The organism is Pseudomonas sp. TUM25319 (genome assembly GCF_056388475.1).
Genome location: NZ_CM150751.1, coordinates 4,354,883 through 4,470,225, shown reverse-complemented (window position 1 = coordinate 4,470,225; position 115,343 = coordinate 4,354,883). Strand labels below are relative to the sequence as shown.

Annotated in this window: 86 protein-coding genes and 5 pseudogenes (2 of these 91 running past the window's edge); 42 read left to right on the top strand and 49 right to left on the bottom strand. The window is 64.1% G+C overall.

What is annotated here, in order from left to right:
• A protein-coding gene (locus AC05QJ_RS20355) for a LuxR C-terminal-related transcriptional regulator (RefSeq protein ID WP_476743084.1) crosses the window boundary here: on the top strand, window positions 1–57 show its end. The gene continues 558 nt to the left of window position 1, outside the view; only the last 57 of its 615 coding nucleotides appear in the window; the start codon falls outside the window, past its left edge; it ends in the stop codon at window positions 55–57.
• Window positions 58–164: 107 nt separating this feature from the next.
• On the opposite strand, the gene AC05QJ_RS20350 is transcribed toward AC05QJ_RS20355, so the two are convergent.
• From AC05QJ_RS20350 to AC05QJ_RS20335, 4 genes are read right to left on the bottom strand one after another with little or no spacing between them, the layout of a single operon-like run.
• Complete coding sequence (locus AC05QJ_RS20350) at window positions 165–1,208, bottom strand: beta/alpha barrel domain-containing protein (protein ID WP_476743083.1); 1,044 nt, start codon at window positions 1,206–1,208, stop codon at window positions 165–167.
• Between the two features lie 11 nt (window positions 1,209–1,219).
• Window positions 1,220–2,152, bottom strand: a complete 933-nt coding sequence (locus tag AC05QJ_RS20345) for a DUF6282 family protein (protein WP_476743082.1) — start codon at window positions 2,150–2,152, stop codon at window positions 1,220–1,222.
• A 32-nt stretch (window positions 2,153–2,184) separates the two neighbouring features.
• A complete protein-coding gene (locus AC05QJ_RS20340; RefSeq protein ID WP_476743081.1) occupies window positions 2,185–2,949 on the bottom strand; it encodes an HpcH/HpaI aldolase family protein in 765 nt (254 codons plus the stop codon).
• Complete coding sequence (locus AC05QJ_RS20335) at window positions 2,946–3,338, bottom strand: cupin domain-containing protein (RefSeq protein ID WP_476743080.1); 393 nt, start codon at window positions 3,336–3,338, stop codon at window positions 2,946–2,948. Before AC05QJ_RS20335 ends, AC05QJ_RS20340 begins: the two co-directional genes overlap by 4 nt.
• Window positions 3,339–3,528: 190 nt before the next feature.
• Between AC05QJ_RS20335 and AC05QJ_RS20330 the strand changes: the two genes are divergently transcribed.
• Window positions 3,529–4,968 carry an NAD-dependent succinate-semialdehyde dehydrogenase gene (locus tag AC05QJ_RS20330; protein WP_476743079.1) on the top strand — a complete coding sequence of 480 codons (1,440 nt, stop codon included), beginning with the start codon at window positions 3,529–3,531 and terminating at the stop codon, window positions 4,966–4,968.
• Window positions 4,969–5,069: 101 nt separating this feature from the next.
• Here the strand turns inward: AC05QJ_RS20330 and AC05QJ_RS20325 are convergent.
• Window positions 5,070–6,436 (bottom strand): IS3 family transposase gene (locus AC05QJ_RS20325; protein WP_476742730.1). Its coding sequence is split into 2 segments (ribosomal slippage): window positions 5,070–5,954 and window positions 5,957–6,436, totalling 1,365 coding nucleotides; the frame shifts between segments, so codons are not numbered across the junction.
• A gap of 71 nt (window positions 6,437–6,507) precedes the next feature.
• Here AC05QJ_RS20325 and AC05QJ_RS20320 point away from each other — a divergent pair.
• The 3 genes from AC05QJ_RS20320 (at window position 6,508) to AC05QJ_RS20310 (ending at window position 10,356) form a co-directional block, all read left to right on the top strand.
• Window positions 6,508–8,094 (top strand): GMC family oxidoreductase, encoded by a 1,587-nt coding sequence (locus tag AC05QJ_RS20320; RefSeq protein ID WP_476743078.1) that lies wholly within the window; start codon window positions 6,508–6,510, stop codon window positions 8,092–8,094.
• A 46-nt stretch (window positions 8,095–8,140) separates the two neighbouring features.
• On the top strand, window positions 8,141–9,481 hold the full coding sequence (locus tag AC05QJ_RS20315; protein WP_476743077.1) for an MFS transporter: 1,341 nt from the start codon (window positions 8,141–8,143) through the stop codon (window positions 9,479–9,481).
• A gap of 74 nt (window positions 9,482–9,555) precedes the next feature.
• A complete protein-coding gene (locus tag AC05QJ_RS20310) occupies window positions 9,556–10,356 on the top strand; it encodes an IclR family transcriptional regulator (RefSeq protein WP_476743076.1) in 801 nt (266 codons plus the stop codon).
• A 60-nt stretch (window positions 10,357–10,416) separates the two neighbouring features.
• On the opposite strand, the gene AC05QJ_RS20305 is transcribed toward AC05QJ_RS20310, so the two are convergent.
• From AC05QJ_RS20305 to AC05QJ_RS20275, 7 genes are all read right to left on the bottom strand, one after another.
• A complete protein-coding gene (locus AC05QJ_RS20305) occupies window positions 10,417–11,688 on the bottom strand; it encodes a carbohydrate porin (RefSeq protein ID WP_476743075.1) in 1,272 nt (423 codons plus the stop codon).
• 55 nt (window positions 11,689–11,743) lie between these two features.
• Window positions 11,744–14,158: a glucose/quinate/shikimate family membrane-bound PQQ-dependent dehydrogenase gene (locus AC05QJ_RS20300; RefSeq protein ID WP_476743074.1), complete on the bottom strand. Its 2,415-nt coding sequence runs from the start codon at window positions 14,156–14,158 to the stop codon at window positions 11,744–11,746.
• Window positions 14,159–14,316: 158 nt separating this feature from the next.
• Window positions 14,317–14,784: a hypothetical protein gene (locus tag AC05QJ_RS20295; protein ID WP_476743073.1), complete on the bottom strand. Its 468-nt coding sequence runs from the start codon at window positions 14,782–14,784 to the stop codon at window positions 14,317–14,319.
• A gap of 89 nt (window positions 14,785–14,873) precedes the next feature.
• Window positions 14,874–15,233, bottom strand: a complete 360-nt coding sequence (locus AC05QJ_RS20290) for a cupin domain-containing protein (RefSeq protein ID WP_476743072.1) — start codon at window positions 15,231–15,233, stop codon at window positions 14,874–14,876.
• Window positions 15,230–15,823 carry an N-acetyltransferase family protein gene (locus AC05QJ_RS20285; protein ID WP_476743071.1) on the bottom strand — a complete coding sequence of 198 codons (594 nt, stop codon included), beginning with the start codon at window positions 15,821–15,823 and terminating at the stop codon, window positions 15,230–15,232. The genes AC05QJ_RS20290 and AC05QJ_RS20285 overlap by 4 nt, the downstream gene beginning before the upstream one ends.
• A 596-nt stretch (window positions 15,824–16,419) precedes the next feature.
• Complete coding sequence (locus tag AC05QJ_RS20280; protein ID WP_476743070.1) at window positions 16,420–17,637, bottom strand: MFS transporter; 1,218 nt, start codon at window positions 17,635–17,637, stop codon at window positions 16,420–16,422.
• Between the two features lie 107 nt (window positions 17,638–17,744).
• Entirely contained in the window at window positions 17,745–18,905 is a 1,161-nt protein-coding gene (locus tag AC05QJ_RS20275; protein ID WP_476743069.1) for an alpha/beta hydrolase, read from the bottom strand.
• A gap of 124 nt (window positions 18,906–19,029) precedes the next feature.
• Between AC05QJ_RS20275 and AC05QJ_RS20270 the strand changes: the two genes are divergently transcribed.
• Entirely contained in the window at window positions 19,030–19,923 is an 894-nt protein-coding gene (locus tag AC05QJ_RS20270) for a LysR family transcriptional regulator (protein WP_476743068.1), read from the top strand.
• 201 nt (window positions 19,924–20,124) lie between these two features.
• On the opposite strand, the gene AC05QJ_RS20265 is transcribed toward AC05QJ_RS20270, so the two are convergent.
• Window positions 20,125–20,412 (bottom strand): barstar family protein, encoded by a 288-nt coding sequence (locus tag AC05QJ_RS20265; protein ID WP_476743067.1) that lies wholly within the window; start codon window positions 20,410–20,412, stop codon window positions 20,125–20,127.
• Between the two features lie 98 nt (window positions 20,413–20,510).
• Here AC05QJ_RS20265 and AC05QJ_RS20260 point away from each other — a divergent pair.
• Window positions 20,511–20,696 (top strand): annotated as a pseudogene (locus tag AC05QJ_RS20260) (IS5/IS1182 family transposase); the annotation flags it as partial.
• A gap of 160 nt (window positions 20,697–20,856) precedes the next feature.
• Window positions 20,857–22,113: pseudogene (locus AC05QJ_RS20255) on the top strand (IS1182 family transposase); the annotation flags it as partial.
• A gap of 45 nt (window positions 22,114–22,158) precedes the next feature.
• Here AC05QJ_RS20255 and tnpC read toward each other — a convergent pair.
• Window positions 22,159–23,712 (bottom strand): IS66 family transposase, encoded by a 1,554-nt coding sequence (gene tnpC, locus AC05QJ_RS20250; RefSeq protein WP_476743066.1) that lies wholly within the window; start codon window positions 23,710–23,712, stop codon window positions 22,159–22,161.
• Window positions 23,713–23,730: 18 nt separating this feature from the next.
• Window positions 23,731–24,090, bottom strand: coding sequence for an IS66 family insertion sequence element accessory protein TnpB (tnpB, locus tag AC05QJ_RS20245; RefSeq protein WP_004883347.1), 360 nt, complete (start codon window positions 24,088–24,090; stop codon window positions 23,731–23,733).
• A 72-nt stretch (window positions 24,091–24,162) separates the two neighbouring features.
• Here tnpB and AC05QJ_RS20240 point away from each other — a divergent pair.
• Window positions 24,163–24,357 (top strand): annotated as a pseudogene (locus AC05QJ_RS20240) (transposase); the annotation flags it as partial.
• Between the two features lie 192 nt (window positions 24,358–24,549).
• Here AC05QJ_RS20240 and AC05QJ_RS20235 read toward each other — a convergent pair.
• The 10 genes and pseudogenes from AC05QJ_RS20235 to AC05QJ_RS20190 all read right to left on the bottom strand — a co-directional run bounded on the left by AC05QJ_RS20235 (window position 24,550) and on the right by AC05QJ_RS20190 (window position 31,393).
• Window positions 24,550–25,406, bottom strand: a protein-coding gene (locus AC05QJ_RS20235; protein WP_476743065.1) for an IS5 family transposase whose coding sequence is annotated in 2 segments (ribosomal slippage) — window positions 24,550–25,059 and window positions 25,062–25,406 — 855 coding nt in all. Because the reading frame shifts where the segments join, the coding sequence is not laid out codon by codon here.
• A 90-nt stretch (window positions 25,407–25,496) separates the two neighbouring features.
• Window positions 25,497–26,135 carry a hypothetical protein gene (locus tag AC05QJ_RS20230; protein WP_476743064.1) on the bottom strand — a complete coding sequence of 213 codons (639 nt, stop codon included), beginning with the start codon at window positions 26,133–26,135 and terminating at the stop codon, window positions 25,497–25,499.
• 514 nt (window positions 26,136–26,649) lie between these two features.
• Window positions 26,650–26,896 (bottom strand): annotated as a pseudogene (locus AC05QJ_RS20225) (DUF2846 domain-containing protein); the annotation flags it as partial.
• 13 nt (window positions 26,897–26,909) lie between these two features.
• The gene (locus AC05QJ_RS20220) at window positions 26,910–27,314 is read right to left on the bottom strand and encodes a DUF4259 domain-containing protein (RefSeq protein ID WP_476743063.1); all 405 of its coding nucleotides are present in this window, start codon (window positions 27,312–27,314) and stop codon (window positions 26,910–26,912) included.
• Window positions 27,315–27,522: 208 nt separating this feature from the next.
• Window positions 27,523–27,648, bottom strand: a pseudogene (locus AC05QJ_RS20215) (LysR family transcriptional regulator); the annotation flags it as partial.
• Window positions 27,649–27,816: 168 nt separating this feature from the next.
• Window positions 27,817–28,113, bottom strand: a complete 297-nt coding sequence (locus AC05QJ_RS20210; protein WP_476743062.1) for a hypothetical protein — start codon at window positions 28,111–28,113, stop codon at window positions 27,817–27,819.
• Between the two features lie 522 nt (window positions 28,114–28,635).
• Window positions 28,636–28,935: a hypothetical protein gene (locus AC05QJ_RS20205; protein WP_476743061.1), complete on the bottom strand. Its 300-nt coding sequence runs from the start codon at window positions 28,933–28,935 to the stop codon at window positions 28,636–28,638.
• 678 nt (window positions 28,936–29,613) lie between these two features.
• Window positions 29,614–30,180: a GNAT family N-acetyltransferase gene (locus tag AC05QJ_RS20200; protein ID WP_476743060.1), complete on the bottom strand. Its 567-nt coding sequence runs from the start codon at window positions 30,178–30,180 to the stop codon at window positions 29,614–29,616.
• Window positions 30,181–30,272: 92 nt separating this feature from the next.
• Window positions 30,273–30,749 (bottom strand): surface-adhesin E family protein, encoded by a 477-nt coding sequence (locus tag AC05QJ_RS20195; RefSeq protein ID WP_476743059.1) that lies wholly within the window; start codon window positions 30,747–30,749, stop codon window positions 30,273–30,275.
• On the bottom strand, window positions 30,746–31,393 hold the full coding sequence (locus AC05QJ_RS20190) for a hypothetical protein (RefSeq protein WP_476743058.1): 648 nt from the start codon (window positions 31,391–31,393) through the stop codon (window positions 30,746–30,748). The genes AC05QJ_RS20195 and AC05QJ_RS20190 overlap by 4 nt, the downstream gene beginning before the upstream one ends.
• A gap of 140 nt (window positions 31,394–31,533) precedes the next feature.
• On the opposite strand from AC05QJ_RS20190, the gene AC05QJ_RS20185 reads away from it, so the two are divergent.
• The 3 genes from AC05QJ_RS20185 (at window position 31,534) to AC05QJ_RS20175 (ending at window position 34,511) form a co-directional block, all read left to right on the top strand.
• Entirely contained in the window at window positions 31,534–32,076 is a 543-nt protein-coding gene (locus AC05QJ_RS20185; RefSeq protein WP_476743057.1) for a hypothetical protein, read from the top strand.
• Window positions 32,077–32,193: 117 nt separating this feature from the next.
• Window positions 32,194–32,589 (top strand): ASCH domain-containing protein, encoded by a 396-nt coding sequence (locus AC05QJ_RS20180; protein ID WP_476743056.1) that lies wholly within the window; start codon window positions 32,194–32,196, stop codon window positions 32,587–32,589.
• Between the two features lie 68 nt (window positions 32,590–32,657).
• Entirely contained in the window at window positions 32,658–34,511 is a 1,854-nt protein-coding gene (locus AC05QJ_RS20175) for an ABC transporter ATP-binding protein (RefSeq protein WP_476743055.1), read from the top strand.
• A gap of 21 nt (window positions 34,512–34,532) precedes the next feature.
• Here the strand turns inward: AC05QJ_RS20175 and AC05QJ_RS20170 are convergent, their stop codons facing one another.
• Window positions 34,533–35,438: a LysR family transcriptional regulator gene (locus AC05QJ_RS20170; RefSeq protein WP_476743054.1), complete on the bottom strand. Its 906-nt coding sequence runs from the start codon at window positions 35,436–35,438 to the stop codon at window positions 34,533–34,535.
• A gap of 267 nt (window positions 35,439–35,705) precedes the next feature.
• On the opposite strand from AC05QJ_RS20170, the gene speB reads away from it, so the two are divergent.
• The 13 genes from speB (at window position 35,706) to lipA (ending at window position 53,291) form a co-directional block, all read left to right on the top strand.
• Window positions 35,706–36,677: an agmatinase gene (gene speB, locus AC05QJ_RS20165; protein WP_476743053.1), complete on the top strand. Its 972-nt coding sequence runs from the start codon at window positions 35,706–35,708 to the stop codon at window positions 36,675–36,677.
• Window positions 36,678–36,693: 16 nt separating this feature from the next.
• Window positions 36,694–38,202, top strand: a complete 1,509-nt coding sequence (locus AC05QJ_RS20160; protein ID WP_476743052.1) for an aldehyde dehydrogenase family protein — start codon at window positions 36,694–36,696, stop codon at window positions 38,200–38,202.
• 99 nt (window positions 38,203–38,301) lie between these two features.
• Window positions 38,302–38,481: a hypothetical protein gene (locus AC05QJ_RS20155; protein ID WP_476743051.1), complete on the top strand. Its 180-nt coding sequence runs from the start codon at window positions 38,302–38,304 to the stop codon at window positions 38,479–38,481.
• Window positions 38,478–39,947 carry a cytosine permease gene (locus AC05QJ_RS20150; RefSeq protein WP_476743050.1) on the top strand — a complete coding sequence of 490 codons (1,470 nt, stop codon included), beginning with the start codon at window positions 38,478–38,480 and terminating at the stop codon, window positions 39,945–39,947. Before AC05QJ_RS20155 ends, AC05QJ_RS20150 begins: the two co-directional genes overlap by 4 nt.
• 4 nt (window positions 39,948–39,951) lie before the next feature.
• Window positions 39,952–41,631: a choline dehydrogenase gene (betA, locus tag AC05QJ_RS20145; protein WP_476743049.1), complete on the top strand. Its 1,680-nt coding sequence runs from the start codon at window positions 39,952–39,954 to the stop codon at window positions 41,629–41,631.
• A 266-nt stretch (window positions 41,632–41,897) separates the two neighbouring features.
• The gene (gene cycA, locus AC05QJ_RS20140; RefSeq protein ID WP_476743048.1) at window positions 41,898–43,322 is read left to right on the top strand and encodes a D-serine/D-alanine/glycine transporter; all 1,425 of its coding nucleotides are present in this window, start codon (window positions 41,898–41,900) and stop codon (window positions 43,320–43,322) included.
• A gap of 79 nt (window positions 43,323–43,401) precedes the next feature.
• Window positions 43,402–44,934, top strand: coding sequence for a sigma 54-interacting transcriptional regulator (locus tag AC05QJ_RS20135; RefSeq protein WP_476743047.1), 1,533 nt, complete (start codon window positions 43,402–43,404; stop codon window positions 44,932–44,934).
• Between the two features lie 249 nt (window positions 44,935–45,183).
• Complete coding sequence (gcvH, locus tag AC05QJ_RS20130; RefSeq protein WP_476743046.1) at window positions 45,184–45,561, top strand: glycine cleavage system protein GcvH; 378 nt, start codon at window positions 45,184–45,186, stop codon at window positions 45,559–45,561.
• A gap of 14 nt (window positions 45,562–45,575) precedes the next feature.
• Window positions 45,576–48,446: an aminomethyl-transferring glycine dehydrogenase gene (gene gcvP, locus AC05QJ_RS20125; protein ID WP_476743045.1), complete on the top strand. Its 2,871-nt coding sequence runs from the start codon at window positions 45,576–45,578 to the stop codon at window positions 48,444–48,446.
• A gap of 65 nt (window positions 48,447–48,511) precedes the next feature.
• Window positions 48,512–49,765 (top strand): serine hydroxymethyltransferase, encoded by a 1,254-nt coding sequence (glyA, locus tag AC05QJ_RS20120; RefSeq protein ID WP_476743044.1) that lies wholly within the window; start codon window positions 48,512–48,514, stop codon window positions 49,763–49,765.
• A gap of 27 nt (window positions 49,766–49,792) precedes the next feature.
• Window positions 49,793–51,169 carry an L-serine ammonia-lyase gene (locus tag AC05QJ_RS20115; protein WP_476743043.1) on the top strand — a complete coding sequence of 459 codons (1,377 nt, stop codon included), beginning with the start codon at window positions 49,793–49,795 and terminating at the stop codon, window positions 51,167–51,169.
• A 9-nt stretch (window positions 51,170–51,178) separates the two neighbouring features.
• Complete coding sequence (gcvT, locus tag AC05QJ_RS20110; protein ID WP_476743042.1) at window positions 51,179–52,300, top strand: glycine cleavage system aminomethyltransferase GcvT; 1,122 nt, start codon at window positions 51,179–51,181, stop codon at window positions 52,298–52,300.
• A gap of 13 nt (window positions 52,301–52,313) precedes the next feature.
• The gene (gene lipA / locus AC05QJ_RS20105; protein ID WP_476743041.1) at window positions 52,314–53,291 is read left to right on the top strand and encodes a lipoyl synthase; all 978 of its coding nucleotides are present in this window, start codon (window positions 52,314–52,316) and stop codon (window positions 53,289–53,291) included.
• Window positions 53,292–53,352: 61 nt separating this feature from the next.
• On the opposite strand, the gene AC05QJ_RS20100 is transcribed toward lipA, so the two are convergent.
• The 4 genes from AC05QJ_RS20100 to AC05QJ_RS20085 form a co-directional block, all read right to left on the bottom strand.
• Window positions 53,353–54,618, bottom strand: coding sequence for a PDZ domain-containing protein (locus tag AC05QJ_RS20100; RefSeq protein ID WP_476743040.1), 1,266 nt, complete (start codon window positions 54,616–54,618; stop codon window positions 53,353–53,355).
• A 154-nt stretch (window positions 54,619–54,772) separates the two neighbouring features.
• Complete coding sequence (locus AC05QJ_RS20095; RefSeq protein WP_476743039.1) at window positions 54,773–56,152, bottom strand: efflux transporter outer membrane subunit; 1,380 nt, start codon at window positions 56,150–56,152, stop codon at window positions 54,773–54,775.
• Window positions 56,152–59,277: an efflux RND transporter permease subunit gene (locus tag AC05QJ_RS20090; RefSeq protein WP_476743038.1), complete on the bottom strand. Its 3,126-nt coding sequence runs from the start codon at window positions 59,275–59,277 to the stop codon at window positions 56,152–56,154. The genes AC05QJ_RS20095 and AC05QJ_RS20090 overlap by 1 nt, the downstream gene beginning before the upstream one ends.
• A 10-nt stretch (window positions 59,278–59,287) precedes the next feature.
• The gene (locus tag AC05QJ_RS20085; RefSeq protein ID WP_476743037.1) at window positions 59,288–60,454 is read right to left on the bottom strand and encodes an efflux RND transporter periplasmic adaptor subunit; all 1,167 of its coding nucleotides are present in this window, start codon (window positions 60,452–60,454) and stop codon (window positions 59,288–59,290) included.
• A gap of 152 nt (window positions 60,455–60,606) precedes the next feature.
• Between AC05QJ_RS20085 and AC05QJ_RS20080 the strand changes: the two genes are divergently transcribed.
• Window positions 60,607–62,001 carry an ATP-binding protein gene (locus AC05QJ_RS20080; RefSeq protein ID WP_476743036.1) on the top strand — a complete coding sequence of 465 codons (1,395 nt, stop codon included), beginning with the start codon at window positions 60,607–60,609 and terminating at the stop codon, window positions 61,999–62,001.
• Window positions 61,998–62,666 (top strand): response regulator, encoded by a 669-nt coding sequence (locus AC05QJ_RS20075; RefSeq protein WP_476743035.1) that lies wholly within the window; start codon window positions 61,998–62,000, stop codon window positions 62,664–62,666. The genes AC05QJ_RS20080 and AC05QJ_RS20075 overlap by 4 nt, the downstream gene beginning before the upstream one ends.
• Window positions 62,667–62,702: 36 nt before the next feature.
• On the opposite strand, the gene AC05QJ_RS20070 is transcribed toward AC05QJ_RS20075, so the two are convergent.
• The 4 genes from AC05QJ_RS20070 to AC05QJ_RS20055 all read right to left on the bottom strand — a co-directional run bounded on the left by AC05QJ_RS20070 (window position 62,703) and on the right by AC05QJ_RS20055 (window position 66,195).
• Window positions 62,703–62,957 carry a type B 50S ribosomal protein L31 gene (locus tag AC05QJ_RS20070; protein ID WP_476743034.1) on the bottom strand — a complete coding sequence of 85 codons (255 nt, stop codon included), beginning with the start codon at window positions 62,955–62,957 and terminating at the stop codon, window positions 62,703–62,705.
• A 224-nt stretch (window positions 62,958–63,181) separates the two neighbouring features.
• Entirely contained in the window at window positions 63,182–64,486 is a 1,305-nt protein-coding gene (locus AC05QJ_RS20065) for an MFS transporter (protein ID WP_476743033.1), read from the bottom strand.
• Between the two features lie 42 nt (window positions 64,487–64,528).
• Window positions 64,529–65,305: an SDR family NAD(P)-dependent oxidoreductase gene (locus AC05QJ_RS20060; protein WP_476743032.1), complete on the bottom strand. Its 777-nt coding sequence runs from the start codon at window positions 65,303–65,305 to the stop codon at window positions 64,529–64,531.
• A complete protein-coding gene (locus AC05QJ_RS20055) occupies window positions 65,302–66,195 on the bottom strand; it encodes a sugar phosphate isomerase/epimerase family protein (RefSeq protein ID WP_476743031.1) in 894 nt (297 codons plus the stop codon). The genes AC05QJ_RS20060 and AC05QJ_RS20055 overlap by 4 nt, the downstream gene beginning before the upstream one ends.
• 125 nt (window positions 66,196–66,320) lie before the next feature.
• Between AC05QJ_RS20055 and AC05QJ_RS20050 the strand changes: the two genes are divergently transcribed.
• On the top strand, window positions 66,321–67,235 hold the full coding sequence (locus tag AC05QJ_RS20050) for a LysR substrate-binding domain-containing protein (protein ID WP_476743030.1): 915 nt from the start codon (window positions 66,321–66,323) through the stop codon (window positions 67,233–67,235).
• 73 nt (window positions 67,236–67,308) lie between these two features.
• Entirely contained in the window at window positions 67,309–67,701 is a 393-nt protein-coding gene (locus AC05QJ_RS20045) for a DUF4280 domain-containing protein (protein ID WP_476743029.1), read from the top strand.
• A 28-nt stretch (window positions 67,702–67,729) separates the two neighbouring features.
• On the opposite strand, the gene AC05QJ_RS20040 is transcribed toward AC05QJ_RS20045, so the two are convergent.
• The 9 genes from AC05QJ_RS20040 to tssB all read right to left on the bottom strand — a co-directional run bounded on the left by AC05QJ_RS20040 (window position 67,730) and on the right by tssB (window position 78,841).
• Entirely contained in the window at window positions 67,730–68,275 is a 546-nt protein-coding gene (locus AC05QJ_RS20040; RefSeq protein ID WP_476743028.1) for a toxin-antitoxin system YwqK family antitoxin, read from the bottom strand.
• Window positions 68,272–70,278 carry a type VI secretion system Vgr family protein gene (locus AC05QJ_RS20035; RefSeq protein ID WP_476743027.1) on the bottom strand — a complete coding sequence of 669 codons (2,007 nt, stop codon included), beginning with the start codon at window positions 70,276–70,278 and terminating at the stop codon, window positions 68,272–68,274. Before AC05QJ_RS20035 ends, AC05QJ_RS20040 begins: the two co-directional genes overlap by 4 nt.
• Before the next feature lie 64 nt (window positions 70,279–70,342).
• A complete protein-coding gene (gene tssH / locus AC05QJ_RS20030; protein ID WP_476743026.1) occupies window positions 70,343–72,898 on the bottom strand; it encodes a type VI secretion system ATPase TssH in 2,556 nt (851 codons plus the stop codon).
• Window positions 72,861–73,925 (bottom strand): type VI secretion system baseplate subunit TssG, encoded by a 1,065-nt coding sequence (gene tssG / locus AC05QJ_RS20025; protein WP_476743025.1) that lies wholly within the window; start codon window positions 73,923–73,925, stop codon window positions 72,861–72,863. Before tssG ends, tssH begins: the two co-directional genes overlap by 38 nt.
• Window positions 73,889–75,691, bottom strand: a complete 1,803-nt coding sequence (gene tssF / locus AC05QJ_RS20020; protein WP_476743024.1) for a type VI secretion system baseplate subunit TssF — start codon at window positions 75,689–75,691, stop codon at window positions 73,889–73,891. The genes tssG and tssF overlap by 37 nt, the downstream gene beginning before the upstream one ends.
• Complete coding sequence (tssE, locus tag AC05QJ_RS20015; RefSeq protein ID WP_476743023.1) at window positions 75,675–76,112, bottom strand: type VI secretion system baseplate subunit TssE; 438 nt, start codon at window positions 76,110–76,112, stop codon at window positions 75,675–75,677. The genes tssF and tssE overlap by 17 nt, the downstream gene beginning before the upstream one ends.
• 14 nt (window positions 76,113–76,126) lie before the next feature.
• On the bottom strand, window positions 76,127–76,624 hold the full coding sequence (locus AC05QJ_RS20010) for an Hcp family type VI secretion system effector (protein WP_476743022.1): 498 nt from the start codon (window positions 76,622–76,624) through the stop codon (window positions 76,127–76,129).
• A gap of 77 nt (window positions 76,625–76,701) precedes the next feature.
• Window positions 76,702–78,195 carry a type VI secretion system contractile sheath large subunit gene (gene tssC, locus AC05QJ_RS20005; RefSeq protein WP_476743021.1) on the bottom strand — a complete coding sequence of 498 codons (1,494 nt, stop codon included), beginning with the start codon at window positions 78,193–78,195 and terminating at the stop codon, window positions 76,702–76,704.
• 61 nt (window positions 78,196–78,256) lie between these two features.
• On the bottom strand, window positions 78,257–78,841 hold the full coding sequence (gene tssB, locus AC05QJ_RS20000) for a type VI secretion system contractile sheath small subunit (protein ID WP_476743020.1): 585 nt from the start codon (window positions 78,839–78,841) through the stop codon (window positions 78,257–78,259).
• Window positions 78,842–79,041: 200 nt separating this feature from the next.
• Between tssB and AC05QJ_RS19995 the strand changes: the two genes are divergently transcribed.
• From AC05QJ_RS19995 to tssA, 5 genes are read left to right on the top strand one after another with little or no spacing between them, the layout of a single operon-like run.
• On the top strand, window positions 79,042–79,512 hold the full coding sequence (locus AC05QJ_RS19995; RefSeq protein WP_476743019.1) for a type VI secretion protein: 471 nt from the start codon (window positions 79,042–79,044) through the stop codon (window positions 79,510–79,512).
• 56 nt (window positions 79,513–79,568) lie between these two features.
• Window positions 79,569–80,909, top strand: a complete 1,341-nt coding sequence (gene tssK / locus AC05QJ_RS19990; protein WP_476743018.1) for a type VI secretion system baseplate subunit TssK — start codon at window positions 79,569–79,571, stop codon at window positions 80,907–80,909.
• 16 nt (window positions 80,910–80,925) lie between these two features.
• Window positions 80,926–81,696 (top strand): DotU family type IV/VI secretion system protein, encoded by a 771-nt coding sequence (locus AC05QJ_RS19985; RefSeq protein WP_476743017.1) that lies wholly within the window; start codon window positions 80,926–80,928, stop codon window positions 81,694–81,696.
• Complete coding sequence (locus tag AC05QJ_RS19980; RefSeq protein ID WP_476743016.1) at window positions 81,693–85,499, top strand: type VI secretion system protein; 3,807 nt, start codon at window positions 81,693–81,695, stop codon at window positions 85,497–85,499. The genes AC05QJ_RS19985 and AC05QJ_RS19980 overlap by 4 nt, the downstream gene beginning before the upstream one ends.
• Window positions 85,496–86,587: a type VI secretion system protein TssA gene (tssA, locus tag AC05QJ_RS19975; RefSeq protein WP_476743015.1), complete on the top strand. Its 1,092-nt coding sequence runs from the start codon at window positions 85,496–85,498 to the stop codon at window positions 86,585–86,587. The genes AC05QJ_RS19980 and tssA overlap by 4 nt, the downstream gene beginning before the upstream one ends.
• Window positions 86,588–86,810: 223 nt before the next feature.
• On the opposite strand, the gene AC05QJ_RS19970 is transcribed toward tssA, so the two are convergent.
• On the bottom strand, window positions 86,811–88,412 hold the full coding sequence (locus AC05QJ_RS19970) for a hybrid sensor histidine kinase/response regulator (RefSeq protein WP_476743014.1): 1,602 nt from the start codon (window positions 88,410–88,412) through the stop codon (window positions 86,811–86,813).
• A 152-nt stretch (window positions 88,413–88,564) separates the two neighbouring features.
• Window positions 88,565–89,386, bottom strand: coding sequence for a signal peptidase I (gene lepB, locus AC05QJ_RS19965; RefSeq protein ID WP_476743013.1), 822 nt, complete (start codon window positions 89,384–89,386; stop codon window positions 88,565–88,567).
• Window positions 89,387–89,546: 160 nt separating this feature from the next.
• Here lepB and yddG point away from each other — a divergent pair, with 160 nt between their 5' ends.
• Window positions 89,547–90,434, top strand: coding sequence for an aromatic amino acid DMT transporter YddG (gene yddG / locus AC05QJ_RS19960; RefSeq protein ID WP_476743012.1), 888 nt, complete (start codon window positions 89,547–89,549; stop codon window positions 90,432–90,434).
• Window positions 90,435–90,954: 520 nt separating this feature from the next.
• Window positions 90,955–91,491 carry a hypothetical protein gene (locus AC05QJ_RS19955; RefSeq protein ID WP_476743011.1) on the top strand — a complete coding sequence of 179 codons (537 nt, stop codon included), beginning with the start codon at window positions 90,955–90,957 and terminating at the stop codon, window positions 91,489–91,491.
• A gap of 40 nt (window positions 91,492–91,531) precedes the next feature.
• Here AC05QJ_RS19955 and AC05QJ_RS19950 read toward each other — a convergent pair whose 3' ends face one another.
• The 3 genes from AC05QJ_RS19950 to AC05QJ_RS19940 form a co-directional block, all read right to left on the bottom strand.
• Window positions 91,532–92,089: an N-acetyltransferase family protein gene (locus AC05QJ_RS19950; RefSeq protein ID WP_476743010.1), complete on the bottom strand. Its 558-nt coding sequence runs from the start codon at window positions 92,087–92,089 to the stop codon at window positions 91,532–91,534.
• A 118-nt stretch (window positions 92,090–92,207) separates the two neighbouring features.
• Window positions 92,208–92,552 carry a carboxymuconolactone decarboxylase family protein gene (locus AC05QJ_RS19945; protein WP_476743009.1) on the bottom strand — a complete coding sequence of 115 codons (345 nt, stop codon included), beginning with the start codon at window positions 92,550–92,552 and terminating at the stop codon, window positions 92,208–92,210.
• Between the two features lie 104 nt (window positions 92,553–92,656).
• Window positions 92,657–94,054, bottom strand: a complete 1,398-nt coding sequence (locus tag AC05QJ_RS19940) for an L-lactate permease (protein ID WP_476743008.1) — start codon at window positions 94,052–94,054, stop codon at window positions 92,657–92,659.
• Between the two features lie 75 nt (window positions 94,055–94,129).
• On the opposite strand from AC05QJ_RS19940, the gene AC05QJ_RS19935 reads away from it, so the two are divergent.
• Complete coding sequence (locus tag AC05QJ_RS19935; RefSeq protein WP_476743007.1) at window positions 94,130–94,684, top strand: helix-turn-helix domain-containing protein; 555 nt, start codon at window positions 94,130–94,132, stop codon at window positions 94,682–94,684.
• Between the two features lie 116 nt (window positions 94,685–94,800).
• On the opposite strand, the gene lpxO is transcribed toward AC05QJ_RS19935, so the two are convergent.
• Window positions 94,801–95,700, bottom strand: coding sequence for a lipid A hydroxylase LpxO (gene lpxO, locus AC05QJ_RS19930; protein ID WP_476747973.1), 900 nt, complete (start codon window positions 95,698–95,700; stop codon window positions 94,801–94,803).
• A gap of 214 nt (window positions 95,701–95,914) precedes the next feature.
• On the opposite strand from lpxO, the gene AC05QJ_RS19925 reads away from it, so the two are divergent.
• The 5 genes from AC05QJ_RS19925 to AC05QJ_RS19905 form a co-directional block, all read left to right on the top strand.
• Complete coding sequence (locus AC05QJ_RS19925; protein WP_476743006.1) at window positions 95,915–97,468, top strand: sensor domain-containing diguanylate cyclase; 1,554 nt, start codon at window positions 95,915–95,917, stop codon at window positions 97,466–97,468.
• 158 nt (window positions 97,469–97,626) lie between these two features.
• On the top strand, window positions 97,627–103,239 hold the full coding sequence (locus AC05QJ_RS19920) for a Tc toxin subunit A (RefSeq protein WP_476743005.1): 5,613 nt from the start codon (window positions 97,627–97,629) through the stop codon (window positions 103,237–103,239).
• Window positions 103,236–107,348: a Tc toxin subunit A-related protein gene (locus tag AC05QJ_RS19915; RefSeq protein WP_476743004.1), complete on the top strand. Its 4,113-nt coding sequence runs from the start codon at window positions 103,236–103,238 to the stop codon at window positions 107,346–107,348. The genes AC05QJ_RS19920 and AC05QJ_RS19915 overlap by 4 nt, the downstream gene beginning before the upstream one ends.
• A gap of 268 nt (window positions 107,349–107,616) precedes the next feature.
• Complete coding sequence (locus AC05QJ_RS19910; RefSeq protein ID WP_476743003.1) at window positions 107,617–113,217, top strand: Tc toxin subunit A; 5,601 nt, start codon at window positions 107,617–107,619, stop codon at window positions 113,215–113,217.
• Window positions 113,214–115,343 carry the 5' portion of a Tc toxin subunit A-related protein gene (locus AC05QJ_RS19905; protein ID WP_476743002.1) on the top strand. 1,980 nt of this gene lie beyond the right edge of the window, so the window shows 2,130 of its 4,110 coding nt (coding positions 1–2,130); the start codon lies at window positions 113,214–113,216; its stop codon lies off the right edge, out of view. Before AC05QJ_RS19910 ends, AC05QJ_RS19905 begins: the two co-directional genes overlap by 4 nt.

The following is a 115,343-nucleotide window of genomic DNA, read 5'->3' as shown; positions in this document are numbered from 1 at the left end:
TCCGGCAGCGGCGAAGTGCTGGGGGTGGAAGGCGCGATTTTCGAGCGGCAGGTATGAATGACGGCGCCTCATCGAACGATGAGGCGCAACCGATTTCTAGGGCCCGAGCATCCGCCAGCTCTCGGTCAGTTCCCGACCCAACCGCCTCAGTCGGGAACCCCCGCTTACTTTGGGGCAAAGCGCTCCCACCAGCCGGGACGGCTGGCCTGCTCCTGGTAGGTCTGCACCTGGTCGGCAGCACTGCCGAGCAATTGCTCCACGGTCGATTCGCGGCTGGCAACGTAGGCGTCCAGTTCGGCAATGGCCTTTTCCAGCACGCCATAACCCCCGGTGAACACCGCCGAGGTCATTTCGGTGGCGCTGGCGCCCGCGAGCAGGAACCTCGCCACGTCCAGTCCGGTACGGGCTCCGTTGGTGGCGATCAGCGGGTAGTCGTCGCCCATGGCCTTGCGCGTCAGCATCAGCCAGCGCGCCGTCAGCGGCAGCGCCCATGAACCGCCGATGGCGGCGCTGGTGCCGAGCAGTGGCCGGCCGCTGTCGAGGTCGGGCAGAAAACCCATGAACCGTCCCATCATCACCACGCTGTCGGCCCCGCCCCGGCGTGCCGCCTGGGCCAGGGCGACGACGTCCTCGCTCTGGCCGGTGAGCTTGATCCACAAGGGCAGGGTGGTGGCCTGGCGGATGCGCCGCACGATGGTTTCGATCCGCGCCGCGCCGCGTTCCAGGACAATGGCGCCCTTGGCCGCTTCCTCGCCGTGGGGCGCGCCGATGTTCAGCTCCAGCACCCGCAACCCGGCCTCTTCGATTTGCCGGGCGTACTCGGCGCACTGCTCCAGGTCGCTGAGGATCAGGCTCGGGATCACGTAGGCGTCGAGCGTACGGGCATGCCGGTCGAGCTCGACCAGTTCGCCGAGCCAGTCGCCGAACGCGCGCTGAACCAGCCCTGAGCGGCCGAACAGGCTGGCGTCCGGCGGCGGGTCGAAGTCCCAGGGCAGGGGCTTCCACTGGGCATCCAGCAGCACGTAGTCGGTCTTGTCCAGCTGTGCCTTGGCCGCCGCCGATTCGTTGGTGGACTTGGCCACCACCGCCCCCGCGCCGGTGGCGAGGGCGGCGCGGATGGCATCGGCGGTCATGGTCTGCTCGCCGGCGCCACAGATCACCGGGTTCTTCAGGGTGAGGCGGCCGAGGGTAATGCTCAGTCGGGTCATGGATGCTGTGCTCACAGGTTCATCAGGCGAGCAGCATTGCCCGAGATCATTTTGCGGATGTCGGCGTCGCTGTACTCCAGGTCGAGCAACTGGCCGATGACGTTGCGGAAACCGTCGGCGATGCTCGGGTTGCCCTGCTGGCCGAGGTCGGAGCCGAGGATGGTGAGGTCGATGGTGCCGGCCTCGATCACCTGGCGCAGGAAGGTGTCGTCATAGAACTTGAACTTGGAGCCAGGCACCCACATGCACATCGAGTGCTCCATGAACACGCCTTCGCTGGCCAACTGGCGCATGTCATCGAGGCTGGCGTCGACCACGTAGGTCGGGTGGTTGACCAGCAGACGCTTGACCCCGCGCTTGCGTGCTTCTTCGAACAGCGGCCAGATCTCGCGGATGTTCAGGTGGCCGGCGGAGAGCACCACGTCCTGGGCGGCGATCAGGTCGAGGATGGCCTTGACCTCTTCCTTGAGCTTGCCGTCGTCGTCCAGCACGGTCAGCGGGATCGGCTGCAGCATGCGCTGGGTGGTCTGGGGGAATTTCTCGACGAACTTCACGTCCTGATGGTGGTGGGCGATATGGTTGGCCGAGGAGAAGGTAGGCATCCATACCAGCTTGGCGCCCAGGTTCAGGCCGTGCTCCACGGCATGCACGTTGAGACCGCCGACCGCGTTGTTCAACGGCACGCCGGAGAGCATGTGCACGTTGAGTTCGCTGAAGTGCTTGTTGAGCAGGGTGGTGACCGGGGTGCAGCTGTAGTAGTGGTCCTTGAGCAGCACGGCCTTGAGACCGGCCTCGGAGGCTTCGCGCATGGCCTCGATATGGTCGCAGTAGCGCGGCATCACCGACGGGCCGCTGTGGCAGTGCAGGTCGATGGCGCCCACCAGCAGGTCGTTGATGCGTGCCTGGCGTTCGTCGTTGGCGGTGGGGGTGAGAATGGCGTTCATGGCATTACCTCTTGTTCTTGTCGGGTGGCGACTCAGCGGGCCGAGTCGCGGAAATGTCGGGCTTGCTGGCTCCAGCCGGCGCGCAGCAGCGCCTGGTCGGAGCCGAGGATGAAAAAGCTCACGCCGCGGGCGGCGAAGCGGTCGAGATCGTCGAGGCCGGCGACGAAGAGGCCGCTGGCCTTGCCAGCACGGGCGGCGGCGTCGATCACCTGGCTGACCGCAGCCTCGACCCGCGGATCGTCGAGACGCTCGGCGCCCAGCGACACGGCGAGGTCGGCGCGGCCCACCAGCAGGCAGTCGATCTGCCCGACGGCGGCGATCGCATCGAGGTGATCCAGCGCCTCGCGGTCTTCGATCTGGGCGACGATGGCGTGGCGTCCGTCTTCGGCGGCCAGGTGTTCGGCCAGTGTGGCGCGGCCGTAGCCGCCGGCCCGTGGCGAGTTGGAGAAGCCCCGGTTGCCATCGCGATAACGGGTGGCACGGAGGATGTCGCGGGCCTGATCGGCGTGGACGATATGCGGCAGCACCAGGCCGTCGGCGCCCAGGTCGAGGGCCTGCAACAGGGTCGCCGGCCGTGAGTCGGCCACCCGTACCAGCCCGCTGACCGATGCGGCGCGGCAGGCCAGCAGGCCGCGGTCGAGGCTGCCCTGATCGAAGGGGGCGTGCTCGGCATCGAGCACCACCGCGTCCAGCCCGGCGTCGCCGGCGATCTCTACCACGGCGTGGCTGGGGGTCTTGATGAAGCTGCTGAGCAGCGGCTGGCCGGCGCGCAGCCGGGCGGCGAGGGTGGTGTTCATGCCGATACCGCCGGCTCGGCGAATTCGGCAGCCTGGTATTCGATCAGGTGGCGGTAGTCGTGGCGGATCGGCGAGAACACATCCAGGTTCATCACCACCTCGGTGCCCACCGGTTCTGCGTAGTGCACCACATGGGGCGGGATGCGGATCATGCTGCCGGGGCCGCCCTCGACCACCTCGTCGCCCAGGTGGAAGCGCACCCGGCCCTGCACGATGATCACCAGTTGCTCGAAGGTGTGGCTGTGGGGGAACACATCCATGCCCGGGCTCAGCCAGTTCATCACGCAGAGGGTGTCGTCGCCGCGGAAGGCGACCCGCTCCACTCCCTTGCGCACGACTTCCCGTGGCAGGTCGTTCCAGTTATGCAGCAATGCCTGGGCGAGGCTCATCGGCAAATCTCCTTTCTTGTTTTCTATAGGGGAACAGTGTTTCGCTGTGAGATAAACCTACGCCTGCCGGATGGAGACGGTCAAGCCTCTTTTTCCGACCTTGACAGCGGCTTTCGAGCGGGCCTAGCATCGTGTCGTTCAAAAGAACAATATTTCGATGTGAGAAATATAATCTTCAAGGAATCCTCAGATGCGTGTAATCGAGTCTCTTCTGATTGACGGCCAGTGGTCGGTGGGCGGCCATGAGCGTCAGGCCGATGTCTTCAATCCCGCGACCGGCGAGCTGATCGCCCGCCTGGGCCTGGCCTCCACCGCCGACCTGGACCGCGCCCTGGCGGCGGCCCGACGGGGCTTCGAGGTATGGCGCAAGACCTCGGCCTACGAGCGCTCGAAGATCCTGCGCAAGGCGGCGGACCTGGTGCGTGAGCGCTCGGCGGACATCGCCGCGCTGATTACCCTGGAACAGGGCAAGCCGCTGGCCGAGGCGAAGCTGGAAGCCTTTGGCGCCGGCGACCATATCGACTGGTACGCCGAAGAAGGCCGGCGTGCCTACGGCCGGGTGATTCCGCCCCGCGCCCGTGGCGTGCGCCAGACCGTGCTGCGCGAGCCGATCGGGCCAGTGGCGGCCTTCAGTCCGTGGAACTTCCCGGTCAGCCAGCTGGTGCGCAAGATCGCCGGCGCCCTGGCCGCGGGCTGTTCGATCATCGCCAAGGGCCCGGAAGAAACCCCGTCGTCCTGCATCGAACTGTGCCGCGCCTTCCAGGATGCCGGCGTGCCGCCGGGGGTGTTGAACCTGGTGTTCGGCGTACCGGCCGAGGTGTCTGACTACCTGATCCGCTCCGAGGTGATCCGCAAGGTGTCCTTCACCGGTTCCGTGCCGGTGGGCCGCGCCCTCGGCGCGCTGGCGGGGCAGTACCTCAAGCGCTGCACCCTGGAGCTGGGCGGGCATGCGCCGTTCATCGTCTGCGATGACGTCGACGTGGAGGCGGTGGCGGCCCTGGGTGCCGGCCTCAAATTCCGCAATGGCGGGCAGATCTGCGCCTCGCCGACCCGCTTCTATGTGCAGTCGGCGGTGTACGAGCAGTTTGTCGCGGCGTTCTGTCGCGCCGGTGCGGCGCTGAAGATGGGCGACGGCCAGGACCCGGCCAGCCAGCTCGGCCCGTTGGCCAACCCCCGCCGTGTGGCGGCGGTGCAGGAATATGTGGACGACGCCCTGGCCGTGGGTGCGCAACTGGCGCTGGGCGGCGAGGGCGGCGAGGGCGTCGAGGGTGACGGTTTCTTCTACCCGGCCACCGTGCTCACCGATGTGCCGGAAAACGCCCGGGTGATGAGCGAGGAGCCCTTCGGTCCGATCGCCTCCATCGTGCGTTTCGACAGCCTCGACGAGGTGATCGGGAAAGCCAACAGCCTGCCGTTCGGCCTGGCGGCGTTCGCCTTCACCCGTTCGATCCAGCGCGCCACGCTGCTGGCCGACGAGCTGGAATCGGGCATGGTGTCGATCAACCACTTCGGCCTGGCGGCGCCGGAAACGCCGTTCGGCGGCGTGAAGGACAGCGGCTACGGCAGCGAAGGCGGCAGCGAGGGCCTGGACGCCTACTTCACCACCAAGTTCGTCAGCCAGGTGGGCTGAGCTGATACCTCATTGAATCTGCGGCGCCCGTGGGAGCTGGCGAGCCAGCTCCCACGGGCCCATGAGCTGCGCCCCAAAAGTTGGACATTAGGTGCGTAAAGCTACGCGGCCTGGTTTCTGTAAGCCACAGGACTCAGGCCGCCAAGCTTCATTTTGATACGTTCATGGTTGTAATAACGAATGTACTCATCAATCCCAGCACGGAGCTGGTCGATTGTCTTGACGTGTTCCCGGTAGAAATACTCCGCTTTCAACGTGCCAAAAAAGCTCTCCATCGCGGCGTTGTCCAGGCAATTGCCCTTGCGCGACATGCTTTGCTCCAGGCCCGTATCCTTCAAGCGCTGGCGGTAGTCAGGGTATCGGTAGTGCCAACCTTGGTCCGAGTGCAACATCGGTTTGCTGTCAGTCGGGAGTTTCTTCAGTGCACGCTCAAGCATTGTTCCCACCAGGGCATAGCGCGGTCGCGTGTCAGTCTGGTAGGCGACGATTTCCCCGTTGTACAAGTCCAGAATCGGCGAAAGGTAGAGCTTCTCGCCAGCGACCTTGAACTCCGTAACATCTGTCACCCACTTCTGGTTGGGCTGATCAGCCGTAAATTCCCGTTTCAAGATATTGGGTGATGCCTCGTCCATCAGGCCACGGTATGACCTGTATTTCTTGGGTCGCACCGTACATTTGAGGTCCAGTTCGTTCATCAGGCGGCGTACTTTCTTGGTGTTCACCAACTGACCTTCCTGACGCAGAGTCGCGGTGACACGGCGATAGCCATAGCGACCACGGTGATGGTGCTGGATGTCCTGGATCGAGGCTTTCAGCGAGGCACATTTATCCTCAGCTCCGATGGTCTTGAGCTGGTAGTAGTAGGTGGCACGTGCCAAGCCTGCAGCGTCTAGCAGGTCGGCCAGCAAATGACTCGAGTGCAGTTCGGCAATCAGCCGGGCTTTTTCGTGGTGGCTTTCTTCTGCCTGAGTTTGGCCTCGTCTAATTCCTCGAGCTTTTTTAGGTAGGCGTTCTCCGCTTCAAGCTTGCGTATCTTGCGCAGCAGTTGGGCGACCGAGAGCTCCTCGTCAGGTACTACCGAGGTTTCATCGGGCTTGGAGGGCTGCTTGGACATGGTACGAGGCGGTCTCTTCTTCGCTGAAAGCTGGGCTGTAAGCTCGCCACTGTAATACTGCTGCTGCCATCTGCCCAGTTGACTCGAATTACCCAGATTGAACAGCGCTGCGGCAGCACGATGAGACAGTTGTTCATTCAGCATGCGATGAAGCACGGTGAGTTTGAACTGGGCGCTGTGGCGCTGATGAGAGCGTTTGAGGCTGGCCACGCCGTGATGCTGGTAAGCCACGACCCAGCGCCGCAGAAGGGTGGGATCTATTTGAAACTGGCTGGCCACGTGGCGAAACCCCCGGCCTCGCTTGAGGAAGGCCTTGATGGCGGACAGCTTGAACTGCTTGGAATACTTGATCATTTAAAACACCCCGGTGCTGGATGGGTGTCCAACATCCGGGGCGCAGTTCACCAGCGTCGAGAACAAGAACAATGCAAACCTTCGACTACATCGTCATCGGCGCCGGCTCTGCCGGGTGCGCCCTCAGCGCACGGCTGGCCGAGGCCGGCAAGCAGGTCCTGCTGCTGGAAGCCGGCCCTGCCGACAACCACCCGTACATCCACATTCCCGGCACGTTCATCCGTGTGCACGGCAGCCAGCGCACCTGGATGTACCGCACCGAGCCCGAGCCGTTCGTCAACCAGCGCCAGGTGTACATTCCCCAGGGCCGTACCCTGGGCGGCGGCAGTTCGGTCAATGCCATGATCTATATCCGTGGCCAGGCCGAGGACTACGACGAGTGGCAGGCCAGCGGCTGCCCTGGCTGGGGCTGGCAGGACGTGCTGCCGGTGTTCCGCCGCTGCGAGGCCAATGCCCGCCTGGGCGGCCGCCTGCACGGCCAGCAGGGGCCGCTGAAAGTCAGCGATCCGCGTCACCGTCATGCCCTGAGCGAAGCCTTCGTCCAGGCGGCGGTGGAAGCGGGTGTGCCGGCCACCGATGACTTCAACGGCGAACGACAGGAAGGCGCCGGCTTCTACCAGACCACCACCACCGAAGGCCGTCGCGCCAGTTCCGCGGTGTCGTACCTGCGTCCGCTGCGGGATGATCCGCGCCTGAAAGTGCTGACCAGCACCCACGCCACCGAACTGCTGTTCGACGGCCAGCGCGTGGTGGGCGTGCAGGCGCGGGGCAAGCAGGGCGAAGACCTGCAGTTCAAGGCCCGCGCCGAAGTGATCGTCAGCGCCGGGGCGATCGCCTCGCCGAAGCTGCTGATGCTGTCCGGCATCGGTCCGGGCGAGCACCTGCAGGCGTTGGGTATCCGCACCCGGGTCGATGCGCCGGGCGTCGGCGAGAATTTCCAGGACCATCTCAGTGCCTCGGTGTACGCCCAGACCCGTCAACCGGCCAGCCTGCTCGGCCATGACCGCGGTCTGCGGGCCATCGGCCACGGCCTCAAGTACCTGGCCACGCGGCGTGGGCTGCTCAGCTCCAACGTGGTGGAGAGCGGGGCCTTCGTCGATGCCACCGGCTGCGGCCGCCCGGACGTGCAGTTCCATGTGGTGCCGGCGCTGGTGGGCGACATCGACCGCCTGCCGCCCGCCGGCCATGGCATCTCCATCAACCCTTGCGCCCTGCGTCCACGCTCCCGTGGCCGTCTGCGCCTGAAAAGCGCCGACCCCATGGACGACGTGGCGCTCAATGCCAACTACCTGAGCGACCCGGAAGACATGCGCACCATGGTCGCCGGCGTGAAGGTGGCGCGGCGTATTCTCCGCGCGCCGGCGCTGGCCAGCGTGGTGGAGAAAATGCTCATGCTGCCCGAGCACGACGATGTGCCGGACGCGGTGTTCGAAGACTACGTGCGCACCGTCGCCAAGACCGTGTTCCACCCGGCGGGCACCTGCCGCATGGGCCAGGACCCGGACGCCGTGGTCGGTCCCGACCTGCGGGTGCACTGCGTACAGGGGCTGCGGGTGGCCGATGCCTCGATCATGCCGACGATTGTCAGTGGCAATACCAACGCTCCAAGCATCATGATCGGCGAGCGCTGCGCGGACTTCATCCTCGCCGCCAGCTGACCGGTTGCCGAATCTTCGCCAATACAACAATTACAAGAGTGACGCGATGAATCTCATAGCCCGTAGTACCTTCGACAACGAGCAGGACAGCACCCTCTACAACCGTATTGCCTGGCGCCTGCTGCCGTTCCTGTTCGTGCTGTACATCATTGCCTTTCTCGACCGGGTCAACGTCGGCTTCGCCAAGTTGCAGATGGCCGCCGACATCGGCCTGAGCGACCTGGCCTTCGGCTTCGGTGCCGGGGTGTTCTTCATCGGCTACTGCCTGTGCGAGATCCCCAGCAACATGATGCTGCAACGGGTCGGGGCGCGGTTCTGGATCGCCCGGATCATGGTGGTGTGGGGCATCCTCTCGGTGTCGATGCTGTTCGTCACCACGCCCAACCAGTTCTATGTGCTGCGCTTTTTGCTGGGCATGGCCGAGGCCGGGTTCTATCCGGGCGTGGTCTTGTACATGACCTACTGGTTCCCGTCCTACGCCCGTTCCCAGGGCATGGCCTGGTTCAACCTCGGCATCGCCATGGCCGGGGTGATCGGCAGCCCGCTGTCGGGCTGGATCATGCAGACCTTCGCCGGTGTGGGCGGCATGGCCGGCTGGCAGTGGCTGTTCCTGCTCGAAGGGATGCCGGCGGTGATCCTCGGCGTGGTGGTGTTCTTCTATCTGGACGACCGTCCCGGCAAGGTCCATTGGCTGACCGCAGAGCAGAATGCGCGGGTGGTCCGGCAACTGGCGGAGCAGCGCGAGGCGCACGAGCGGGCGGGGGCCGGGCACAACTTCCGTGCGGCCTTCGTCAACAAGGACCTGTGGCGGCTGATCTACGTGAACTTCGCCTTGCTGTGCGGTACCTACGGCGTGTCGTTCTGGCTGCCGCAGATCGTCCAGAGCCTCGGGGTCAAGAGCCTGGCGCAGACCGGGCTGGTGGCGGCGATCCCGTTCGCCGTGGCCTCGGTGGTGATGCTGGTGGTCAGCCGGCATTCCGACCGTACCCGCGAGCGGCGCTGGCACGGCACCCTGTGCAACCTGGCCTCGGCACTGGGCCTGGCGATCGCGGCGTTCTTCCACGACCAGCCGGTGCTGTCGCTGGCCGGGCTGAGCCTGGCGATGTCCGGTGGCCTGGCCGGGTTCTGCGTGCTGTGGGCCTTGCCCGGCGTGTTGCTGACCGGCACTGCAGCGGCGGCGGGCATCGCCCTGATCGCCACCGTCGGCAACCTCGGCGGTTATGCCAGCCCGTTCATGATGGGTTGGGTCAAGCAGAGCAGCGGGCACCTGGAGTACGGCCTGTATGTGCTGGCGGTGATGACTGTGCTGGGCGCCTGGGCGATGTTCTCGGTGAAACCGCCGAGTGCCCGGCAAACGGAAATAATCGGCAAAACAGCCCGCGCTTGATGTCGTGGAGCAACACGAGCGTTTCGTCGAGCGATACAATCGGGGCTTTCCATCGTTCGACATGAGGTGATCGCGTGGACCAGCAAGACGAAAAACCCAGCAGCGGCCCCGCGCTGCTGGAATCGGTGGAGATGGTGTTCCGTCTCCTCGATGAACTGACTGCCGCCCGTCGCCCGCTGGGGGTGACGGAACTGGCGCAACTGCTGCAGACCGCCAAGCCGCGCACTTATCGGCACCTGGCATCGATGCGTCAGTTGGGCATTCTCGAACAGGACCCGAGCACCGAGAAATACCTGCTCGGTGCGCGCCTGGTGGCCTACGGCGAAGCCGCCGGCGAGCAGTTCGACCTGCGCGCCATCGCCGACCCCTATCTCACCCGCATCCGCGATGCCACCGGCCAGACCGCGTTGCTCGCGGTCGCCACCCATGACACCGCGCTGGTGGTGTCCTGCGTCGAGTCCAAGGCCAACGTGTGCATCTCGGTCAAGCCGGGTAACCGCGTGCTGCCGTACTGCTCGGCCCAGGGCCGCACGGTGCTGGCGTTCGCCGACACCGCCAGCCAGCAGCGGGTGATGCGCCGCAAGATGCCGCAACTGACCCCGCACACCTTGCACGAGCCCGACCAACTGGCAGGGCGCCTGGCGCTGATCCGCGAGCGGCTGTACGACGATGCGGACAGCGAAGTGACCATGGGCATCAATGCGTTGTGCTGCCCGATCTTCCGCGAGAACGACCAGATCGTCGGCACCATCGGCATTGTCGGCCCGAGCGCGGCGATCCCGTCACCGCCACCGGCGGCGATGCTGCGGGAGCTGCAATCGGCGGCGGCGGAGATCAGCGAGCGTTTGCACGCCGGGACGTACCAGCGGCTGTAGTGGCCGTGAATGGCACCACAGACGCCGGTAGGAGGGGAGAGGGCGTTCGGGATCAGGCGCTCAGAGCGCCGCCTTGACCTGCAGGCCGAACACCAGGGCGTTATCGATATCGCTGCCGGAAAACGCGCCGGGCTCCATCACGTACTGCACATCCGGACGCAAGGTCAGCCATGGCGTCGCCTGGTAGCCGTAGCTCAGTTCGATCAGGCGCTCGGCGTTGCTCAGGTTGGGGAAGTCCTGGCCGCTGGCCAGAGCGTTCTGTTCCTGCACTTCGCGGCTGCGCGGGTTGGGCACGGCACGGCCGAAGCCCAGGGCGACGGTGTCGTTGGGGCGGCTGGCGAACGGCTGCTTGAGTACCACGCCGGTGCTGTACCACTTGCTGAACGGCGACGCCGCCGAGCTGGCCGCAGCCGCCTGGCCGAACACATGCAGGCGCTGGCCCGGCAGGTCGCTGGCCTGCCACACGGCCTGGTCCAGCAGCAGGTAATGACCGCCGCGACCGGCGACGTCTTCATTGCTGCCGATGCGCTTGGCATCGGAGCTGTCGTAGTACCAGCCCAGCTTGTACTCGCCCGGCAGGCCGTCGAGCTTCTTGTACACCAGCTCGATCGGCACCACGGTGCCGGTCTTGTGCTTGGGCGTGATGTTCCAGGCACGGCTGGAATTGCCGTTGCTCTCCGGGTCTACCGCGAAGGCGGCGACGCGCAGTTGCCATGCCGGGTTGAAGCTGTACTTGACGCGCACGCCGAGGCGGGCGTTGGGGTAGTTGGTCCAGCCGCTGCCGCCGGACATGTTCAGCGGATGCCCGCAGAAACCGGCGTTCATGAAGTTGCACAGGATGCCGCTGTCGAGGCCGCCGAGGTCGTTGCCCATGGCCATGTAGCCGAGCTTCACGTCCAGCGCGGGGGTGAACAGGGTGCGCTCGTAGCTCAGTTCGGTCAGGCGGGTGTAGAGGCCGCCGTAGTTTTCCTGCAGCGGCAGGCGGTTGCCCACAAGGTCGCCGGAGCCGTCGTTGCCGCGGCGGTCGTTGATGGTCAGTTGCACCACGCCGGCGTTGTCGAGGCCGTAGAGCTTGTCCAGGTCGAAGCGCACGCCGAGCTTGAGGTTCTGCGAGTAGCGCGCCGAGCGCTTGAGGCCGCCGTCGGCGTTGTACACGGTCTCGCCGCTGTAGTCGCCGGTGAAGCGGATGCCATCGGCGTCGAGCTGGTTGCGCAGGCCGCCCCAGTCGCCGGTCAGGGTCGAGCTCTGGAAGGGATCGGCGGCAGAGGCGAGGGCAGGGATCAGGCAGGTGCCGAGCAGCACGGCGGGAAGGTAACGCGGGGAAGAAGACATTCGGGTAATTCCAGGATAAAGCGAGCGCCCGCCGCGAAGGCGGGCGCTGGAGAGGTCAAGGCAAGGCGTAGGAGATGACGTAGTCGCCACGGTCGGTGGACTGGCGTGCACCACCGGCGGTGATGACGATGTACTGCTTGCCGGTCTTCGGCGAGACGTAGGTCATCGGGCCGCCCTGGCTGCCGACGGGCAGGCGGGCTTTCCAGACTTCCTTGCCGTTGCCGCTGTCGAAGGCGCGCAGGTAGAAGTCCTGGGTGCCGGCGATGAACACCAGGCCGCCCTGGGTCGACAGGGTGCCGCCGAGGGTCGGCAGACCGATCGGCAGGGGCAGGTGCATGCGGATGCCGAGCGGGCCGGTGTCTTCCACGGTGCCGACCGGAACCTGCCAGGCGATCTGGCGGGTCTTCATGTCGATGGCGGTCAGGGTGCCGTAAGGCGGTGCCTGGCAAGGAATGCCGGCGACCGACAGGAAGCGGTTCTTGTTCACCGCATACGGCGTGCCTTTGAGCGGTACCGCGCCCATGCCGGTGTTCAGTGCTTCACCGCCACCGGCGGCCTTGCCCTGGTTGGTCGACGGGATCATCTGGATCCACAGGCCCAGGCGCATGTCGTTGACGAAGATGAAACCGTGCACCGGATCGGTGGACAGGCTGCCCCAGTTCATGCCGCCCAGCGAGCCTGGGAAGCTCAGCGACAGGTCGGTGCCCGGCGCGGTGTACAGGCCGTCGTAGCGCATCTTCTTGAAGTCGATGCGGCACAGCAACTGGTCATACGGGGTGGCGCCCCACATGTCCGATTCGGTCAGGGTCTGCGCGCCGATCTGCGGCATGCCGACCGAGCGTGGCTGGGTGGCCGAGTACTGCTCGTTGGGGATGCCTGCGGCTTTCACCGGGACTTCCTCAACCTTGGTCAGCGGCTGGCCGGTGGCGCGGTCGAGCACGAAGATCTGCCCGGCTTTAGTACCGATCACCAGGGCAGGGACGGTGCTGCCGTCGTCCTTGGTGAAGTCGATCAGGCTTGGCTGCATCGGCAGGTCGAAGTCCCAGAGGTCGTTGTGCACGGTCTGGTAGACCCACTTCTCGGCGCCGGTGCTGGCGTCGACGGCCAGCACCGAGGCGCCGTACTTGTGGTTCAGCGCGGTGCGCTCGGCACCATAGATGTCGGTGGACGAGCTGCCCATCGGCAGGAACACGGTGTTCATCGCCGGGTCGTAGGACATCGGCGCCCAGCTGTTCGGGGTGCTGCGCACGTAGGTGTTGTCGCCGCTCGGGGCCTGCTTGTCTTGCGGGTTGCCCGGGTCGAAGGCCCAGCGCATGGCACCGGTGATGACGTCGAAACCGCGGATCACGCCGCCAGGCATGTCGGTCTGCACGTTGTCGGCAACGCGACCGCCGACCACCACGGTGGTACCGGCCATCAGCGGCGCCGACGACAGTTGATAGTAGGAGTCAGGGACATTGCCCAGACCGGCCTTGAGATCGACCTGGCCATTGGTGCCGAAGCCCTGGCAGAACTCGCCGGTGTCGGCATCGACCGCGATCAGGCGGGCGTCGATGGTGTTGGTCAGCAGGCGGCGCTGGCAGTTGGCGCCCGGTGCAACGCTGGCCGCGATGATCGGCGAGCTGTCGGGCTGGGTCGGCTGGGCGACGGCCTGGGTGGCGTCGAAGTAAGCCATGCCACGGCAACGCTGCCAGACCTTGGACTGGGCGTTGATCTCGTTTTTCCAGAGCTCCTTGCCGGTGTCGGCGTCCAGCGCGATCAGGTTGTTGTGCGGGGTGCAGATGAACACCTTGTCGCCGATCTGCAGCGGGGTGAGCTGGTCTTCGGCACCGTTGCCGTCACTGATGGCGACGTCGCCGGTGTGGTAGGTCCAGGCCACTTTCAGCTTGTTGACGGTGTCGCGGTTGATCTGGTCCAGCGCGGCGAAGCGGCTGCCGCCTTCGGTGTTGCCGTAGTGGGCCCAGTCTTTCTGCGCCTTGGCCGGGTCGACCGGGGTCAGGCCCGGGCCGTTGCCGGTGGCCACGGTCGGGTGCGCGACGAACATATTGCCCACCGCCCACACCAGCGCGATCGCCAGCACCCCGGCGACACCGTAGGCACCGCGACCGGCGGTACCGCCAGCAGCGCGCACCAGCGTCGGGTACACCAGTGCGACCACCAGGCCGATGGCACTGAACATGAACAGACGGGAGAACAGCGGCCAGAAGCTGCGGTCGGTGTCCACCAGCGCCCAGACGGCAGTGCCGACCAGAAACGCCGCGAACAGCCAGGCGCCGACCGGTTTGCGCAGGGCGATCAACACGCCCGAAACGGCCATCACCAGGCCGCCTATCAGGAAGTACCAACTGCCGCCGAGTGTGGTCAGGCGCACGCCGCCGGCCGCCAGGGCAAGGCCGAGCAGGGCGATGACCACGCCCAGCCCGATGAGGATGAATCTGCCGAGGCCAGAGGCCTGAGAAGGTTGTTTCATGCGGAACATCTCGCTGTGTGAATGCGGGCGATTATACGCTTAGCTAGCTAATTAACTAGGTAGTTCACGAAAAAACCTGCGACAAATGCTCGCAATTGGTGGGATTGACAAAGGGAGGTTAGCTGGGCTTGGGGTGGTTTGCTGACGGAGCGCAGGGGCTATCGAGCAGAGACGATTGACAGTGCTGCGCAATACATCAGGGTATTGCACACGATCATCTGGGCGACCATGAATCCCCCGGCCGCGCCCAGGAATGCGACACCGGCAACCCGCCACGGCAGGCTGGCTTTCATCCCGTGCCTCAACAGCCACGCTGACACGCCTGCGCCCGCCAGCAGGCCGGGCAGGGAAAACAGATGCCCGAGAGCAAGCAAGCCATCCGGGCGAGACAGGCTTGACTGGAGGGCCACGTAGATCAACAGGCTCGCTAACGCCGCGGCTGTCGTACCGGTGAGAAACAGCGGCGGGGCCCGCAGTAGCAAACCGGGCAGCAGCGCGACCACAGGCACGCCCAGGAGGTACCAGGCGCTTGTGTAGAGCGGGTCGGCACCCATGCTGGCGTAGAGAAGGACCGGCGTGATGAGCAGGAGGGTATAGGTGATGTCTTCCTTGCGGCCAATGGTCATTCCCTAGCCTCGCGCCTGGCTTCGTGCCTGTGAGGAGAGTCTAGTCGAGGTGGGTGTGGTTGTTTGTGGTGCTGGAACGGGGGTGAAACCTAGTTCGCAGGCAAGAGGATCACGAAGTTCTTTTTCATATCCTCCAGCACCGTCCATTTACCCTTGGCGCCCGGTTCGATAATGAACGTGTCGCCTGCGGACAGTGTGACGGGGGCGCTCCCCTCAAGCTCGATGACGCAGCGTCCACTCAGGACATGGCAGAACTCCCAAACCTTGTAGTCGATGCGCCACGCTCCGATGCTGGCTTCCCACTCTCCGGAAATGCGGCCTTGCTGTTCATCGTGATAGTACTTGGACGTCAGCGTATGCGGGTCACCTTCCACCACTTCTTCAAAAAAGGGAAGGTCGCGTACCGGTTGGATATCCAGTTCGCGGAACACGGTCAGTTTCTGGTTCATGGCTTTCTCTCCAGCACGTTGTGGGTAGGGCGATGCATCAAATAGGCTTCACCGGTTACGGCCAGCATCGGGTGCGGAACGATCTGGCAGGTTTTCACGATTTGAAAACCGTGACGTTCGTAGAAGCGGCGTGCACCGTGGTTTTCTGCATAATCGATCAGGCACAGGCCATCCAGCCCCGAGTCATCGGCGCGCTGCTGGGCATGGCGAAGAAACTGTGCGCCCAGCCCCTGGCTGCGCCAGGCCTCGTCCAGGGCCAGGCTGGAGATGTACAGGGTGTCGGGTACTTCCATGTCGGAGTAGGGCGCGAGAACCGGGTCTGTCTCGACAGACCTGTCAGGCGTCTCGCGCAAGGCATAGCTGTGCATCATGCCGATGACGCGGCCCTCGAAAGTGGCCATCAGGCAGTTTTTGTAGGAGAAGTCGCCCGCTTCCCTGGCATAGCGAGACGCACCGACACTCAGCAATGCTTCTCCCGGTGCGGCAAGCTTGCTCCATATGTAATCGGCCATGCCCTCCGATGTCAGTTGAAAGAAGCGCGCAATATCGTGCGCGTCCGAGGCTTGAGCAGGTCTGAAGTCGATAGGCATGTGCATGTCCCATGGGAGCGGATCGTCAGGGTAGGCAAGTTGGACCGGTCCCATGTTGCTCTGGGCGACACTGTCTGCACGGTATGCGACGCGGCTCCAGCATCTGTCTGGCAGGCGATGCCGTTCTGGCGCAAACCGTTCGGGAATTTGTAATCCGGCATCAACCGAAGGTCAGTGTCATATCCGCCGGAGGTGCGTGTTTCGATGTTGGGGGTGACATGGTCATGGGGTTGGCTGATGCCCTGAGGTTCGCATCCTCAGCGAAGGCGCTGTCGTCGCCAACCACCTGGCAGCGATCAACATGGTCCTGCCACTCGACAGGAACTCAGGCAGGCAGCCGTTGAGATGGGAATTGCGCACAGGTTGCTCATTCCTGTCGATGGCCAGTGCCTGGAAGTTGGGTAGCCTGGAGGGGGGCACTTCTGGCCGCCGACTGTCCCCCGTTAAGGTCGGCTATGTGTCGATAGTGGCCTGTCGTGAGCGGCTGCAGTCGACCCATAGCGGACGGTCATCAGCAACGCCATTCGATCCCGATCACGTCGCAGTGAACGTGAGCAAGTTTGACCTGTTCGGTCTTGTCCTGATTGTGGGTAGCCTCATGCAGCCTGAGGTGCCTTCGAACGTGAGGTGAGGAACGTCAGCACGACTGCCACAAGAAGCAAAGTCGAGCTGGCGAAAAAAGTGCTCCGGTAGCCAGTACTGTCGAACAACAGTCCTCCGAGCATTGAACCTAGTGCGATGCACAATTGAACCACCGCCACCATTAGTCCGCCGCCAGCTTCCGCGCTCTCCGGCATGGCTTGCGCTACCCAGCTCCACCAGCCCACGGGTGCAGCTGTTGCCAGAAGTCCCCAGAACCCGAGCAGCACGGCGACAGGGATTACCCAGCGTCCCCAAGGGATCAGCATTAGGGCGATTAATGCCATCAGCATGGAAACTATGATTAATGTTCCGTAGAGGCCGCGCTTAAGGAACATGCCGATCAGCATCGTGCCGATGAAACCCGCCACCCCGATCACTAGCAGGATGAAAGAGAGTACGCGGACATCAACCTGCGTCACCGTTTCAAGAAACGGGCGAACGTAGGTGAACAGGGTGAACTGGCCCATGAAGAAGGCACCGCTGGCTGCCATTCCCAAAGCAACGGTTCGGCTCTTGAACAGCTTTAGAACGTTACTGACTCCTGATCCGCGTGCTGCCTTCATGGATGGCAAGCTGAGCCATTGCCATACCAATGCTGTAATCGCTACGGGAACCAGAGCCAGAAACGCACCACGCCAACCGACCATCGAGCCCAGGTAGCTGCCGAGAGGCGCCGCGATCACGGTGGCCAGCGCATTGCCGCTGTTGAAGATTGCCAGCGCCCTGGGTACCTCCGCTGAGGGTACCAGGCGCATCGCTGTCGCTGCGGACATCGACCAAAAACCACCAATGACGATGCCGATAAGTGCACGGCCAACCATATAAGCAAAGTAGTTCGGTGCCAGCGCGACAATTGCCCCCGAAATCCCCATCAGCACAGTGAGTCCGAGTAACAGGGTTTTGCGGTCCAGGCTGCCAGCCATCCAGGCAATCGACAGGCTGGTCAGCACGGCGAACGCGCCGGAGATGGCGATGCCTTGACCCGCCATGCCTTCAGTAATGCCCAGTTCGGCTGCAATCGGCGTCAGCAGGCTTACCGGCATGAACTCGGACGCGATGAGCGCAAAGACGCAGAGAGTCATCGCGAAAACACCGCTCCAATGGGCGTGCCGGGTTTCCGCGTTGCCTGAGAGATCTGTGGCCTGGATGGAACTACTGCTTTGACTTGCCATGTAAGACTCGTTGATCTACCCATGAAAAATGGCCGTGTCCATCCAGTGGATGGGGCGACCGAGAAAGTTGCTCTGGAATTCGGCTCACGCCATCAGATAGCGAGCACTCAAGCCAGATGCTGGTCGAAGAATGCGGTTAGTTTGTCGAACGGAATCTTGTCCATCTGATCGTACAGATCGACATGGTCGGCATTCGGCACGAGCAGCAGGGTCTTGGGCTCGGAAGCTGCGGTATAAACGTCTTCCGAGTAGTAGCGTGAATGAGCGTTTTCACCGGCTACCAACAAAACGGGTCGTGGTGAAATCATTTCGATGTTGGCGTACATCGGGAAGCTGAAGAACGAAACTGGCGTAGTCGCCGTCCAGGCTGTCGTGGAATTGATGCCTCTGGGGTGGAATCCACGCGCAGTCCGGTAGTAATCGAAGAAACTTGCCAGGACCGGGTTCGGATCAGCAGGCAAAGTGCCAGGCAGTACACGCTGCCCTTTGACGATGTTGCCGTGTTCGTCAAAAGGAACCTCGTGATAGCCGAGCGAGGGCTTGCCGCTTTTTGCGTCAGCCCATCGTTGCTGGCTCAGATAGTCGATAACCTTGTGGCGTTGCTCCAGCGTGTAACTGTCTTTGTAACTGCGACTCATGCTGCGGGACATGTCATACATGGAAACAGTGGCAACCGCCTTGATACGCGAATCACTGGTCGCAGCGGTCAGGACCATGCCGCTGAAGCCGCAGATGCCGATGGCACCAATGCGGTTTCGGTCAACATTGGCCTGTAGGCCAAGAAAGTCGACTGCGGCGCTGAAATCTTCAGTGTTGATGTCCGGGGATGCTAGGTTACGGGGCTCGCCGCTGCTTTCTCCAGTGTAAGAGGGATCGAAAGCCACCGTAACGAAGCCATTTTCAGCCATGGTCTGGGCGTAGAGGCCAGAGGACTGCTCCTTCACCGCGCCAAACGGGCCACTGATGGCAATCGCAGGTAGCTCCCCGCTGACGTTTTTCGGCTGATACAGATCTGCTGCCAACGTGATGCCATAACGGTTTTTGAAGGTGACCTTCCTCTGATCGACCTTGCCGCTTTTGAGGAAAGTCTTGTCCCATTTGCTTTCAAGGTTCACTTGTGACTCAGCCGAGGCCGGCCCGCTTGAGATGAGGGCTCCAACGCCGAGGGCGGCAATACCGGTGCCGGTCAGTTTCAGTACCGTGCGGCGTCCGACGTCGGTCTCAGCTGCGTCCTGGCATTCCAGGGTGTATCCAACATGCTCCGTCATGGCGGCTCCTCAGATAAAAAAGATTGGACACCATGTTCCTCGCTGAACCTAGATTCGACTAGCTACTCAATAGTTGATGACCCTATTAGCTTGGCTAATTAATAAAATGTGAGAAGCTGCGGCAATGGCCAAACGCAATTTCAACGATCTCCTTTCCTTCGTTACCGTGGCACGTGAGGGTAGCTTCACCCGCGCGGCGGCCCAGTTGGGAGTCACTCAATCTGCTCTCAGTCAGACCATCAGTGGGCTGGAAACACGGCTGAAGATCCGCCTGCTGACTCGCACGACACGCAGTGTTTCGCCGACTATCGCGGGTGAAAGACTGCTGAACGCCATCGGCCACCGTTTCGATGAAATCGAAGCAGAACTGGATGGGTTGACGGAGATGCGCGACAAGCCCGCAGGCACAGTGCGAATCACCAGCGGTGACCATGTTCTACGTACGATACTGCTGCCCAGACTCACACCTTTGCTGCTCGACTATCCCGACATCAATGTGGAGTTCGATGTGAATTACGGCTTGCGCGATATCGTTGCAGACCGCTTCGATGCTGGCGTGCGTCTGGGCGACACAATCGACAAGGACATGATTGCCGTACCAATAGGCCCACAGCTACGCATGGCTGTGGTGGGTTCACCGGCTTACTTCGCTGCGAACCCCAAACCCAGAAGTCCGCGCGACCTGTTGAAGCACAAATGCATCAACCAGCGAATGCAAACCTCTGGCGGGCTTTATGTGTGGGATTTCCAGCGGCGAGGGCGACAGATGAATGTCCGTGTCGACGGCCAACTGATCTTCAATACCTCGCCAAATATCGTTGATGCGGTATTAGCTGGCTTGGGGATCGCCTGGTTGCCGGAGGAAGAGTTTGCGCCGCACATCGCGGAGGGACGGTTAATCCGCGTCCTGGATGACTGGTGTGCTCCATTTGCTGGGTATTTCCTCTATTACCCTAGCCGGAGACAACCCTCACCAGCCTTCTCGCTGGTGGTTCAGGCCCTGCGCTCTGAGCGCTGAGAACATCACATTCAAGAATGTTAGAACTTGCTGAGGGTCACAACGGGCCTCACTGGCTGTCCGCTTTTGGCCCAGAATGTGTAAAAACAGATGTTCAGCCGGTGTCAGGCAGACAAGCTTCCCGCAGAAGGATTTTGGAAGGTACGTCCGCGCGGCGCTTGTGTTTCTAGGTGGGACTGGCGAAATTTCGCTTGGGATCGTTTAGCCGAAATCTACATCTGATGCGAGCGTTGGGTACTCAACCTTCATTTCGGTAAGGCATTCATGCATGAGCCTCGCATCCTCAGGTAAGCACTTGGATAGCATGTTCCACCCTGAAATTTTCAGGTGCTCGGGCATTTCCACTAGACCCGTTATAGCGTCCCAGAAAGCATCCCAATTACAGCCATACCAGCCAGGAAAACCGAGCGCATCCTTCAAGACACAATGGAGTTCCTCAGAGCTTGAAACTCCACTCAGGTCAATATTTACCGTGTGCAATCGGCTCATCGTTATTACCTCAAAAACTGTTAACCGGCAAATGCATACCAGCGGCTGAATAAGAATGCTTTTGCTATCATTTTTAGCGTGATCAACTCGGGTCGGCAATGAAACGCTTCATTCAAGGTGAACATCGAGGCCAAAGCACTTTGCCTCCCGAAAGCCTCGACGACTACGTCAGCGATACCAATCCGGTGCGCGTGGTTGACGTGTTTGTCGACGAACTCGACATTTATCTGCTTAAAATCAAGAGTGGATTCTCACGAATGGCTCCTCTTGGCCGATTCCAGCCGATCGTGAAGGGCAGCAATGGGTCGAAAGCAGCCTGTCGCCAGTGTCCGCTATCGACCCACAGCTGCCTTTCGCTGGAGGCAGCTAATGGCCCAGAGTGTGTAAAAACGCCCGGACAAACCCTTGCTATGATTTCTGAGAATTTCATCGCAAGGGTCGCCTATGAAACGGTTTATTCAGGGTGAACACCGAGGCCAAAGCACCTTACTGCCTGAAAGCCTCGACGACTACGTCAGTGATACCAATCCGGTGCGCGTGGTCGATGTCTTCGTCGATGAACTCGACCTCACAACGCTAGGGTTTGATGGCGCGATTCCCGCCGACACTGGCCGACCTGCCTACCATCCCGCTGTCCTGTTGAAGATCTATATCTACGGTTATCTGAACCGCATCCAATCGAGCCGACGCCTTGAGCGAGAAGCCCAACGTAACGTCGAACTGATGTGGCTAACCGGGCGGCTCATGCCCGACTTCAAAACCATCGCGAACTTCCGAAAAGACAACAGCAAGGCCATTCGTGGGGTCTGCCGACAGTTCGTTGTGCTGTGCCAGCAGCTTGGGCTTTTTGGTGAAAACCTGGTTGCCATCGACGGCAGTAAATTCAAGGCAGTGAATAATCGTGACCGAAATTTCACCAGCGCCAAACTCAAGCGGCGGATGGAAGAGATTGAGTCGAGCATCAGCCGTTACCTGGCTGCACTTGATGCGGCTGATAGGCAAGTGCCAACTGCCTCCGAACCAGACGGCGCGCGCCTCGCAGAGAAAATCGAGAAGCTGAAAGCTCAAATGAAGGAGCTTCAGCTGATCGAATCTCAGCTTAACGATTCGCCTGATAAGCAGGTCTCGCTGACCGATCCAGATGCCCGTTCGATGATGACGCGCGGAAGCGGAATCGTCGGCTACAACGTGCAGACAGCAGTCGATACCCAGCATCACTTGATCGTCGCCCACGAGGTTACGAACGTCGGCTCTGACCGCGACCAACTCAGCTCCATGGCGAAGCTCGCGCGTGAAGCCATCGGCTCAGAAACGTTATCGGTCGTGGCTGATCGGGGCTACTTCAAAGGTGAAGAAATCCTGGCCTGTCACAACGCCAATATCAGCGCCTACGTGCCAAAGCCGATGACCTCAAGCGCCAAGGCAGAGGGTCGTTTCAATAAAGATGCCTTCGTTTATGACGCGACAAAAAACGAGTACACCTGCCCAGCTGGGGAGGTACTGATTTGGCGTTTCTCCAGCATCGAAAAAGGCATGAATATGCACTGTTACTGGAGTTCGAGCTGCCAGAAATGTGCGCTGAAACCGCAGTGCACGCCCAGCACAAATCGCCGAGTCAGGCGCTGGGAGCATGAAGCGGTGCTGGAGCAAATGCAGCGCCGACTAGACCAAGCCCCAAACATGATGCGAGTGCGAAAAAGGGTAAGCGATCCATGAACCCCACCTACCGAAAAGAGGAAGTCTCAGTTACCGTGGCATCTCCGGCGAGCAGTTCCATGGCAGTAACGCTTCATAGTCCGCCACAGACTGCGCGTGGGGCAGTCGCTCCAGTACGTGGCGCAGCCACGTATAAGGCTCTTGGCCGTTGATCTTTGCAGTCTCGACCAAGCTGTAAATCTGGGCACTGGCCGTAGCGCCCTTGGGCGTGTCGCTGAACAGCCAGGCCTTGCGACCGATGACAAACGGCTTGATCGAGCGTTCAGCCAGATTGTTGTCGATTGGCAGATAACCAGCCTCGACGTAACGCACCAACCGGCTCCAGTTGTTCGCCAGATAATTCACGGCCTTGCCCAGCACGCTTTGTGGCGTCACTTGGGATTGGGCCTTGTCCAACCAACTTTTCAACTGGGTCAGGACTGGCAGGCTTTGCGCTTGTCGCGCGGCAAAACGCTGCTCGTCACTGGCGTTTTTCAGTTCGCGTTCGATGCCATACAGCTTGTTGATCATCGTCAGTGCGACATCGGCCCGTCCGGTTTTGCCTTTAGGCTGCACTTTCTGCGCTTCGACAAACTTGCGCCGGGCATGCGCCATGCACGCCAACCGTTCTACGCCAGACTGCAGCGCCAACGCGTTATAGCCAGCGTAATCGTCCGTCATGACATACCCGCGGTAAGTTTCCAGCAGACGCAACGGCACTTCCTGCGCCCGGCTGGAGCTGTAGTCGAACAGCACGACTTTTCGGTCAGGCGGCCCGCTGACTTGCACCCACATCCAGGATTGGCTGGTCGGGTCTCGATCTGGCTCTTTCAGTACCTGGACACGGGTTTCATCGCAATGGATGACCGGACTTTCCAGCAATCGCTCACGCATCAGATTCAGCAGCGGCTGGACATGTTCGCTGCATTGGATAATCCAGCGCGCCAGTGTCTGCCGTGGAATGTCGATCCCGTGCCGGCCCAGGACACTTTCAAAACGGTGCAGCGGCAAGCCATCGACATACTTGGTGGTCAGCAACATCGCCAACACGCTCGGGCTGGCCATGCTCTTCTCGATCAGTTGAGCCGGTTTGTCTGCCGTGACCGGGGCAACTTCACAACCCCGGCAGCCGTAGACCTTACGGACATGTTTGAGCACGCGGATCTGCATCGGCACGATATCCAGTTGCTCACTGATTTCCTCGCCGATCTCATGCTTGCGGCAACCGCAGGCACAGGTCAGTTCGTGTTCAGGCAGTTCGTGGATGACTTCGATACGCGGCAGATCAGCCGAGAGTGGCTTGCGTTTTCCCCGGCGTGGCGCTGGCGTGACGACTTCTTCATCCGGCGTTTCCACCGTCAACAGAGGTTCGCTTTCTGCCTCGTTGAACATCGCCAGTTGCGGCGTGTTGGGATCGATGGCCTGCTCGGACTTGCGGCCGAAAAGGCGATCACGCAGCAACTTGATCTGTTCTTTCAGATCAACGATGTGAGTGGCGTAGGCTTCTTTGACTTCCTGCTCACGCGAGCGTGCTGCGTAAGCCTCAAGGAGCATTTGCTTGAGCAGGACAGGGTCATCGGGAAGGTCATCGGGCATGGAATCCATGCCGAGGATTATACCGATTCAGGCCACGAAACGAGGGGTCAAAACCTGATGTGGGCGGTTGCGCCAAAGGTCGAAGCCGTCGAGTAGCCAGTTCAGTTCCTGAACAGTCAGGACAATGGCTTCGTCAGTGGCGTCAGGCGAGGTCTTGAAGCGTTCGGACTCCAGGCGCTTGAGCCAGAGACAGAAACCGTTGCGCTCCCAATAGAGGATCTTCACGCGATTGCGCGGCTTGTTGAGGAACACGAAAAGCACCGGGTCGAACACGGCCACCTTGATATCCAGTTCGACCAGAGCGGCGAGGCCATCGATGGATTTTCGGAAGTCGACAGGCTTGGGGTAGAGATAGACTTTTTCGACTTTGGCGTCGGGGCGCATCATCGTCGGCAGGCTCCAGAAAGAAATCGGGAGCACAGCATCGGGGATCAGGTAAGCGCTTTGAATGTGGGGTTCATGGAGCGCTTACGAAAAAGGACTGTTGAGCATCCCTTCGGGACGCTCAAACAATGGATGGGATCTACGCACTTCCTAACTCGCAAGCTGGTTGGCGTCAGCGCGGAGATGAGCCTTAACGTGCTCGCCTACAATATGAAGCGAGTTATGAAAATCGTCGGCACGGAAGGTTTGATGAAAGCAATGACGGCCTAAAAGGCCCAGCTTTTGCCGCTGTAAAAGCCACTGAAACACGCTCTGAAGGCCAAGGAGCGTTACCGGTGCGGATCTTGGCGAACGCTTGGAATATCGCAACGACCAGAAGCCATGGGCTAACTCACCAGCAACTTGAAAGTGTTTTTACACACTCTGGGCCAGAAGCCGACGGTTGGGGGCGCTTTAATGTTCTTAGGCACTGTACGAAAAGAGATGTCGTAAACACCGCCGGCAGCAGGCCAATGTGACCATAGCCGCATAACTTGTTGCGAGCTTGCAGTAACGCGTGGCCAGCCGGCGGTGCTCTTTCAGCCAGCCAAACAGGCGCTCGATGACGTTGCGCTCTCGGTATTTGGGTTTGTCGAATAGCCGTGGTAGACCGGGCTTCGGTTTGCGCTTCATGGCTCGGTAAGGGATGACAGGCTGCATGCGATAGCGATCGCAATATTTCCTGAGCGGTTCAGCGTCGTAACCCTTGTCAGCTACGAGCTTGCGGCACCGCTTGCGAGGCCTGCCCCAACCGGTGGATACCTGGACACCATCGAGTAGTGGTTGAGCATGCGAGATGTCGCTGGCTTGCCCGCCAGATAGAGTGAAGTGCAGAGGCACACCCCGGGCGTCGCAGACCATATGAATTTTCGTCGTTAACCCTGCCCGACTTCGTCCAAGCGCGTGGTCCGCTGGTTCTTCCGCCCCCCTTTTTGACCTGCTCCAGAAGAGGCCCGGGTCGCTTTGACTGCCGTTGAGTCAATGCACCAGGTATCCAGATCGATCAGCCCTTGTGCGTTGAGTTTGACGTGCATCCGCTTGAGCATCTTGTTGAACGTGCCCTGATTTCGCCAATCCCGAAATCGCTGGTAAACCGTGGACCAAGGGCCATATCGCTCAGGCATGTCTCGCCAGGTTGCGCCGGAGCAAAGCACCCAGAACACGCCATTAAGCATCAAGCGGTCATCGGCACGCGGACGCCCCGTGCGGCGCGGCGTGTTGAAGAGGTCCGCGACCAGTTCCCAGTCGGCGTCGGAGATTTCGTATCGCTGTTTGGGCATGGCAGAGTTCCGCGCTGAAAAGGTCAGAACTCTACGGAAACTCAGGCGGACTGGGGTGTTGGCGGAATTTCAAAGGTTTTCGTACAGAGCCTAGGTAAAGTGCAGGTAGCTACCAGGGGACTTATTTAGCAGGGATGTAACCAGCTCTGTGTATCTTGCAAGAACTGAACTTGACGAGAAGTAGTCGGAGTGCCCACCCTTGGTATTGATATTGGAAATTTTTTTACTGTCCATTGTGTTGATGCCAATTGGGTCATAAAATCCTATCCCAATGGAAGGTAGGAATTGTTTAAGAATCCGGTCGCTGTCGGAGTAGTAGTTGTATGCAAGCCTGACCTTGTCGTTATGATCAATTAGATCTTCAAATATCAGGGCGTTGGCAATCCCTCCCATGAGGAAAAGATATATATCAATGTCTTCCCTTATTTCACCTATTGCGTGCTGCACTACTTCAGTCCCCATTGAATGACCCACCAGTAAGACGTCACCGTTTTCAGGAACTGAGCTATTGATTTTTTCGGCTAGCTTTTTACTTGATTCTTCTATGTTATCCGCTGCCTCACTCCACTGCTCCACCACTTCATCTGCATGGCCACGAAACCCTTTTGATAGCACTTCAAGTACCGTGTCAAATTTTGACTCTATGACTGTTCCTGCGCGCCAGTTATGAGGATGCACCTTTGTTTTGAAGTGTATTTCATTTTTTTTATATGCTTCATAGAAGCTCATCATGTTTATGCAGTGACTGCGAAATCCGTGAACCAAAAAAACATTCAGCATAGGTTTTCTCGCATGAAGTAGAGAGCATATTGTCAGTGTAATGGCATTATGATAGCGTTTTCGCTGGACACAATGAAAGAGTTTGAAGCACATTGGGGAAGGCGGATTCCGGCCAGAGCCGTTCTGGGCTAGTCCACATTTGACCGATTGCCGCCCACCACGAAAAGCAGCTTTGGGTCGAAAGCGGCCCATCGCAAGCGATAGGCAAGTGGGTTACTTGTAGTGGCACCAGACCAACGCAATCCTCCAGCCCCCCAATTTCAACCCCGGCCTGGAGCAAGAAAATTTCCAGGTTGAACTACAGTCATACGCAATGTGCGAACGCGCAGATCGGCGCCCCACTCAGCCATACACGATGTAAATGCTCCTTTTCACCACACCATCTCGCACCGCACACCAAAAACGAGGGCGAGCCGAAAGTCGCCCTCGTTAACGTGCCTACCACCGTAACGTTCGGAAGCGCTTACTCACTTTCTTTAGCGATGGTGCCGAGCGACGCGTCCTTGGTCAGACAGCGGCCTTCGAGGTCGCTCAGTGCCTTGAGGCTGGTACGCGCTATCACCACGTCCATCTCGGTTTCCTGCTTGAGGTAAATGACCTGACCGGCTTTTACGTTCAGGGTCATGTCGGCCAGTGCTCAGCCATGAGCTGATTACGTGATAGCCAGACGTCACGTAGAAATAGATTTACTCGTTTCCACGATTCTGGCCCTACCGCTGGCGATCACCGACCTAGCGCCGTTTGGATATCCAGCAGTCCGTTTCGCCAGGCCTCGTACTCATCGCTCTCGGCCCAGAGCTCCTGGAGTTCCGAGTTTTCCGATAGAACACGATCAATGACGGCCTGTGCCTGAGTGAACAGAACTGGGGCAGGTTTGGGCGATTGGCGCTTCACCCAAGCCGTCACGGCCTCATCAGCGGGGCCGGGAACTTCCTGACCATTGAGCAACGCTAAAACTGCGGCTGCGGCTACTCCACGGTCGGCTTCTGGAGCCTCCAGATACTCATCTGCGGTTATCACATCCTCCAGCGCCGAGTGGATGAGTTCGAGATCATCCACCTCGCTCAGCTCAATGGCGAAATCGGCTGCTTCGTCGTTTCCAAATGCATGAACTGACCATGTACCCATCGGTAACCCGTCCTTACGTTCCGTCTTGTGATTTCGCGAGCGCTGTTCTATTCCGCACTCCCGCCCCCTACTTAGCAGATAATGTCGCATCCAAGGAGTTAAGATTCATTAAGTTTTACTGCGCGTCGCCCATGGCCCATAGACCTGACCTTCGGCTCAAGGCTTTTCATTCAGACCATGGCCTCTAACATCTTTTGACGCCATACATTCAACGCTCAGAATGCAGTGCCTGAACCACCAGCGAGAAGGCTGGGGAGGGTTGTCGCCGGCTGGGGTAGTAGAGGAAATATCCAGCAAATGGAGCACACCAGTCATCCAGGACGCGGGTTAACCGTCGCCTCGCGCTCGAAGGCGTCACGGATTGCGTGAGGCTATTGAGCGCCACGAGGAGACAGGCAGGCGGTCTTGGGATTGAGTTATTTTCCCTGGCGAAGAGCCATGTGCGTGAAAGAGGGGCTTGCTGTCGAGGGGCATCTTGAATGCCCCTCGACGCTTCACTTTCTCACTCGTGATCCGGCAGGCGCGTATCTGCTGTACGCAACGTCTCCATAACCGCCTGACAAATCTCCAGTGACTGCCACGTTGACCACGCCAGATCTTCCAACGGGCGGGTCAGCATCTCGCACAACTGCGCATTGCTTTCAAAGGCCGAAGTCAGTGCGGCGGAGAGCTGCGCGAGGGCATCCTGGAGATCGGCGTCCGGGCAGACGGCGAACACCGGGCGTCTGGAGGCATGGAACGCGCCGAAACGGGCGTAGGCGATGGAGGGAACAGGTGGATCGGGAACGATCTTTTTCATGGTGCGACTCCTTCTGCAGTGGAGCTGCCAACCGTCGCCGCGAAACGAAAGGGTGGCAGCTGTACGCGGGTTCGCGGACCGAGGCAAAAGGAACCCGGCAGACCCGAGGGTCTCCCACGTACAGCCGCCATTGCACAAACAGCGGACGCAAAAAAAGCGCCTGCGATCGTGGAGTGGGGCGCTACTGAAGCACCTTTCGCATTCGGGCCGCGAAGCCCGTGTCGCTGAAATGGGCAGCGACCGGCGAAGCGTAGGCAGCACATCCCAGGCACGCAACGACTCACAGGGGCGGAAAAGTATGCTTGGGAAAATTGCCTACTAGAAAGTCGGAAATCTTGGCGGTTTTGTAGTCCTGTGCAGCACCTTCAGTGAGTTTTCTGTTCATCCGCTATCAGAAAACTGAAGTCGCAGATTCCCAGGAACCTGGGGGCGAGCTTGCCGGGGCGCCGAACCGCCGCGAGACCAGCGGCTAGCCACTGGTCGCCATTACCCGGTCTTCTGCCAGGGGCTCAATCGCTCCTCTCAGGGCTCATGCTCCGGCAATCGCGTATCCACCGTATGCAACGTTTCCATCACCGCCTGACAGATCTCCAGCGACTGCCAGGTCGACCACGCCAGATCTTCCAGCGGTCGTGTCAGCATCTCGCACAACTGCGCATTGCTTTCAAAGGCCGAGGTCAGCGCGGCGGATAGCTGGGCGAGGGCGTCCTGGAGGTCGGCGTCCGGGCAGACGGCGAACACCGGGCGTCTGGATGCATGGAACGCGCCGAAACGGGCGTAGGCGATGGAAGGAACAGGTGGATCGGGAACAGTCTTTTTCATGATGCGACTCCTAGGCTCTGTACGAAATGCATCCGAACTCGCCCATGCTGCGTTGAAAACAGGCTCGGAATGCTCATTTACAGCCAGTAAACTCCGCTTCCTCGCCTGTTTTCGCCTTGCCTGGCCTTCGCTCGAATACATTTCGTACAGAGCCTAGGCTTGAAGGGGCCGCCACTGATCGCTACCAAACGAAGGGGGGGCGGCTGTACACGGGTTGGTAGACCGGACCTAGGCACCCGGCGCGCACGAAGGCGCCCCGTGCACAGCTGCCATGACTCAAGACAGCCGGCGCGCCAGGCGCGTGCTGAATTGGGTGGAGTGCGTGCACGCCAAGGAAACGGGCTACCAAACCCGATCGCTGATTGTTCAGCGACCGACGAAGCGTAGGCAGCACATCCCAGGCATGCAACGACTCACAGGGACGGAAAAGTATGCTTGGGAAATTGCCTACTAGAAAGTCGGAAATCTTGGCGGTTTTGTAGGTCTTGGCAGCATTCCCGGCGGGATCCGGGGCCAGCAGCTATCAGAAGAGGCCCGTGCAATCGCTCTGATTCGTTGCAAAGTCTGCCCGCTGCCAACGCTTGGTGGACATGCTGAGCCGAACCTATGTCATTCCGGTGAAAGACCTGGTTCAGCTACGCACGATGGTGCCGGTTGAACGTGCTTGGAAGCCTTCGGTCATCCAGGTGTGCTGCACCGGGCGCCTCGCTGCAACCAGGCCTCCCGCGTCAGTTCCCAGATCTCCTTCATGTGCGGGCCTGAAACGAAATGCCCCTGTTCCGTGCCCAGCAGGCGCATGCCTTCGTGAAGTGAAACCTTGCGCGAGCCCTCGTTGCCCACCGCCTTGGGCACCTGCATCAGCGGCCGCCCGAGGGTTTCGAACCAGTAGGCATTGACCACCTCGCACGCTTCACGCATGTAGCCGTGGCCTTGCCACTTCGGCGACAGCCAGAAGCCCCGGTTGTTTCCCGGCTGGTCGTAAAGGCTGATGCTGCCGATCTTTTGCCCGGGCTCTGCGGCAAGGCTGATCATCCAGTGCCATTCACTCCCGGCGGCGATGGCGGGGAGGGCGATGTCGCGCACGTAGGTCAGGGCGCCGTCGTCGGGATAGGGCCAGGGCACGCGGCTATCGAGGTAGCGCACCACGTCCCAATGAGGAAACAGTTGCTGGATCGCAGGGGCATCGCTCAAGTGCAGCGGGGTGAGCAGCAGGCGGGAGGTCTCGAGGGTCGGGGTACTTTCCATGGCGCAGGATCCATTGCGTGGGCGAGGTAGTGTCGCAACGCCAGGGCCATGATGTCGAGGGGCCGCGTGCACGGCCCCTCGACTGCTTTGCCTCACTTCGCGGAAGAGCGCATCCGCGCCGGGTCAAGCCCACAGGTGATGTTGCGCAATTCGCCCAGCATCGACTGTCGTTCGAACGGCTCCCATTGCGGGATATCGTTCTTGCTCACCACCTCGACGCCCTGGGCGAAGGGCTCGGAAAAGTACGTCCGGCCAAACTGCGCTTTCTCGTCGCGCTCGCAGTTGATCACCAGCAGTGCGCGGGAGCTGCGCACCAGGGGTTTGTCGTCGCCAATCCGGGCGGGGTCGCGGTAGTTGTGGAGGATGTAGAACTGCCGCAGCTGCGGATTGCCGTGGTACAGGGCAATGGAGTACGCCGCAAAGTAGCTGGCCAGCTCGGGCGTTTCCATGATCTTGAATACCCCGGCAGGCTTGGCCGGTTCAGGGGGCGGTGCCGGTTCCGTTTTCGCGGGGCCTTGGGCGCACCCGCCCAGCAGCAGGGCCGCGCCCAAGTACCAGGCGCGGATCATTGGGCGGTGCCTTGGGCCAGGTCAGGTCGTTCCTGCTGCAGCAGCCGTGCATCGACGCTGCCCTGCAACGAACACATCAGGCGGGTCTTGCCATCTTCGACGCTGAGCATCAGCAGTTTTTCCGCCGAGCCTTTCGCTGGCGCGATGCCCTCGGCCGCTCCCGGGTTGTCCTTCCAGCCGGCGTCGGTGCTCAGCTTGATCTGCGGTCTGGAGATGAAGTATTCACCGGCTTCCTGCCACTGCGCCTGGGGCAGGCGGGCCATGACCGCTTCGCGGCTGGCGTCGGTCTCGAAGCCCCAGAAGTAATAGGTGCCGGCCTCGCCCAGGTCGAAGACGCGGTCGTAGTAGCCGGTCAGTTTCAGGCCCTTGTCGTCGACCGGTTTGCTGAAACGCTGGGTGGCGGTCTCGGTTTCCTTGCGGTCGGTCACCGGCAGCCAGGCCAGGCCGCGCTTGTCATCCTGTCCCACCTTGGCCGCCCCGGCCAGCTCGCTGCGCTGGCTGTAGAGCTTGTTGAAGAACGACGGGTCGCACTGGGCCAGGCCGTCGATCAGGCCGTTAGCCATGGCGTTGCCTGCGCCGAGGGTCAGCAGCAGTGCCAGCGCGGATTTGGCCAGGGGACGGGAGAAAAGGGGATGCAGTTCCATTGCTAGAAGGTTCCTGATAATGACTTAAAAAATGCCTGCGGCGCTCTAGTACCGCACGGCGGTGGGTGTGACTGCTTGAAAACGCTCGAGTTCCGTGGCTTAGTCGACGGCCCGCCAGCGATTCTATCAAGGAAGATTCTGTGAGTTTTTTGCCTCGCGTCATTACGTTGTCTGTCGTCGCTTGCCTGCCGGTCTGCATCCCCGTCGCCAAGGCGATCGAGTTCGATGTGCCCTACGGAATGTATGAGACGTATTTGAAGCAGAACGTCGGGGCCCAGGGCGCGCTCACCTGCAAGGTCACGACCCAGGGGGAGAACCGTGGCGAGAAGTGGGTGCCTTCGGTGATCCTCGCCGCGGCGCAAGACGACGCGGAAGACGATACGCTGTTCCTGTCCAGTTACGTGAAACTGGAAAGCCAGGAGCGCTTGTTCGTGCTGCGCACCTTCAACAAGGCCCAGCCGATCATCAACACCGTGTTCAGCACGGTGAACAACCAGGCCGGCCTCTTTTCGCTGCGCTTGAGCTGGGCCGCCGATGGTGCCATCGGCTATCAGGTGGCCAATGGCGATAAAGGCGAGTGGTCCGCGTTTCAGCAAGTGGCCAAACCCGGGTTTTCGGTGCGGCATGTCAGCGTGCATGTGTCGGGGATGAAGGGGCGAGCGGACTGTCGGGTTCAGGAGTGAAGAGGGCCCTGGCGCTCGGGCAAGTGCACTGCTCCCGATGAAAAACGCTCGAGCGCCTTTATCCCGTGGCCGCACCCTGTATCCTTTGCCCACCCTGTCATTACCAAGGAACCCGGTATGTCGCTTTCCAGCGGGTGCAGCGCGCTGCGGACGTTCAAAGCCCTGTCCATCGTCAGTCCAGGCGGCGGTCGCATCGCCAGCGGTCAGAAAACCCTCGAGGTTCGCCGCTGGCATCCGCACCTCGATCCTGCCGAAGACCTGCTGATCGTCGAGAACGGCCGCTTCCTGCACATCGAGGGCGAGGAAGACGATGGCCATGCCGTGGCGATCGTGCGGGTCAAGGCGGTTCGTCCGTTCGTCGAGGCTGATATCCCGGCCGCCTGCGCCAGCAGTTACGCGGACGGCTGGCTTGCCTGGGAACTGACCGATGTGCGGCCGATCACGCCGCCGGTTCCGGTGCGTGCGGCCCGGGGCATCTATGACGTGATGCTCCCTGAAGCGACACCGGCTTGAACCAACGCGCGCGCCAAGCCTCTGTCACCAGACAGACCCGTATCATTTTTACTTTTCCAGAGATCACCATGCTTCGTGTTTTTGAGCGACGACTCGACCCTTTCCCGCCCGACGAACTGCCGCCGCCGCCCGTTGGCCTGGCGCGCTTTCTCTGGGCCTGCACCCGTGGCGCCCGTAGCTACGTGCTGCTGTTCGCGCTGCTTAGCGCGGCGGTGTCGGTGTATGAGGCCTGGCTGTTTTCCTTCCTCGGCCAGGTGGTCGACCTGCTCTCGGCCTGGAAGGCGGGCGATGCGTCGGCCGGCCAGGAAAGCAGCGTGCTGTGGGGCATCGGCATCGTGCTGGTCACCAGCATCGGTCTAGTGGCGCTGCGGACCATGGTCCAGCATCAGGTGCTGGCGATCAATCTGCCGCTGCGGCTGCGCTGGGACTTCCACCGGCTGATGCTGCGCCAGAGCCTGTCGTTCTTCTCCGACGAGTTCTCCGGGCGGGTCACCACCAAGGTGATGCAGACCGCCCTGGCGGTGCGCGAGGTGTTGTTCACCCTGATCGAGATCCTGCCCGGCATCGGCGTCTACTTCATCGCCATCATCGCCCTGGCCGGCGGTTTCGCCCTCAAGCTGATGCTGCCGTTCATTGCCTGGATCGTGCTGTTTGGCCTGGCCATGCTGTATTTCGTGCCGCGCCTGGGCAAGGTCGGCCAGGAGCAGGCCCACGCCCGTTCGTCCATGACCGGGCGGGTGTCGGACGCCTACACCAACATCACCACGGTCAAGCTGTTCTCCCACTCCAAACGTGAAGCGCACTTCGCCCGTGCGGCGATGGAAGACTTCAAGGAAACCGGCTTCCGCCAGATGCGCCTGGTCAGCCAGTTCGAGATCGTCAACCAGACCCTGGTGGTGGGGCTGATCCTCGGTGCCGGCGGCTATGCGCTGTGGCTGTGGCACCAGGGCGATGTCGGCACCGGCGCGGTGGCGGCGATCACCGCCATGGCCTTGCGCATCAATGGCATGTCGCACTGGATCATGTGGCAGATGACCTCGCTGTTCGAAAACATCGGCACCGTGCAGGACGGCATGCAGACCCTGACCCAGGGGCCGAAGGTGGTGGACGCACCGGATGCCGGGCAACTGGTGACCCGCGGCGGCGCGGTGAGCTTCGATAACGTCAGCTTCAACTACAACGGTGAGCGCCAGGTGCTCGACGGCCTCAGCCTGGAGATCCGGCCGGGCGAGAAGATCGGCCTGGTGGGACGCTCCGGCGCGGGCAAGTCCACGCTGATCAACCTGCTGCTGCGTTTCTACGACGTGGACAGCGGGGCGATCCGTATCGACGGGCAGGACATTGCCAAGGTCACCCAGGACAGCCTGCGCAGCGCCATCGGCATGGTTACCCAGGACACCTCGCTGCTGCACCGCTCGATCCGCGACAACATCGCCTACGGCCGGCCCGAGGCGACCGAGGCGCAGATCCGCGAGGCGGCGGCCAACGCCCAGGCCGACGGCTTCATCAGCCAGCTCAGCGACCGCCAGGGCCACAGCGGTTACGACACCCTGGTGGGCGAGCGCGGCATCAAGTTGTCCGGCGGCCAGCGCCAGCGCATCGCCATCGCCCGGGTGATGCTCAAGAACGCGCCGATCCTGCTGCTCGACGAGGCCACCAGTGCGCTGGACTCGGAAGTGGAAGTGGCGATCCAGGAAAGCCTCGACGAAATGATGCAGGGCAAGACCGTCATCGCCATCGCCCACCGGCTGTCCACCATCGCGGCCATGGACCGGCTGATCGTGATGGACAACGGGCGCATCATCGAGCAGGGCACCCACGCCCAGTTGCTGGAGAAGAACGGCACCTACGCGCGGCTCTGGCAGCACCAGAGCGGCGGCTTCCTCGGCGAGGACCAGGGCGTGGTCGAGGCGGTCGAGTAGGGCGGCGTCAAGGCGAGGCGTTCACCCCGACGGGTGCATGCAGGTCGCCAGGTCCTCGAGGAACGCCTGCAGGATCGGCGGCGAGACGCCACGACGGGTGATCACGTCGAACGGCGAGCTGAGGTTCAGGGCGCTGGCTCCCAGCCGGCGCATCTCGCCGGTCTTGACCCACTGTTCGGCGAAGTGCACCGGCAGAAAGCCGAGGTAGGCCCCGGAAATGATCAGGATCGCCGCCGCCTCGATGTTCTCCACCGTGGCCGCGGCCTTGGTGATGCCCAGTTGCTCGAGGTCGTATTGCTGCATGTAGCCGCGCACCACGATGCGGCAGGTGCGCACGTCTTCCAGCAGCCGGCCATTGCTGTGCTGGCTGGCGAACAGCGGGTGCCGACGCCCGCAATACAGGCCCAGCGCCTCCTCGTACAACGGCAGGTACGACAGCCCCGCGACCCGTAGCGGAAAGTGCCCGATGGCCAGGTGCAGGCGGCCGTCGAGAACGCGCTCTTCCAGTTCCGCCGGGGTGCCGATGTAGATGTGCAGGTGGGCATCGTGGCCGCGGGAAACGAAGCGCTGGGTGGTGCGCGGCAGCGGCGAGGCCGGATCGGTCAGGGTGGAGTCGATGATGCCGAGGTTGAGCTTGCCGCTGATGTGCTGCTTGAGCACGTCGGCGTCGAGGCAGAAGCTCTCCACCGCGCTCAGCAGGCGCAAGGTCGCCTCGTGGATCGCCACGCCCTGTTCGGTCAGGCGAAAGCCGCTGCGCCCGCGCTGGCACAGCTTGACGCCCAGGCGCGTCTCCAGGTGGGTCATCTGTTCGCTGATGGTCGACTGCCCGGCATTGAGCGCCGCCTGCGCGGCGGAAAAGCCGCCGCAGCGGACGATCGTGGTGAATACCCGAAGCAGCTTCAGGTCGACATCGTGGAGCTGGATCACGCGGGCCTCCTGTTCGGGGGTCACATCGCATCGACTGATATGAGCGCCCCGGAACGCTGTTTTCTTTCAAGCTAACCACGGGCGTTTCCACGCTGCAATCTCTGGTTTACACCCATACCGGCCACGCGCGATACATCGGTCTGGTCGATGCATGTATCTGCACTTGCGCATTTTTCCGTGGTTCCCGGGCGCCCATAGTGGCTGGCAACGGTGGTGGCTCGCTCGCCCCGTCTCCTGACCAGAACAAGAACCCGGAGAAATCTGAACATGGCAAAGCACGGTTATGAATCCGGCCGCCTGAACCTGCCTTTCGTGGGCCATTGCACCTTCGCCAAGGCGCCCATCTGCACCGACTGGGCGGCGATCGACGCCGACGTTGCGATCCTCGGCGCGCCCAACGACATGGGCACCCAGTGGCGCTCCGGCGCACGGTTCGGGCCGCGCGGCATCCGCGAGGCATCGACGCTGTTCTCCTTCGGCCACGCCGGGGCCTACGACCATGAAGACGACACCACCTACCTGACCGAAGACCAGTTGCGCATGGTCGACGTCGGCGACGCCGATATCGTCCACACCGACATGGCCACCAGCAACGCCAACATCGAGTCGGCGGTGCGCCAGATCCTTGCGGCCGGCGCCATGCCGGTGGTGCTGGGCGGCGACCACTCGATCCACGCCCCGGTCATCAAGGCCTACGAAGGCCACGGCCCGATCCACATCATCCACTTCGACGCCCACCTGGACTTCGTCGACGAGCGCCATGGCGTGCGCTATGGCCATGGCAGCCCGCTGCGCCGCGCCTCGGAACTGCAGCACATCGTCGGCATGACCCAGATGGGCATCCGCAACGTGTCGTCGTCCAACCGCGACGACTACGACGCCGCCCGCGATGCCGGCTCGCAGATCCTCTCGGTGCGCGATGTGCGCCGCCTGGGCTGCGAGGGCGTGCTGGCGAAGATTCCGCAAGGCCTGGATTACTACATCACCATCGACATCGACGGTTTCGACCCGTCCATTGCCCCGGGCACCGGCACCCCGAGCCACGGGGGGTTCCTTTACTACGAGGTGCTGGAAATCATCCAGGCCCTGGCCCGTCGCAGCCAGGGGCGGATCGTCGGCATGGACCTGGTGGAAGTGGCCCCGGCCTACGACCCGGCGGGCGTGACCTCGATCCTCGCCGCGCAACTGCTGATGAACAGCATCGGCTTCATCTTCCACGCGCGCGCCAAGGCCCGCTGACTCGGAGACGTTCACCGTGGACAACAAGGTCAAGACTTACCTGCAGGCCTTCGGTACTTCCGAGGCCACCCAGCGCTTTCTCGGCAAGCCGCAGCGCCTGTTCATCGGCGGCGCCTGGCTCGATGCCAGCGATGGCGCCCTGGCCGACGTGATCGAGCCTTCCACCGAAGGCGTGCTGACGCGCATTCCCATGGGCACCGCCGCCGACCTCGACCGCGCCGTGCAGGCCGCCCGCGCACAGTTCGACGGCGGTCCCTGGAGCCAGCTCAAGCCGCTTGAGCGCGAGCGCCTGATCCATCGCCTCGCCGACCTGATCGAGCACAATGGCGACGAACTGGCGCAGATCGAATCCATCGACATGGGCAAGTCGGTGAGCCAGGCCCGCGCGGTCGATATCCAGGGCACCGTCGATACCCTGCGCTACTTCGCCGGCTGGGCCAGCAAGCTGCACGGGCGCACGGTGGAACCGTCGCTGCCGGGCAATTACCTGGCCTACACCCGCAAGGAAGCGGTGGGCGTGGTCGGCGCCATCGTGCCGTGGAACTTCCCGCTGCAGACCATGGCCTGGAAGCTCGGCGCGGCGCTGGCGACCGGCTGCACCGTGGTGGTCAAGCCGGCGGAGCTGACGTCGCTGTCGGCCCTGCGTTTTGCCGAGCTGGTGCAGGAGGCGGGGATCCCCGACGGCGTCATCAACATCGTCACCGGCCGCGGCAGCGTGGTGGGCGAGGCGATGTGCAGCCATCCGGGCATCGACAAGCTCAGTTTCACCGGCTCCACGCCGGTGGGCTGCGCGGTCGGCAAGAGCGCCATGGACCAGATGAAGCGCCTGACCCTGGAACTGGGCGGCAAGTCACCGGTGATCGTGTGCGCCGATGCCGACATCGAGGCCGCCGCCGTCGCGGTGGCCAACGGTGTGTTCTTCAACGCCGGGCAGGTTTGCGATGCCGGTACCCGGGTTTATGTCGAGCGCAGCATCTACGCCGACTTCCTCGACGCCCTGGCCCGCTACACGGCGACCCTGAAGATCGCCCCCGGCCTGGACCCGGAGTGCTTCATCAGCCCGATGGTATCGCGCCAGCAACAGCAGCGGGTGCTGGACTACATCGCCCTCGGCCAAGCCGAAGGCGCCCGGCTGTTCTACGGCGGCCAGCCACTGGACGGCCCCGGTTTCTTCGTCGAGCCGACCATTTTTGCCGACTGCGACAACCGCATGCGTGTGGTCCGCGAGGAAATCTTCGGCCCGGTCCTGGTGACCCAGCCGTTCGACAGCCTGGAGCAGGCGCTGGAGCTGGCCAACGACTCGGTCTACGGCCTGGCCGCCGCCATCTATTCCAGCGACCTGGGCACGGTTCACGGGCTGATTCCGCGGCTGCGGGCCGGCACGGTCTACGTCAACGCCCACAGCACCCTGGACCCCTCCATGCCGTTTGGCGGCTACAAGCAGTCCGGCTACGGCAAGGACATGGGCGCCGAGCAACTGGAGTTCTTCCTGGAAACCAAGGCGGTGTGGATCACCTTGCCCTGAGCCCTGACGCGGTACAGCGCCGTCGGGTGGTTGGCCGGCGGCGCGACATGACGGATGCATCGAAATTTCAAGAACAAGAACCTGAAGAGGGTGATGCCCATGAACAGCCAAGTGGATGTCGAGCGTGCGCAAGACCTGGAACGGCGCCTGCGCGCCTATGAAGAACTGGAGAGCAGGGCGCACTGGCCCGGGGCGCTGACGGCGCTCGACTGCGTGGCGCTGGTGCTGCTGAGCGTATTGATGGTCGGCGTGGCCCTGGCGGTCGGAGGCCGGCCATGAACGGCGGGCGCGAAGAGGAGTTCCGCCTCGCTGCGGAACGGGGTGACACGCCGCTGTTGCCGGGCGAGCGGGTCTGGGGCTTCTGGGGGTTCGCCTATGCCAACTCGGCGCTGGCGGTGGCCACCTGGGTGTTTCTGATCGGCGGTGCCACGGCGCTGTTCGTCGGCCCGGCCCAGGGAATTGCGGCCATCATCATCGGCAATCTCCTCGGGGTGATCCTGGCGGCAGCGTCCACCTGCCTGCCGTGCGGCAAGTACGGCGTCGAGCAGTTCACCTTCCTGCGCAGCATGTTCGGCGCCAACGGCAGCCGGCTGGTGTATTTCCTCTCGGTGGTGCTGCTGACCCTGGGCTGGCTGGCGGTGCTCGGGCTGATGTGCGGCCGAGCGCTGGACAACCTGGAAACCCTGGTGCAACAGGCGCCGCCGGATGGCGACGGGCCCTGGGTCAGCGGCGGCGCCTTGCTGGCCATCACCCTGGCCGCGCTGGTGGCCATGCGCGGTCCGGACATGATCCGGCGCCTCAGCGCGGTGATCGCCCCGAGCCTGATCCTGATCATGCTGGCACTGATGTACTTCATCTCGCGCAACCACAGCCTCGCCGAACTGCTGGCGATGCCGGCTCTGCAAGCGCCGTTCGCCGACCCGCGTGTCAACTTCATGATCGCCGTGGAGATCAACATCGCCGCGGGTTTCTCCTGGTGGCCCTACATCGGCAATCTGTCGCGCCTGTGCAGCAACCAGCGCACCGCCTTCTGGCCCAACCTGGTGGGCATCTTCGGCGCGGCCTCGCTGGGTGAGACGGTCAGCCTGTTCGCCGCCTCGACCCTGGGCAGCAGCGACCCGACCACCTGGATGCGCATGGCCGGCGGCATGACCTTTGGCGTGATCGCCCTGGCGTTCCTGGCCCTGGCCAACCTCACCGGCATGGTCAACATCCTCTACACCGCGGTGATCGGCCTGCGCCAGTTGGCCGGCGAACGCCTGCGCAGCGTGCGCTGGGGTGTGCTGGTGGCGCTGTTCTGTCTGATACCGGTGGTGATCGTGCTGTGTTTCCCGGGGATCTACGACGGCTTCTTCATTTTCCTGGTGTGGACCTCCGCCCTGAACAGCGCCCTGGCCGGGATCGGCATCGCCGATTACTTCTTCCTGCGCCGCCAGCGTCTCGACCTGCGCCACCTGTACGCGGCGTCCGGCCAGTCGCCAGTGCGCTTCTGGCGCGGCGTGAACCCCATCGCGCTGCTGGCGCTGCTGGCGGGCTTCGCCATCTACGTGGTGGTGTTCAACCCGCAGACCCTGGCCCACACCACCTTCTTCACCTTCGCCACCGCCTCGCTGCCGTCCTGCCTGCTGGCAGGGCTGGTCCACTACGGCCTGACCCGCCTGCTGGCGCCACGCCGTGGCTGGGGTGGCTATCCCAAGCGCACCGACAACGCGATCGAGGCCGCGGGCCTCGGCGCCAAGGACTAGAACCATGAACAAGCGATACGACTACATCATCATCGGCGCCGGCTCGGCCGGCTGTGTCCTGGCCAACCGCCTGACCGAAGAGGCCGGCATCTCGGTGCTGGTCCTGGAGTTCGGCGGCAGCGACCGCAGCGTGCTGATCCAGATGCCCAGCGCCTTCTCCCTGCCGATGAACACCAAAAAGTACAACTGGCGCTACGAAACCGTCGCCGAACCGCACCTGGACGGCCGCCGCCTGCACTGCCCGCGGGGCAAGGTGTTGGGAGGGTCGTCGTCGATCAACGGCCTGGTCTATATCCGTGGCCATGCCTGCGACTTCGACGAGTGGGAAAGCCTCGGCGCCAGGGACTGGAGCTACCGCCACTGCCTGCCGTACTTCAAGCGTGCCGAGCACTTCAAGTTCGGCGGTGATGACTACCGCGGTGGCGCCGGGCCGCTGTCCACCAACAACGGCAACAACATGCAGAACCCGCTCTACGGCGCCTGGGTGGAGGCTGGCGCCGAGGCCGGCTACATCAAGACCGACGACTGCAACGGTTACATGCAGGAAGGTTTCGGCGCCATGCACATGACCGTCAAGGACGGCGTGCGCTGGTCCACCGCCAACGCCTACCTGCGCCCGGCCATGACCCGTCCCAACCTCACCGTGGTGACCCACGCCATGACCCGGCGCATCCTGCTGGACGGCAAGCGCGCCGTGGGTGTGGAGTACGACCAGGGCGGGCAGACCCACAAGGTCTATTGCAACCGCGAGGTGCTGGTGTCGTCCGGGCCGATCGGTTCGCCGCACCTGCTGCAGCGCTCGGGTATCGGCCCGGAGGCGGTGCTGCGCAAGGCCGGTATCGAGGTGCGCCATGACCTGCCGGGCGTAGGCGAAAACCTCCAGGATCACTCGGAGATCTACATCCAGTACGCCTGCAAGCAACCGGTGACCCTCAACGGCAAGATGAACCTGCTGGGCAAGGCGCTGATCGGCCTGCGCTGGCTGCTGTTCAAGGATGGCCTGGGCGCCAGCAACCACTTCGAGGCGGGTGGTTTCATCCGCTCGGCCAAGGGCCTGCGCTGGCCGGACATCCAGTTCCACTTCCTGCCGGCCGCCATGCGCTACGACGGCGACAAGCCGTTCAAGGGCCACGGTTTCATGGTGCTGACCGGGCCGAACAAGCCCAAGAGCCGCGGCCATGTGCGGGCGCTGTCGGCCGACCCGTACCAGCATCCGGAAATCCGCTTCAACTACCTGGAGAGCGAAGAGGACCGCGAAGGTTTCCGCCGCTGCGTGCGCCTGACCCGCGAGATCATCGCCCAGCCGGCCATGGACCCTTACCGCGGCGAGGAACTGGCGCCGGGGCCGCAGGTACAGACCGACGCCGAGATCGACGCCTTCGTGCGCGCCAACATGGAAAGCACCATGCATCCCTGCGGCTCCTGCCGCATGGGCGAGGACGACATGGCGGTGGTGGATTCGCAATTGCGGGTCCGTGGGCTGCAGGGGCTGCGGGTGATCGACTCCTCGGTATTCCCCAGCGAGCCCAACGGCAACCTCAACGCACCGACAATCATGCTGGCCGAGCGCGCCGCCGACCTGGTGCGCGGTCGCCAGCCCCTGGCGCCGTCGGATGTGCCGGTGGGGCTGGTGGGCGACTGGCAGGAGCAGCAGCGCAGCAAGGCGCCGCTGCGCGCGGTGTGACCACGGACCGATAGCATTCCATTGGAGCGAAATCGCTCCAGTGGCGGCAGGGCCCTGTACACAGGGCCCGACGGCGGTTTTCTACCCCGGCGACGGCCCCGTCGCTGGAGCGAGTTCATTACAGCCAGATCGCCGCGACCCGGCAAAACCGGGGCCTTGCGGCCTGGCACAGCGCTTGCTGATACCCCTGCGGGTAACCCGCTCGCGGCACGCCTGTTCGAACTTGTGACCTTATAAAAACAATTCAATGTGCAAGGTAGAAAACCATGACCGAACCGTCCTTCGATCACCGTCCCCGTGAAGGTGAAGAGCACGAACTGCAGCGCAATCTCTCCAACCGCCACATCCAGTTGATCGCCATCGGTGGCGCCATCGGCACCGGCCTGTTCATGGGCTCGGGCAAGACCATCAGCCTGGCCGGCCCCTCGATCATCTTCGTCTACATGATCATCGGCTTCATGCTGTTCTTCGTCATGCGGGCAATGGGCGAGTTGCTGCTGTCCAACCTCAACTACAAATCCTTCATCGATTTCTCTGCCGATCTGCTCGGGCCCTGGGCCGGCTTTTTCACCGGCTGGACCTACTGGTTCTGCTGGATCGTCACCGGCATCGCCGACGTCATCGCGATTTCCGCCTACACCCAGTTCTGGTTCCCCGACGTTGCTCCGTGGTTCCCGGCCATCGCCTGCGTCGGCCTGCTGCTGTCGCTCAACCTGCTGACGGTGAAGATGTTCGGCGAGCTGGAATTCTGGTTCGCCATGATCAAGATCGTCGCCATCTGTGCGTTGGTGTGCACCGGCCTGTACATGGTCGGCGCCAGTTGGCAGTCGCCGGCGGGCCACGCGGCATCGCTGGCCAACCTGTGGAATGACGGTGGCCTGTTCCCCCATGGCGCCATGGGCTTCTTCGCCGGTTTCCAGATCGCCGTGTTCGCCTTCGTCGGTATCGAACTGGTGGGCACCACGGCAGCGGAAACCCGCAACCCGGAGCGCAACCTGCCGCGGGCGATCAACTCGATCCCGCTGCGCATCATCGTGTTCTATGTCCTGGCGCTGGTCGCGATCATGGCGGTGACGCCGTGGCGCGAGGTGGTGGCCAACAAGAGCCCGTTCGTCGAGCTGTTCGTGCTCGCCGGCCTGCCGGCGGCTGCGGCGATCATCAACTTCGTGGTGCTGACCTCGGCGGCCTCGTCGGCCAACAGCGGCGTGTTCTCCACCAGCCGCATGCTCTATGGCCTGGCGGTGGAGGGCGACGCGCCCGGTGCGTTTCGCGGCCTGTCGAAACGCGCGGTGCCGGCCAACGGCCTGCTGTTTTCCTGCCTGTGCCTGACCTTCGGCGCCTTGGTGATCTACGTGATGCCGAACATGCTCGACGCCTTCACCCTGATCACCACGGTGTCGGCGATCCTGTTCATGTTCGTCTGGTCGATGATCCTGCTGTCGTACCTGGCCTACCGCAAGCAGCGCGACCACCTGCACCAAGCCTCGCGCTTCCGCATGCCCGGCGGCATCCCGATGGTCTGGGCGTGCCTGGCGTTCTTCGTGTTCATCCTGGTTTTGCTCGCACTGGAGCAGGACACCCGTCAGGCCTTGCTGGCAGCGCCGCTGTGGTTCGTGGTGCTGGGGCTGGCGTGGCGTTCGCTGCGGCAGAAGAAGGCGGAGGGCGGGCAGCTGTCCTGTGAGACCGACTGACGCTGCGGCGTGATTCAATCCGGGGGGACGGCGCGCAGGTGCCGTGCCCCCGTCGTCATTTCAATCGTGGGGACTTGCCATGCGCATCCATGTCACTTTCATCGACCGCGTCGGCATCACCCAGGAGATCCTGGCGTTGCTGGGCGCGCGCCACCTCAACCTCGACGCGGTGGAGATGATCCCGCCCAATGTCTACATCGACGCGCCGACCCTGTCGCCGCCGGTACTTGACGAGTTGCACGACGCGCTGCTGAGCATCGACGGCGTGCGCGCCGTGGACCTGGTGGACTTTCTGCCGGGCCAGCGCCGTCACCTGCATCTGGAAGCGCTGCTGGCGGCGATGAGCGATGCGGTACTGGCGGTGGATCCAGGCGGCCATGTGCTGCTGGCCAACCCGACCCTGGTCGGGCTGTTTGGCCGCGAGCCGGCGGGGGAGCCGCTGTCCAGCCTGTTCGGCGGCGCCGACCTGGCGCGCACCTTGATCGACAAGGGCTTTCGTCTGCCGATGTGCGAGGTGGATTTCCAGGGACAGGCCCTGTTGCTGGAGGCCACGCCCATCAGCGGCGGCGGGGATGAACTGGTGGGCGGATTGCTGACCCTGTATCCGCCCAGCCGCATCGGCGAGCGCCTGGCCTCGCTGTTGCACGACCCCGCCGACGGGCTGGGGGCGCTGTTGGGCGAGTCGGCACCGCTCAAGGAACTCAAGGCGCGTCTGCACAAGGTCGCCAGCCTCGATGCGCCGGTGCTGATCCAGGGCGAGACCGGCACCGGCAAGGAGCTGGTGGCCCGCGCCTGTCACGCCCTCAGCGCGCGGCGCGATGCGTCGTTTTTGGCCCTCAACTGCGCGGCGCTGCCGGAAAGCCTGGCCGAGAGCGAGTTGTTCGGCTATGCCGCCGGCGCCTTCACCGGTGCCCAGCGGGGTGGCAAGCCGGGCCTGCTGGAACTGGCCGATGGCGGCACCGTGTTCCTCGACGAAGTGGGCGAGATGTCACCGTACCTGCAGGCCAAGCTGCTGCGTTTTCTCAACGACGGCAGCTTCCGTCGCGTCGGCGGTGGCGGCGAGGTGCGGGTCAATGTGCGGGTAGTCTGCGCCACCCACCGCGACCTCGAGCAGATGGTGGTGGAAAACAACTTCCGCGAAGACCTGTACTACCGCCTCAACGTGCTCAACCTGCGGGTGCCGCCGCTGCGCGAGCGGGGGCGCGATATCCTGCTGCTGGCCGAGCACTTCCTGCGCCAGGCCTGTGCGCAGATCCAGCGCACGCCATGCCGGCTGGCGCTGGCGACCCAGCCGCTGCTGCTGGGCAATCGCTGGGCCGGCAACGTGCGCCAGTTGCAGAACGTGATCTTCCGCGCCGCGGCCATCAGCGAAGGCGAGGTGATCGACTGCGCAGACCTGGAACTGGCGGGCACCGCGCTCAGCAGCCGCCAGCCGGGCGAGCCGGAAGTGGTCAGCCTGGAGGCGGCGGTACAGGGCTTCGAGAAATCCTTGCTGGAGACCTTCTACGCCGCTTACCCCTCCACCCGGCAACTGGCGGCGCGCCTGCAGACCTCGCACACGGCGATCGGTCAGCGGCTGCGCAAGTACGGTATCGCGCAGCGCAGCGTGTAGCGGTTCGATTCCACTCCAGTGGAGCGATTGCACTCCAGTGCGCTCCGGGCCCGCGTGCTGCGGGCCTTTGGGCCCGAACCCGCAAGCATTGCCTGGCGAGCGGAGCGATTACGCTCCATCCCGAGGGTGTGCAGATAGCCGTAAAAATCACTCAAGTCATTGATCCTTATGGGTTTTATCAACCTGGCATCGCCCTTGCTCTAGTCCTTTCAGTCCTGCACCGGGACCTACATAACAAGAGGAAAGCCCATGAGCACATTGCGTTTTACCCCCGAACACGAATGGCTACGTCTGGAAGCCAACGGTGAACTGACGGTCGGCATCACCAGCTTCGCCCAGCAGGCCCTGGGTGATGTGGTGTTCGTCCAGTTGCCGGAGCCGGGCCGCTACGGGGAAGGGCATGAGGCGGCGGTGCTGGAGTCGGTCAAGGCCGCCAGCAATATCGGCATGCCGCTGAGCGGCGAGGTGGTGGCGGTCAACCCGGCGTTGGCCGACGACCCTGAGCTGGTCAACGCCTCGCCCATGGACGAGGGCTGGTTCTTCCGCATCCTGGCCGACGACCCGAGCCAGTTCGACAGCCTGATGGACCAGGACGGCTACGACCGTTTCCTGGCCGAAAACGCTTGAGGCGGGTGACCACCATGAGCAGAACCTCCCTTGCGCTGACCACCGCCAACGAATTCATTCCCCGGCATATCGGTCCGCGCCAGGCCGATATCGACGCCATGCTGGCGCTGACCGGCCATACCTCCCTCGACGCCCTGATCGCTAGCGTGATCCCCGCCAGCATCAAGGGCAGCAGCGTGCTCGAACTGTCCAGAGGGCAGGGCGAGACCGAGGCCCTGGCGGCGATCAAGGCCATCGCCGAGAAGAACCAACTGCTGCGCAATCACATTGGCCAGGGCTACTACCCGTGCCACACGCCGGCGCCGATCCTGCGCAACCTCCTGGAGAACCCGGCCTGGTACACCGCCTACACGCCTTACCAGCCGGAAATCTCCCAGGGCCGGCTGGAGGCGTTGCTGAATTTCCAGACCCTGATCAGCGACCTGACCGGCATGGAAATCGCCAACGCCTCGCTGCTCGACGAAGCGACCGCCGCCGCCGAGGCGATGACCTTCTGCAAGCGGCTGGCGAAGAACAAGGCCCCGGCGTTCTTCGTGTCCCGCGACTGCCATCCGCAGACCCTCGACGTGGTGCGCACCCGCGCCGAACCGCTGGGCATCGAGGTGGTGATCGGCGACGAAGCGAGCCTGGTGGAAGAGAGCTTCGCCGGCTATTTCGGCCTGCTGCTGCAATACCCGGCCAGTACCGGTGCGATCCTCGACCACCGCCAGCTGGTGCGCCGCGCCCATGCTGCCGGTGCCCTGGTGGCGGTAGCCGCCGACCTGCTGGCCCTGACCCTGCTGACCCCGCCAGGAGAGTTCGGTGCCGACGTGGCCATCGGCAGTGCCCAGCGCTTCGGTGTGCCGCTGGGCTTCGGCGGCCCGCACGCGGCGTATTTCGCCACCCGCGACGCCTTCAGGCGCGACATGCCGGGGCGGCTGGTGGGGCGCTCCATCGATCGCTTCGGCAAGCCGGCGCTGCGCCTGGCGATGCAGACCCGCGAGCAGCATATCCGCCGCGAGAAGGCCACCAGCAACATCTGCACGGCGCAGGTGCTGCTGGCCAATATCGCCAGCATGTACGCCGTCTACCACGGCCCCCAGGGCCTGGAGCGGATCGCCCGGCGCGTGCATCGGCTGACGGCGATCCTGGCCAGGGGACTGCGTCAGCTCGGCCACGACGTCGAGCAGGCCCATTTCTTCGACAGTATCAGCGTGGCCGGCGCGCGGCCTGCGCACGAGCTGCTGGCCAAGGCCCGCGCCGCCGGCATCAACCTGCGCCCCATCGACGCGCAGCGGGTCGGCGTGTCGCTGGACGAAACCTGTGAGCGCGCCGCCGTCGAGGCACTCTGGCAGGTGTTCGCCGCACCTGGCCAGGTGCTGCCGGACTTCGCCGCCCTGGCCGCCGACTGTGGCGACCGGCTGCCCGCGCCGCTGCTGCGGGAAAGCGCGTTCCTGCAACACGAGGTGTTCAACCGCTACCACAGCGAAACCGAGTTGATGCGCTACCTGCGCCGCCTGGCCGACAAGGACCTGGCCCTGGACCGCACCATGATCCCGCTGGGCTCCTGCACCATGAAGCTCAACGCCGCCAGCGAAATGATCCCGGTCACCTGGCCGGAGTTCGGCGCGCTGCATCCCTTTGCGCCGAGCGAGCAGACCCAGGGCTATCGCCAGCTCACCGACGAGCTGCAGGCCATGCTTTGCGCCGCCACCGGCTACGATGCTGTGTCGCTGCAGCCCAACGCCGGCTCCCAGGGCGAGTACGCCGGCCTGCTGGCGATCCGCGCCTGGCACGCCAGTCGCGGCGAGGCGCAGCGGGATGTGTGCCTGATTCCGTCATCGGCCCACGGCACCAACCCGGCCACGGCGCAGATGGCCGGCATGCGCGTGGTGGTGGTCGGCTGCGATGCCCGCGGCAACGTCGATGTCGCCGACCTGCAGGCCAAGGCCGAACAGCACCGCGACCACCTGGCGGCACTGATGATTACCTACCCCTCGACCCACGGTGTGTTCGAGGACGGCATCACCCGCATCTGCGCCATCGTCCATGAGCAGGGCGGCCAGGTGTACATCGATGGTGCCAACATGAACGCCATGGTCGGGCTCTGCGCACCGGGCAGGTTCGGTGGCGACGTCTCCCACCTGAACCTGCACAAGACCTTCTGCATTCCTCACGGCGGTGGCGGTCCGGGTGTCGGCCCGATCGGGGTCAAGGCGCACCTGGCGCCGTTCCTGCCGGGCCATGCCCATCTGGACAATTCCCGGGGCGCGGTCTGCGCGGCGCCTTACGGCAGCGCCAGCATCCTGCCGATCACCTGGATGTACATCCGCATGATGGGCGGGGAAGGGCTCAAGCGCGCCTCGCAACTGGCGATCCTCAGTGCCAACTACATCGCTAGGCGCCTGGAAGAGCATTACCCGGTGCTCTACAGCGGCGACAACGGCCTGGTGGCCCACGAGTGCATCCTCGACCTGCGCCCGCTCAAGGACAGCAGCGGCATCAGCGTCGAAGACGTGGCCAAGCGCCTGATCGACTACGGCTTCCATGCCCCGACCATGTCCTTCCCGGTGGCGGGAACCCTGATGGTGGAGCCCGCCGAGAGCGAGTCGAAAGAGGAACTCGACCGCTTCTGCGAGGCGATGATCTGCATCCGCGAGGAAATCCGCGCCGTCGAGAACGGCAGCCTGGACGCCCTCGACAACCCGCTGAAAAACGCCCCGCACACCGCCGCCGAACTGGCCGGCGAATGGAACCACGGCTACAGCCGCGAGCAGGCGGTGTATCCGCTGGCCTCGCTGCGCGAGAGCAAGTACTGGCCGCCGGTGGGGCGCGTGGACAACGTCTACGGCGACCGCAACCTGGCCTGCGCCTGCCCGCCCGTGGCCCTGTACCAGGACGCCTGACCGCATGGGCCCGGCGCTGCGCCGGGCCATGCCTTGCCTGTCACCCGAACAACAAGGAAAACACCATGTTCCATAAAAGCCTGACCCTGTCCGATTTCGACCCGACACTGTTCGCCGCCATCCGCCGTGAAGTGCAACGCCAGGAAGACCATGTCGAGCTGATCGCTTCGGAAAACTACACCAGCCCGCAAGTGATGCAGGCCCAGGGCACCGAACTGACCAACAAGTACGCCGAAGGCTATCCGGGCAAGCGCTACTACGGCGGCTGCGAGCATGTCGATACGGTCGAGCAACTGGCCATCGACCGCGCCAAGGCGCTGTTCGGCGCCGGCTACGCCAACGTCCAGCCGCATTCCGGCTCCTCGGCCAACGCGGCGGTCTACCTGGCGCTGCTGCAGGCCGGCGATACCCTGCTGGGCATGAGCCTGGCCCATGGCGGCCACCTGACCCACGGCGCCAGGGTGTCGTCTTCCGGCAAGCTGTACAACGCCGTGCAGTACGGCATTGGTGCCGACGGCCTGATCGACTACGACGAGGTGGAGCGGCTGGCGCTCGAACACCGGCCGAAGATGATCGTCGCCGGGTTCTCCGCCTATTCGCGGACCCTGGATTTCCCGCGTTTCCGGGCCATCGCCGACAAGGTCGGTGCCTACCTGTTCGTCGACATGGCCCACGTCGCCGGCCTGGTGGCGGCAGGGCTGTACCCGAACCCGCTGCCCTATGCTGACGTGGTCACCACCACCACCCACAAGACCCTGCGCGGTCCCCGTGGCGGGCTGATCCTGGCCAAGGCCGAGCCGGAGCTGGAGAAGAAACTCAACTCGGCCGTGTTCCCCGGTGGTCAGGGCGGGCCGCTGATGCACGTAATCGCCGCCAAGGCCGTGTGCTTCAAGGAGGCGCTGGAGCCGGGCTTCCGTGACTATCAGGCCCAGGTGATCGATAACGCCCGGGCCATGGCGCAGATCTTCCTGCAGCGTGGCTATGACGTGGTCTCCGGCGGCACCGACAACCATCTGTTCCTGGTCAGCCTGATCCGCCAGGGCATCACCGGCAAGGACGCCGACGCTGCACTGGGCCGCGCCCATATCACGGTGAACAAGAACGCCGTGCCCAACGACCCGCAATCGCCGTTCGTGACCTCGGGCCTGCGCATCGGCACGCCGGCGGTCACCACCCGTGGCTTCCGCGAACCGGAATGCCGCGCCCTGGCGAGCTGGGTCTGCGACATCCTCGACCACCTCGGCGATGCCGATGTCGAGGCCCATGTGGCGAAACAGGTGGCGGAACTGTGCGCGCTGTTCCCGGTGTATCCGGCGTGATGGTTCGGTTCGAGAACGGAGAGCGCCATGTCCCTCAGTGTGTTTGATCTGTTCAAGGTGGGAATCGGCCCGTCCAGTTCCCATACGGTCGGGCCGATGCGCGCGGCGGCGCGCTTCGTCGAAGGCTTGCGCGCCGAGGGCCTGCTGGCCCGGGTGGAGGGCGTGCGCGCCGAGTTGTATGGCTCCCTCGGCGCCACCGGCAAGGGCCACGGCAGCGACAAGGCGGTGCTGCTCGGCCTGGAAGGCGAGCACCCGGACCGCGTCGATACCGCCAGCGTGCCCCAGCGCCTGGCGGCCATGCGCGAATCCGGGCGCCTGTCGCTGCTGGGCGAGAAATCCATCCGCTTCGTCGAGAAAGAGCACCTGGCGCTGATCCGCAAGCCGCTGCCGTATCACCCCAACGGCATGATCCTGCGGGCCTTCGACGCGGCCGGGATGCAACTGTGCAGCCGCGAATACTACTCGGTAGGCGGCGGGTTCGTGGTGGACGAGGCGGCGGTGGGCGCCGACCGCATCGTCGAGGACCGCACGCCGCTGCCGTTCCCGTTTCTCAGCGGCCGCGCGTTGCTGGCGCAGTGCAGCCAGCACGGGCTGTCGGTGAGCCAGCTGATGCTGGAGAACGAAAGCGCCTGGCGCACGGCGCAGCAGACCCGCGACGGCCTGCTGCAGATCTGGCAGGTGATGCAGGACTGTGTCCGCGCCGGCTGCCAGACCGAGGGCATCATGCCCGGCGGGCTCAAGGTCCGGCGCCGCGCCCCGGCGCTGTACCGCCAGCTCAGCGCAAGCCCGGAAGCGGGCCTGCGCGACAGCCTGTCGGTGCTGGACTGGGTCAACCTCTATGCCCTGGCAGTGAACGAGGAAAATGCCAGCGGCGGGCGGGTGGTGACCGCGCCCACCAACGGCGCCGCCGGGATCATTCCGGCGGTGCTGCACTACTACGCGCGCTTCGTGCCCGGCGCCAGCGACGACGGTGTGGTGCGCTTCCTGCTCACCGCCGCGGCCATCGGCATTCTGTACAAGGAAAACGCCTCGATCTCCGGCGCCGAAGTGGGCTGCCAGGGCGAGGTGGGCGTGGCCTGTTCGATGGCCGCGGGCGCCCTGTGCGAGGTGCTCGGCGGCAGCGTGCAGCAGGTGGAGAACGCCGCCGAGATCGGCATGGAGCACAACCTCGGGCTGACCTGCGATCCCATTGGCGGGCTGGTCCAGGTGCCGTGCATCGAGCGCAATGCCATGGGCGCGGTGAAGGCGATCAACGCTGCGCGCATGGCCCTGCGCGGCGACGGGCAGCACTTCGTCTCCCTCGACAAGGTGATCCGTACCATGCGCCAGACCGGCGCCGACATGAAAAGCAAATACAAAGAGACGGCCCGCGGCGGGCTGGCCGTCAACATCATCGAATGCTAGGAGTCACCCATGTCCGAACCACTGCGACACACGCCGCTGCACGCCCTGCACCTGGAACTGGGGGCGCGCATGGTGCCGTTCGCCGGCTACGAGATGCCGGTCCAGTATCCCCTGGGTGTCCTCAAGGAACACCTGCACACCCGTGAACAGGCCGGCCTGTTCGACGTGTCGCACATGGGCCAGATCCTGCTGCGCGGCGCCGGGGCGGCCCGGGCCCTGGAAAGCCTGGTGCCGGTGGACATCCTCGACCTGCCCGCAGGCCAGCAGCGCTACGCGCTGTTCACCAACGACGATGGCGGCATTCTTGACGACCTGATGGTCGCCAACCTGGGCAACGACACGCTGCTGCTGGTGGTCAATGCCGCCTGCAAGACGCAGGACCTGGCGCACCTGCGCCAGCATCTGGAAGGGCGCTGCAAGGTGCAGTCGCTGTTCGACAGCCGTGCCTTGCTCGCCCTGCAGGGCCCGGCGGCGGCAGCGGTGCTGGCGCGGCTGGCGCCGTCTGTGGCTGCCATGACCTTCATGCAGTTCGCCCCCGTGCAATTGCTGGGCGAGGACTGTTATGTGAGCCGCTCGGGCTACACCGGCGAGGACGGCTACGAGATCTCGGTGCCGGTCGAGGCGGCGCAGCGGCTGGCCCGTGCGCTGCTGGCCGAACCCGAAGTGCAGGCCATCGGCCTCGGTGCCCGCGACTCGCTGCGTCTGGAGGCCGGTCTGTGCCTGTACGGCCATGACATGGAGCAACGCACCACGCCCATCGAGGCCAGCCTGGGCTGGGCCATCTCCAAGGCTCGGCGGGCCGGGGGCGAGCGCGCCGGTGGCTTCCCTGGCGCCGAACGCATCCTGGCCCAGCAGGGCGAGGGTGTGAGCAGCAAGCGAGTGGGCCTGTTGCCGAGCGAGCGGGTGCCGGTGCGTGAAGGGGCGCTGATCGTCAACGCCCAGGACCAGGTCATCGGCCGCGTCACCAGTGGCGGCTTCGGCCCCAGCCTGGGCGGGCCGCTGGCGATGGGGTATGTGGAAAGTGCCTGGGCGGCGCTGGACAGCGAGGTGTTCGCCCAGGTGCGAGGCAAGCGCGTGCCGATGCGGGTGGTGCGCACGCCGTTCGTGGCGCAGCGTTACTACCGTGGCTGAGCGGAGCACGAGCATGAGCGAGAACCTGCCTGTGGCCCGGCCACCGCTGGAAGCCGGCGTGAAGCTGCGCGGTGCCGAGAAGGTGGCGCGCATCCCGGTGAAGATCCTGCCCACCGAGGACGTGCCGCGCAAACCCGACTGGATCCGCGTGGAAATCGCCGCGTCCCCGGAAGTGGCGCGGATCAAGGCGCTGCTGCGCAAGCACAAGTTGCACAGCGTCTGCGAGGAAGCCTCCTGCCCGAACCTGGGCGAGTGTTTCTCCGGGGGGACCGCGACCTTCATGATCATGGGCGACATCTGCACCCGGCGCTGTCCGTTCTGCGACGTCGGCCATGGCCGGCCGAAGCCGCTGGATCCGGACGAGCCGCGGCACCTGGCCACCGCCATCGCCGAGCTGCGCCTGAAGTACGTGGTGATCACCTCGGTGGACCGCGACGACCTGCGCGATGGCGGGGCGCAGCACTTCGTCGATTGCCTGCGGGAAATCCGCCGGTTATCGCCCGGCGTACGCCTGGAAACCCTGGTGCCGGACTATCGCGGGCGCATGGACGTTGCCCTGGCCATCACCGAACAGGAGCCGCCGGATGTGTTCAACCACAACCTGGAAACCGTACCGCGCCTGTACCGGGCGGCGCGCCCGGGCTCGGACTTCGAATGGTCGCTGGACCTGCTGGAGCGCTTCAAGCAGCGGGTGCCCGGTGTACCGACCAAGTCGGGGTTGATGCTCGGCCTGGGCGAGACCGACGAGGAAGTGATCGAGGTGATGGCGCGGATGCGCGAGCACAACGTGGACATGCTCACCCTGGGCCAGTACCTGCAGCCATCCCGCAGCCATTTGCCGGTGCAGCGCTTCGTCCATCCCGAGCGTTTTGCCTGGTTCGCCGAGCAGGCGCTGGCGATGGGCTTCGGCAATGTCGCGTCGGGGCCGCTGGTGCGCTCCTCGTATCATGCCGATGAGCAGGTGAGGGCGGTGCGGGCGGGGACGGTGTAACGCTCGGCCGGCCTTGATACTCGCGGTATCGGAGTATCAAGGCCGGTGCCGGGGCGTGGGGTTAGCGAAGGACCAGTTTCAGGTCTTTCTTGCCCCCGTTGCGCCACACCACCACCGGTGCGTTGTAGCCTTTGCGCATCTTCTCGCCGATGGCTGCCAGGTCGGCGGGGGAGGACACTTCCTGTCCCGAGACCTCGATGATCACGTCCAGCGCCTTGAGCCCGGCCCGCTCGGCCTGGCCGCCCTTGACCGTTTCGATCACCCAGGCGCCCTTGGCTTCCGGCAGGCCGACGGCCTTGGCGTAGTCGGCGGATACCGCCGCGATCTGCATGTCCGCCAGTGATTGTCCGGTGGCAGCGGCCGGGGTCGAAGGTTTGCTGGCTACGGAGGCAGGCGGCGTCAGGGGAGGGCCGACCAGTACCGGTACGGTGATGAACGTATTGCGGCGCCAGACCTTGAGCAGCGAGGTGGAGCCGGTGGCTTTCCTGCCGATGTTGCTCAGGAAGTCGGCTGCATCCGCCACGGGCGCCGAGTCGACCGCGACGATGATGTCAGCGAACTGCATGCCTGCCCGTTCACCGTTGCTGCCGGGAATCAGGCCTTCCACCGATGCCCCTTCGGGAGGCATGCCCAATAGCGGCGCTTTGATAGGGTCGACGTCACTGATGCGCAGACCGGTGCGCCCCATGCCGTCGGCTGTCCACTCCGGACAGTTGCGTCCTTCCAGCGCTTTCTTGACGGCAACGCGCTTGCTCGCTCCCCAGGCCTGGCTACCGGGTTCAGCTGATGCTTCGTATCTTCTGGTTATTGCAAGGGACTGAGAGAGGTAGTCGCAGGAGCGCCCCTGATAGCGTTCGGGGGTTTCACGAGCAACCCACTGTGCCAGGGACATTTGCCGGGTCCCTTTGGGGGATACCGGTCCCCATCCAGCAGGCGGGTTGGCGAGGACCGCTGCGAACGAGGCCGGGTCCCGCTCCACGGGTGCCGGTGCAGCGGCCGCAGGCGTGGCGGCGACGGATTCGCCGGGAAGCTTGCAGCCTTTTTCGGCGGCCACTTGTTCGGCCGCCGACAGGGCAACCGGGCCTCCCCACTGCGTTGGGTCTGCGGCCACGGCGGCCTTTCGCTCGGGCCACATCAGCGTGATCTGGTCGCAGGTCTGGCCACGGTAATGCTTGACAAGCTCGGCCCGTACGGCAGCGTCGTTCTGCGCTTTGTATTCGGCTTCCGTCGGCCCGGCGGCATCCGCCGCATACATGATCGGGTCGGTGATGATGGAAATCGGATCCAGCACGCAACCGCCCAGCAGCGCGAAGGACGACCCCAGCATCGTCGCCCTGGTCGCGGCAATTACACTTTTCCTGGCATTGAATCTTGTCAAAATGGCTACCCTCCCCGGCAAACTGCCATCATCACCGATTGGTGTTGCTGGAGCATAGAGGGCGGGGCTGGAATTTGCCGGGAAGTTCCCTGCAGGAGCCCCCTCAGCCCTGCCAACCCCCGCCCAGCACCTTGTACAAGGTCACCCGGTTCACCTGCTCCGACAACGCCAGGCTGATCAGCGACTGCTGCGCCGAATACAGCGAGCGCTGGGCATCCAGCACTTCGAGGAAGCTGTCCGAGCCTTGTTTGTACAGTGCCTGCGACAGATCGTAGCTGCGCTGGCTGGCCTCGGTCAGGTCGCGCTGGGCGGCCAGTTGTTCGTTGATGTGCTCGCGCACGGCCAGCGCGTCGGCGACTTCGCTGAAGGCGGTCTGTACGGTCTTCTCGTAGGTCGCCACGTCGATGTCGCGGGTGATGACGGCGGCATCCAGGCTGGCCTTGTTGCTGCCGGCATTGAAGATCGGCAGGTTGATCGACGGGGCGAAGCTCCAGGCGCCGCTGCCGGACTTGAACAGCCCCGACAGATCACTGCTGGCACTGCCGCCGCTGGCGGTCAGGCTGATGCTGGGGAAGAACGCCGCCCGCGCCGCGCCGATATCGGCGTAGGCGGCCTTGAGGCTGTGTTCGGCGGCGAGCACGTCCGGGCGCCGCACCAGCAGGCTGGACGGCAGTTCGTCCGGCAGCCGCACCAGCACCGCCGCCTCATAGGCGTCATCGCCGGGCAACAGGCTGTCGTCGAGGCTTTCACCCACCAGCAGTTGCAGGGCGTTGCGGTCCTGGGCCACCTGGCTCTGGTAGGTGGCAACCTGCACCCGCGCCGACTCCACCGTGCTGCGCGCCTGGGACAGGCTCAGTCCGGACTGGCCGCCGAGGGCATGGCTCTGCTGCAGCAGACCGTAGGTCTTCTGCTGGCTGGCGTAGGTGTCGCTTGCCAGCTTGAGCAACTGCTGGTCGGTGGCGAGGGTCATCCAGGCGCTGGCGACCTGTGCCACCAGTGAAATCTGCGTGCTGCGCCGTGTCTCTTCCTTGGCCAGGTAGTTTTCCAGTGCCGCATCCTTGAGGTTGCCGAGGCGGTTGAACAGGTCCACTTCGTAGTTGCTCACGCCCAGGCCGACGCTGTACTGGCTGCTGACTGCGCTCTGGCCGTCGGTCACCGCCCGCTGGCGGGTGCCGCTGGCGGTGGCGGACAACGCCGGGTACTGCGCGGCACGCTGGATACGGTACTGCGCCTGCTGGTACTCGACGTTCAGCGCGGCAACCCGCAGGTCGCGGTTGTTGGCCAGGGCCTTGCCGACGGTGTCGCGCAGCCGCGCATCGACGAAGAAGCTGCGCCAGTCGATATCGGCGGCGGCATCACCCTTGGGCGTTGCCGCCGGCCATTGTGCCTGCACCGGCGCGACCGGCTGCTGGTAGTCCGGCGCCAGGTTGACGCAGCCGCTGGTGGCCAGGGCAATCAGCAGGGAAAGACAGGACAGGCGCATCAGACGACTCCTTCGGCAGCGGTGTTGGCGCGGCGTGCCGCCAGACGCTGGACCAGCACGTAGAACAGGGGAATGAAGAACAGGCCCAGCAGGGTGGCGGCGAGCATGCCGCCGAGCACGCCGGTGCCGATGGCCTGGCGCCCGCCGGCGCCGGCGCCGCTGCTGACCGCCAGCGGCAGCACACCGAGGATGAACGCCAGCGAGGTCATCAGCACCGGCCGCAGACGCACGCGCACGGCTTCCAGCGTGGCGGCCAGCAGGTCGCCACTGCGCTCGTAGGCTTCCCTGGCGAACTCGACGATCAGGATCGCGTTCTTCGCCGCCAGGCCCACGGTGGTCAACAGACCGACCTGGAAGTAGACGTCGTTGGACAGCCCGCGTACCCCGGTCAGCAGCAGCGCGCCGAGGATGCCCAGGGGCACCACCAGCATCACCGCGAAGGGCACCGACCAGCTCTCGTACAGAGCCGCGAGACACAGGAACACGAACAGGATGGAAATCGCGTAGAGCAGCGGCGCCTGGTTGCCGGCCAGGCGCTCCTGGTAGGACTGGCCCGTCCAGGCGTAGCCGATGCCTTCGGGCAGTTGCGCCATGATCTCTTCCACCGCCGCCATGGCATCGCCGGAGCTGATGCCGGGGGCCGGTTCGCCCACCAGCTCGAAGGAGCCGAAGCCGTTGTAGCGCTCCAGCAGCGGCGACGACGTGCTCCAGCGGGTCGTGATGAAGGAGGCCATCGGCACCATGGCGTTGGCGTCGTTGCGCACGTACCAGTCTCCCAGGTTCTCGGCGAGCATGCGCTTGTCGGCTTCGCCTTGCAGGTAGACCTTTTTCACCCGCCCGGCATCGAGGAAGTCGTTCACGTAGCTGCCGCCCATGGCCACGCTCAGGGTGTCGTTGATGTCGCTGGCGGCCACGCCCATGGCGCCGGCCTTGCGGTCGTCGATATCGATGTTCAGTTGCGGGGTATCTTCCAGGCCCTGGGCGCGGACCATGGCCAGGCGCGGGTCCTGGGCGGCCAGCTGGATGAACTGGTTGCGCGCCTTGAGCAGCTCGGCATGGCTGAGGCCGGCGAGGTCCTGCAGTTGCATGTCGAAGCCGGAACTCTCGCCCAGGCCCTGGATCGCCGGCGGCGCCATGACGAACACCTGGGCGTCGAGGATCTTGCCCAGCGCCTGGCTGGCCCGTTGCGCGACCGCCGCAGCGCTGTGCGCTTCACCTGTGCGCTCGCCCCAGTCCTTGAGCTTGATGAAGCCGCGCCCGGAGTTCTGCGCGTTGCCGCCGTTGCCGAGGCCGCGCACGGTCAGCACCGAGGCCACTTCCGGCTGCGCCAGCAGGTACTCGCGCACCTCGGCGGTGACGGCCTGCAGGCGTTCGTCGGTGCCGCCCACCGGCAGGGTGATGCCGACCATCAGCATGCCCTGGTCTTCATCCGGGAGGAAGGCGCTGGGCAGTTTCTGGAACATCAGCGCCACGCCGCCCAGCACCAGCGCGTACACCAGCAGGGCACGCAGCGGGCGGGCCAGCAGCCGGCTGACACTGCGCTGGTAGCGCAGCGAGCCGCGCTCGAAGCTGCGGTTGAACCAGCCGAAGAAACCGCGCCGCTCAGCGTCGTGGCCGCTGCCGGGCTTGAGCAGGGTGGCACACAGCGCCGGGGTGAGGATCAGCGCCACCAGCACCGAGAGGGTCATGGCGGCGACCATGGTCACCGAGAACTGCCGGTAGATCACGCCCGTGGAGCCACCGATGAAGGCCATGGGCACGAACACCGCCGAGAGCACCACGGCGATGCCCACCAGCGCGCTGCTGATCTCGCCCATGGACTGGCGGGTCGCTTCCCGCGGCGACAGGCCTTTCTCGGCCATGATCCGCTCGACGTTTTCCACCACCACGATGGCGTCGTCCACCAGCAGGCCGATGGCCAGGACTATGCCGAACATGGTCAGGGTGTTGATCGAATAGCCCAGCAGCGACAGCACGCCGAAGGTGCCCAGCAGCACTACCGGCACGGCGATGGCCGGGATCAGGGTCGCCCGCAGGTTCTGCAGGAACAGGTACATGATCAGCACCACCAGGGCGATAGCCTCGAACAGGGTCTTGATCACTTCCTCGATGGAGATCTTCACGAAGGGCGCGGTGTTGTAGGCCACTTCGGCGCGTAGCTGCAACTGGCTGGGGAAGAACTTCGCCAGCTCCGCGACCTTGGCCTGCACCGCCTCGGACACGTCCAGGGCATTGGCGCCGGTGGCCAGGCTGATGGCCATGCCGCCGGCCGGGCGGCCGTCATGCTCGGCAACCACGTCGTAGCTCTCGCTGCCCAGTTCCACCCGGGCCACGTCGGCGAGGGTCACGACGGCACCATTGCTGGCGTGCTTGAGCACCAGCTCGCGGAACTGCGCGGCGGTCTGCAGTTTGCTGCGCGCGTTGATGGTGGCGTTGAGCTGCTGGCCGGGCACCGCGGGCAGGGCGCCCAACTGGCCGGCGGAGGTGTCGACGTTCTGGGCCTGCAGGGCGCTGCTCACGTCCGAGGGCATCAGTGCGTACTGCTTGAGCTTGTCCGGGTCGAGCCAGATGCGCATGGCGTAGCTGGAACCGAGGGTGGTCACCTGGCCGACGCCGCTGACCCGGCTGATCTGGTCGTACAGGGTGCTGGAGATGAAGTCGCTGATGTCGGTGGCGCTGACGCTGGGGTTGTCCGAGACCAGCGAGAAGATGATCAGGAAGTCGCTGGCCGAGTTGCGGATCTGGATGCCTTGCTGCTGCACGGTCTCCGGCAGCCGGGCCTTGGCCTGTTCCAGCTTGGTCTGTACGAGCATCTGCGCGGTGTTGATGTCGGTGCCGGCTTCGAAGGTCAGGGTGATGTTGGCGCTGCCGGCCGAGCTGCTGCTGGACGACATGTAGGTCAGGCCTTCGAGGCCGGTCATCTGCTGTTCGATGACCTGGGTCACCGAGTCTTCCATGGTCTTGGCCGAGGCGCCGGTGTAGGTGGCGCTGAGGGTGATCTGTGGTGGGGCGATGTTGGGGTACTGGGCCAGCGGCAACTGGAAGATCGCCAGTACGCCGCCGAGCATCACCAGGATGGCGATGACCCAGGCGAAGATCGGGCGGTCGATGAAATAACGGGCCATGGTCGCGTCCTCAGTTCTTGCTGGCGGTGAGGGTGGCGTCGACGGTCTGCACCTGCTGACCGACGCGGACTTTCTGCAGGCCCTGGACGATCAACTGGTCGCCGGGCTTCAGGCCGGCGCTGACCCACCAGCGGTTGCCCACGGCGCGGGCCAGGGTCAGTTCGCGCTGCTCGACCTTGCCGTCGACCACCACCAGCGCCGTGGCGCCGCCGCGCTCGTCGCGGGTCACGCCCTGTTGCGGGACGAGGATGGCGTCCTGTTGCACGCCTTCGCGCAGGGTGGCCTTGAGGTACATGCCCGGCAGCAGCAGGCCATCGGGATTGGGCACCAGGGCGCGCAGGGTGACGCTGCCGGTGCTTTCATCGACGCTGACGCCGCTGAAGGTCAGGGTGCCTTTGTGGTCGTAGGCCGTGCCGTCTTCCAGGGCCAGATCGATGCGGGCGGCATCCTTCTGTTCGGCCGGCGCCAGCTTGCCCTCGGCCAGTTCGCGCTTGAGGCGCAGCAGGGTGCTGCTGGGCTGGGTGAAGTCGACGTAGATCGGATCGAGCTGCTGCACGGTGGTCAGGGCCGTGGTCTGCTCGGCGGTGACCAGCGCACCCGGCGTCACCGACGAGGTGCCGGTGCGGCCGCTGATGGGCGAGGTGATCCGGGTATAGCCGAGGTTGATGCGTGCGGTCTTCGCCGAGGCCTGGGCCGATTGCAGCGAGGCTTGCGCCTGCAGCAGGGATGCCTGGGCGCTCTCGTTGTCTTCGGCGCTGATGGCGTCGATCTTCACCAGTTGCGCGTCGCGCCTGGCCTTGAGCTCGGCGGCCTTGAGTGTGGCGCGGGCGGAGGCGACGCTGGCCTCGGCCTGGGCGAGGGCGGCCTCATAGGACTGCGGGTCGATCTGGTACAGCGCCTGGCCGGCCTTGACCGTCTCGCCTTCCTCGAACAGGCGCTTCTGGATGATGCCGCCGACCTGTGGCCGAATCTCCGCCACCAGATGGGCGTTGGCACGACCGGGCAGGGTGGTGCTGAGGGTCTGCGCTGTCGCGCTGACCTGATGGACTGCAACCTGCTGCACGGTATCGCTGGGCGGGCCGGCGGGGGCGTCCTGGCGGCAGGCACCGAGGGTGATCAGCACGGCGCTGGCCGTGAGGGCGCGCAGCAGCGGGCGGGAAGAAAAGAGCGAAGGCATCCGTGGACTCCAGACCAGAGGGGATTCTTGGCGGCCAGCCTGCTCGGCAAATGTGCAGTCAATGTGCAGAAATCGTGGAGATTGCCCCGGCAGCCTTGCCCCGCTGCGCGGTGCGGGATTCAATGCAGCATTGCCCTCGACCCGGCGGTGTCATGACAATCAGCCTTTCGCGCAAGTTCTTCCTGGCCATGCTCGCGGTCTGCGCCTTCGCCGTGCTGGGGATGGTGTTCGCCGCTTACCTGAGCCTGAAGTACGGGTTTCTCGGCTACCTCAACCAGCAGGCCGAGGAGCGCATGGACGCCCTGGTGCCCAGGGTCGAGCAGGCCTACGCCCGGCACGGTAGCTGGGACTTCATCCGCAGCAACCAGGACGAATGGTTCGAACTGCTGCGCCCGGTGGAGACCGAACCGGCGCGGGTTTTCGACCCGGCGCGCCTCAGCGTCTCCGACCTGACCGGCGCCTTCGTCCGCTTCGCCCTGCTGGACGCGCAGCGGCGCAACATCATTGGTTACCAGTCAGCCTCCGGCGACATGCTGCTGCGGCCCATCCGCCACGACGGCCAGGTGGTGGGCTGGATGGCACTGGCGCCGCTGCAGTCGGTCACCAGCGTCGGCGACCGGCGCTTCCAGCTCAACCAGTTGCGTTCCAGCCTGCTGATCGGTCTGGCCTGTCTGCTGGCCACCGCGGTCATCGCCTGGTGGCTGACCCGTGCGCTGCTGCGGCCGATCCGCGAAGTGGCCAGTGCCACCCACCGGCTGGCGGCGGGTGACTATGCCATCCAGGTGCCGGTGCGCTCCTCCGATGAGGCGGGGCAACTGGCCGGTGACTTCAACCGCATGGCCGCGACCCTGGCCAGCAACGAACGCATGCGCCGCGACTTCATGGCCGATATCTCTCACGAGCTGCGCACGCCGCTGGCGGTGATGCGCGCCGAACTGGAAGCGATGGAAGACGGCATTCGCCCATTGAACGCCAGCAGCGTGCGCTCGCTGCAGGCTGAAGTCGGCGCGCTGACCAAGCTGGTGGATGATCTGTTCGACCTGTCCCTGGCCGAAGTCGGCGGGCCGACCTACCGGCGCGAACGCATCGACCTGCGGGTGCTGTTGCCGGTGGTGGCCGATGCCTTCCGCGCCAGCTTCGCCGAGCGCGGTCTGAGCCTAGCCGTGGAGTTGCCTGATCAGCCGTTGTGGGTGTTCGGCGATGAATCCCGCCTGGGCCAGTTGCTGCACAATCTGCTGGAGAACAGCCGGCGCTACACCGATGCCGGGGGCCGCACGGTGCTGCGAGCCACGGGCGAGGGCGACGAGGTGCGGGTGCACTGCGAAGACTCCGCGCCCGGCGTCGATCCGGCGTCCCTGGAACGGCTGTTCGAACGCTTCTACCGCGCCGAGCGCTCGCGCAACCGCGCCAGCGGCGGTACCGGCCTGGGCCTGGCGATCTGTCGCGGTATCGCCGAAGTGCATGGCGGCAAGCTCACGGCGCAGGCATCGGCCCTGGGCGGCTTGCAGTTGACCCTTACATTACCTGCGGCGGGAGATGACGCATGAGCCAGGGGCGCATCCTGCTGGTGGAAGACGAACCCAAGCTGGCGGCGCTGGTGGGTGACTACCTGCGGGCCAGCAATTACGCGGTGGAGCATCTGGCGGAAGGGCTGGCGGTCATTCCTGCGATCCGCCAGCAGCCGTTCGACCTGATCCTCCTCGACCTGATGCTGCCGGGCCGCGACGGCCTGGACATCTGCCGCGAACTGCGCGGCTTCAGCCAGATGCCGCTGATCATGATGACTGCACGGGTCGACGAGATCGACCGGCTGCTCGGCCTGGAGCTGGGCGCCGACGACTACATCTGCAAGCCGTTCTCGCCACGGGAACTGGTGGCGCGGGTCAAGGCCGTGCTGCGCCGCACCGGCGTGCAGCCGGTCAACCTCGGCCTGGAGCTGGACCCGCGCACCTTCCATGCCCGCTACAAGGGTGTGGCGCTGGACCTGACGCCGGTGGAGTTCCGCCTGCTGGCCGCGCTGGCGGTGCGTCCGGGGCATGTGCTGTCGCGTGATCAGTTGATGAACCATATCTACGAAGACCACCGGGTGGTCGCCGACCGCACGGTGGACAGCCATATCAAGAACCTGCGCCGCAAGCTGGCGGCGGTGGCGCAGGGACAGGACCCGATTCGCTCGGTGTATGGCGTGGGGTACAGCCTGGAAGGGGAGTGATGCGCCGCTTTCCGTGGGCCGGAGCGCGGCGGTTGTTCATTTGCTGGCAAAGCCTGCGAAGCGCTTGTTGAAGCCCGCGACCCGGCCTTCGACCTTGGCCCGGCGTTCCTGGCCGGTATAGACCGGGTGCGACGCGCTGGATACGTCGAGGGTGATGTAGGGGTAGGTGTTGCCGTCGCTGTGGGCGTGGGTCTTGTCGGTGGCGGCGGTGGAACCGATCAGCCAGAAGGCATCGGCGCTGACGTCATGGAAGAGGACGGGGCGGTAGTCGGGGTGGATGCCGGATTTCATTGGGGACTCCTTTTGAGATGATATAAAGTAACAAAACGTTAGTTGATATCCAATCTCATTTCAAGCCCTGTTGTGAGGGGGCTAGCGATAGAGCCTGGCCTGGCAACTGGGTGATCCTGGTGGCCTCATCGCCGGCAAGGCCGGCTCCCACAGGTAGCGCGGCGGGCCCGGAACCTGTGGGAGCTGGCCTTGCCAGCGATGGGGCCTGACCGGCCTCCACAGTGCTACGCCTTGGCACACTCCCGCCCCTGCACCACTGCTTCGGTCTCACCCGCCGGCCGCGACACCATCGCCGCGATCGCTGCGATCAGCGCCATCCCCCCGATAAAGCAGGCCACCGGCAGCCAGTCGTTGCTGTCGCTCATCAGCGCGTAGCACAGGCTCGGCGAGAAGCCGGCGATGATGAAGCTCAACTGGGTCGCCAGGCCGACGCCGGTGTAGCGCACGCGGATGCTGAACATCTCGGCATAGAACGAAGGCCACAAGGCGTTCGGCGCGCTGTACAGCACCGACTTGAGCAGCACCGTGCTGAACATGATCAGGCCCAGGTGGCCGGTGGTGATCGACCAGAGGAACAGGAACACACCGCCGCAGCAGGCCAGGGAGCCGGCGGCGAAGATCCGCTTGCGGCCGATGCGGTCGGCCAGCAGGCCGAACAGCGGCTGACAGATCAGCGCCACGGCCTGGCTGGCGGCGATGGCGCTGAGCATCGAGGGGCGATCGACGTTCTGGTTATTGGTCGCCCACGACAGGCCGAAGATCATCACCAGCGACGACACCGAGCAGATCAGCGCGCAGCAGAACACGGTGAAGAAGGCACGGCTTTCCTTGCTGAACAGCTCGGCCACCGGCAGGCGCTGCGGGGTCGGCTTGCTGGCCTTGAACTCGGGGCTTTCCTCGACGCCACGGCGGATCAGCCAGGTGATGATCACCATCACCGCACTGAGCAGGAACGGAATCCGCCAGCCCCAGGCCAGCAGTTGCTCCTGGCTGAGCATCGACAGCGGGATGAACACCGAGGTGGCGAGAATCGAGCCCATGGAGGCGCCGTTGATCAGCCAACTGGTGTAGAACGCCTTGCTCTTGCCGGGGGCGTGTTCCATGGTCAGCAGGCTGGCGCCGACCTGCTCGCCGCCGGCGGAGAAGCCTTGCAGCAGGCGGCAGAACACCAGCAGGGCCGGGGCCCAGGCGCCAATCGTGGCGTAGGTGGGCAGCAGGCCGATGGTGAAGGTGGCGAGGCCCATCAGCAGCAGGGTCATCATCAGCACCTGCTTGCGCCCGATGCGGTCGCCGAGGTGGCCGCAGACCAGCGCACCGATCGGCCGGGCGATGTAGCCGACGCCGAAGGTGGCGAGGGCGGCCAGGGTGCCGGCCATGTGGTCGCCGGACGGGAAGAACAGCGTACTGAAGACCAGCGCTGCCGCCGACCCATAGATGAAGAAGTCGTAGTACTCGACGACGCTGCCCAGGAAACTGCCGAACGCAGCCCGGCGGGCCATGCGCCGGTTATCGGGATGGTGAGTATTCATGTTCAACCTTTCTTGTAGTTGTGATGGTCGGGTGTCGCGTGTTCAGTTGCCGAACGGGGCCAACTGGCTGCCGCCGCACACATGGATGACTTCGGCGGTGATAAAGGCGGCATCCGCCGAGGCCAGGAAGGCGGTGGTGTTGGCAATGTCCTCCGGGGTCGCCAGGCGCTTGAGCGGGGTATTGGCGATCGAGCCCCGGGCCATGCGCTCGAAGCTCTCGGCGTCGCGACCGTCGAGGGTGAAGGCCGACGGCAGCAGGCCAGGGGCGATGGCATTGACGGTGACGTTGTGCGGCGCCAGTTCCCGCGCCATGGAGCGGGTCAGCCCCACCAGCCCGGCCTTGCACGCAACGTAGGCGGGCGGGCCGCCGGCCACCCAGCAGCGCGACACCATGTTGATCACCCGGCCACTGGCCTGGGCCTGCCAGTAGGGCGCGACCTTCTGGCAGAGCAGGGCGGGGCCGCGCAGGTTGACGGCCATCATGTGGTCCCATTTCGCCGGATCGAAATCGTAGAGCGAGCCGCGATGATTGACCGCGGCGTTGTTCACCACCACGTCGATCCGACCGAAGGCCGCACCGACCGTCTCCACCAGCGCGCTGATGGACGCTTCGTCGCCGAGGTCGGCCTGCACGGCGAGGGCGCGTTGGCCGTCGGCCAGTGGCAGGGTGTCGAGCAGGGCCAGGGTGGCCTCGAGATTGAGGTCGGCGGCCACCAGGTCGAGGCCGTCGCGGATCAGGCGCAGGCAGATGGCCCGGCCGAGTTCGCCGGCGGCACCGGTAACCAGTGCAACGCGGCGCGGCGGTGAGGAAAGAGTCATGGGCAGAGCACCTCAGGCTGTGAAGCGGTGGCGAGCGGGATGTCCAGGTTCATGTACCGGCGCACCAGATCGCGGTTGCGGGAGAGTTTTTGTACGTCGCAATAGGTGGTGGAGAAGTCCTCGATCGACAGCCAGTCGGCAAAGCCGCTGGCGCCGAGGGTCGCCAGCATGGCGCGCAGCGGCAGCACGCCCTGGTCCGGCGGGCACCATTCCCATTGCCATCTCAGGCCCGACTCGCGGGCGATCCAGGCGACATTCTTGATCTGCACATGGGCCAGGTGCTCGCCCATCAGGTCGAGGGACAGGCGCACATCCTCGCGGCCTTCGATGGCGAGGTTGCCGAGGTCGTAGATGATCCCCAGGTGCTGTGCCGGGTAGTGCTCGGCCACCCGCATCGCCAGCGACGGGCTGGAGCAGATGGTGCGCTGGTGCACTTCCAGCGCCAGGCGCACGCCAGCGGCTTCGGCGCGGGGCAGCAGGCGGTCGAGGAAGTGGCGCATGCGCCCATAGGCTGCGGCGTAGCGCTCGTCTTCGTAACCCGGCGCCCACAGCCGCAGGCGGGCATTGCCGGCGAGGGCGGCGAGGTCGATCAGGTGGAAGGCCTGCTCCAGGTCGCCCACCGTCAGGTACGGACTGAGGCCGAAGATCTCCAGGCCCAGGTCCTGGCAGTGGCGCTGGATGCGGGCCACCGCCTGTTCACTGGGGGCGATGGTGCAGCGGTTGTTGCTGCGTGCATCCCAGCCACGGCCGGCATCCAGGCCGTCGGTATCGGCCACGCGCCATTCGACACCCTGGTAGCCCAGGCGGGCGAGTTCCTCGGCCAGGGCCTCGGGAGCGAGGCTGGGCAGCGAAGCGCTGGAGACGCCCAGTCGCGGGCTTGCTTGAGTCATGGCAGATCCTTGTGAGCAGTGCCGGAGCAATGAACAGGATGCTAGATCAAGTCGGAGGTTGATTAAATTGATATAAAATCGCGCCTTGGTTAACTTGTAGGTTGATTAACTAAAGGGCGGCGGCGGTGAATCTCTCAACCATCAACCTGCGTCACTTTCGCGTGTTTCTGGCCGTGGTCAGCTCGGGCAGCCTGGTCACGGCCTCGCGGCTGCTGCACATCACCCTGTCGGCGGTGTCCAAGAGCATCAAGGAACTGGAGCAGGAGCTCGGCGCGCAACTGCTGGTGCGCGGACGCAAGGGCGTGCAGTTGACCCAGGCCGGCGAGGCCTTCCACAAGCATGCGGCCCAGGCCATGGCGAGCTTTCGCATGGCCATGGACGAGGGCCAGGTCAAACCCCAGGCGCCGCAATTGCTGCGGGTCGGTGCGCTGCCGACGGCAGCGGGCTACATGCTGGCGCCGGTGATCGCACAGATGCGCCAGCGCTTTCCCCAAATCCAGGTGCAGGTGCTGTCCGGCGTCTACGACTTTCTCGTCGGCAAGCTGCGCACCCACGAACTGGACCTGATCGTCGGCCGCCTGATCGGGCGCGACATGCTCGGCGTGGTGTTCGAGGCGCTGTACGAGGAAGACCTGCTACTGGTGGTGCGCAGCGATCATCCGCTGGCATCGCGCGAACGGTTGACGCTGGAAGACCTGCGGCCTTATGTGTTGCTGGTCTCGCCCCAGGGCACGCTGGTGCGCATCAGCGTCGACAACTTCCTGTTGTCCAGCGGCGCGGGCGAGGGCCTGCAGATCCAGGAGTCGTTGAGCGAGACGTTCTCGCGGGTGTACGTGCAGGACTACGACGGCGTCTGGTTCGTCCAGCGCGGCGTGGTGGACCTCGATCTGCGCCTGGGCATCGTCAAGGCGCTGCCGTTCAGCAGCACCCTGCTGCGGGCGCCGATCGGCCTGACCACGCCCACCGACCGGCCCTTGTCGGAGGCGGCGCAGCAGTTTGCCGGGCTGCTGCGGGAATGGTGCGGTCGGGCGATGTCTTGAAGCGGTCAAAGAGCGGGGAAATTTCCTGCAGATAGGCTAAAGTCGAGCCGACTCAATCGATCGGGAGAAACCGATGTCCTGCCCCCAGGTCTGCTCCGGCGCCCTCATGCAATGCAGCTTCGGCGCGGCGCCCTGCGCGCTGAACGTGTTGCCGGTCAACCGGGTGATGGCGGGTGGAATGCCGGCGGCGAACATCATGGATCACATCCCGCTGGTGAACATCCCGACCTTTGGCATGTGCATGAGCATGGCCAATCCCATGGTGGCGGCCGCGACTGCCGCGGCCCTTGGCGTGCTGACGCCGATGCCGTGCATTCCCGCCACCGCCTCACCCTGGGTTCCCGGTGCGCCCACGGTGCTGCTGGGCAACATGCCGGCGCTGGATGCCAACAGCATGCTGATGTGCAACTGGGGCGGGGTGATCAAGATCAGTTTCCCGGGGCAGGTGCAGATGTTGATTCCTTGAGGGGCGAACGTTCGCATCCCAATCTGGCTCAGTCCTGCTCCCCATTCGCCCACCACCACTTCAACCGCGACACCGGCTTGCCCGCCGCATTCAGCGGTCGGCCGTCCTCGGCGTAGCGCTGCCCCGGGTCGAGCAGCCGGCCATTGAGGTACTGTGCCTTCAGCGCCAGCTTGCCATTGGGATGGAAGCGCTCTTGCAGCCCTTCGCGTACGCCGCCGTTGTACAGCTCACGCTCAGCGACGGCGCCATCGGGAAAATAGGTGACCGCCTCGCCATGCAGCAACCCCAAACGGTACGTGGCCGAACGCAATAGCTGGCCTTCCTCGGAATAGAAACGGGCGACACCGTCGAGCTTGTCGTTGCGGTAGGGCAGTTGCGCCGACACCCGGCCGTTGGCATGAAAGGTCTGGCTCACGCCCTGCAGCAGCCCGCCGGCATAGTTCAGGTGAGCCTGGGGCCGGGCGTTTTCCTCGATGCGCAGCGGGCCGTTGAGTTCGCCCTCCAGCAGCCGTCCGCTCAGGCGCGAATCACCACGCTCCAGCTGGAACGCATCGCCCTTGACCGGCCCCTTCAATTGACCTTCACCAGGCCGCCCTTGAGGGTCAGCATGCCGCCGCCATCCACGGTCTGTTCGGCGCCGCCCTTGTTGGTCAGGCTGATGCCGGCATCGTTGGTCAGGGTGGTGCCGGCCTTGTTCTCCAGCGAGGTGCCGGCCTGGTTTGCGAACGAGGTACCGGCCTTCTGCGCGATGGAAGTGCTGGCCTGCACGGCCAGGTCGGCGCCGCTCTTGATGCTGAAACTTGCCCCGCTCTGCAGGGTGATGGCGCCCGTCACCTTGATGGTCAGGTCGCCGTCGATGGTCAGGGCGTAGTCGCCGGTGATCTTCTCGGTGAAGTTGCCGCCGGTCTTGTGGGTCTGGTCGCCGCCCACGGTCACGGTGCGGCTGTCCTTGACGTCGAGGCTGTCGCTGCCGGTCTGGATCTCCACCGTGCGCTTGCCTTTTTCCAGGGTGACGGTCTCGTCGCCTTCCTTGACCGTGCGGGTGCGGGCGTTCTGTACGGTCTGGGTTTCGTCGTGGCCGATAGTCACGGTGACGTCGTTGAGGACGTTGGTGTTGAAGTCCTTCTGCGCCTGCAGGAAGACTTCCTCGGCGTCTTTCTTGTCCTCGAAGCGCAGGGCGTTGAAGCCTTCGCCGCCCTTGGACGAGTTGGTCTTGATGCCGGACTGGGTCTGGTTGTCGGGCAGGCTCCAGGGCAGTGTGTTGTCGCCGTTGTACACGCAGCCGCTGACCAGTGGCCGGTCGGGGTCGCCGTCGATGAAGGTGACGATCACTTCCTGGCCGATACGCGGCACGAACTGCATGCCGAAGTTCTTGCCGGTCCAGGGCAGCACCACGCGCACCCAGCAGGAGCTGGTCTCGTCGTTCTTGCCGTCGCGGTCCCAGGGGAACTGGATCTTGATCCGGCCATGTTCGTCGGTCCAGATTTCTTCGCCGGATTTGCCGACAACGATGGCGGTCTGGGTGTGCATGCGCGGTTTCGGCGTCACCCGCGCCGGGCGGTAGGGCGTGGCCTTGGGCACGGCCTCGAAGCGGTTGCGGTAGTTGTGGTGGGTGGCGTCGTGGGTGACCGAGGTCACCACCCAGTCGGTGTTGACGCTGTCGTCGTCATGGCCGCTCAGGGTGAAGTAGTGCCCCGGCACCAGCCAGCGGCAGTCGCTGTCGCCGACGAAGCGTTTTTCCTGGCTGCGCAGGCCGTCGACGCGCTGCTTGGTCAGCGCATCGCCACGGGATTTTTCCAGGTAGCCGCCGGGGTGCTCGTACATCGTCAGCGGCCCGGCCTTGGCCTCGGCCTGGCTGTACAGCGAGGTGGTCGGGGTGGTGAAGGCGTAGTCGCTGGCCGAGTACACGCCCGCCACCGCCTGCAGCACCACCTGGCCGTTGCGGATGCCATGCAGCTCGCGCGCGCCGGTGGTCTGCCCGTAGTAGCTCAGCGCCGGCCCGTTGGGGATCGCCGGAAAGGCGTCGTTGTTGTCGGCCAGCACCAGGGTGTGAACGCCACTTTCATGGGTGAAGAACCAGAAGATGCCGTCTTCTTCCAGCAGCCGGCAGACAAAGGCGAAGTCGCTTTCGCCGTACTGCACGCAGTATTCCCGTGGCGTGTAGCTGCCGGTGAGGGACAGCTTGTAGTCGCTGAAGCCGTGGGCGTCGAAGATCTTGCAGACGATGTCGGAGGTAGAGAGGTTCTGGAACACCCGGTTGTTGCTCGCCAGGTTCAGCCACCACAGCCAGGGGCGCAGCACCACCTGGTAGCGCTCGGCGCTGACGTCGGCGGGCAGGTGATGGACCTCGGCCACCAGGCCATCCAGCGGTCGCTGCTTGTCGTCGTTGTGCAGGTTGGCGGTGAGGTGGCTGGCGACGGCGCTGGTCAGGGTCAGCGCGGTGTCCGAGAAACCGCGCAGCAGTTGCATGCCCAGCCCGTTGAGCAGTTCCCCGCCGCTCAGCGACTCCGGATAGAGGTCGCCCAGGGCGCTGGCGGTGAGGGAAAGGCTGGTAGTGCTGTCGGTGGCGCGGGGCATCTCAGGGTCTCGAACGATCAGTGGCCGGGGTGGACTTTACAGGCTTGCCGGGATGCCGTCTCCCTCACTCCAGCGCCCATTCGGCGAGCTTTCCGGTGACCTGTTTCATCAGCACGTTCTCGATGTCCCGGGCGCCGGCGCCGCTGCATTTGCCGAGCACCGCCTTGACGATGCCGCGGTCGAAGTCGAACTGTTTTCCGGTGGCGGCCTTGTAGCGTTCGCGCAGCTTTTCCAGCTTGGCCAGGACGATGCCTTCCAGGGTCGTCTCGTCCAGCGGGTGGTAGGGCACCACGGTCATGCGCGCCAGGAACGCCGGGCGGAAGGCCTTGAGCAATTGCTTGTGCAGGCGCTCGTTGAACGCGTCGCCGTCCAGTTCGGCCCTCGGCGTGTCGAGGATCAGCTCGGCGCCGACGTTGCTGGTGGCCAGCATCACGGTGTTCTTGAAGTCGACGATCAGGCCGCTGCCGTCCTCCATCACGCCCTTGTCGAACACGTTGTAGAAGGCTTCCAGCACATCCGGGTGGGCCTTTTCGATCTCGTCCAGCAGCACCACCGAATAGGGTTTGCGCCGTACCGCCTCGGTCAGCACGCCGCCGCTGCCGTAGCCGACATAGCCGGGCGGAGCACCCTTGAGCTGGCTGACGGTATGGGCTTCCTGGTACTCGGACAGGTTGATGCTGATCAGGTTGCGTTCGCCGCCGTAGAGCGCATCGGCCAGGGCGTAGGCGGTCTCGGTCTTGCCCACGCCGGTGGGGCCGGGTAGCAGGAACACGCCCACCGGCTTCTGCGGATCGGTCAACCCGGCGCGGTAGGCCTGCAGGCGCTGAGCGATGGTGTCGAGGGCGGCTTTCTGGCCCATCACCCGCTGGCCCATGCGCTGGCCGAGGGTGCGCACGGCATGGGCTTCATCGGCAAGCATCTTGCCCACGGGAATGCCCGTCCAGCCGGAAATGACCGCGGCGACGATCTTGGAGTCCACCTGTTCGGGCACCAGCGGGTCGTCCTGGCGGATCGCGTCGAGGCCGGCCTCCAGGCGCAGCAGTTCGGCGGCCAGGTGGTCGATGCGGCTGTCGGTCTCGGGATCGCGCCGGGCGGTATCGGCATCCACCCGTTCGCTCAATTCCAGCAGCTCGCGGCGGGTGTCGAGCAGCTCGCGCACCGCCTCGCGCTCTTCGCTCCAGCGGCCCTCCAGCTCACGCATGGCCTGCTGGTTGTCGGCCAGCTCGGTTTCCAGGCGGGTGATGCGTTCGCGGTGGTCCTGGCCGGTGGCCTGTTCGCGGCGCAGGCGCTCGACTTCTTCGTCGAGGCTGTGCTGGCGATGGCGCAGGTGCTCCAGTGGCGGTGGCACGTCGTGCTGGCCGAGGGCGACCCGGGCGCAGGCGGTGTCGAGAATGCTGATGGCCTTGTCCGGCAGTTGCCGCCCGGAGATGTAGCGGTGCGAGAGCTTCACCGCATCCTGGATCGCGCTGTCGAGCACCAGCACGCCATGGTGCTGCTCGAGTTTGCTGGCGATGCCGCGCAGCATTTGCACGCAGGTGGCCTCGCTGGGTTCTTCCACCTGGACCAACTGGAAGCGCCGGGCCAGGGCCGGGTCTTTTTCGAAGTACTTCTTGTACTCCTGCCAGGTGGTGGCGGCCAGGGTGCGCAGCTCGCCGCGGGCCAGGGCCGGCTTGAGCAGGTTGGCCGCGTCGCTGCCGCCCTCGGCGCCGCCGGCACCGATCAGGGTGTGGGCTTCGTCGATGAACATGATGGTCGGCTGGGGCGCGTTGCGCACGGCGTCGATCACGCCCTTGAGGCGCTGCTCGAACTCGCCCTTGACCCCGGCGCCGGCCTGCAGCAGGCCGAGGTCGAGCACCCGCAGGCAGACGTCCTGCAGCGCCGGCGGCACGTCGCCGGCGGCGATGCGCAAGGCCAGACCCTCCACCAGCGCCGTCTTGCCGACGCCCGGCGAGCCCACCAGGATCGGGTTGTTCTGGCGGCGCCGCAGGAGGATGTCGATGCACTGGCGGATCTCGCCCTCGCGGCCGATGATCGGGTCGATGCGTCCGTTCCGGGCGTCGGCGGTGAGGTCCTGGGTGTACTGCTCCAGCAGCGGGTCTTCGGCGCCTTTTGCCGTGGCCTTGCCGCGCTTGGCGGGGGCCGTGGCGGCGGGCTGCTCGCGGGAGCCGGCGGTCCATTCGGCGAACTGGCCGCGCAACTGGTCCAGCGGGATTGCCAGCAGCGACGGGGCGCTGTTGAGCAGCAGGTTGCGGTAGTCATCGCGCTCCAGCAGGGTCAGCAGCAACAGCCCCGAGCGGATGCGCTGTTCGCCCCGTTCGCCGGCGTGCAGCACGGCGTCCTTCAACAGGCTGACGGTCTGCGCCGACAGTGACGGGGTACGGGTGTTGCCCGATTTGAACAGCTCCAGCGCCCGGTTGATACCCTCGGCCAGGTCGTCGCGCTGCACCTTCAGGGGCGGCAGCAGGCACTGGAGGTCACCCCCCGGAATATCCAGCAGCTCGAGCAGGAAATGTTCGATTTCGACGAAGTGATGACCGCGCTGCAGGCAACGCTGCGCGGCCCGTTCCAGTGCATCGCGGGTGTCATTGTTCAACCACGCGATCAGGCTGCCGAGTTCCATGTTCACACCCTTGCCGACGTTTGAGTCGGGTATTGATTTGCTGACGGTGAGTCGGGTTGCCGGCGCGCTGCAGGCCGCTGTTCCAGGTCAGGCGTGCACCCGCGGTGCGCTGCAGGTGCAGCGGCTCGGCGCCGACGATCACCAGGCTCAACCCGCAGTCTAGATCGGGGCCGAAGTACAGCGCGGCGAGGTCGGCCAGATGCGCGTGCATTTCGCCGCCGGGCAGCAGCCCGCGTGCCTGCTCGGCGTCGAGCGGATCGAAGATCAGGGTGATGCCGGCGTGTTCGTCCCAGATGCGTTTGCCGGCGATGGCTGTGCGTCCGAGGCTGAGGTTGCGTCCACCACGCCTGAGCACGCTGCGGCTGGCCGGGGGGATGTCGCACCAGGCGCCGGCATAGGGTTCGATGCGGATCGGCAATTTGAAGTGATGGCGGACGATGGCGGCGAAGCCTGCCAGCGAGCGGCGTCCGCCGGCCAGCAGTGCGGTGCGGGCCAGCACGGCGGCGTCGGGCAGCTCGCTGCGTTTTTGCAGGCCTTCGGGCAATAAGCCTGCGAGGGCGCGCAACTGCTGGTGCACGGGTGTCTGCTCGGGTTCGGCGAAGCCGAGGGCGACGCGGTGCTTGCGCAGGGCGCGGTACAGCAGGCTCAGCAAGCGGTGCTGGAACAGATCGAGAAAGGCCGCCGGCGCGTGGTCGCGGGCCAGCGCACGCTGTTGCAGCCACTCCTGGAAGGCGTAGGGCAGGGGGCCATCCGGGCCGCCAAGGCCGAACACCGGGGTGCTGACCACGGGACGCTGGTCGTCGGCGTCGGGCTCGATCTTTTCGATCTGGCTGGCGGGAAACACCGGGGTCAGCGGGCCGCGCAGCCTTACCGCCTCGTTTTGCGGCACACTGCCCCGCCCCAGCGACGTGGCGTCGGGATTTTCCTGTTCGAGAATCAGCAGCGCCTGCAGCAGCTCGAAGGCCTCGGGGCGATCGCGCAGCGCTTCGCTCAGAGACTCAGGGGCATGCCGGCCTGTGGACTCCATGCCTTGACCTCCCTGGTGGCGTCATCGGCGTCGACCAGCACGGTACTGACGTAACGGTTGGCGGTGGCATACAGCGAGAAGAACTGCGCCAGCACCGCCGAAAACAGCACGGTGCTGTGCCCGGCGAAGTGTGCCGGGTCCAGTTGCACGCGCACTTCCAGACCCTTGCGCCAGCCGCGCCAGGCATCGTTGCCGACGTGGGCGACCGTGCGTTCGCTGGTGAGGCGCTTGATGCCGTCGATCTGCCGGTTGGCGCTGGCCTCGTTGCGCAGGTTGTGCAGGGCGAGCATCTCGCGCAGGGCATCCAGCGCTTTGGGGCCTTCCACCAGCGACAGGTGATTGAGGGTCAGTTGCGATACCAGCCGCCAGCGCGACTGGCCGTCGAGGCTGGGCACGCCTTGCGAACTGGGCGAGTTGACCAGCCGTGCGCTGGCCGGTGCGCCGGGGCGCTCGAAGGCCAGTCGGGTGCCGGCCGGCAGGCTCTGCGCCAGGTGGCGGTTGGTACACAGCAGGTCGGCGCTGAGGCTGAAATCCCACTGTTGGCGCTGCGGGTCGAAGCCCGGGTCCACCAGGCTGACCAGCATATCGCTGCCGACCCGGTTGGGCGTCAGGCCGCTGATGCGCCGGGCATGCCAGTAGAGCTCAGCGCTGCCGGCGTGCTGGCTGCCGTAGTAAGGCGCCACCGGGCGTACCCGGCCATCGGCGGACAGGGTACGCATGCCACGGATGCTGTGGATCTCCACGCTGTTTTCGCGGTGGCTGTCGGCGACCAGGCGATATTCGCTGCTGCGGCCGTCCGGGCGCAGCGGCTCGGAGGTGCGCTGGAACAGGTTGATGGCCGGTGCGCAGCCCAGGGCGATATCGCTGGCTTGCAGGTACAGGTGCGGCGGTGCCGGACAGTCGAAGACGATCGTCAGATAGAGGCTGCGGCCCTCGACCCGGCGGGAGGCAACGGGCACGTCGAAGAAATGGAATTTCTCCGGAAAGGCGAAATACTCGGCCAGCAGACGCATGCCGGGATGTACGCCGTCTTCCTCGGGCAACAGCGCCTGGTCGTCGGCGAAACCGACCACCTCGGGCAGGCCCGGCAGGCGCTGCGGGCGGTGCTTGTCGGCGCCGTTGAAGACACCGATGGCATGGGCGCCGAGCAGGTCGAACAGGGTCGCGTTGGTCATGGGCGAGGCATCGAGGTGCAGGCGCAAGTGACGCACCTCCAGGCTCTCCCAAGTGGCGTCAGCCAGGCAGTCGATGCGCAGGCGCAGGGCCGAGCCGGCTTCGTACTGGCCACTGAGCTCGCGGGCTTCGTCGCCGCCGAGGATCACCGCGTCGGCGATGGTCAGCGGCCACAGGGTCGTGTCGGCAGCGGTACGAAAATGAATGCTTTCGCCGCGGGTCGTGGTGACGAACAGCGGGGTGTCCCGTGGCAGGGTATAGCCACTTTCAAGCTTGCCCTTGGCCGGATCGGCCTCGAAACGCACGATGGCGCAGGAAGGCAGCGGACGCAGGGACAGGGGATAAAGTTGTTCCAGCAAGGCATCGCTGAATTCGGCGTAATCGTCGTCGAGGCGGCGTTGCAGGCGTCCGGAAAGCAGGGCGAACCCTTCCAGCAGGCGCTCGACATGAGGGTCCTGGCTTTCTCCCGGCGACAGTTCCAGGCGCCGCGCCACCTTGGGGTAGCGATTGGCGAAGGTGCTGCCGGCATTGCGCAGCCAGGTCAGTTCTCGCTGGTAGTAATCCAGCAGCTGGGGATCAATCGAGTCGCTCATGACTGACCTCCAGGCCCAGGTCGCTCTTGTCCACGACGAACGCCACCGGCCACTCGTGGCCGTCCTGGCGCAGCCGGCCGCTGAGCAGGATGCTCAGCCCGCGAGGCTGCCCGGCCACCAGGCGCACGTCCACCTCGCCCAGTTGCAGGCGCGGTTCGAAGTGGGTCACGGCCGCGCGGATTTCCCGGGCGATGCGCCGGCGATCATCAGGGTTGCTGGCGTGCAGCCCGCTCCAGTCGCCCAGGCCGTAGTCCAGCACCGTGGGCGGCGAGGTGCGTGGCGGGCCGGCGCGCCGGCTGTTGAGCAGGCGCAGCAGTTCCTCGCGAACGGAGGCGGCCAGGGCCTGGCGATCGAGACGCGGTGTTTCCGTGGTCCCGGCCAGGCGTTCGAACAGCAGCGGGCGGGCGCCCGTGGTGGACACGAACGGCTACCGGCTCAAGCGCCGGCCTTGTTGGTCTTCATGTCCCAGGTGGCGGCGGCCGTGCCTTCCTTGACGCCATCGAATTTCTGCGTGGTCAGTTCCCATTTGATCTTGGTGAAGTTCAGGGAAATGGTTTCCACCGGCTTGCCTCCGGTGCCACCGCTGACGCTGACGTTGGAAAACACCACGTTGTCCAGGGTGTAGACGATGAACGGCAGGATCTGCCCGCTGCCTTCGGCGGCGTTGCGGCCGATGGTGATCTTGGCCTGGGCGATTGCCTTGCCGGACACGCAGTACTGGTTCAGGTTGGGCGTGGCGGTGTCGACGAACTTGGTCAGGGTGAACTCGCCCACATGGGGTTTGCCCGAAGTCCGCTCGGTGTTGCTGACGTCGTTGGTGACCTGCATCGCCACGTTGTGACTGTAGGACAGGATCTCGATCTTGTCGGTGTAGCCTTCGAGCTGGCTGTCACCCTTGATGTCGTCGCCCAGGTCCAGAATGATCGCATCCATCGCGTAAAGCTCCTGCTGCTAGAAAAGTGTTGGAAAGAAAGGGAGCGGTCCCCGCGGGCGAACCCGCGGGGGCACGGTCAGGCCGCTGCCGAAGGCGGCAGGGTGGCGACCAGGCGGATCGAGGCGGTCAGTTCTTCCAGCTGGAAGTGCGGACGCAGGAACACCGTGGCACGGTAGGCGCCCGGCTTGCCCGGTACTTCGGACACGTCGATGCGGGCTTCGCGCAGCGGGTACTGGGCCTTGATTTCCTGGGGAGCGTTGTCGTTGATCAGGACGTAGTCGGCGATCCAGTTGTTCAGGTAGGTCTGCACGTTGTCGCGGGTCATGAAGCTGCCCACCTTGTCGCGCATGATCACCTTCAGGTAATGGGCGAAACGCGACGAGGCCAGGACGTACGGCAGCATGCTCGAAATCCGCGCGTTGGCGTTGGCTTCGTTGGTGTTGTAGGCCCGTGGCTTGTTGGTGGTCTGGCCGCCGAAGAACACCGCGGTTCCGGAGTTCTTCTTGTGGCACAGGGAGATGAAACCGAGGTCGTTCAGTTCTTTCTCGCGGCGGTCGGTGATGGCCACTTCGGTCGGGCACTTGAGGGTCAGGTCACCGGAAGCGGTCTTGAAGGTGTGCTGGGGCAGGTTGTTCACCGCGCCACCGCTTTCCGCGCCGCGGATCGCCGCGCCCCAGCCGTACTTGGCATAGGCGTCGGTCAGGCGCTGGGCCAGGGCCCAGGCGGCGTTGCCCCACAGGTATTTCTTGCCGTCGGCATCGGCCACGTCTTCGGTGAAGTCCATGCCTTCGACCGGCAGCGTGTCCTTGCCGTAGGGCAGGCGCAGCAGGAAGCGCGGCAGCACCAGCGACACGTAACGCGAGTCTTCGGTGTTGCGGAAATCACGCCATGGGCCGAGCTCCAGGCTTTCGAAGACCTTGGCCAGGTCTTTCGGTACGGCCAGGTCGTTGAAGCGCTTCATGTCGAACAGCAGCGGGCTGGCCGCAGCGATGAACGGCGCATGGGCAGCGGCGGCGACTTCGGAAATCTTGCGCAGCAGGGCGATGTCCTGCGGGTGGCGGCCGAAGTAGTAGTCGCCCACCAGGGCGCTGAACGGGAAGCCGCCGAAGGTGCCGTATTCCTCTTCGTAGATCTTCTTGAACAGCACGGTCTGGTCGAAGTCGACGGCGCGGTTCAGGTCGCTGTTGAGCTCTTTCTGCGAAACGTTGAGCAGGCGCAGTTTCAGGCGGGTGCTGGTCTCGGTGTTGCTCACCAGCATGTGCAGGCCACGCCAGGACGATTCGAGCTTCTGGAAGCCTTCGTCGTGGAGAATTTCGTTGAGCTGGTCGCCGATCAGCTTGTCGATCTGGCTGATGCGGTTGTTGATCAGGGCGCGGGTGTCAGGGTCCTGGCCCTGGCTGACAGCGAGAGCCTTTTCCAGCACCTGGCTGGCGAACTCGGCGATCATGTCCTGGGCGTAGGTCTTCTGGCTTTCGTCATGGACGATCTGGCCTTCCTGGATGATCTTTTCGAGCAGGCTCAGGGTCTGGGTGCTGCCTTCGCTTTGCTTCTCGTTACTGGACGCGGGCATGGCGGTGTCTCCGGGAACAGAGGGGTGTGATCAGGGGGACGGTGGTGAACGCTCGGGCCGGTTACTCGGTCTTCGGCTCGGGGGTACCGTCGGGATCTGCCTCATCGGTCTTTTCTTCGGGCTTCACGTCGGCAGGCTTGCCGGCGGCGCTGGCCCCGGAACGGGCGGCCTTGATCTCTTCGAGGTCTTTCTCGGTGCTGCTCAGCACTTCCTTGAGCAGTTCGTCGAGCTTGTCGTTGCCGTCGAGCTTGGTCAGCAGGTCGCGCAGGCGCTCACGGGCTTCGAACAGCACCTTGAGGGGCTCGACTTTCTTGACGATGTTGACGGGGTCGAAGTCTTCGATCTGGCTGAAGCTCAGTTTTGCGCTGAGCGGGGTGTTGCCTTCGCTGAGGGTGTTCTTGACGTTGACGGTGACGCTGGGGGCAACGGAGGCAAGGACCTTGTTGAAGTTGTCGCTGTCGATCTCGACGAAACGGCGCTCGTTGAGCTTGGCCGGATTCGGCGTGGCACCGGACAGATCGGCGAGGATGCCAACCACCAGCGGCAACTCTTTTTTCTCGATGGCGTTTCCGGTTTCTACGTCATAAGTGATCTGCACGCGAGGCGGGCGGACCCGGTCCAGCTTGTGCTGAATACTCTCTTCCATAGTGGCTGACTCCGATGCAGAAGGCGGGCGCAATGCAACGGTTTCCCACTGATCGCAATCCCTTGCTAGACCGCGGAGCGGAGACGCTCTTGTCGAGGTTCCTGGATTTCCGCAATCACCTCAATTCGTCATGGTGGCGAATTGGCATGGATGCTATAACAGGCATCGTGAAATGCAAATAAAACTTTTCTTGGATCATCATGCGTCTTAAAAAGTTCATGTCGCTCAAGTGCTTGGCGGTACTTTTAACCACACTTCTCGTGGGTGGATGTTCATTGTTTGGATCCAAAGTAAAAGTCGACGGCGTTACCCTCGATGTTGCTTTGCGCGCAAATGATGACTCGCCCATCGCCGTGGACTTCGTGGCCGCCAACGACGCGGATTTGCTGGGGAAACTGTCCGGTCTGACAGCAAAACAATGGTTTGCCGGTCGTGATCAGTATCGCCGCGATTTTCGTCAATCTTTATATGTATGGGGCCTTGAGTTAGTTCCCGGGCAATTGATCGAGTCGTCAACTTTCCCACTGGATGGCAAGCCCGCTGTCGGACTTCTGGTGTTTGCCAATTATCAAAGTCCGGGCGCACATCGTTTGCGTCTGGAAGATCAACGCATTATCCGCTTGAAATTCGACAGTCGTGAGATGACGCTGCTTGACCAGAACCTACGCTGATCGCGGTGCCACACCGCGCTTGGGCAGACGCCAAAAACAGGATGTGAAGGGACGATATGAGCGTGCGACCTGATGTGGTCTGCTGGTACGAAGGCATGCAACTGCTGCCTCAGCATTTTCAGCTGCAGGGGCTGCGGGCCGAAGCCATGGCCGCGCACCTGGCCCGGGCGGCCAATCCCTGGTATTGGGGCGTATCGCGGTTCAGTCATGAGCCCGCCGCGCTGGTGGCCGGCAAGCTGCGCGTGATGAGCCTGGAGGCCACTTTGCCCGACGGCATGCCGGTGAGTATCGGCCCGGGGCAGGGCGAGCTGGCCGAACTCGACCTCGCCGAGGCCGTGGCCGCCTCCGGCAACGCCACCGTCACCGTCTACCTGGCGGTCAATCCGCTCTGGCAGGGCGCGCGCCTGCGCCCGCTGGAGGGCCGTTGGCAATCGGCGCAAAGCGAGCCCGTGCCCAACCTCGACAGCCATCTGGACGAAGAACGGATCACGGTGTGGAAGCCCAGCCCGCGCCTGGTCACCGATGCCGACAAGGCCGACAGCGTGTGCCTGCCGCTGCTGCGGGTACGCAAGGAAGACGGCGGCTTCAAGGCGCTGGACGACTTCGTCGCGCCGACGCCGTGCATCCTTCCCGAATCGCCGCTCGGCCAGCGGATTTTCCAGCTCTGCGCCATGGTGCGCGAAAAATGCGTGTTCCTCGGGGCGCGGCTGCGAGACGTGCAACTGGACGGCGACCCTGCCAGTGCTCTGGAACTGCGCCGGCAGTCGGCGGCGCTGTGGGCGCGTCTGCCGGAAGTGGAGGGCGCACTGAACAGCCGTATCGCCACGTCCCAGGGGCTGTTCGGTTTGCTGCTGGGCATGGCCGGAAGCTGGTCGGTGCTCGAACCGATCAAGGGCGTGCCGGCGTTTGCGCCGCTGGATTTCCTCGACCTCTACCGTGGCTACGACGAAGTGCTGCGCTGGATGGAACAGGTACTGGGCAAGTTGCGCCTGGGGTATCGCAGTGTGCCGTTCGAACAGAAAGGCAATGTCTACGAAATCCTCCTGCCGTCGCGGGCTGCCGACCAGCAACTGGTCATCGGCCTGCGCATGCCGGCCGGCTCCCCCGAGCAGGACGCCAGCCTGTGGCTGGGGCGGACCATCATCGCCTCCGCTGCGCACATCCCGGACCTGGCGCGCCAGCGCAGCCCGGGGCTGGCGCAGCGGGCGATGAGCCGCAAGGACCAGGTGGCCTACGGCGTCGGCGACGACACCCGTCTGTTCGTCATCGAGGCCAATGGCAAGAGCTTCGACCCGCAACTGCCGCTGCAGATCGTCTCGGCCGGTTCCGGGGAAATTTTCCGGCCCTGGCAGATCGTCCTGCTGATCGACGACAACCACGAAGAACAAGCCGCCTGAGACGGTAGGGAAGCCTATGCCAGAAGGGATTGCCGTTTCGCGTTATCGCGGCATGCAGGACGCACCGTTGACCAGCGCCTTTCGCGAGGCCTGGCAGGCGTGGTCCGCGCAATGGGACGAGCTGGACAAGCGGGTCGAGGACGTGCCGGCGCTGATCGACCAGGTGGCCGAGCTGTCCACCCACGCCACCCGGCGCCTGTGGCGCAGTGCGTTCGCCAGTGTCGGTGATGCCGCGCCGTTGCAGGTCAAGGCGATGGTTTACGCCTTCGTTGCGCTGGTGGATGAAACCCTGCTGTTCGCCGACTGGCCCGGCCAACCCGCCTGGCAGGAGCGGCCGCTGGAGCTGCGCCTGTATTCCAGCCGTCAGGCCGGCGACCGGGTGCCGCTGGAGATCAAGCGCCTGCTCGACGAACAGGCGCCCACTACCCGCGATCTGGGCAATGTCTACCTGCTGTGTCTGATTCTCGGCTTCCATGGTCGCCTGCGCGGGCCGGGGGGCGAGGCGCTGCATGGCAAATGGCGACATGCGCTGTTCGCCTTCACCCGCCAGCGCGATCCGGAGTACGCCAATGTCGGGGCCTTGCTCGCCGAGCCTTCCGAGGTGCCGCCACAGCGCCTGCCGGTGCGCGAGGCCATGCCCGACGGCGTGCGCCTGGGCCTGCTGGTGCTCGGCGTGACGCTGTTGCTGATCGGCATCGGTCACCTGTTCTGGCGCGATATCGGTGACGAGCTGTCGCCGGTCCTGCACCTGGCGGCACCGTTCCAGGTGCAGGAGTCGACCTCATGAACCTGTCGCTGCTGGGCTGGGTGATCGGCCTGCTGGTTCTCGTGCTGGTCGTGGTGCTGCTGGTGCTGTGGCTGCGCAATCGCAACGGTGCGGCGGTGCGCAGTTTCCATTTTTCCTTGCGCCAGATGGAGCACGCCCAGGGTGTGAGCCATCACTATGAAGTGCCGTGGCTGCTGATGCTGGGTGACGAGGTACAAGGGACTCGCTTGTGCGCCAGCTGGAACCTCGACGCCGTCGACAAGCCGGCCTGGTTCGGTCGCTGGTGGTCGGATCCCAACGGCTCGGTGCTGGTCGTGCCGCAGGCGCTGTTCCTGCCGGGCGAGGGCATGAAACAGGCCAGCGGCTGGTGGAACCTGCTCGGCCTGCTGCTGCGCGTGCGCGCCCGGCGTCCGCTGGACGGGGTGATCTGGACCATCGCTGCTGCCGACCTGCTCGATGCCGATCGCGCCGCGACCCTGGGCCTGGATGCCCGCCGCCGTTTCATCGATCTGCTGCAGCGGCTGGGCGTCAGCCTGCCGGTGTATGTGGTCGTCACCGGCATGGACGAGGTGCCGGGCTTCCAGGAACTGGCCAGTGCACTGCCGGAGGAAACCCGGCGCCAGGTCCTGGGCTGGTCTTCACCCTATGCCAGCGATGCCGCCTGGCAGTCGCAGTGGACCGAGGAAGCACTGGACCAGATCGTCCACGCCCTGTCCGAAGCGGTGATCCAGCTGGGGACCTTGTCGGGCCAGTTGAGTGGCGATCTCGACACCTTGCCCCAGCGCATCGACGGCCTGCGGCGCAACCTGCAGATGCTGCTGTGGCCGGTGTTCCAGGGCAACACCCATGGCGAGGCACCGTCGTTGCGCGGGCTGTACTTCACGGGTGCCCAGGCGTTCAGCGACGACAGCGGCCCGCTCACCGCGCTCGACCAGCCGCAGATGGAAGACGTGTTCGCCCATGGCCTGTGGCAGCAACGAATCAACGCCGAACGGGGCCTGGCCCAGCCGATTCCTCGGCTGCTGCAACTGCGCCAGCGCTGGCAGCGGGTGGTCGCGGTGGGGTCCGCGGTGGTGGGTGTGCTCTGGCTGGCAGCGATGGTCTGGGTCTGGCGCGATTCGCTGCGCGATGCCGGCGAGCTGTCGCGGCTGCTGCAGAACGCCCAGAACGACTATGTCGCCATCAGCGATGACAACCACCGGCAAGCGCTGACCCGGCACAACGTCCAGAGTTTCTGGTATGTGCTGGAGCACTCGCCGCGCTGGCATTTCACTTCACTGGTCTATCCGACCTCGTGGTTCTCGTCGCTGGACGGACAGATGGACCAGGTGCTGCAGCACACCTCCATGACCCACATGCGTCAGCCGATCCATGACCTGCTGGCCGCCGACCTGCGCGACCTGCTGGCGATCAACGACAACGCCCGGCGTGGCGCTACCCAGGACGGCGACCCGGCGCAATGGCCCAGCTACCTCAAGGCCCGCGAACTGGTGCAGAAAGTCACCCGCCTGGAGCAGGCCGCCAGCCTCTACGCCCAGGCCCAGGCCAACCCGAAGACGCCGCTGGACCAACTGGTGCCCCTGAGCAACCAGATACTGGACCTCAGCCTGAATGCCGGCACCCTGCCGCGAGCCTCCTACTACAACCGCCTGCTGGTGGAGGAGGGGCTGTCGCCGCTCAAGCCGCTGGACCTGTCGCTGCACCGTAGCGCCATCAGTGCCAACTTCACCCGCCTGATGGAAAACTGGCTCGGGCATTACTTCCGCACCGATGGCTACGTCACCTCGGCCGGCTACCTCAAGCTCTACCTCGATCGCCTGGAAAACGGCTCGGCGCAGACCCTCCAGGAACTGGAGCACATGGACGCGCTGATCGACGACCTGCAGGCCTCCATCGACCTGACCAACTCCACCTGGAGCCGCGGCAAGGGCCAGGACCTGGTGGCCGGCTATGGCGAGATGCTGCAGCAGGTGCGCCAGAGCAAGCTGCTCGGGCCGGCCATGGCCGAGGAGATCGAACGCCTGGCCGAGCAGATGCAATACAGCTTCAAGGAGCAGTGGGTGGCTCAGGGTGCATCGAGCAAGAACCTGCTGACCCAGACCGGCACCGGGCAACTGGCCCTGCAGGAACGCATCACCCATCTGCACAACGCCATCAACCTGCTGCTCAAGCGTGATTTCGTGGTGCGCGTGCTGCGCGAGGACGGCGCCGGCGACAGCGGGCCGCCCAGCCATGTCGACAGCGAGGGCCTGCGTCTGGCGCAGAGCTATTTCGAAAGCTACAAGGTCTACGCCCACGAGTCGCTGTCGGGGATTCCGCCGGTGTACCGCAACGCACTGCTCAAGACCGCTGAAAGCACCGCTGCCGATGCCATGTGGCTGAGCCTGCAGCGCAAGGCGCCGCAGAGCGAGCTGGAGACCACGCCGTCGTTCCAGGTGCGTCCCGACCAGGCCATCGCCGTGCACAACGCGCTGGTCCAGTTGCAGCGTGCCGATCTTGCCAGCAGCCTGCAGGGCGTACTGAACCAGAGCGCCCTGGCCGACCTGTCGCAGGCGGTGGACGACGTGTTCCAGCAGCCGGTGTTCCGCGACCGCGCCGACATCAACCAGTGGGACGGCTCGAAAGACTTCGGCCTGCGGCTGTTCCGTGCCGTCGATGCCCAGGACCTGAAAAGCAGCCTGGACCAGCAGTTCGGCGTGATCACCGCCTTGACCGAGCAGGCGGCGCCGGCCATGGAATGGCTGATGACCCAGCTGCCCAACCTCAACCTCGGCGAGTCGGAACTGGTCAGCCGCTTCCACTCTCTGGGTGAGGAAATGACCAAGTACAAGGCGCAGAACCCGTCCAGCTCGCCGGCGTTGATCACTCAGTTGATCGTCCGCGACTTCAACGACATGGACCAGGGCAGTTGCCTGAAGATCCTGCTGTCAGCCAATGCGCCCTATGCTTCCGGGCAACTGACGCAACGTTGGGTCAGCCTGCAGCAGGGCGCGCTGCAGCGCTGCCAGGTGTTGCAGCGCCAGGCGACCTCCACGGCCTGGAACGACCTGGCCGGCTACTTCAACCAGTACCTGGCCGGGCGTTTTCCGTTCGCCACCGACCCGCGCACGCCGGATGCCGATCCGGCGCGGGTGCAATACTTCCTGACCCTGATCGACCAGCGCCTGCCGCAGGCCCGCGAAGGCCTTGGCCTGCTGGCGTCCCGCGATCGTGCTGCCGCCACCGAGTTCCTCGACCGGCTGGCCCTGGCCCGACCTTGGCTGGGGGCCATGCTGATGCGCGACAAGGCCGGCTTGTCCGGCCTGGACATGGAAGTGCAGTGGCGCACCGACCGCGACAGCGAGCGCGGTGCCGACCAGGTGATCGCCTGGACCCTGGGCGCCGGCAACCGCGAGATCGCCCATCCGGGTGACGAGCAGGTGCTGCACTGGAGTGTCGGCCAGCCGCTGAGCCTGCGCCTGCGCTGGGCCCGCGACGGCACCCAGCGGCCGGTCAACGATCCGTCCCAGCAGCAGTTGCACGTCAGTGGCCTGGAAGCCGAGTGGCAGTACCAGGGGCCGTGGGCGCTGCTGCGCATGATCAATGACCATAGCTCGATGCTGCGCCAGCCCAATGTCGACTACACCGAGTTCCCCCTGGGGCTGGAAGTGCCGGTGCACGCCCAGCCGGAGGAAGAGAACCAGACCTTGATGTTCCTGCGCATCTCGCTGATGAGCCAGGGTGGCAAGGCGCCGTTGTCGCTTCATCCGCTGCCGGTTCAGGCACCGCTTTCACCCTTTGGCTATGCACCGCGTTCGGTGGCCGACACAGGAGATTTCCAATGACTTCACCCGGCTTTTCCCAGCGGGTCAGCGAACTGCTCGAACCGATTTCCGCCGAGCAGCCGTGTGGCAACAGCCTGCGTTACGACGCCGCCTTCGACCGCTTGCGGGAAATGCGCCGCGAGGACGACACCAGCCTGCCCACTGGTGTGTGGTCGACGTCGGAGGTCAAGCGTGCCGACTGGGTGGGCGTCGAGCGCCTGGCCACGCTGATTCTGCGCGAGCGCAGCAAAGACCTGATGGCGGCGGCATGGCTTGGCGAGGCGTGGATGCATCGCGAGGGCACCGCCGGGATGGTCAACGCCCTGGCGTTGCTGGGCGGCTTGTGCGAGCGCTACCCGGACGAGGTGCACCCGCTGATGGAAGACGGCGATCCCGGCTGGCGTGCCGCGCCGCTGGAGTGGATGGCCCGGCGGTATGAAGAGGTGTTGTTGACGCGCCTGCAAGTGTTCCCGCAATTGCCCGACGACCTCGGCCCGGTCAGCCTCTACGACTGGCGGCAGATGAAAACCCGTCAGGTGCAGGTCAACGACAGCAAGCCGGCCAAGGTCGCCGCCGAAGCGGCGCAGAGCCTGCAGAAGCGGCTCGATGAGCAGGTCCGCCTTACCCCGCTGAGCTGGTGGACCCAGGGCGCCCAGGCGCTGCACAACGGCCAGGCGCAACTGCTGTTGCTCGACGGTTGGTGCGACCGGCACCTGGGCGACGCGGCGCCGGCCTTCGGTGGCTTGCGCAAGACGATGCAGGCGCTGGACGAGTTGTACCAGGGCTTCATCTCCATGCACCCGCCGCAGCGACCGCCTGCCGAACCCGAACCTCAAGTGCCACCCCAGAGCCCGACTACCATGTCCGTTGCTGCCGCTGCCACCGAAGTCCGCTTGCCCGCCGGCGAGCCGCGCACCCGCGAAGAAGCCTATCGCCAGTTGCTGGTGATTGCCGACTACCTGGCCCGTACCGAGCCCCACAGCCCGGTGCCCTACCTGATCCGCCGCGGGGTGGAGTGGGGCAACAAGCCGTTGCGCGAATTGCTGGGGGAGTTGATCAACTCGGATGCCGAAGCGCGGCGGTTGTGGACGTTACTGGGGGTGTTGTAGACGCTATCGCTTGCCTTTACTCGATGCAGTCTTTGTGGGAGCGGCTTCAGCCGCGATTGGGCGCGTAGCGGCCACAAATCTGTCTCTGCGAGTGTGTCAGGCTGATCGGGAACTCAGGTTTTACGCTATCGCTGGCAAGCCAGCTCCCACCAGTTCCGGGCCAGCCGCGCCCCCCTGTGGGAGCCGGCTTGCCGGCGATGAGGCCAGTCGTCGCAACCGTGCTTCAGGCAATCCCGCCCGGATTGTCCAGGATCTGCCGCACCTTGCGCGCCAGGTCGTGGGGCAGGTAGGGCTTGGAAATCACCTCGAATTCGGAACCACCGATATCGGTTCGCTCGATGGAGTTCTCGGCGTAACCGGTGGTCAGCAGCACCTTGGTGGTGGGGTGGTTGCGGCGTATTTCCCGAGCCAGCATCACGCCGTTCATGCCGCCGGGCATGATCAGGTCGGTGAACAGCAGGTCGAAACGCTCGCCAGCCTCGAAGCGCTTGAGCGCCTCGCGGGCGTTGAGGACGATCTCGGCGCCATAGCCGTAGTCCTCCAGCACCATCTTCGCCAGTTCGGCCACGTCCGGCCGATCTTCGACGATCAGCACCGACTCGTGGCCGTTGCGGGTTTCCGAGGTGACCCGGCGCTCGACCGGCAGCACCGTGCCGCTGTCCACCGGGAAGTACAGGCGCAACGTCGTGCCGACGCCTTCCTCGGTGTAGATTCGCGCCGCACCGCCGGACTGCTTGGCAAAGCCGTAGACCATCGACAAACCGAGCCCTGAGCCCTTGCCTTCTTCCTTGGTGGTGAAGAACGGGTCCATCACCCGGTCGCGGATGCTGGCGGGCATGCCGACGCCGTTGTCGGTGATCGCCAGGCTGACGTAGTTGCCCGGTAGCAGGCCGTCGTAGGAGGCGGTGGCGAGGTCGCGCACCAGCACGTTGCGGGTCTCGATGAACAGCCTCGGCTCGCGCCGGCCGATCAGGGCATCGCGGGCGTTGATGAAGATGTTCAGCAGCGCCACTTCGGCCTGGGTCGGGTCGATGCGGCAGTTTTTCAGGCCGCTCTCCAGGTCGTAGTCCACATGCACGCCATCGCCGAAGGTACGGCCTACCAGCGGCTGCACGGTTTCCACCAGCTGGTTGAGGTTGAGCACCCGGCCCTGGAGTTTCTGCTTGCGCGAGAACGCCAGCAACTGCTTGGTCAGGGTGCTGGCCTTGTCCACGGCGGAGCGGGCGTGGAAGGTACTGCGGCGGATCCGTTCGATATCCGGCGAGGTTTTCTCGGCGGCGGTGCGGATCAGGTCGATGTAGCCGCCCATCACCTGCAGCAGGTTGTTGAAGTCGTGGGCGATGCCGCCGGTGAGCTGGCCCAGGGCTTCCATCTTCTGCGACTGGCGCAGGGCGTCCTCGGCGTCGCGGCGACGGCTGACGTCCAGCTGCGAGGCGAAGAAATAGATCAGCTCGCCTTTCTCGTTGAAGATCGGCGAGATGAACAGCGCGTTCCAGAACGTGCTGCCGTCCTTGCGGTAGTTGAGGATCTCGGTGGAAAAGTCATAGCGCCCGTCGATGGCCTCGCGGATCGAGGTGACCACTTCCGGGTCGGTGTCCGGCCCCTGGAGAAAGCGGCAGTTGTGCCCGACGATTTCCCCGGACTCATAGCCGGTCATGTCGAGGAAGGCCTGGTTGGCGAAGATGATCGGGTTGTCGGGGGCGTTGGGGTTGGTGACGATCATCGGCATCCGCGTGGTTTCCACGGCGGCGAAGAAGATGTCCTTGGGATGGCTGGTGATATCGGCAGTCGAGGAGTCGTCGACCCGGGGCGGCGTGTTCGGCACTGGATTGTTCCTTGGACGGGCTCCCGCCATCCTGAGTGGTATCTGAAGATTCGCGCCACCTTGCCATCATTGGCCCGGCATTGAAAGCGCGGGCGGCGCTGCTATTCATGCAGACCGCCTGAAACGGAAAATGTTGCCGGTTGCCGTTGCGCTTAGTCGTCGGGGCCGAAGACGGTACCGATCCTGGCGGGGTCCTTGGAGTAAAAGATACCCGTGACCTTTTCGGTAATGTCGGTGACGGACACCTGGCCGGTGAAACGGCTGTCGTTGCTGTTGTCGCGGTTATCGCCCAGGACGAACACATGGCCGGGGGCGACGGTCACCGGGGCGAGGTCCAGCGAGTGCTCGCGAATGACGCGGTTTGGCTGGGCATGGAACAGTCCCAGGTTGCGGCCATTGTTGATGACGTCGCCATCGACGATCGACAGCGTGTCGCCCGCGACCGCCGCGATGCGACTGACCATCTTGCGCTCGTTGCGCCAGTACACCGCGACATCGCCCACGCTTGGGGTGTCGTAGCGGGTACTGACGATGAGGCGGTCGCCAGGGGAGAGCGTGGGAGCCATGGACATGGACGGAATCTGGTAAAGGTTATAGCCCAGCACAACCCCCCGCACCGGCGGCACCAGGACCAGATTGACCAGCAGCATGCCCAGCACATACGCCACATGCGCCTTCCAGCCGGGGAAGCGTTCCACGCCTTTGCTCTTGAAGGCGTACCAGACCGCCAGCAGTGCCGACCCTAGGTACGCCAGCAGCATGGACTGGACCAGCAACTGGAAGTCTGCCGGCGTGCTGACCAAACCCAGGACGCCGGCAATGATGACGAACCCATAGGTGGCGCCGACAAGCCGGAGTGCCGCCTTTGGCCGGCCGACATACAGCAGCCCCCAGCCGATGAACACGATGGACATCAGCAAGGCCAGTATCGGGTTTCTGCGAGTCTGCAGGGTATTGCCAGTTCCTTGTTCCATTGCGCCACTTCCGTTGTGAGAGGGCGACATCATCGCCGAGCCGGGCGGCGGGCAACAGTTAAATTTGAGGTGTGAGTTCAGGCAGCCTGGCTAATGGATTTCTCCCTGATTTTTCTCGGTTTTTTCCAGTAGACTCATTGTCTTTTGTTGAGGGGAAGACATGTCGGTCAACAGCGTGAGGGCCGCGACGGTCTGCGGATTGCTGGCGATCCTGCTGTGGAGCACGGCGTCGGGCCTGATCCGCAGTGTCAGCCAGGCGTTCGGTCCGTTGGGTGGGGCGGCGCTGATCTACTCGCTGGGCACCCTGTTGCTCGTGCTGTTGCTCGGCAAGCCCCGGCTGCGCTCGGTACCGCGGCTGTACCTGTGGCTTGGCAGCGCCTTGTTCGTCGCCTACGAGATCTGCCTGTCGCTGGCGCTGGGTTATGCCAACGATGCCAACCAGGCCATCGAACTGATGGTGCTGAACTACCTGTGGCCGTGCCTGACCGTGGTGCTGGCGATCTTCATGAACGGGCAGAGGGCACGCTGGCTGATTGTACCGGGCACCGTGCTGGCCTTGACCGGGATTCTCTGGGTGGTCAGCGGCGATGGCCTGTCGCTGTCGCGCATCGTGGCCAATGTGCGCTCCAACCCGCTGAGCTACGGCCTGGCCTTCAGTTGCGCGGTGACCTTCGCCCTGTACTGCAACGTGACCCGCCGCTATGCCAACGGGCAGAACCTGGTGGTGCTGTTCTTTTTCGTCACCTCGTGCCTGCTGTGGGTGAAGTACGCCTTCAGTGCCGAGCAACTGCCGGCGTTCGCCCTGGGCAACAGCCTGGAACTGCTCGCGGCGGGAATCGCCATGGCCGGCGGTTATGCGCTGTGGAACCTGGGAATCCTGCGCGGCAACCTGACCTTGCTGGCCACCGCCTCGTATTTTTCGCCGGTGCTGTCGTCGGCCTTCGCCGCCTTGTGGCTGGGGGCGCAACTGAGCGGCCAGTTCTGGCAGGGCGCGGTGCTGGTGACGGCAGGGTCGCTGATCTGCTGGCAGGCGACGCGGGCGGGGTGAGCCGGAGGGCAGGGCGGCGCCCTCCGGCCCGTTCGATCAACGCAGGACCGAAGCCGGCCTTTCGACGCGGAGCGGCGACTGTACGCAGGTTGGTCAACCGGGAAAATCGAGAAACCCGGCGCGCCCGAAAGCGCCCCACGCACAGCCGCCATAACGTGAATCAGCAGCCACAAAAAAGCGCCTACTGAAAACGGATGGGCGCTTGTGCGCTCAATTTTTCCTCAGGTGACCAAACCTGATCGCTGATGGGCAGCGACCGGCGAAGCGTAGGCACTGATTCCGAGGGAGACAACCGCTCAAGAGGCGCGGCAGTATGATTCGGAAATTGCCTACGGGAAAGTCGTACAGGGAAGACATTTCCCTGCCTTTTCGTCACTTGAGATTAAACAGCCGAAATCCTTCAGCCTGCGGGGCTAACGGCTAGCTGTCACCTGTCAAAAGTGTCAGTTTCGCGCCCTCTCGCAACGACATAGAGTCTGAGCCGTGTTTGATTGAGTCATCAATTGAAGAGGGCTTTGACATGAACCTGATCGTGAATGGCAATTTCGAGTCCGGAACAACGGATCCCTGGACCGATGTAGGCGGTGGACCACCCACCGGCGTTATTGAAACCCACGACGGCAGAAACTGGATGAGAATTCCGGGCGAAGAAAACTTCGGTATTCATGCCATTCGCTACAATTTCCCGGCCCAGCAGCCTTGGCATGACGTGTTTGCTTTCAATATCACCACCAAAGCCGTTCCTACCGGCGGCGTGCCGACTCAGTCCCCTGTCAGGCAAGGCGAGCTGCCTTGCTTCGCAAAGGAAGAAGAGGCGCTTCGCCTGAGTTGCCGTATTGCGTTCTGGTTCGACGTCATCTACGCAAACGGCGGCGGTTGGAGAACCCCCTTCAATATTGAAGTCTCGGTTCACGAAACCTTCATGAGGCGAGTATTCAAGGTGCCCCTGACTGATACGCCGGTCGCGGGGCAGATCCTGATGGCGAACTGGGGAGGAGGGAAATGGGACATTGCGGATATCTGGATCACTAACCTGAATCTGCAGACGCTCGATTAGCGCCTGGCCAAGCGTGGAGTGTCGACGAGGCGCCGAGCGATCACCGCCCGCGCTTCCTCGACACCACCGCCTCGATATTCTTGCGCCCGATCAGCTTCGGCTGCTCCGGTTCCCCCAGCCACTTGTACATCACCAGGCAATCCACCAGCCCCAGCCGCGCATGCCGGTAAGCCTTGGGCAGGCGTCCCACCACTTCGAAGCCGAGCTTCTGCCACAGCGCAACCGCCACCTCGTTAGTGGCCACCACGGAGTTGAATTGCAGGGCGAGAAAGCCCGAGGCGCGGGCCAGTTGCTGGGAGTGTTCGCACATCTGCCGGGCGATGCCGCGACCGCGGGCGGTTTCGCCGACCATGTAGCCGCAGTTGCCGACATGGCTGCCGGGCCCGGCGGCGTTGGCCTTGAGGTAGTAGGCGCCGAGCAGTTCACCGTCGTCTTCGGCGACCAGCGTGTGTTGCGGGAGCTCCAGCCAGAGGTGACGGGCCTGTTCGAGGGTCATGGCCGGGTCGTAGGCGTAGGTTTCACGGGCGGCGACGATGGCCTGGAAGGTGGGCCAGAAGCGGTCGAAATCGGCGGCGGTCATCGGGCGGATCTGCAGCATGGCAAGGCCTTGGCGGTCAACGGGGAATGGCGAGCATTCTAGGGGATTGTGACGGGCAGGGCATTGCCAAAGCGCTCCCGGTTTGCGGAGCGAAACCGGGAGTCGAGTGTCGGTCGGGTTATTCGCTCGCCTTGCCCACCGCATCCAGCGCCCGCGCCGAGTACACCAGCGCCGCCCCGGCGTTCATCGCTACGGCCACGCCCAGCGCCTCGGCGATTTCCTCGCGGGTGGCGCCATGCTTGACCGCCTGCTGCGAGTGCACGGCGATGCAGCCATCGCAGCGGGTGGTCACTGCCACGGCCAGGGAGATCAGCTCGCGGGTCTTGGCGTCGAGGTGGTTGGTCTTGGCCCCGGCGCCGCTGGCGGTCATGTAGCCGCTGACCGTGTCGGGGGAGAGTTGCTTGAGGTCACCGATGCCTGCCATCAACTGCTTACGGTAACCGTCCCAGTCCATCATGCTCATGTGCTTCACCTTGTTGTGGTTTGCGCCAAATTGAACAGTGAAGCTAGTTTTTTCCGCTTTGCCCAGGCGTTGGTCATTAGCCGCAAGCAGCCGCTACTTTGGGCTTACACCTGGCCCGCGAGATTGACCAGGGCCAGCAGTCCGGTTGCCGCCAGCACCACGGCAATGGCCATGCGCTGCACCCAGCGCCGGTGGACGCTGGCGTCGCCACCGGCCAGTTGCACGGCCATTTCGATCTTGCCTGGCGAGGCGAGGATGGAGATGGCCGCCGCGACGTTGTGGGTGGCCATGAACAGCAGCAGGTCGGCGTTCAACGAGCGCGCGATCTCGGCCTGGGTGGCGGCGAACATGGCATTGGAGCCGCTGCTCGACCCGGTGACGAAGCCGCCCAGCGCGCCGACGAAGGGCGAGAGCGCCAGATACCCCGCGCCGATCTCGGCCAGCAGCCTGGCCAGATAGGCCGCGGTGCCGCTCACCGCCATGACGATGCCCATGACGATGAACAGCGCTGTCACCGGCGCCACCTGTCGCCATGACGCCCAGGCACGCGACCAGGGCTCGGCCGCCGGCCGGCCCTGGCAGAACCAGAGCGCCGCGAGAAACAGCCAGAGCGCCGGGGAGGCGAGGTAGCGCCACTGTTCCGGCAGATGGCCGAAGCGCACCACGCTGCCCGTCACCAGCACGCCGCCGAGCAACAGGCCATAGGCCCGCAGCGCCCGGCGCCCGATGGCGGGCAGGGGCTGTTCGGCCTGTGCGCGGCTGCGCAGCAGGTGCAGGCAGATGATCGCCACGCTGCCCAGGGCGCCTGCCGGCGCGGTGCCGAAGGCCAGATTGGCGAGCCCGACCAGCACCGCGAGCAGCACTGCCGAGAGCAGGGCGCTCAGCAGCGCGCGAGGGCGCTCGCCGGGCTCGCTGACCAGCCAGGCGGCCACGCTGCCGGTGATGGCGAAGGGAATGAGGCTCAGCGCCGCCGAGGCCACCCCCAGTTCATCGAAGCCAAGGCCGGCGAGGCCGGCGGCGATCATCGTCCCCGGCCCCATCGAGCCCCACGGCACTGCGCACAGCCCGAGCAGGCCGATCAGCGCCGCCTGGCGTGCCGGCAGGCCCATGAACACCAGCAGGGGAATGCCGATGGTGACACCGATGCCGAAGCCGGTGACCGACTCGGCGAACGGCGTGATGCCGTGCACCACCAGCAGCACGGCACCCACGCCTGTACCGGCGCGGCGTTTGATCCAGTCGGCCAGCGCCGCCTGGGCGCCGGCATGGCGCAGCACTTCGGACATCAACAGGCCGCCGCCGACGATCAACACCACCTCTATCACCAGCGGCAGCCACTTCAGGCTGGCCACGCCGATTTCCGTTGCAGGCAGTGGAAACGCCATAATCGCCGCCACGACCGCAGCGACCACCCCGAGCATCGCCGCATGCAGCGAGCGAATGCCGAAACCCAGGGCAAGGATGGAGGACAGCACGGGGGACGCGGCGAGAAGGGCATTCATGATTGATACTCGAATTTGCGGTTGCGCAATTATTATTTGCTTATTGGTAAATTCGCAAGGTTAAAAAGGTTCAGGATGAAAGACGACCACGAACAGGCGGAACACGGGCAATTCGGCGCTGCGGTGCGTCAGCGCCGGCTGCAATTGGGGGTGACCCTGGATCAACTGGCGCACAACAGCGGTGTGTCGGCGGCGGCGTTGTCGCGGCTGGAGCGGGGGATGTTGAGCCCGAGCCTGCGCAATGCCCTGGCGATCGCCCGGGGGCTGGGGTGTGACCTGTCGGAACTGATCGAGCAGGATTACGCCGAAGTCACCCGTGCGGGGGAGAACCTGCGCTTTGTCGACGAGGCCACCGGCATTGTCCGGCTGGCGCTGGCGCGGCCGAGTGCGGATCTGGAGTTGTTGTCCTACACCGTGCCGCCGGGCGCGTCATCGGCGCGGTTTGCCCCGCACCGGAGCGGTGGGCGGGAGATTTTCCATATTCTTTCAGGGACGCTGGAAGTGAATGCCGGTGATCAGGTGATCGAACTGCGGGCAGGGGATACCGCGACGGTGCGGGTGGACTGCGAGCACTGGTTTCGCAATGTCGGGGACGAGGATGTGCGGATCATGCTGACCATCCTCAAGTAACGGGATCTGCGGCGCCTGTTCGGAAAAACCGTGGCCTGCCACCATGCACCGGCCCATTGCCTGGCACAAAACCTCGTGGGAGCCGGCGTTGCCGGCGATGAGCCCACTCAAACCGGTCAGATGTAGATGAACACCAGCGCAATCAGCGCCACCACTGCCCATTTCTCGGCGTAGTACCGCGCGCGGTTGCGCTTCTTCAGCGCCTTGCCGCGCTCGCGGATCTTGTAGATGCGGGTGAACAGGCGGTTGATGCCACCGGTCTTGTCGCCGGCATCGTTGGGCGCTGCAGCGGCGGCCATGACATTCGCACTGAACCAGCGGTTGAACGCAGTGGCCCAACGGTACTTGAGCGGGCGCTCGACGTCGCAGAACAGGATCACCCGGTTGTGCTCGGTCTGGTTGGCGGCGTAGTGAATGTAGGTTTCGTCGAAGACCACGGCCTCGCCGTCGCGCCAGTGGTAGTTCTCGCCATCGACGCAGATGTAGCAGGCTTCGTCGTTGGGCGTGTCCAGCCCCAGGTGGTAGCGGTAGGAGCCGGCGTACGGGTCGCGGTGGCGTACCAGTTTCGAGCCCGGCGGCAAGGTGGCGAACATCGCCGCCTTGACCGTGCCGATGCTTTGCAGCAGTTCGGTGGTGCGCGGGCACAGTTTCATCGCCGAAGGATGACTCTCGCCATACCACTTCAGGTAAAAGCGCTTCCAGCCACTCTTGAAGAACGAATTGAAGCCCACGTCATCGTAGTTCTGCGAGCTCTTGATCTCGCCCACATGCAGCAGTTGCAAGGCTTCTTCGCGGATCTCGCGCCAGTTGTCCTGTAGCGGCTTGAGCTCGGGGAACGACTCCACCGGCAGGTACGGTTTGGCCGGCAAGCGCGAGAACAGGTACAGGAAGGCGTTGACCGGCGCCAGGAAGCTGGAGTGGTCGCCCAACTGACGGGTGATCTTGTGCCGCACGCGGCCCCGGAAGTGCACGTAGGCGATGGAAAAGACAAAAAGCAGGACGATGAATACTTTCATGGACGGGTACTTGTCGATGTGGCGATGCGCCATGGCATAAGCCCGCCAGCATAAACAATCGGCCTGCGGGTTTGTACAAAATGTTGCGGCTATCGGGGCCGACCTTGGTCAAAGGCAACCGTCAGTTGTTCGAGATGTCTCACCCAGTCTTCAGACGCCTGCTACAGGGTTCTGATCTATCGTTCTGAGGATTTGTCGGACACGGATGGGGCCAATGACCTTCAAGCACATCGACCTGCGCACGCTCATCCTGCTGTTCGCCCTGGTGACCGCCGGGGTGACCCTGGCCAACAGTTTCTACGCGGCCCGGCAGGTGCAGCACCAGGTGCTGGTGGAGAACGCCCTGGAAGCCAACCGGGCCTACGCCGCCAAGGTGGCGTCGAGCATCGATGCCTTCCTGCTGTCGGCCCAGCAGCAACTGGCCTACAGCGTGGGGCAACTGCACCGGCAGTTCGACGATCCGCGCCTGCTGCACGCCGAGGCCCGGCGGATCCAGGAGCAGGATGCCGGCTTCAACGCCATCACCATCGTCGATGCCGGGGGGCATGTACTGGCGGCCTGGCCGCCGTCGCTGCTGCACGATGGCCAGGCCCTGACCTCCAGCGGCGCCGAACACGCGCTGAACAGTCGTGCGCCGCTGATCAGCGATGCCTACACCTCGAGCACCGGCAACCTGGTGGTGTACATTTCCCACCCGGTGTTCGACCAGCAGAAGCGCTACCTGGGTTTCATTGGCGGCGCGGTGTACCTGCGCGAGAAGGGCATCCTGCACACCCTGATCAGCAACCACTTTTACCGCGACGGCACCTTGAGCTACGTGGTGGACAACAACCGGCGCCTGCTCTATCACCCGCAGTTCGACCGGGTGGGCAGCGTGGTGGGCCGGAACCTCGCCGTGGATCGATTGCTGGACGGTGAAAGCGGCGCCATGCAGGTGACCAACTCGCAGGGCGTAGACATGCTCGCCGGCTTCGCCACCATCCCGCTGACCGGCTGGGGCGTGGTCTCGCAAAAGCCCTACCGCGAGACCGTGGCACCGCTGGACAGCCTGATGTGGCGCATGGTCTATCGCACCGCGCCGGTGGGGTTGCTGATTCTGGTGGGCATCTGGTGGATGGCGCGGTTGATCACCCGGCCATTGCGGCAACTGGCCGACAACGCCAATGCCATGGATGCCAGCAGTTCACCGGAGCGTCTGCAGCGTGTCCGGGCCTGGTATTTCGAGGCCGATCACATCAAGCGCGCACTGCTGCGCGGTATCGGCCTGATGCAGGAGCGTCTGGGCCGGCTCAACCTGCAGGCGCAGACCGATCCGCTGACCGGGCTGTTCAACCGTCGCGGGCTGGACGAGGCGATCGGGTTGATAAGTGGTCGCGACCAGGCGTGCGCGCTGGTGGTGCTGGATGTCGATCGTTTCAAATCGATCAATGACACTCACGGCCATGATGTCGGCGATGAGGTCTTGGCACGCCTGGCCGGGGTGTTGCGGCAATGCTCGCGGGAGGGTGACCTGGCGTTTCGCCTGGGAGGCGAGGAGTTTCTGTTGCTGTTGCCCGACACCTCGCTGGCGGCGGCCACCGACGTGGCCGAGCGCGTGCGGCGCCTGGTGGAACTGACGCGAATCGAGCCGGTGGGGACGGTCACCGCGTCCCTTGGCGTGACGCTGTGCCCCGAGGCCGGCCACTTCGCCGACGCCCTCAGACAGGCGGACGACTTGATGTACCAGGCCAAGCAGGCGGGGCGTAATCGGGTGATGGTCGCAGTCTGAACCCATTTTCTGCGCGTGCGGAAAAACTGAAAGGCCTGTGCTAGAGCGGTTGGATCGGGCACCTGATATTTTTGTCAGTAGCCGCAAAATCGATCTCTGGCTAGCTTCGAGTGAGTAGCGACCGTTTCGGTCGCCCCGGCTCGAAGGAGAGGTCGCCCATGGCCCGGCGCAAGCAGCAACCCGCCACGCAACCCCTGGCAAGGATCGCCCAGCCCGAGCAGGCCGAGCGCTTGTTGCAGGCCGGACTGAGTTCGGCGTTCGCGATCGCCAAAATCAGTATCGAACAACTGCAGGCCCTGGACCCCTCCCTGGGCAATGAACAGGCGCAGACCCTGCACCAACGGGCGAGCGCCCTGGCGGTGCTGGCGGCGCGGCACTACCGCGAGCAGCGCCTCACCGCCGCGCAACCGGCTGAACAGCCCTGGCGCACCGGTGTGCGGGCCCTGGTGGACGGCCCGACCTTCGAAAGCCAGTTCAGCCCCAGCTGGAGCGACAACTGCACCCCCGGCGCCATCGAGGCCACCACCTCGCCGGCGGCCTACCTGACGTCGCTGTGGACCTTTGCCACGCAGACGCTCGAGCCCAAGGCCGACCCGGCCAAAGCGATCCCGCTGGCGGACCGGCGCCCTGATCTGGCTGGCCTGGTACTGGATAACCAGAGCCTGTCGGAAGTGGTACCGACCCTCAGCCTGGTCAACGAGATCCTCGAAAGCGCGGCGCGCAAAGACCTGGATGACCACAACGAACGGCAGCGCAGCGTCGACGATGCGCTGCTCGAAGCACGCTACCCGTTCATCCTGCCGTTCGAGCGCTACATGTCGCAGATCAACCGTGTGCTCGGGCGCAAGGACCAGGCCCTCGGCGACCTGGTTCGCCAGCTCGACCCGGCGTTTCCCTATTTCAGCCAGGGCCGGCTGCACTCGCCACGCTCCGACGACGCCTTGCAGATGGACCTGGGGGTAGGGCCCGAGCAGCGGGCGCTGCTGCTGGAAGCCGCCTATTTTCCCCGGGGCAGCCGGCGCCTGAGCGCGCGCTCGGTGCAGACCCGGGTCAACCCGCGGTCACTGCTGCGCGAGTCGGCGCAGGTGGCGCAGAGCACGTTCTTCCAGCGCCATTACGGCGTGCAGGACAAGGCCGAATTGCTCGACCTGACGACGTTCTGCCAGCGTACCGGCCTCGACCGCGCCGGTGTCGAGTCGCTGCTGTCCATCGAAACCTGCGCACCGATGGCTTCGCCCAACAGCAGAGGGCTGGCAGCGGCCAGCCCGGCCCGCTTCGGCGCGGTGTATATCAACGCCGGCCAGGAGCCGGCCTTGGGGATCTCCAGCAGTGACGGCAAGCATCAGTTGACGAACGCCACCGATGACCATTTCGACCGCATCCAGCGCATGGTCCGGCTGTCGCGCTGGCTGGAGGTGCCGTTCGGCGAGCTCGATCAGATCATCGAGGCGGCGCTGCTGGCCGAGCATGGCGAGGCCGGGCGCGGCGAAGCCATTGGCGAAAACACCCTGCGTGCGCTGGGCCTGTTCCGGCGCCTGCGCCGCGACTACAAGGTCCGCGCCGAAGACTTCGCCGCGCTGTTGAGCGGCGTTGCCCTGTACGGACGGGGCATCGATCGCCCGCAGTTCGACCGGGTGTTCAACGACCCGACGCTGTTCAGCGAGCCGCTGGTGCTGGACGACAGCCCCTTCAGCATCGTTCCGGCCAACGAAGCGGAATACCGCAGGATTCTGCACCTGTGCGGCGCCCTCGGCATCGGCTACGAAACCTACCTGTACGTGGCGCGCTACATCGTCCAGAGCGAGGCCGATCCGGAGCAGGTCGCCCTGGGCGAGGGCGAGATGCTGCGCTGGTCGCACGGGGTGATCTCGACCTTCTACCGGCTGACCCGGCTGGCGGCCTGGATCGGGCTGACCCCTGTCGAGGCCATCGCCTTGCTGCAATTGATCGGGCAACGAGGCCATCAGTATGTCTCGCGCATGGTGAAACCGGGCCTGGCGGTCTATCAGCACAGCACCCTCGCCGACACCCTGAGCGTGGTGCAGGCGCTGACCGATGCGGTGCGGTGGTGCCGTGACAACGACGTCAGCGTGAGCTGGCTGTATCAGCGACTGATGCCGCTGGCGCCGCTGGCCATGGCCGGCGAACGGGAGCGTGACCTGCTCGGGCAGATCCATGTGCGGATGCTGCCGGCGATCATTACCCAGTCCTCGTTCATCGAGGCTGGCGTGCCGATGGTTGCCGGCGGCGATATCCCGATGCCCGTCGACTGGTTCGAGCACTTGCAGATATTTATCTCGGCCAAGGGGCTGGTTCACGATCTCGCCGTGTATGAAAACAGTGACGACTTCGAAGCGGCACTGACTGCCCGCATTCAGGTAATTATCGACCACCTGGAGTTGCCGGGTGGAGATGACGTCCTGATAAAGGTTGCCCGCCTGGTCATGGACGCCCGGGCCATGCAGCAGAGCCTGGTCTGGGAGTCGCTAAGCGACACCTTCCGTGGCAGTGCCGAACTCAGCCGCGAATTGTTGGCCTGGTCGGGGGGAACCTGTTACCAGTTGCTCGATGAAGTGCTGCGGATCCATGACACGCTACGGTCGTCACAACTGCCTGAAACCGATATCGAGGTCATGGGCGAGGTGTTGATCTTGCTGACTCGTCTGAGCGAGCGAGCCGCCATTGTCGAGGCCTTCACCCTCAGCCCGCTGGCCGTGCGCAGCTACCTGCGTCACCCGCAGTGGTTCGGCGTCGATCCGGTAGCACAAGAGAACGCGTCAGGGGCAACCGAGGTCGATTTCCGTCAGTTGCACATGCTGGCGCAGTACCGCCACCTGCTGGAATTTGCCCGCCAGCCGGAACAGACCGTGCTGGATTACCTGGCGCTGGTAGACGAGTTGCCGCCGGACCTCAGCGAGGCAGACCTGCAGATGATCCGCGAGGATGCCGCCGGCAAGGTGGCCGCGTTTACCGGCTTCGGTATTCGCGACACCCTCGAGACGGCCCGCGAAGTCACCGCCAATGGTGTCATCGCGACGGTGATGCAACTGGACCATCTTGTGCGCATTCGGCAGGCCTGCGAACGCCTGCAACTGAGTACCCCTGCCGTCGTTGCCCTCAGTCGCCTGCTGGGCAACAGCCCACGCAGCGAGTACCGCGAGGCCGCCGAAGGCGCGCTGAGCAGCCTGACCGCTAATCGCGAGGGTATGGCGGTGGTGAACGAGGGCGAGTTGGGGCAGAGCGAAACCTCCTGGATTGTCGTGGACCGCGAGCGGCTGGTGGCGAAGTCCGGCGAAATATCGCGGTGCCTGCTGACGGTAAAAGACCTCTTCGGACAGCCGGTGGCAGGTGTCACCGTGACTTGGGAGACCGACCTTGGTCAGCTTGGCGCGCCGTCTTCGGGCAGTACCGATATCAACGGCCGGGTCGAGATCGAACTGAATGCGGCCGAACAGATGGGAACGGCCCAGGTGGAAGCGCGCTTCGGCCTGGATCGCCAGGTGCGCGCGCCTCTGATTCTGATCGACTGCGACGATGATTCGCTGGATTTCAGGGATCCTGTCTTTTCGCCAAAAGAGGCGCTGGCAGGCAATCTGGGAGAGGTCAACTACAGTGTTCAACTGCTTGATCGCTATAACAACCCGGGGCGTGATCGCGTGTTGCTGTGGAGTACCGATCTGGGGGCTTTCACTCGTCCGCAGACCCGTACCGATGCCGATGGCTTCGCCCGCGCCAACCTGCGCAGCCTGTCTTCAGGCCAGGCACAGGTGGTGGTGCGGTTCGAGCACAATGGCAACGAGGAGCAGTTCGACGTGGTGGAATTCCTCGAACAGCCACGCTTCCAGTTCGTTCGCTTCAGCGGACCGGCTGCGACGACACAGCCGGTCACGGTCACCTGCCGCGTCGTCAATCTCGACGACAGTCCGGTGGCGGGTGCCACGGTATCGTGGTCGGCGAGTCTCGGTGGCTTCGTCGGCGCTGCGCAGAGCGTGACCGACGCAAACGGCATTGCCACTATCCAGTACCTCAGCAATGACGCCGGCGTGGTTCGGGTTGCAGTGAATGCCGTGGTGGACGACAAGGCCTTGATCGAGCTTCAGTCTGAACTCACCACGGTTTACTTGCTGCCTGAAATCAATGGGTTCGAGCCAGCGCACCAATATTTCGTTATCCGTCAGGCCAGGCCTGCAGAGTTCCGGGTGACGCTCAGCCCCGCGATTTCCGGTTACCCAGTCGAGTGGTGGCTGGATGATGAGTTGCTGGCCACGATTTACACTGATCGTGACGGAACGGCGATATACAAACGCCATTTCGTGGACGCAGAGGTGGGCGAGCAGACCGTGACCGCGCGTACGGTGAAAGCGGGTGACAAGGTTGAATTCAAAGTCGATGTCACTGAAGCCCACAATCTGATCGAGATCACCCTCCCGGACGACCAGACCGGGTTGTTACCTCTCCCTGGCCAGGACGCCGGCTTCATGGTGGATCGCCGGGCGAAGGGCCGGCTGGTTATCAGGGCACTGCGCGATGGTGGCGCCGGGGACGACAACGCCTGGGTGACGTTCGCCCGCATGGACGGTGCAGATCCTGACAGCCTCAATATCGGCTTCATTCCGGCGCTCGGCGAAAAACTGTTCTGCGACGAGGCGGGGGAAGCGATTCTCCAGATCGACTGTTCCAACGCCGCGTTCCAGGCAAACAGTGATTTGTTCAATAACGAATGTGTTCTTTTGGTGACGAGTAATCTCGGGGTTACCGCGCAAGTGACGATCGCGTTACGCGACTTTATAGATGTTTCCCTATGTGACCTCAAGTTGGTTCAAAAAGCTGGCTCGAACCTGGGAGGAATCTGTGGGTATTTCCAGCGACCTGACGGCCGTTCACCGCAACTGCGGGAGGGTCACGTAACATTGAGGGTTTCCGGTGACGGGTACGAAAGCAGCGGTGTCGACGCAGAGCTAATGATCGACGAGCTGCAGCGTGTGTGCGCCGTGTTTAAAACGATAGATATCAGTATCGACGGCCGGTATCACTTCTCCGCTCGCGAAGGGTTGGGCAAGCGTTTGCATTTGCTCAACGCGGGTATTCGCGAGTTCAAGCAGAGCGAAATACTGACAGACCTGCGCGTCACATTCGAAAGTGGAACCAATGACATGTTTGTCGTTGATGGTGATCGCCTGTTCATGGACGTCAAGGCGGAAGGTACGCTCAAGGCATGCATCAGGAACGCGGGTGTTCCTGTCAGTGGAGTTTTTTGGTTCCAGCCTCAACACACGATTGTTCGCGCCAAGTTTGTGCTGTCGAACCTGCTAAGTGATACGGACGGTTGCTTCCATCTTCGCTGCAACACCCAAGAGGTTATCTTGCCGGACGTAGGATATAGCGATTATGGTTGCCCGGCAGGGATCGGGCCCTTCGATGGACGTTTCGCACTGGCTTTGCGCGAATTCTTCGAGATAAGGTCTGGAGACGCCAGCATCACAAATGCCAGCGACCCAAGGTTTGTGCGGTTAGATTGGGAAGTATTTTTCCAGCGGATTCAGTGGCGTGAGGTGGCTCCGTCTAGAAACTTCTACATTACTTATTGGCTGTCGGAGGATAGGTCAATATCGAGAAATGAGCATCTCGATTCTTCGACGCTCATGAATCGGTTTGGGTTATCGGTTGATCCCGCCCATCTTAGTTCAGTGCTAAGAGTGGAACTGAGTCGCAGATTCATGGTGTATGGCAATGCAACCGTAGTCATTAAAGACAAGACGGAGGCTCTATGAACGCTCTGTTCGCTGAACTCGCCCAAGATCACCGCGACGCTCTGGTCGCCTACTACCTCGGCCAGATCGTCCCCCGGCATACGGTGCCCGCAGGCAAGGGGCTGGTCACGGAGGAAGACCTTTACGAATTCCTCCTGATCGACCATCAGGTTACTGCCAAAGCCGATAGCAGCCGCATCGCAACGGCCATGGCCAGCGTGCAGCAGTATATCCATGCCATTCTCAACGGCATGGAACCAGGCTACGAAGGGCTGTTCGACGACCGGGTGCAACAGGATTGGCGCACGAGCAAGAGCGAGTATGCGGTGTGGGCGGCCAACCAGATGCTCCAGGATTATCCGGAGAACTACATCGAGCCGGACCTGCGCCTGAAGCAGACCAGTGCCTTCCGCGAGTTTATCAACGACACCAACCAGAGCCGTATCTCCCGCGACTCTGTGCAAAAGGCGTTGCATCATTATCTGGGTAAGTTCGAACACATCAGCAACCTCGACGTGCTGACCGGATATATCGATGGCACGGATTTTCGCAACTCCGACTACTACCTGATCGGCCGGCAGAATGTGGAACCCCACGGCTATTACTGGCGCAAGGCGGAGGTGAGGTTCGGCGAGGCGAAAACCGATGCCGATGATGACGATTACCTGAGCCCTACCGCCTGGAGCGAGTGGTTACCGGTGGATATTCCCAAGGGCCGAACGGTGCTGCATATCCGTCCGTTGGTGATGGATGGACGTTTGTATGTGGTCTGGGTGGAGCATGAACCCGTGCAACGGCCGGTGCCGTCCCGGCGTGCCGATATCCCTGGTCTGTATGAAGAGGGATCGGCGTACAACCTGCTGGTGAGCTACCGGACGCTCGAGGGCAGTTGGTCTGTGCCGATGAGTATCGCATTGAATACCGACCTGGAGTATCAGCTCGGCAAAGATGCGTTTGTCGCGTTCGTCAGTGAGGTCCATCCGCGCGACAAGAAAATCGTGTTTGGCTATGGCCTTTCGCAAGAATGGGAAGACGAATGTGAAGTCGTAGTCTTGAATGCCCGCTTTCAGAAACTGTTCCATGGCAAAGTATCGGCTCTGGTCGGGGAGGAGGACCTTAAGGCTGCTGCCAGATCTGTGAAACTGTTTTCACTCGACAGCAAGAAGATGCAGTACCCGACAGTCAATGAGGAGTACAGCCAGGCGCGGTTTGTGGTCAATCCTGCGGGGCAGTATCACATTGCCGGTCCTTTCAATGGCGGTCTCCACGTCAGCGGTGGGCTATTGATCGATGAGGCGGGTAATTGCGAGCTTTTCTGTGCTGTCGCAGTAAGTATTTCCTGGCGTCCTGGTATGGTCGAGTCTGACAGGGTACTGAGTATCACTCGGCAGGGTTCCTCACCTGATTCACAAAGTAGGACAGTCCAGATCAAACCAGGGTTACAGCTTTCGTGGCACCTTCGCACAAGCCTTGAGACAGTAGACGGCCACATACCACGTAAGCAAATAGTGAGCTTGAAAATCGAAGGAGCCGGTACGACATCCGCCAATCACTTTGACGTTACATTGATGGATGCTCGACAAAGCCCACCCTCAATCTTGGCTACGCCGGCGGGTGGGCAATTTCTTGACTTTTCGACCCTTGGACTCAAGGGGTTGGTTCACGTTCGCCTCAACACACTATTCACCAAGGAGTTGGTTGCCCGCGCTGCGATATCGGTGGAGGCCTTGCTCGACTGGGACACACAGCACATCGAAGAGCCACCGCTGCCTGGGTCCTCGGCACCGCAAGTGATGGATTTCCATGGCGCCAATGGTCGCTACTTCTGGGAGCTGTTTTTCCACATCCCTCATGCCATGGCCTGGCGCTTGCACCATGAGTTCGAATTTCTCCAGGCGGAGCGGTGGCTGCACTACCTGTTCAATCCGCAGGTGAGTCTCAAGATGCCGCCGAGGTCGCCCGCACCTTCTAGGCCACTCTACTGGTCGGTCCGCCCGCTGCTGGAGCCCAGCCGCGGCGAGTACGAAATCGTCGGTGTCGCCGACCCCGACGCCATCGCCTACTCGCGACCGGTGCATTACCGCAAGTCGATCTTCACCTTCTACGTGCGTAACCTCCTGGCCAATGGCGACATGCTCTACCGCCGCCTGACCCGCGATGCGCTGGCCGAGGCGCGGCTGATGTACAGCCGTGCGTTGTCGCTGCTCGGTCCCAAACCGGACAACCGCATGATCGGCCGCTGGGAGCCGGTGACGCTGGAGGGGGCCGGGGAGCCTGATCCGGACCTGTTCGCCCGGATTGAGGCGCAGTTGCCGGCGACGCCGTTGGCGCAGGTGGTGCCCAATGACCGGCTGTGGCTGGAACTGCTGGATGTGCCACGCTTCCGCCTGCCGATCAACAGCGACCTGCTGGACCTGTGGGACAACCTCTACAGCCGCCTGTACAACCTGCGCAACAACCTGACCCTGGACGGCAAGCCGATGTTGCTGCCGTTGTACGCCCCGCCGGCCGATCCCCGAGACCTGCTGCGGGCGCAGAACAGCGGCAATGGCCTGGTGCAGCGCCGGGTCGGCAGCCTGGCGCCGATTCCGCCGTATCGCTTCCGGGCCATGCTGCCGCGGATCCAGAGCGCCGTGGATGCCCTCAGCCGTTTCGGCGATCAGGTGCGCCTCTTCCACGAAAACCACAGCCGGGCACTGCTGGAAGAACTGCAGCAATCCCATGTGCTGGAGCTGTCGCAATTCGCGATCCAGTTGCAGGAAAACGCCCTGGAGCAGGGCGAGGCGGGGCTTGAGGCCCTGCAGGCCAGCCGCCGGGTCATCGAGCGGCGTCGTGATCATTACGCCCGCCTGGCGGATGAGAACGTCAGCGAGACCGAGCGCGGCGCACAGGGCTTCCTTCTGGCGAGTTCGGTCTCCAACACTGTCTCGGAGGCGCTGCTGGCTGCAGCCGGCGGCGTGGGCATGGGCGCGGTCATCGTCACCGCCTTTGGCGGTGGTCATGTCAAACCGGACTCGGCGTTGAGCGGCGCCGCCGGCGTGGCGGCGGCCGTCAGCGCTGCATCCAAGACTATCCACGAACAGATGACCCTCTCCGAGCAGTATCGCCGCCGTCATGCCGACTGGCTATTCCAGCGCGACCAGGCCGAGGCCGAGCTGTCAGTGAGCGACGAGCAGATCACCGCGCAGCGGGTTGCCCTGGAACAGAACCGTATTCAGCTGGCGATGGTGATCAAGGCCGAGGAGCAGGCACAGCATCACTACCGTTACCTGAAAACCCGCAGCGCCAATGCCGACCTCTACCAATGGCTGCTCAGTCAACTGTCGACCTTCTACTTCCAGGCCTACGACGCGGTGGTCGCGTTGTGCCTGAACGGCGAAGCCTGCTGGAATTACGAAATGGGCGACTACAAGTCGCGCTTCATCCAGCCGGATGTGTGGTTCGACAACTACTATGGCCTGACGGCAGGCGAGGCCCTGCGCCTGCAGGTGCTGCGCATGGAGGCCGCTTACCTGAAGCGCTTCGAACGCCGCCAGGAAATCGTCAAGACCGTGTCGCTCAAGACGCTGTTCGACAGCCTGCCGGGCAGCGACTGGGCCACGGCGCTGGAAGAGCTGCAGGAAGGCACCAGCGGGACACTGGCCTTCGAGCTGTCGCCGCGGATGTTCGACGGTGACTACCCCGGCCATTACCTGCGCCAGCTGGTGAACGTGTCGGTGTCGATCCCGGCGGTGCTGGGCGCCTGGCAGAACGTGCGTGCGGTGCTGACCCAGGTGTCGAGCCGGACGGTGCTCGAGCCCGACAAGCGCGCCATGAACGCGCTGTACGACCAGCCCGATCAGGACACCCGCAACATCCTCTACAACCCGCGGGCCAGCCAGAGCATCTGCCTGTCCAGCGGGCTGGACGACAGCGGCCTGTTCCAGCTCAGCTTCGCTGACGAGCGATACCTGCCGTTCGAGGGCACCGGGGCGTTGTCCACCTGGGAACTGCATTTCCCCCGGCACGGTTCGGAACAGCAGCAGGCGATCCTGCAGAACCTGACCGACATCATCGTGCAGGTGCGCTACATCGCACTGCCGGGCGGGCCGGAGTTCGCCGCGCATGTGGAGTCCTTGCTGGACACCTGATCCTGTCGGCGCGTCGGGGGCGGGCGCGGCCATGGCCGCGCTGCGCCCTTGAGGTGCTGGAGGGTGATCATTCCAGATCAATCAATAACCGCCATGTCTAGCGCATGGAGCGCGACCTTGCCTGGCGCTCCTGTGTAGAACCCTTGAGATAGAGGGGTTGGCGGCGGTACCTGATATTTCTGTCAGTAGCTGGAAAAGTGTTCTCTCGCTAGCTTCGACTGAGCGACGGCCCCCCTCGGGCCGCCCCGAACAAAAGGAGAGGTCGCTCATGACCCGGCGTAAAACCGAATCCGTAGAACCTACGTTGGCGAAGATCGTCAGCCGGCCTGAGCAGGCCGAGTGCCTGCTTGAGGCGGGACTGAATTCAGCGTTTGCCATTGCCCGTGGCGGTGTCGAGCGCTTGCAGGCGCTGGCCCCCGGCCTGGGTGCCGAAGACGCCCGCACGCTGCATCAACGCGCCAGTGCCCTGGCCGTCCTGGCGGCGCGGCAGTACCGCGAGCAACGCCTGTGCACCACCCAGGCGGCCGCGCCGGCCTGGCGCACCGGCGTGCGGGCGCTGGTGGAAGGGCCGACGTTCGAAAGCCAGTTCAGCCCCAGTTGGGGCGACAACTGCACCCCCGGCGCCATCGAAGCCACCACGTCGCCGGCGGCCTACCTGGCCGCGTTGTACCAGTGGGTGACCGAGGTCATCGAACCCCAGGCCGATCCGGACAAGGCGATTCCCCTGGCGACCAGGCGCCCCGATCTGCCGGGGCTGCTGCTGGATAACCAGAGCCTGTCGCAGGTCGTGCCCACCCTCGACCTGGTCAACGAGATTCTCGAAAACGCGGTGCGCCAACACCTGGATGACCACAACGAACGGCAGCGCAGCGTCGACGATGCGCTGCTGGAAGCGCGTTATCCGTTCGGCCTGCCTTTCGAACGCTACATGTCGCAGATCAACCGCGTGCTGGCGCGCAAGGACCTGGGCCTGGGCGACCTGGTCCGCCGACTGGACCCGGCGTTCCCCTATTTCAGCCAGGGCGGGCTGCACTCGCTGCGCTCGGATGACGCGTTGCAGATGGACCTGGCCGTGGGCCCGGAACAACGCGGGCTGCTGCTGGAGGCCGCGTATTTCCCCCGTGGCGCCCGGCGCCTGGGCGCTCGTTCGGTGCAGACCCGGGTCAGCCCGCGCACGCTCCTGCGCGAGTCCGCCTACGCGGCACAAAGCAGCTTCTACGAGCGCCACTATGGCGTGCAGGGCATGAGCGAACTGCTCGACCTTACGCAGTTCTGCCAGCGTACGGGCCTGGACCGGGCGGGCGTGGAATCGCTGCTGTCCATCGAGACGTGCGCTCCGATGGCATCACCCCACGTTGTCGGCCTGGCACCGGCAAGTGCGGCACGCTACGGCTCGGTGTACATCAACGCCGGGCAGGAACCGGTGCTGGGCATCGCCAGCACTGGGGGCGAGCACCAGCTGAGCAATGCCACCGACGATCACTTCGATCGCATTCAGCGCATGGTCCGGCTGTCCCGCTGGCTGGAGCTGCCTTTCGATGAGACCGACCGGATCATCGATGCCGCGCTGTTCGCCGAGCACGGTGACGCCGGGCGAGGTGCCGCGATCAGTGAAAACACCTTGCGGGCGCTGGGGCTGTTCCGCCGGCTGCGGCGTGACTTCAAGGTTCGCGCCGAGGACTTCGCCGCGGTGCTGAACGGTGTGGCGCTGTACGGCCGAGGCACGGTGCCACCGCAGTTCGACCGGGTATTCAACGACCCGGCGCTGTTCAGCGAGCCCCTGGTGCTGGATGACAGCGCCTTCAACGTCATGCCGGCCAACGATGACGAGCACCGCAAGATCCTGCACCTGTGCGGCGCTCTGGGCATCGGTTTTGAAACCTACCTGTACGTAGCGCGCTACCTGGTTCAGTCCCGGGCCGATCTGCAGCAGATCAGCGACGGCGAGGGCGACATCCTGCACTGGTCGCACGAGGTGATTTCGGCATTCTATCGGCTGACCCGGCTGGCCGCCTGGATCGGCCTGACCAGCATCGAGGTCATTGCCTTGCTGCAACTGATGGGGCTGCGCGGCCATCAGTACGTGGGGCGGTTGATCACGCCGACCCTGTCGGTGTTCCAGCACAGCGACCTCAGCGACACCCTCAGCGTGGTACAGGCACTGACCGATGCCGTGCAGTGGTGCCAGGAAAACGAGGTGACCGTCAGTTGGCTGTACCAGCGCCTGATGCCGCTCAAGCCGATGGCCACCGCCAGCGAGCGCGAGCGCGATCTGCTGGGGCAGATTCACACCCGCATGCTGCCGACGATCATCACCCAGGCCACCTTCATCGAAGCGGGTGTGCCGATGGTGTTCGGCGTTGACCAGCCCACGGCCATCGACTGGTTCGATCTGCTGAAGACTTTCCTGTCCGGGTCGGGGCTGATTCATGACATCGCCGAGTACGACACCAGCGCGGCGTTCGAGGAGGCGCTCAACGCTCGGATCAATGTGATCATCGTCGACCTGGAACTGCCCCAGGGCCCGGACGTGCTGATCAAGGTCTCCAGCCTGGTGATGGACGCCCGCGCGGCGCAGCAGAGCCTGGTCTGGGAATCGCTGGCGAGCACCTTCGGCGGCAGCGCCGAGCTCAGCCGCGAGTTGCTGCTGTGGGCCGGAGGCACCTGCTTCCAGCTGCTCGACGAAGTGCTGCGGATTCACCAGTCGCTGCAGTCTCTGGGGTTGCCGGAAACCGGCGTTGACGTGATGGCAGACGTTCTGGCCTTGCTGGCTCGCCTCGACGAGCGTGCGGCGATCGTCGAAGCCTTCTCGCTGAGCCCGCTGGCGGTGCGCAGTTACCTGCACCATCCGCACTGGTTCGGCGTCGAGCCGGCGCGCGGCACTGGCGCGTTGCCGGTGATCGAGGTGGACTTCCGCCAACTGCATGCGCTGGCGCAATACCGTCACCTGATCGGCTTCGCCCGCCAGCCGGAGCAGTCGATTCTCGACTACCTGGCACTGGTCGATGAGCTGCCACCGGACCTTGGCGAATCCGACCTGCAACTGATCCGCGAAGACGCCGCCGGCAAGGTCGCCGCCTTCACCGGCTTCGGCATTCGCGACACCCTCGACACTGCTCGGGAAGTCACCGACAACGGCATCCTGTACAGCGTGATGCACCTGGATCATCTGGTGCGGATCCGCGGCGTCTGCGAAACCCTGCAATTGAGCATGTCGGCGGTGATCAGCCTGAGCCGCCTGCTCAGCAACAGCCAGCGCAACCAGTACCGTGAAGCTGCGGCCAGTGCGGTGAGCAGCCTGACCGCGCACCGTGAGGGTGTCCTGGTGCTGGACGAAGGCGAACTGGGGCAGAGCGAAACCTGCTGGATCGTGGTCGATCACCCACGGCTGGTGGCCCAGTCGGGGCAGGTCGCCAAGTGCCTGCTGACGGTGAAGAACTTCTTCGGCCAGCCGGTGGAAGGGGTAAGCGTGACCTGGGAAACCGATCTCGGCCAGCTCGGCACGGTGTCGTCCGGCACCACCAATGCCCAGGGGCAAGTGGATGTGGAACTGCTGCCCGGCGCCCTGATGGGCACCGCTCAGGTGGTGGCCCGCTTCGGCCTCGACCGTCAGGTGCGGGCGCCGTTGATCCTGATCGATTGCGATGACCAGTCGCTGTACTTCCGCGACCCGGTGGTCACGCCGCAGACAGCACTGGCGGGCAACCTCGGGGAGATCGTCTACAGCGTGCAGTTGCTCGACACCTACCAGAACCCCGGGCGCGACCGGGTGGTGGAGTGGAGCACCAACCTCGGTACCTTCGACAATCCACAGACCCGCGCCGACGCCGACGGCATGCTCACGGCCCGCTTGCGCAGCCTGTCGTCGGGCACGGCGCAGGTGGTCGCCGATGTCCGTTCCAACGGCGAGCAGGAGAAATTCGACGCGGTCGAGTTCGTCGAGCAGCCGTATTTCCAATATGTACGCTTCGCCGGCACCGTGGCGACGACCCAGCCTGCAATGGTCAGTTGCCGCATCGTCAACCTCGATGGCACCCCGGTGGAGGGGGCGCTGGTCAGCTGGAAGGCAGACCAGGGCGGCTTCGTCGAGAGCCCCGCGCAAAGCCAGACCGGGCCCGATGGTATCGCCCGCATCCAGTACCTCACCCAGGTGGCCGGCAAGGTTCAGGTCAGTGTCGATGCACGGGTCGACGGCCAGACGCTGCAGACCCTGACGTCGGACCCGGTGGACGTCTACGAGCTGCCGCGAATGGTCTACAGCGATCCCGCGCAGCAGTACTTCGTGGTCTACCAGAGCCGACCGGCGCGCTACGTGGTGGGCCTGAGCCCGGAAGCGGCCGGCTACCCGGTGAGCTGGTACAGCGACGGCAAGCTGCTGGGCACCACCTACACCCAGGCCGACGGAAGGGCGCATTTCCAGAACCACTTCACCGTCGACCAGATGGGCGAACAGACCATCACCGCACGCTCGATTCGCGAAGATGACCAGGTCGAGTTCAAGGTCTCGGTGGTGAAGGCGCATACCGAGTTGCTGCTGGCGCCGATGCCCGACAGCCCCGGGCTGCTTGACCTGGGTGAAGGGGCCTTCGCCGCCGATCGTGGCCTGGTGTCCCGCCTGTCGATCCGCGCCTTGCGCAGCGATGGTTCGGGTGACAGCGACTGCCGCCTGACCCTGTCCCTGGCCGGCGGTGTCACGCCTGAATCGCTGGGCATCGTTTTCGACCAGCCGATCGGCGAGCCGGTCGACTGCGACGAGCGCGGCGAGATCATCCTGACCATCGATTGCAGCGAGGCAGCGTTCCTGCCTAACAGTGATCCCTATGGCAACGAGATTGCGATCCAGATCAGCTCCAACCTGGGGGTGACTCGTGAACTGTTCATTCGGTTGAGGGAGTTGGTGGATCTTGATGCGTGTGAGATGCGCTACCTGGACTGGAGCGTGCTGGGCCAGGACATCACGGCGGTCTCCGGCCGTCTGCGGCGTGTGAATCCGAACCAGCCACTCACTTTGCGTGACGATACTCGCAACCTGCAACTGTGGGTCAATGGGGCTGAAGCTTCGGAAACCCAGTTGTTCGTCGATGAGAAACAGAATGTCCGCTTTGGTCCAAGTATCTCCACCCGTCACGACCCAGAGCCTGTTTGCCTCTTCGAGGGCCTGGGTGCATTGCAGACGCGTCTGCACTTCATTTCTGCAACCCGTGCCTTGCGCGATGACGAGGTGTTCAAGGACGTGCAACTTAGCCTGATGGCGGAAGCCTCCGATGGTTTGGTCGAAGACGGTCAACAGTTCGTGATTGACCCAGGTGGCACCTATACGTTCACTGCGACCCTAACAAGTGGCTCCCGCCCGGTCAGTCATTTCGAATTGATCAGACCGGTGGTTGTCACCGATGGCGTGACCTGTCGCAGTGACGGATGGAGCGATGAGCAGGGCAACCTCAGCCTGACCGTTGAAACCACGAGGGCAGCGACGGGGGATCGGCATTTCTCTCTGGCGGGTGAATTGCTCTCGAGTCTTTCTTTGCGCTTGGAAGAGTTTGCCATCGCCCAGATCACAGTCGTCCCGACACAAAACGGCAGCTTCCAGGCCAGGCTGGACTGCAAAGCGCTGGAGGGCAGGCCATTCACCAACCGCGTCTGGTCTGTCGGGCTCTGGGTGGTATCGGGTGCAACATCAATGTACAGCGCGAGGCCGACGGGGGACACCTTCCATTTAATCAGTAGGGAGATCTCTCCGGAGTTACCTGCCGAGATCAAGTTCCGCCTCAACTTCCCCACCTACCTTTCGGTACGCCTGATCGGCGACCTCGACCACACCATTCCCGCCTTGCTCGATAACCCAGACGCCGAAGGTGACCAGCCATGAACAACTTTTTAGCCGAGTTCGCCGAGGACTACCGCGACGCGCTGGTGGACTACTACCTTGGCCAGATGGTGCCGCAGCACACCGTGCCGGCAGGCCGCAAGCTCGCGACCCAGGAAGACCTCTATGAATTCCTGCTGATCGACCACCAGGTCAATGCCAAGGTGGACAGCAGTCGCATCTCCACGGCCATCGCCAGTATCCAGCAGTACACCCATGCCGTGCTCAATGGCATGGAGCCGGGCTATGACGGTCGCCTCGACCGTCAGATCCAGCAGCAATGGCGCCAGAGCAAAAGCGAATACGCGGTCTGGGCGGCCAACCAGATGCTGCAGGATTATCCGGAAAACTACATCGAGCCGAATCTGCGCCTGAAGCAGACCAGCGCCTTCCGCGACTTCATCAACGATACCAACCAGAGCCGGATTTCCAGCGATTCGGTGCAGAAGGCCTTGCAGATTTATCTGGGCAAGTTCGAGCAGATCAGCAACCTCCAGGTGCTGACCGGTTACATCGACGGCACTGATTTCCGCAACGCGGACTACTACCTGATCGGCCGGCAGAGCGTCGAACCGTACGGCCACTTCTGGCGCAAGGTGCAGGTGCGTTTCGGTGCCGCGCAGGGGGCCGACGGCGGTGCGGATTATCTCAGCCCCACGGCCTGGAGCGAGTGGCTGCCGGTGGAAATCCCCAAAGGGTACGAGATCCTGCATATCCGGCCGCTGGTGGTGGAAGGGCGGCTGTATGTGTGCTGGATCGAGCACCAGACCGTGCAGAAGCCTGCGGCTGAGCAACGTGCCGATACCCCCGGCCTCTATGAGGAGCGGTCGGTCTACAGCCTCAACATGGCTTACCGTACGCTCGACGGAACCTGGTCGGTGCCCATGAGCTTCGTGCTGAAACATGACCAGCAGCGGGGCGAGGCGCCCGTGGCAGACGCCTTCGCGGCATTCGTCAGCGAGTCCGACCCGTTCGACAAGAAGGTCGTCTTCGCTTACGGCCTTGAGTCGGCCTGGGACAGCAACTGCGAAGTCCTGGTGCTGGACATGCGTTTCAACCTGCTGTACCACGGTCCGGCTTCTCCGGCCCCAAGCGATCCCTACCTGGCGAAACTGGTCAAGTGCCCGCGACATTTCTCCACGACAGCCCGGGTGCTCCAGCACCCCCTGGCCAGCGATGAATATGCCGCCATCAAGGCCTCGCTGAACCAGAGCGGCGAGCATTACAAACCGGGCTTCTTCAACGCCAGGCTCGATCTGTGGGCCGGCCTGGGCGTGAGCCCGCAGGGCAAGTATGTGTTGCTGATCCAGGGCAAGGCCGATGTCGGCTGGCATCCTTCGCTGAGCACCCGGCAGTGCACGTTGTCACTGGTGACACACGCGTCATCGCCGCCCTCGCCGTGGCAGGTGGAGCACGATCTGGACCGGGGCTTCCTGGCCAGTCCGTTCATCTCGTATGAGCTGGGCAGTGCGGGGGACCAGATTCCCGATAAGGTGGTTGTCAGCTTTGCCGTGGAGGGTGGCAATTTCACCTCGGTCAACCAGTACGATATCGCGCTGGCACCTTTGCCGGAGAAGCCACCGGTCATTCTCGGCTCGGCGCAGGGCGGACAGTTCCTCGACCTTGCCGCGCTGGGGCTCAACGGGCTGAGGTACGTTCGCCTCAATACCCTGTTCGCCAAGGAGCTGGTGGCCCGCGCCGCGGTTTCGGTGGATGCGTTGCTCAGCTGGGACACCCAGCACATGAACGAACCGCCGCTGCCGGGCACCACGACCAAGCAACTGATGGATTTCCACGGCGCCAACGGTCGTTACTTCTGGGAGCTGTTCCTGCACATTCCCCATGCGGTGGCCTGGCGCCTGCACCACGAATTCGACTACCTCCAGGCCGAGCAGTGGCTGCATTACCTGTTCAACCCGCAAGCGCGACTCAAGCCGACCCAGCCGCCGAGCCCGTTCTACTGGTCGGTTCGCCCGCTGGAAGAACCCAGCCGGGGCGACTATGAAATCGAGGGGATCGCCGATCCCGATGCCATCGCCTATTCGAGGCCGGTGCATTACCGCAAGGCGATCTTCACCTTCTACGTGCGCAATCTTGTGGCCAATGGCGACATGCTCTACCGCCGCCTG

Bases quoted from the DNA above. Each gene is read 5' to 3' on its own strand.
- gcvH (WP_476743046.1), top strand. From the start codon at position 45,184: ATGAGCACATTGCGTTTTACCCCCGAACACGAATGGCTACGTCTGGAA.
- AC05QJ_RS19945 (WP_476743009.1), bottom strand. From the start codon at position 92,552: ATGAGCATGATGGACTGGGACGGTTACCGTAAGCAGTTGATGGCAGGC.
- AC05QJ_RS20065 (WP_476743033.1), bottom strand. From the start codon at position 64,486: ATGAATACTCACCATCCCGATAACCGGCGCATGGCCCGCCGGGCTGCG.
- lipA (WP_476743041.1), top strand. From the start codon at position 52,314: ATGAGCGAGAACCTGCCTGTGGCCCGGCCACCGCTGGAAGCCGGCGTG.
- AC05QJ_RS20175 (WP_476743055.1), top strand. From the start codon at position 32,658: ATGCTTCGTGTTTTTGAGCGACGACTCGACCCTTTCCCGCCCGACGAA.
- tnpC (WP_476743066.1), bottom strand. From the start codon at position 23,712: ATGGATTCCATGCCCGATGACCTTCCCGATGACCCTGTCCTGCTCAAG.
- tnpB (WP_004883347.1), bottom strand. From the start codon at position 24,090: ATGATGCGCCCCGACGCCAAAGTCGAAAAAGTCTATCTCTACCCCAAG.
- lpxO (WP_476747973.1), bottom strand. From the start codon at position 95,700: ATGAAAGTATTCATCGTCCTGCTTTTTGTCTTTTCCATCGCCTACGTG.
- AC05QJ_RS20155 (WP_476743051.1), top strand. From the start codon at position 38,302: ATGAACAGCCAAGTGGATGTCGAGCGTGCGCAAGACCTGGAACGGCGC.
- AC05QJ_RS20180 (WP_476743056.1), top strand. From the start codon at position 32,194: ATGTCGCTTTCCAGCGGGTGCAGCGCGCTGCGGACGTTCAAAGCCCTG.
- tssF (WP_476743024.1), bottom strand. From the start codon at position 75,691: ATGAGCGACTCGATTGATCCCCAGCTGCTGGATTACTACCAGCGAGAA.
- AC05QJ_RS20060 (WP_476743032.1), bottom strand. From the start codon at position 65,305: ATGACTCTTTCCTCACCGCCGCGCCGCGTTGCACTGGTTACCGGTGCC.
- gcvP (WP_476743045.1), top strand. From the start codon at position 45,576: ATGAGCAGAACCTCCCTTGCGCTGACCACCGCCAACGAATTCATTCCC.
- AC05QJ_RS20070 (WP_476743034.1), bottom strand. From the start codon at position 62,957: ATGAAATCCGGCATCCACCCCGACTACCGCCCCGTCCTCTTCCATGAC.
- AC05QJ_RS19980 (WP_476743016.1), top strand. From the start codon at position 81,693: ATGAACCTGTCGCTGCTGGGCTGGGTGATCGGCCTGCTGGTTCTCGTG.
- AC05QJ_RS20295 (WP_476743073.1), bottom strand. From the start codon at position 14,784: ATGACCATTGGCCGCAAGGAAGACATCACCTATACCCTCCTGCTCATC.
- yddG (WP_476743012.1), top strand. From the start codon at position 89,547: ATGTCGGTCAACAGCGTGAGGGCCGCGACGGTCTGCGGATTGCTGGCG.
- tssC (WP_476743021.1), bottom strand. From the start codon at position 78,195: ATGCCCGCGTCCAGTAACGAGAAGCAAAGCGAAGGCAGCACCCAGACC.
- AC05QJ_RS20315 (WP_476743077.1), top strand. From the start codon at position 8,141: ATGAATCTCATAGCCCGTAGTACCTTCGACAACGAGCAGGACAGCACC.
- AC05QJ_RS20190 (WP_476743058.1), bottom strand. From the start codon at position 31,393: ATGGAACTGCATCCCCTTTTCTCCCGTCCCCTGGCCAAATCCGCGCTG.
- AC05QJ_RS20305 (WP_476743075.1), bottom strand. From the start codon at position 11,688: ATGTCTTCTTCCCCGCGTTACCTTCCCGCCGTGCTGCTCGGCACCTGC.
- AC05QJ_RS19955 (WP_476743011.1), top strand. From the start codon at position 90,955: ATGAACCTGATCGTGAATGGCAATTTCGAGTCCGGAACAACGGATCCC.
- AC05QJ_RS19935 (WP_476743007.1), top strand. From the start codon at position 94,130: ATGAAAGACGACCACGAACAGGCGGAACACGGGCAATTCGGCGCTGCG.
- AC05QJ_RS19995 (WP_476743019.1), top strand. From the start codon at position 79,042: ATGCGTCTTAAAAAGTTCATGTCGCTCAAGTGCTTGGCGGTACTTTTA.
- AC05QJ_RS20335 (WP_476743080.1), bottom strand. From the start codon at position 3,338: ATGAGCCTCGCCCAGGCATTGCTGCATAACTGGAACGACCTGCCACGG.
- AC05QJ_RS19925 (WP_476743006.1), top strand. From the start codon at position 95,915: ATGACCTTCAAGCACATCGACCTGCGCACGCTCATCCTGCTGTTCGCC.
- AC05QJ_RS20220 (WP_476743063.1), bottom strand. From the start codon at position 27,314: ATGGGTACATGGTCAGTTCATGCATTTGGAAACGACGAAGCAGCCGAT.
- glyA (WP_476743044.1), top strand. From the start codon at position 48,512: ATGTTCCATAAAAGCCTGACCCTGTCCGATTTCGACCCGACACTGTTC.
- gcvT (WP_476743042.1), top strand. From the start codon at position 51,179: ATGTCCGAACCACTGCGACACACGCCGCTGCACGCCCTGCACCTGGAA.
- AC05QJ_RS20055 (WP_476743031.1), bottom strand. From the start codon at position 66,195: ATGACTCAAGCAAGCCCGCGACTGGGCGTCTCCAGCGCTTCGCTGCCC.
- AC05QJ_RS20345 (WP_476743082.1), bottom strand. From the start codon at position 2,152: ATGAACGCCATTCTCACCCCCACCGCCAACGACGAACGCCAGGCACGC.
- speB (WP_476743053.1), top strand. From the start codon at position 35,706: ATGGCAAAGCACGGTTATGAATCCGGCCGCCTGAACCTGCCTTTCGTG.
- AC05QJ_RS20150 (WP_476743050.1), top strand. From the start codon at position 38,478: ATGAACGGCGGGCGCGAAGAGGAGTTCCGCCTCGCTGCGGAACGGGGT.
- AC05QJ_RS20230 (WP_476743064.1), bottom strand. From the start codon at position 26,135: ATGAGCTTCTATGAAGCATATAAAAAAAATGAAATACACTTCAAAACA.
- AC05QJ_RS20265 (WP_476743067.1), bottom strand. From the start codon at position 20,412: ATGAGCCGATTGCACACGGTAAATATTGACCTGAGTGGAGTTTCAAGC.
- AC05QJ_RS20085 (WP_476743037.1), bottom strand. From the start codon at position 60,454: ATGCCTTCGCTCTTTTCTTCCCGCCCGCTGCTGCGCGCCCTCACGGCC.
- AC05QJ_RS20195 (WP_476743059.1), bottom strand. From the start codon at position 30,749: ATGATCCGCGCCTGGTACTTGGGCGCGGCCCTGCTGCTGGGCGGGTGC.
- AC05QJ_RS20330 (WP_476743079.1), top strand. From the start codon at position 3,529: ATGCGTGTAATCGAGTCTCTTCTGATTGACGGCCAGTGGTCGGTGGGC.
- AC05QJ_RS20285 (WP_476743071.1), bottom strand. From the start codon at position 15,823: ATGCCTATCGACTTCAGACCTGCTCAAGCCTCGGACGCGCACGATATT.
- AC05QJ_RS20135 (WP_476743047.1), top strand. From the start codon at position 43,402: ATGCGCATCCATGTCACTTTCATCGACCGCGTCGGCATCACCCAGGAG.
- AC05QJ_RS20290 (WP_476743072.1), bottom strand. From the start codon at position 15,233: ATGAACCAGAAACTGACCGTGTTCCGCGAACTGGATATCCAACCGGTA.
- AC05QJ_RS20045 (WP_476743029.1), top strand. From the start codon at position 67,309: ATGTCCTGCCCCCAGGTCTGCTCCGGCGCCCTCATGCAATGCAGCTTC.
- AC05QJ_RS19915 (WP_476743004.1), top strand. From the start codon at position 103,236: ATGAACGCTCTGTTCGCTGAACTCGCCCAAGATCACCGCGACGCTCTG.
- AC05QJ_RS20090 (WP_476743038.1), bottom strand. From the start codon at position 59,277: ATGGCCCGTTATTTCATCGACCGCCCGATCTTCGCCTGGGTCATCGCC.
- AC05QJ_RS20115 (WP_476743043.1), top strand. From the start codon at position 49,793: ATGTCCCTCAGTGTGTTTGATCTGTTCAAGGTGGGAATCGGCCCGTCC.
- AC05QJ_RS20340 (WP_476743081.1), bottom strand. From the start codon at position 2,949: ATGAACACCACCCTCGCCGCCCGGCTGCGCGCCGGCCAGCCGCTGCTC.
- tssH (WP_476743026.1), bottom strand. From the start codon at position 72,898: ATGGAACTCGGCAGCCTGATCGCGTGGTTGAACAATGACACCCGCGAT.
- AC05QJ_RS19920 (WP_476743005.1), top strand. From the start codon at position 97,627: ATGGCCCGGCGCAAGCAGCAACCCGCCACGCAACCCCTGGCAAGGATC.
- AC05QJ_RS20080 (WP_476743036.1), top strand. From the start codon at position 60,607: ATGACAATCAGCCTTTCGCGCAAGTTCTTCCTGGCCATGCTCGCGGTC.
- AC05QJ_RS20320 (WP_476743078.1), top strand. From the start codon at position 6,508: ATGCAAACCTTCGACTACATCGTCATCGGCGCCGGCTCTGCCGGGTGC.
- AC05QJ_RS20075 (WP_476743035.1), top strand. From the start codon at position 61,998: ATGAGCCAGGGGCGCATCCTGCTGGTGGAAGACGAACCCAAGCTGGCG.
- AC05QJ_RS19910 (WP_476743003.1), top strand. From the start codon at position 107,617: ATGACCCGGCGTAAAACCGAATCCGTAGAACCTACGTTGGCGAAGATC.
- tssB (WP_476743020.1), bottom strand. From the start codon at position 78,841: ATGGAAGAGAGTATTCAGCACAAGCTGGACCGGGTCCGCCCGCCTCGC.
- AC05QJ_RS20010 (WP_476743022.1), bottom strand. From the start codon at position 76,624: ATGGATGCGATCATTCTGGACCTGGGCGACGACATCAAGGGTGACAGC.
- AC05QJ_RS20270 (WP_476743068.1), top strand. From the start codon at position 19,030: ATGGCCAAACGCAATTTCAACGATCTCCTTTCCTTCGTTACCGTGGCA.
- betA (WP_476743049.1), top strand. From the start codon at position 39,952: ATGAACAAGCGATACGACTACATCATCATCGGCGCCGGCTCGGCCGGC.
- AC05QJ_RS19940 (WP_476743008.1), bottom strand. From the start codon at position 94,054: ATGAATGCCCTTCTCGCCGCGTCCCCCGTGCTGTCCTCCATCCTTGCC.
- lepB (WP_476743013.1), bottom strand. From the start codon at position 89,386: ATGGAACAAGGAACTGGCAATACCCTGCAGACTCGCAGAAACCCGATA.
- AC05QJ_RS20350 (WP_476743083.1), bottom strand. From the start codon at position 1,208: ATGACCCGACTGAGCATTACCCTCGGCCGCCTCACCCTGAAGAACCCG.
- tssK (WP_476743018.1), top strand. From the start codon at position 79,569: ATGAGCGTGCGACCTGATGTGGTCTGCTGGTACGAAGGCATGCAACTG.
- AC05QJ_RS20100 (WP_476743040.1), bottom strand. From the start codon at position 54,618: ATGCTGGGGTCGTCCTTCGCGCTGCTGGGCGGTTGCGTGCTGGATCCG.
- AC05QJ_RS20210 (WP_476743062.1), bottom strand. From the start codon at position 28,113: ATGAAAAAGATCGTTCCCGATCCACCTGTTCCCTCCATCGCCTACGCC.
- AC05QJ_RS20300 (WP_476743074.1), bottom strand. From the start codon at position 14,158: ATGAAACAACCTTCTCAGGCCTCTGGCCTCGGCAGATTCATCCTCATC.
- AC05QJ_RS19950 (WP_476743010.1), bottom strand. From the start codon at position 92,089: ATGCTGCAGATCCGCCCGATGACCGCCGCCGATTTCGACCGCTTCTGG.
- AC05QJ_RS20280 (WP_476743070.1), bottom strand. From the start codon at position 17,637: ATGGCAAGTCAAAGCAGTAGTTCCATCCAGGCCACAGATCTCTCAGGC.
- cycA (WP_476743048.1), top strand. From the start codon at position 41,898: ATGACCGAACCGTCCTTCGATCACCGTCCCCGTGAAGGTGAAGAGCAC.
- AC05QJ_RS20095 (WP_476743039.1), bottom strand. From the start codon at position 56,152: ATGCGCCTGTCCTGTCTTTCCCTGCTGATTGCCCTGGCCACCAGCGGC.
- AC05QJ_RS20035 (WP_476743027.1), bottom strand. From the start codon at position 70,278: ATGCCCCGCGCCACCGACAGCACTACCAGCCTTTCCCTCACCGCCAGC.
- AC05QJ_RS20205 (WP_476743061.1), bottom strand. From the start codon at position 28,935: ATGAAAAAGACTGTTCCCGATCCACCTGTTCCTTCCATCGCCTACGCC.
- AC05QJ_RS20200 (WP_476743060.1), bottom strand. From the start codon at position 30,180: ATGGAAAGTACCCCGACCCTCGAGACCTCCCGCCTGCTGCTCACCCCG.
- AC05QJ_RS20275 (WP_476743069.1), bottom strand. From the start codon at position 18,905: ATGACGGAGCATGTTGGATACACCCTGGAATGCCAGGACGCAGCTGAG.
- tssA (WP_476743015.1), top strand. From the start codon at position 85,496: ATGACTTCACCCGGCTTTTCCCAGCGGGTCAGCGAACTGCTCGAACCG.
- AC05QJ_RS19985 (WP_476743017.1), top strand. From the start codon at position 80,926: ATGCCAGAAGGGATTGCCGTTTCGCGTTATCGCGGCATGCAGGACGCA.
- tssG (WP_476743025.1), bottom strand. From the start codon at position 73,925: ATGGAGTCCACAGGCCGGCATGCCCCTGAGTCTCTGAGCGAAGCGCTG.